Source organism: Jilunia laotingensis (assembly GCF_014385165.1).
Classification (GTDB): domain Bacteria; phylum Bacteroidota; class Bacteroidia; order Bacteroidales; family Bacteroidaceae; genus Bacteroides; species Bacteroides laotingensis.
In genome coordinates this window covers 115,343-230,685 of the sequence record NZ_JACRTF010000001.1, presented here as the reverse complement: position 1 = coordinate 230,685, position 115,343 = coordinate 115,343, and the positions used below count along the sequence as shown (strand labels likewise).

At 40.8% G+C, this 115,343-nt stretch carries 96 protein-coding genes, 1 tRNA gene, 1 other RNA gene and 1 pseudogene (2 of these 99 running past the window's edge); 76 read left to right on the top strand and 23 right to left on the bottom strand.

From position 1 onward, the window contains the following. The 3 genes in view from H8744_RS01050 to H8744_RS01040 are tightly spaced (at most 16 nt apart) and all read left to right on the top strand, a layout consistent with a single transcriptional unit that may run on beyond the window. On the top strand, nucleotides 1-1,291 hold the 3' portion of the coding sequence (locus H8744_RS01050) for an ABC transporter ATP-binding protein (protein ID WP_262433063.1). Its footprint begins 281 nt before the window's first position; the window shows 1,291 of its 1,572 coding nt (coding positions 282-1,572); its start codon lies beyond the left edge, outside the window; the stop codon is at nucleotides 1,289-1,291. Nucleotides 1,292-1,307: 16 nt separating this feature from the next. Beyond that, nucleotides 1,308-2,165 (top strand): hypothetical protein, encoded by an 858-nt coding sequence (locus H8744_RS01045; RefSeq protein WP_262433062.1) that lies wholly within the window; start codon nucleotides 1,308-1,310, stop codon nucleotides 2,163-2,165. Next, complete coding sequence (locus H8744_RS01040) at nucleotides 2,162-2,611, top strand: hypothetical protein (RefSeq protein ID WP_262433061.1); 450 nt, start codon at nucleotides 2,162-2,164, stop codon at nucleotides 2,609-2,611. Before H8744_RS01045 ends, H8744_RS01040 begins: the two co-directional genes overlap by 4 nt. Here the strand turns inward: H8744_RS01040 and H8744_RS01035 are convergent. Further along, entirely contained in the window at nucleotides 2,592-3,710 is a 1,119-nt protein-coding gene (locus H8744_RS01035; protein ID WP_262433060.1) for a nucleotidyltransferase domain-containing protein, read from the bottom strand. The two genes, H8744_RS01040 and H8744_RS01035, sit on opposite strands and share 20 nt — an antisense overlap. Nucleotides 3,711-3,742: 32 nt before the next feature. Between H8744_RS01035 and H8744_RS01030 the strand changes: the two genes are divergently transcribed. Next, nucleotides 3,743-5,080, top strand: a complete 1,338-nt coding sequence (locus H8744_RS01030; protein ID WP_262433059.1) for a tyrosine-type recombinase/integrase — start codon at nucleotides 3,743-3,745, stop codon at nucleotides 5,078-5,080. Between the two features lie 762 nt (nucleotides 5,081-5,842). Then, nucleotides 5,843-8,395, top strand: coding sequence for an autotransporter outer membrane beta-barrel domain-containing protein (locus tag H8744_RS01025; protein ID WP_262433058.1), 2,553 nt, complete (start codon nucleotides 5,843-5,845; stop codon nucleotides 8,393-8,395). Nucleotides 8,396-9,023: 628 nt separating this feature from the next. Here the strand turns inward: H8744_RS01025 and H8744_RS01020 are convergent. Further along, entirely contained in the window at nucleotides 9,024-10,130 is a 1,107-nt protein-coding gene (locus H8744_RS01020; protein WP_262433057.1) for an acyltransferase family protein, read from the bottom strand. A gap of 120 nt (nucleotides 10,131-10,250) precedes the next feature. Further along, complete coding sequence (locus H8744_RS01015; protein ID WP_262433056.1) at nucleotides 10,251-12,767, bottom strand: autotransporter outer membrane beta-barrel domain-containing protein; 2,517 nt, start codon at nucleotides 12,765-12,767, stop codon at nucleotides 10,251-10,253. Between the two features lie 547 nt (nucleotides 12,768-13,314). Between H8744_RS01015 and H8744_RS01010 the strand changes: the two genes are divergently transcribed. The 3 genes from H8744_RS01010 to H8744_RS01000 all read left to right on the top strand — a co-directional run bounded on the left by H8744_RS01010 (nucleotide 13,315) and on the right by H8744_RS01000 (nucleotide 19,635). Beyond that, on the top strand, nucleotides 13,315-14,205 hold the full coding sequence (locus H8744_RS01010; RefSeq protein ID WP_262433055.1) for an Rpn family recombination-promoting nuclease/putative transposase: 891 nt from the start codon (nucleotides 13,315-13,317) through the stop codon (nucleotides 14,203-14,205). A gap of 722 nt (nucleotides 14,206-14,927) precedes the next feature. Then, complete coding sequence (locus H8744_RS01005; RefSeq protein ID WP_262433054.1) at nucleotides 14,928-17,690, top strand: hypothetical protein; 2,763 nt, start codon at nucleotides 14,928-14,930, stop codon at nucleotides 17,688-17,690. Between the two features lie 1,081 nt (nucleotides 17,691-18,771). Beyond that, on the top strand, nucleotides 18,772-19,635 hold the full coding sequence (locus H8744_RS01000; RefSeq protein WP_262433053.1) for a CPBP family intramembrane glutamic endopeptidase: 864 nt from the start codon (nucleotides 18,772-18,774) through the stop codon (nucleotides 19,633-19,635). A gap of 723 nt (nucleotides 19,636-20,358) precedes the next feature. Here the strand turns inward: H8744_RS01000 and H8744_RS00995 are convergent. Next, nucleotides 20,359-22,761, bottom strand: a complete 2,403-nt coding sequence (locus H8744_RS00995) for an autotransporter outer membrane beta-barrel domain-containing protein (RefSeq protein WP_262433052.1) — start codon at nucleotides 22,759-22,761, stop codon at nucleotides 20,359-20,361. 599 nt (nucleotides 22,762-23,360) lie between these two features. On the opposite strand from H8744_RS00995, the gene H8744_RS00990 reads away from it, so the two are divergent. The 15 genes from H8744_RS00990 (at nucleotide 23,361) to H8744_RS00920 (ending at nucleotide 39,184) form a co-directional block, all read left to right on the top strand. After that, nucleotides 23,361-24,092: a type III pantothenate kinase gene (locus tag H8744_RS00990; RefSeq protein ID WP_262433051.1), complete on the top strand. Its 732-nt coding sequence runs from the start codon at nucleotides 23,361-23,363 to the stop codon at nucleotides 24,090-24,092. Further along, nucleotides 24,079-25,344, top strand: coding sequence for a BamG family beta-barrel-assembly machinery protein (bamG, locus tag H8744_RS00985; protein ID WP_262433050.1), 1,266 nt, complete (start codon nucleotides 24,079-24,081; stop codon nucleotides 25,342-25,344). Before H8744_RS00990 ends, bamG begins: the two co-directional genes overlap by 14 nt. Before the next feature lie 45 nt (nucleotides 25,345-25,389). After that, nucleotides 25,390-26,715: a tetratricopeptide repeat protein gene (locus H8744_RS00980; RefSeq protein ID WP_262433049.1), complete on the top strand. Its 1,326-nt coding sequence runs from the start codon at nucleotides 25,390-25,392 to the stop codon at nucleotides 26,713-26,715. 39 nt (nucleotides 26,716-26,754) lie between these two features. Next, nucleotides 26,755-27,333 carry an LPS export ABC transporter periplasmic protein LptC gene (gene lptC / locus H8744_RS00975; protein ID WP_305067412.1) on the top strand — a complete coding sequence of 193 codons (579 nt, stop codon included), beginning with the start codon at nucleotides 26,755-26,757 and terminating at the stop codon, nucleotides 27,331-27,333. A 2-nt stretch (nucleotides 27,334-27,335) separates the two neighbouring features. Next, nucleotides 27,336-28,592, top strand: coding sequence for a hemolysin family protein (locus tag H8744_RS00970; RefSeq protein ID WP_262433047.1), 1,257 nt, complete (start codon nucleotides 27,336-27,338; stop codon nucleotides 28,590-28,592). 120 nt (nucleotides 28,593-28,712) lie between these two features. Further along, nucleotides 28,713-30,851 (top strand): peptidylprolyl isomerase, encoded by a 2,139-nt coding sequence (locus tag H8744_RS00965; protein ID WP_262433046.1) that lies wholly within the window; start codon nucleotides 28,713-28,715, stop codon nucleotides 30,849-30,851. Nucleotides 30,852-31,024: 173 nt separating this feature from the next. Then, entirely contained in the window at nucleotides 31,025-32,059 is a 1,035-nt protein-coding gene (gene rlmN, locus H8744_RS00960) for a dual-specificity RNA methyltransferase RlmN (RefSeq protein WP_262433045.1), read from the top strand. Nucleotides 32,060-32,134: 75 nt separating this feature from the next. Next, nucleotides 32,135-33,181 carry a DUF4837 family protein gene (locus H8744_RS00955; RefSeq protein ID WP_262433044.1) on the top strand — a complete coding sequence of 349 codons (1,047 nt, stop codon included), beginning with the start codon at nucleotides 32,135-32,137 and terminating at the stop codon, nucleotides 33,179-33,181. 8 nt (nucleotides 33,182-33,189) lie between these two features. Next, entirely contained in the window at nucleotides 33,190-34,287 is a 1,098-nt protein-coding gene (gene pdxA / locus H8744_RS00950) for a 4-hydroxythreonine-4-phosphate dehydrogenase PdxA (RefSeq protein ID WP_262433043.1), read from the top strand. A gap of 31 nt (nucleotides 34,288-34,318) precedes the next feature. Further along, a complete protein-coding gene (locus tag H8744_RS00945) occupies nucleotides 34,319-35,518 on the top strand; it encodes a sigma-54 interaction domain-containing protein (protein WP_262433042.1) in 1,200 nt (399 codons plus the stop codon). Continuing rightward, entirely contained in the window at nucleotides 35,505-36,032 is a 528-nt protein-coding gene (lptE, locus tag H8744_RS00940; RefSeq protein ID WP_262433041.1) for an LPS assembly lipoprotein LptE, read from the top strand. The genes H8744_RS00945 and lptE overlap by 14 nt, the downstream gene beginning before the upstream one ends. 5 nt (nucleotides 36,033-36,037) lie before the next feature. Then, nucleotides 36,038-36,829 carry a DUF8458 domain-containing protein gene (locus H8744_RS00935; protein WP_262433040.1) on the top strand — a complete coding sequence of 264 codons (792 nt, stop codon included), beginning with the start codon at nucleotides 36,038-36,040 and terminating at the stop codon, nucleotides 36,827-36,829. Between the two features lie 9 nt (nucleotides 36,830-36,838). Continuing rightward, complete coding sequence (secG, locus tag H8744_RS00930) at nucleotides 36,839-37,234, top strand: preprotein translocase subunit SecG (protein ID WP_305067411.1); 396 nt, start codon at nucleotides 36,839-36,841, stop codon at nucleotides 37,232-37,234. Between the two features lie 168 nt (nucleotides 37,235-37,402). Then, entirely contained in the window at nucleotides 37,403-38,830 is a 1,428-nt protein-coding gene (locus tag H8744_RS00925; RefSeq protein WP_262433038.1) for an MFS transporter, read from the top strand. 3 nt (nucleotides 38,831-38,833) lie between these two features. Next, nucleotides 38,834-39,184, top strand: coding sequence for a PqqD family protein (locus H8744_RS00920; protein ID WP_262433037.1), 351 nt, complete (start codon nucleotides 38,834-38,836; stop codon nucleotides 39,182-39,184). On the opposite strand, the gene H8744_RS00915 is transcribed toward H8744_RS00920, so the two are convergent. From H8744_RS00915 to H8744_RS00905, 3 genes are all read right to left on the bottom strand, one after another. Further along, the gene (locus tag H8744_RS00915; protein WP_262433036.1) at nucleotides 39,174-39,455 is read right to left on the bottom strand and encodes a hypothetical protein; all 282 of its coding nucleotides are present in this window, start codon (nucleotides 39,453-39,455) and stop codon (nucleotides 39,174-39,176) included. The genes H8744_RS00920 and H8744_RS00915 overlap by 11 nt on opposite strands. Before the next feature lie 28 nt (nucleotides 39,456-39,483). Continuing rightward, nucleotides 39,484-40,545, bottom strand: a complete 1,062-nt coding sequence (locus H8744_RS00910; protein ID WP_262433035.1) for a DUF4831 family protein — start codon at nucleotides 40,543-40,545, stop codon at nucleotides 39,484-39,486. A 76-nt stretch (nucleotides 40,546-40,621) separates the two neighbouring features. Further along, nucleotides 40,622-42,133, bottom strand: a complete 1,512-nt coding sequence (locus tag H8744_RS00905) for an NAD(P)H-hydrate dehydratase (RefSeq protein ID WP_262433034.1) — start codon at nucleotides 42,131-42,133, stop codon at nucleotides 40,622-40,624. Between the two features lie 266 nt (nucleotides 42,134-42,399). Between H8744_RS00905 and dxs the strand changes: the two genes are divergently transcribed. The 23 genes from dxs (at nucleotide 42,400) to H8744_RS00790 (ending at nucleotide 67,815) form a co-directional block, all read left to right on the top strand. Continuing rightward, complete coding sequence (gene dxs, locus H8744_RS00900) at nucleotides 42,400-44,322, top strand: 1-deoxy-D-xylulose-5-phosphate synthase (protein ID WP_262433033.1); 1,923 nt, start codon at nucleotides 42,400-42,402, stop codon at nucleotides 44,320-44,322. Between the two features lie 18 nt (nucleotides 44,323-44,340). Next, nucleotides 44,341-45,681, top strand: coding sequence for a Trk system potassium transporter TrkA (gene trkA, locus H8744_RS00895; RefSeq protein ID WP_262433032.1), 1,341 nt, complete (start codon nucleotides 44,341-44,343; stop codon nucleotides 45,679-45,681). A gap of 30 nt (nucleotides 45,682-45,711) precedes the next feature. Next, nucleotides 45,712-47,163 carry a TrkH family potassium uptake protein gene (locus tag H8744_RS00890; protein WP_262433031.1) on the top strand — a complete coding sequence of 484 codons (1,452 nt, stop codon included), beginning with the start codon at nucleotides 45,712-45,714 and terminating at the stop codon, nucleotides 47,161-47,163. A gap of 132 nt (nucleotides 47,164-47,295) precedes the next feature. Beyond that, the gene (locus H8744_RS00885; RefSeq protein WP_262433030.1) at nucleotides 47,296-47,670 is read left to right on the top strand and encodes a hypothetical protein; all 375 of its coding nucleotides are present in this window, start codon (nucleotides 47,296-47,298) and stop codon (nucleotides 47,668-47,670) included. A 106-nt stretch (nucleotides 47,671-47,776) separates the two neighbouring features. Continuing rightward, the gene (locus H8744_RS00880) at nucleotides 47,777-48,127 is read left to right on the top strand and encodes an NADH-quinone oxidoreductase subunit A (protein WP_262433029.1); all 351 of its coding nucleotides are present in this window, start codon (nucleotides 47,777-47,779) and stop codon (nucleotides 48,125-48,127) included. After that, complete coding sequence (locus H8744_RS00875; RefSeq protein WP_262433028.1) at nucleotides 48,118-48,714, top strand: NADH-quinone oxidoreductase subunit B; 597 nt, start codon at nucleotides 48,118-48,120, stop codon at nucleotides 48,712-48,714. Before H8744_RS00880 ends, H8744_RS00875 begins: the two co-directional genes overlap by 10 nt. Nucleotides 48,715-48,747: 33 nt before the next feature. Beyond that, entirely contained in the window at nucleotides 48,748-50,340 is a 1,593-nt protein-coding gene (locus H8744_RS00870; protein ID WP_262433027.1) for an NADH-quinone oxidoreductase subunit D, read from the top strand. Nucleotides 50,341-50,374: 34 nt separating this feature from the next. Beyond that, entirely contained in the window at nucleotides 50,375-51,451 is a 1,077-nt protein-coding gene (nuoH, locus tag H8744_RS00865) for an NADH-quinone oxidoreductase subunit NuoH (protein WP_262433026.1), read from the top strand. 47 nt (nucleotides 51,452-51,498) lie between these two features. Further along, nucleotides 51,499-52,011, top strand: a complete 513-nt coding sequence (locus H8744_RS00860; protein ID WP_262433025.1) for an NADH-quinone oxidoreductase subunit I — start codon at nucleotides 51,499-51,501, stop codon at nucleotides 52,009-52,011. A gap of 21 nt (nucleotides 52,012-52,032) precedes the next feature. Continuing rightward, complete coding sequence (locus H8744_RS00855) at nucleotides 52,033-52,545, top strand: NADH-quinone oxidoreductase subunit J family protein (protein WP_262433024.1); 513 nt, start codon at nucleotides 52,033-52,035, stop codon at nucleotides 52,543-52,545. A gap of 15 nt (nucleotides 52,546-52,560) precedes the next feature. Further along, nucleotides 52,561-52,869 (top strand): NADH-quinone oxidoreductase subunit NuoK, encoded by a 309-nt coding sequence (gene nuoK, locus H8744_RS00850; protein WP_305067409.1) that lies wholly within the window; start codon nucleotides 52,561-52,563, stop codon nucleotides 52,867-52,869. A gap of 33 nt (nucleotides 52,870-52,902) precedes the next feature. After that, nucleotides 52,903-54,792, top strand: coding sequence for an NADH-quinone oxidoreductase subunit L (nuoL, locus tag H8744_RS00845; protein WP_262433022.1), 1,890 nt, complete (start codon nucleotides 52,903-52,905; stop codon nucleotides 54,790-54,792). Between the two features lie 28 nt (nucleotides 54,793-54,820). Then, the gene (locus H8744_RS00840; protein WP_262433021.1) at nucleotides 54,821-56,305 is read left to right on the top strand and encodes a complex I subunit 4 family protein; all 1,485 of its coding nucleotides are present in this window, start codon (nucleotides 54,821-54,823) and stop codon (nucleotides 56,303-56,305) included. A 37-nt stretch (nucleotides 56,306-56,342) separates the two neighbouring features. Then, entirely contained in the window at nucleotides 56,343-57,785 is a 1,443-nt protein-coding gene (locus H8744_RS00835; RefSeq protein WP_262433020.1) for an NADH-quinone oxidoreductase subunit N, read from the top strand. Between the two features lie 162 nt (nucleotides 57,786-57,947). Then, nucleotides 57,948-58,484 (top strand): hypoxanthine phosphoribosyltransferase, encoded by a 537-nt coding sequence (gene hpt, locus H8744_RS00830; RefSeq protein ID WP_262433019.1) that lies wholly within the window; start codon nucleotides 57,948-57,950, stop codon nucleotides 58,482-58,484. A 76-nt stretch (nucleotides 58,485-58,560) separates the two neighbouring features. Further along, nucleotides 58,561-59,130, top strand: coding sequence for an adenylate kinase (locus H8744_RS00825; protein ID WP_262433018.1), 570 nt, complete (start codon nucleotides 58,561-58,563; stop codon nucleotides 59,128-59,130). Nucleotides 59,131-59,150: 20 nt separating this feature from the next. Next, nucleotides 59,151-60,317 carry a GTPase ObgE gene (gene obgE, locus H8744_RS00820; RefSeq protein WP_262433017.1) on the top strand — a complete coding sequence of 389 codons (1,167 nt, stop codon included), beginning with the start codon at nucleotides 59,151-59,153 and terminating at the stop codon, nucleotides 60,315-60,317. Next, nucleotides 60,314-61,123 (top strand): peptidoglycan editing factor PgeF, encoded by an 810-nt coding sequence (pgeF, locus tag H8744_RS00815; protein ID WP_262433016.1) that lies wholly within the window; start codon nucleotides 60,314-60,316, stop codon nucleotides 61,121-61,123. Before obgE ends, pgeF begins: the two co-directional genes overlap by 4 nt. A gap of 5 nt (nucleotides 61,124-61,128) precedes the next feature. Beyond that, nucleotides 61,129-61,794 (top strand): B3/B4 domain-containing protein, encoded by a 666-nt coding sequence (locus H8744_RS00810; RefSeq protein WP_262433015.1) that lies wholly within the window; start codon nucleotides 61,129-61,131, stop codon nucleotides 61,792-61,794. Between the two features lie 84 nt (nucleotides 61,795-61,878). Continuing rightward, nucleotides 61,879-62,451 carry a M23 family metallopeptidase gene (locus H8744_RS00805; RefSeq protein WP_305067408.1) on the top strand — a complete coding sequence of 191 codons (573 nt, stop codon included), beginning with the start codon at nucleotides 61,879-61,881 and terminating at the stop codon, nucleotides 62,449-62,451. A gap of 555 nt (nucleotides 62,452-63,006) precedes the next feature. Next, nucleotides 63,007-65,232 (top strand): glycoside hydrolase family 32 protein, encoded by a 2,226-nt coding sequence (locus tag H8744_RS00800; RefSeq protein WP_262433013.1) that lies wholly within the window; start codon nucleotides 63,007-63,009, stop codon nucleotides 65,230-65,232. Between the two features lie 167 nt (nucleotides 65,233-65,399). Beyond that, nucleotides 65,400-67,004: a glycoside hydrolase family 172 protein gene (locus H8744_RS00795; RefSeq protein WP_262433012.1), complete on the top strand. Its 1,605-nt coding sequence runs from the start codon at nucleotides 65,400-65,402 to the stop codon at nucleotides 67,002-67,004. A gap of 439 nt (nucleotides 67,005-67,443) precedes the next feature. Then, a complete protein-coding gene (locus H8744_RS00790; protein WP_262433011.1) occupies nucleotides 67,444-67,815 on the top strand; it encodes a hypothetical protein in 372 nt (123 codons plus the stop codon). Nucleotides 67,816-67,950: 135 nt separating this feature from the next. Here H8744_RS00790 and H8744_RS00785 read toward each other — a convergent pair whose 3' ends face one another. Continuing rightward, a complete protein-coding gene (locus H8744_RS00785; protein WP_262433010.1) occupies nucleotides 67,951-69,078 on the bottom strand; it encodes a lactonase family protein in 1,128 nt (375 codons plus the stop codon). Between the two features lie 468 nt (nucleotides 69,079-69,546). Here H8744_RS00785 and ssrA point away from each other — a divergent pair. Then, nucleotides 69,547-69,943, top strand: a transfer-messenger RNA (tmRNA) gene (gene ssrA / locus H8744_RS00780). A 266-nt stretch (nucleotides 69,944-70,209) separates the two neighbouring features. Then, the gene (dinB, locus tag H8744_RS00775; RefSeq protein ID WP_262433009.1) at nucleotides 70,210-71,295 is read left to right on the top strand and encodes a DNA polymerase IV; all 1,086 of its coding nucleotides are present in this window, start codon (nucleotides 70,210-70,212) and stop codon (nucleotides 71,293-71,295) included. A 20-nt stretch (nucleotides 71,296-71,315) separates the two neighbouring features. Here the strand turns inward: dinB and H8744_RS00770 are convergent, their stop codons facing one another. From H8744_RS00770 to H8744_RS00755, 4 genes are all read right to left on the bottom strand, one after another. Then, a complete protein-coding gene (locus H8744_RS00770) occupies nucleotides 71,316-72,122 on the bottom strand; it encodes a pepsin/retropepsin-like aspartic protease family protein (protein WP_262433008.1) in 807 nt (268 codons plus the stop codon). Nucleotides 72,123-72,145: 23 nt separating this feature from the next. Then, nucleotides 72,146-72,472 carry a hypothetical protein gene (locus H8744_RS00765; protein ID WP_262433007.1) on the bottom strand — a complete coding sequence of 109 codons (327 nt, stop codon included), beginning with the start codon at nucleotides 72,470-72,472 and terminating at the stop codon, nucleotides 72,146-72,148. A 76-nt stretch (nucleotides 72,473-72,548) separates the two neighbouring features. Next, nucleotides 72,549-73,649, bottom strand: a complete 1,101-nt coding sequence (locus H8744_RS00760) for a glycosyl hydrolase family 18 protein (protein WP_262433006.1) — start codon at nucleotides 73,647-73,649, stop codon at nucleotides 72,549-72,551. A gap of 336 nt (nucleotides 73,650-73,985) precedes the next feature. Continuing rightward, entirely contained in the window at nucleotides 73,986-74,123 is a 138-nt protein-coding gene (locus tag H8744_RS00755) for a hypothetical protein (RefSeq protein WP_262433005.1), read from the bottom strand. Nucleotides 74,124-74,338: 215 nt separating this feature from the next. Between H8744_RS00755 and H8744_RS00750 the strand changes: the two genes are divergently transcribed. From H8744_RS00750 to H8744_RS18800, 5 genes and pseudogenes are all read left to right on the top strand, one after another. Continuing rightward, complete coding sequence (locus H8744_RS00750) at nucleotides 74,339-75,934, top strand: YfcC family protein (RefSeq protein WP_262433004.1); 1,596 nt, start codon at nucleotides 74,339-74,341, stop codon at nucleotides 75,932-75,934. Nucleotides 75,935-75,968: 34 nt separating this feature from the next. Further along, nucleotides 75,969-78,674, top strand: a complete 2,706-nt coding sequence (locus H8744_RS00745) for a transglutaminase domain-containing protein (RefSeq protein WP_262433003.1) — start codon at nucleotides 75,969-75,971, stop codon at nucleotides 78,672-78,674. A gap of 62 nt (nucleotides 78,675-78,736) precedes the next feature. Then, entirely contained in the window at nucleotides 78,737-79,204 is a 468-nt protein-coding gene (locus H8744_RS00740) for a DUF8440 family protein (RefSeq protein WP_262433002.1), read from the top strand. A gap of 129 nt (nucleotides 79,205-79,333) precedes the next feature. Next, nucleotides 79,334-79,768: a hypothetical protein gene (locus tag H8744_RS00735; RefSeq protein ID WP_262433001.1), complete on the top strand. Its 435-nt coding sequence runs from the start codon at nucleotides 79,334-79,336 to the stop codon at nucleotides 79,766-79,768. Between the two features lie 15 nt (nucleotides 79,769-79,783). Continuing rightward, nucleotides 79,784-80,999, top strand: a pseudogene (locus H8744_RS18800) (sodium ion-translocating decarboxylase subunit beta). Here the strand turns inward: H8744_RS18800 and H8744_RS00720 are convergent. The 6 genes from H8744_RS00720 to H8744_RS00695 form a co-directional block, all read right to left on the bottom strand. After that, nucleotides 80,994-81,809, bottom strand: a complete 816-nt coding sequence (locus tag H8744_RS00720) for a patatin-like phospholipase family protein (protein ID WP_262432999.1) — start codon at nucleotides 81,807-81,809, stop codon at nucleotides 80,994-80,996. The pseudogene H8744_RS18800 and the gene H8744_RS00720 overlap by 6 nt on opposite strands. A 21-nt stretch (nucleotides 81,810-81,830) precedes the next feature. Next, nucleotides 81,831-82,577 carry a copper homeostasis protein CutC gene (locus tag H8744_RS00715; RefSeq protein WP_262432998.1) on the bottom strand — a complete coding sequence of 249 codons (747 nt, stop codon included), beginning with the start codon at nucleotides 82,575-82,577 and terminating at the stop codon, nucleotides 81,831-81,833. Nucleotides 82,578-82,648: 71 nt separating this feature from the next. Further along, nucleotides 82,649-84,187, bottom strand: a complete 1,539-nt coding sequence (gene rny / locus H8744_RS00710) for a ribonuclease Y (protein ID WP_262432997.1) — start codon at nucleotides 84,185-84,187, stop codon at nucleotides 82,649-82,651. Nucleotides 84,188-84,298: 111 nt separating this feature from the next. Further along, nucleotides 84,299-84,589, bottom strand: coding sequence for a cell division protein ZapA (locus H8744_RS00705; protein WP_262432996.1), 291 nt, complete (start codon nucleotides 84,587-84,589; stop codon nucleotides 84,299-84,301). Between the two features lie 12 nt (nucleotides 84,590-84,601). Next, nucleotides 84,602-84,895, bottom strand: coding sequence for a coiled-coil domain-containing protein (locus H8744_RS00700; protein ID WP_305067406.1), 294 nt, complete (start codon nucleotides 84,893-84,895; stop codon nucleotides 84,602-84,604). Nucleotides 84,896-85,342: 447 nt separating this feature from the next. Continuing rightward, complete coding sequence (locus H8744_RS00695) at nucleotides 85,343-86,515, bottom strand: acyltransferase (RefSeq protein ID WP_262432994.1); 1,173 nt, start codon at nucleotides 86,513-86,515, stop codon at nucleotides 85,343-85,345. A gap of 155 nt (nucleotides 86,516-86,670) precedes the next feature. Between H8744_RS00695 and H8744_RS00690 the strand changes: the two genes are divergently transcribed. Continuing rightward, nucleotides 86,671-87,237 (top strand): 5'-methylthioadenosine/S-adenosylhomocysteine nucleosidase family protein, encoded by a 567-nt coding sequence (locus H8744_RS00690; protein ID WP_262432993.1) that lies wholly within the window; start codon nucleotides 86,671-86,673, stop codon nucleotides 87,235-87,237. Here H8744_RS00690 and H8744_RS00685 read toward each other — a convergent pair. Then, entirely contained in the window at nucleotides 87,204-87,566 is a 363-nt protein-coding gene (locus H8744_RS00685) for a YbaN family protein (RefSeq protein WP_262432992.1), read from the bottom strand. The genes H8744_RS00690 and H8744_RS00685 overlap by 34 nt on opposite strands. A gap of 194 nt (nucleotides 87,567-87,760) precedes the next feature. Between H8744_RS00685 and H8744_RS00680 the strand changes: the two genes are divergently transcribed. The 6 genes from H8744_RS00680 (at nucleotide 87,761) to H8744_RS00655 (ending at nucleotide 92,373) form a co-directional block, all read left to right on the top strand. Beyond that, a complete protein-coding gene (locus H8744_RS00680; RefSeq protein ID WP_262432991.1) occupies nucleotides 87,761-88,093 on the top strand; it encodes a 6-pyruvoyl trahydropterin synthase family protein in 333 nt (110 codons plus the stop codon). Next, nucleotides 88,080-88,625 carry a 7-carboxy-7-deazaguanine synthase QueE gene (locus H8744_RS00675; RefSeq protein WP_262432990.1) on the top strand — a complete coding sequence of 182 codons (546 nt, stop codon included), beginning with the start codon at nucleotides 88,080-88,082 and terminating at the stop codon, nucleotides 88,623-88,625. Before H8744_RS00680 ends, H8744_RS00675 begins: the two co-directional genes overlap by 14 nt. Before the next feature lie 87 nt (nucleotides 88,626-88,712). Further along, the gene (locus H8744_RS00670; protein ID WP_262432989.1) at nucleotides 88,713-89,453 is read left to right on the top strand and encodes a (Fe-S)-binding protein; all 741 of its coding nucleotides are present in this window, start codon (nucleotides 88,713-88,715) and stop codon (nucleotides 89,451-89,453) included. Next, a complete protein-coding gene (locus H8744_RS00665) occupies nucleotides 89,450-90,835 on the top strand; it encodes a lactate utilization protein B (RefSeq protein ID WP_262432988.1) in 1,386 nt (461 codons plus the stop codon). Before H8744_RS00670 ends, H8744_RS00665 begins: the two co-directional genes overlap by 4 nt. Continuing rightward, a complete protein-coding gene (locus tag H8744_RS00660) occupies nucleotides 90,832-91,410 on the top strand; it encodes a LutC/YkgG family protein (protein WP_262432987.1) in 579 nt (192 codons plus the stop codon). The genes H8744_RS00665 and H8744_RS00660 overlap by 4 nt, the downstream gene beginning before the upstream one ends. Nucleotides 91,411-91,500: 90 nt before the next feature. Next, a complete protein-coding gene (locus H8744_RS00655) occupies nucleotides 91,501-92,373 on the top strand; it encodes a pyridoxamine kinase (RefSeq protein ID WP_262432986.1) in 873 nt (290 codons plus the stop codon). A 147-nt stretch (nucleotides 92,374-92,520) separates the two neighbouring features. Here the strand turns inward: H8744_RS00655 and H8744_RS00650 are convergent, their stop codons facing one another. The 4 genes from H8744_RS00650 to H8744_RS00635 form a co-directional block, all read right to left on the bottom strand. Then, nucleotides 92,521-92,967 carry a hypothetical protein gene (locus H8744_RS00650; RefSeq protein WP_262432985.1) on the bottom strand — a complete coding sequence of 149 codons (447 nt, stop codon included), beginning with the start codon at nucleotides 92,965-92,967 and terminating at the stop codon, nucleotides 92,521-92,523. A gap of 661 nt (nucleotides 92,968-93,628) precedes the next feature. Continuing rightward, nucleotides 93,629-93,701: transfer RNA gene (locus tag H8744_RS00645), tRNA-Trp, on the bottom strand. A 64-nt stretch (nucleotides 93,702-93,765) separates the two neighbouring features. Beyond that, nucleotides 93,766-94,119: an arsenate reductase family protein gene (locus H8744_RS00640; protein WP_262432984.1), complete on the bottom strand. Its 354-nt coding sequence runs from the start codon at nucleotides 94,117-94,119 to the stop codon at nucleotides 93,766-93,768. Between the two features lie 17 nt (nucleotides 94,120-94,136). Next, the gene (locus H8744_RS00635; RefSeq protein ID WP_262432983.1) at nucleotides 94,137-94,718 is read right to left on the bottom strand and encodes a uracil-DNA glycosylase family protein; all 582 of its coding nucleotides are present in this window, start codon (nucleotides 94,716-94,718) and stop codon (nucleotides 94,137-94,139) included. Nucleotides 94,719-94,910: 192 nt separating this feature from the next. Here H8744_RS00635 and H8744_RS00630 point away from each other — a divergent pair, with 192 nt between their 5' ends. The 16 genes from H8744_RS00630 to wecB form a co-directional block, all read left to right on the top strand. Next, nucleotides 94,911-98,012, top strand: a complete 3,102-nt coding sequence (locus H8744_RS00630; protein ID WP_262432982.1) for a SusC/RagA family TonB-linked outer membrane protein — start codon at nucleotides 94,911-94,913, stop codon at nucleotides 98,010-98,012. A gap of 6 nt (nucleotides 98,013-98,018) precedes the next feature. After that, the gene (locus H8744_RS00625; RefSeq protein ID WP_262432981.1) at nucleotides 98,019-99,623 is read left to right on the top strand and encodes a SusD/RagB family nutrient-binding outer membrane lipoprotein; all 1,605 of its coding nucleotides are present in this window, start codon (nucleotides 98,019-98,021) and stop codon (nucleotides 99,621-99,623) included. Between the two features lie 898 nt (nucleotides 99,624-100,521). After that, nucleotides 100,522-101,061 carry a UpxY family transcription antiterminator gene (locus tag H8744_RS00620; protein WP_262436248.1) on the top strand — a complete coding sequence of 180 codons (540 nt, stop codon included), beginning with the start codon at nucleotides 100,522-100,524 and terminating at the stop codon, nucleotides 101,059-101,061. 50 nt (nucleotides 101,062-101,111) lie between these two features. Beyond that, on the top strand, nucleotides 101,112-101,591 hold the full coding sequence (locus H8744_RS00615) for a UpxZ family transcription anti-terminator antagonist (RefSeq protein WP_262432980.1): 480 nt from the start codon (nucleotides 101,112-101,114) through the stop codon (nucleotides 101,589-101,591). Nucleotides 101,592-101,655: 64 nt separating this feature from the next. After that, entirely contained in the window at nucleotides 101,656-103,137 is a 1,482-nt protein-coding gene (locus tag H8744_RS00610; RefSeq protein WP_262432979.1) for a lipopolysaccharide biosynthesis protein, read from the top strand. Continuing rightward, a complete protein-coding gene (locus H8744_RS00605; protein WP_262432978.1) occupies nucleotides 103,122-104,231 on the top strand; it encodes a DegT/DnrJ/EryC1/StrS family aminotransferase in 1,110 nt (369 codons plus the stop codon). The genes H8744_RS00610 and H8744_RS00605 overlap by 16 nt, the downstream gene beginning before the upstream one ends. Further along, nucleotides 104,231-105,442: an ATP-grasp domain-containing protein gene (locus H8744_RS00600; RefSeq protein WP_369410986.1), complete on the top strand. Its 1,212-nt coding sequence runs from the start codon at nucleotides 104,231-104,233 to the stop codon at nucleotides 105,440-105,442. Before H8744_RS00605 ends, H8744_RS00600 begins: the two co-directional genes overlap by 1 nt. Then, nucleotides 105,439-106,539 (top strand): ATP-grasp domain-containing protein, encoded by a 1,101-nt coding sequence (locus tag H8744_RS00595; protein ID WP_262432977.1) that lies wholly within the window; start codon nucleotides 105,439-105,441, stop codon nucleotides 106,537-106,539. The genes H8744_RS00600 and H8744_RS00595 overlap by 4 nt, the downstream gene beginning before the upstream one ends. After that, nucleotides 106,536-107,540 carry an NAD-dependent epimerase/dehydratase family protein gene (locus H8744_RS00590; protein WP_262432976.1) on the top strand — a complete coding sequence of 335 codons (1,005 nt, stop codon included), beginning with the start codon at nucleotides 106,536-106,538 and terminating at the stop codon, nucleotides 107,538-107,540. The genes H8744_RS00595 and H8744_RS00590 overlap by 4 nt, the downstream gene beginning before the upstream one ends. A 9-nt stretch (nucleotides 107,541-107,549) precedes the next feature. Further along, nucleotides 107,550-108,695, top strand: a complete 1,146-nt coding sequence (locus H8744_RS00585; protein WP_262432975.1) for a sugar-transfer associated ATP-grasp domain-containing protein — start codon at nucleotides 107,550-107,552, stop codon at nucleotides 108,693-108,695. 8 nt (nucleotides 108,696-108,703) lie between these two features. Continuing rightward, nucleotides 108,704-109,909, top strand: coding sequence for a hypothetical protein (locus H8744_RS00580; RefSeq protein ID WP_262432974.1), 1,206 nt, complete (start codon nucleotides 108,704-108,706; stop codon nucleotides 109,907-109,909). Nucleotides 109,910-109,977: 68 nt separating this feature from the next. After that, nucleotides 109,978-111,069 carry a polysaccharide pyruvyl transferase family protein gene (locus H8744_RS00575; RefSeq protein ID WP_262432973.1) on the top strand — a complete coding sequence of 364 codons (1,092 nt, stop codon included), beginning with the start codon at nucleotides 109,978-109,980 and terminating at the stop codon, nucleotides 111,067-111,069. Next, nucleotides 111,069-112,319 carry a Coenzyme F420 hydrogenase/dehydrogenase, beta subunit C-terminal domain gene (locus H8744_RS00570; RefSeq protein WP_262432972.1) on the top strand — a complete coding sequence of 417 codons (1,251 nt, stop codon included), beginning with the start codon at nucleotides 111,069-111,071 and terminating at the stop codon, nucleotides 112,317-112,319. Before H8744_RS00575 ends, H8744_RS00570 begins: the two co-directional genes overlap by 1 nt. Continuing rightward, nucleotides 112,300-113,547, top strand: a complete 1,248-nt coding sequence (locus tag H8744_RS00565; protein WP_262432971.1) for a hypothetical protein — start codon at nucleotides 112,300-112,302, stop codon at nucleotides 113,545-113,547. The genes H8744_RS00570 and H8744_RS00565 overlap by 20 nt, the downstream gene beginning before the upstream one ends. Nucleotides 113,548-113,558: 11 nt before the next feature. Then, nucleotides 113,559-114,758: a glycosyltransferase gene (locus H8744_RS00560; RefSeq protein ID WP_262432970.1), complete on the top strand. Its 1,200-nt coding sequence runs from the start codon at nucleotides 113,559-113,561 to the stop codon at nucleotides 114,756-114,758. A 12-nt stretch (nucleotides 114,759-114,770) separates the two neighbouring features. After that, nucleotides 114,771-115,343: the 5' portion of a non-hydrolyzing UDP-N-acetylglucosamine 2-epimerase gene (gene wecB / locus H8744_RS00555; protein ID WP_262432969.1), read on the top strand. It continues 579 nt past the right edge of the window; 573 of the gene's 1,152 nt are visible here — the first part of the coding sequence; its start codon is at nucleotides 114,771-114,773; its stop codon lies off the right edge, out of view.

Genomic DNA, 115,343 nt, shown 5'->3' with positions numbered 1-115,343 from the left:
CAAGAGTAGCGTACAATTGGCGCATGAGGTTAATTTTATATGTTATACATTCAGCCTTTGTGTACTTTCTCCTTTATTCAAAATAGTAGGAGAAGCTTTATTACTATTAATGATGATAGCCGCATTAATCATATGGGCACCATTGTCTGGTATATTGTTATGTGTTGGTTTTTTACCTATCGTTATTTTGTATGTGAGAATTGTTAAAAAGCGCTTGCGTTCTTATGGGACTGAAGAACTTGAAGCTCGACGTAATCAGTCTCGTACAGTTGTAGAAGCCTTTAGAGGCTATCCTGAATTGGAGATAAGCGAAGCTTTTCAATCTCTACTTACTTCTTTTGACTTAGGTTTGAATGTGATTGCCAAAAACCGCTTAAGGATGGAAATCACCCAATTATTCCCATCGTTCTTATCTGAAATATCGATTATCATAGGATTGGCATTACTTATCGGATTGAGTGGTGGAGATCTGGGAGTTATGAGTGGCGTATTTGCTATTGCTGCTTATCGAATGATCCCTTCCGTTAGGGGAATATTGAATAGTTGGTCAACCTTGCAAAATGCATCTCATAGTATTACTACAATAGCTGAGGGATTGGAAAAACAAGAAGAAAGAACGATGAATCAGGAATCTGATTTTCAATTTAAACATGCTATAAAAATAAAAAACCTGACATTTATCTTTCCAGATGGAGGTGTAATACTGAAGAATTTAAATTTCAACATTGCTCGTGGTGAAAAGATTGGAATAAGAGGGTCAAGCGGGTCTGGTAAATCGACTTTGTTTAATCTTCTGTTAGGCTTTTTGCAACCCACCTTTGGGGAAATATGGATTGATGAGAGGGCGTTGACTTCAGTTAATCGTCGGCAGTGGCACAAGTTGGTAGGTTATGTTCCTCAGGAAATATTTATTATTCAAGGTTCTTTAGCCGAAAATATAGCTTTAGGACAAAAAGAAATAGACAGGAATAAAATAATGCGCGTTTTAAGCCAAGTGAAGCTGAAAGAGTGGGCTGAAATGCTGCCACAAGGAATAAATACTTATTTGGGTGAGTATGGGAGCAGGCTTTCCGGTGGACAAAAACAAAGAATAGGTATTGCACGCGCGCTTTATAAAGACGCTGAAGTACTATTCTTTGATGAAGCTACTTCTGCTTTGGATAATGAGACCGAACATGAAATAAATTTAGCATTGGAAGAATTATCAGTTAGATATAAAGAGTTGACAATGATTGTTATAGCCCACCGTGAAAGTTCGTTGACTTTTTGTGACAGAATAATAGAATTATAAATATACAAATAAACAAATGGAAAAAGATTATAAGATAGCGGAACACCGCATAAGGATAGAAGGGGATGAGCTAATATCTGCAGTAAAAAGAATAGAAGGATTTGCACCTTTTGAAGTGCCGGTGGAAGATGCTCCGTTGGTTATTTTTAGTATTACTACGGAGGAAGCTCCAGTAATGACAAAGCCTCAATACAATAGCAAGATTGATGAAATATCAAATGTATTCGGGCGATATGAACGTGGATATATGTTCACTACTACCCCATTAGGGGAATCTGCATTGCAAATTTGGCAAGAAGACGGTAGCAATCGGATCTATTTTCAGGGTTCAGTTTTTTCCACACGCTTATTGAGATTTACCCTTTGGATTGCTTTTGGAATGGCTACTGTACCTCACGAAACTATAGCTATCCACACTAGCACCATTCAATATAGAAACAGTTGTGTGCTATTTCTCGGAGAAAGTGGGACAGGAAAAAGTACTCATACACGTTTGTGGAAAGAAAATATTGTAGATTCAATTCTTTTAAATGATGATAGTCCCATCTTGCGTATAATAGATAATGAACCACGTATATTCGGTAGCCCGTGGAGTGGAAAAACCCCCTGTTATAAAAACGAAGACTATCCATTAGTGGCATGTGTACGATTGTCTCAAGCTCCTTACAATAAAATAAAAAAATTAAGTATACTGGAATCTTATGGGGCATTACATCCTTCTTGTCCTCCAGACTTTGCATATGATGATAATTTATACGATCATATAAGTTTAACTCTAGATAAAGTATTAAGCTATGTGCCGGTTTATCACTTGGCTTGCTTGCCTAATGCCGAAGCGGCCAAATTATCTTGCAAAACAATTTTCGGAGAATGAGAAAAATAACTGTACCAAACAGTTTCTTTACAGAGGCTGCTGAAGTTTTAAAAAATGGACAATCTGTGAAGATACATGTTGATGGGCAAAGTATGTATCCTTTTATCAAAGGAGGGTTCGATCAGATAGAAATTGTTCCTTATAATCCAACAGAAGAATTACGTTTATGGTGTTGCCCTTTCTTCCGTTGGAGAGAGGATTATATGATCCATCGTTTTATTGGTAAGGAAGGCGATAGATATAAAATGATGGGAGATGGTAATATATATCGTATTGAAGAAGTGAGGCAAAATGAGATTATTGGCGTTTTGCGTTATATATATCATCCGGACGGTTCAGTACAAGATTGTATGAACCCAAGATGGCTGAAATGGGGAGAAAGATGGTATCGCATGCGGAGTTTACGTCGGTTCCTGCTTCCTGTATTTAGGATAGTCTCTTTTTAATCTGCATTTTAGTGAAATCCAAAAACATCATTAGTGGACGCCATCGTGCTTCCGCAGGAGCTAGATCGCCAAATTGGCGAGTTCGTGTCCAAGTACTAGAGAAGGTATTCCATTTGCCGCTCCAATATCCTTTGGGTCTCTTTTTCCTATTGGGATCATATTTGCCGAAATTACCACTTTGAAAAATATGTTCTAGCAGCAGACTTCCCCGTTTCATATCATGTTCATCTAATTGAAAAGGAAGTTCTTTCTCAGGAAAGCCCAACCATGTTACGGCAAGAATTCCAAAAGCTTTCGCGGCTTTGAGCATCCCTGTACCTTGTAAGAGGACATTGATAGTATGAGGATCCAATTTTTCTTGTTGTGCATGTAATAGACAGACCCAATCACATACTTGACGTAATCCGACTCCCTCGTTTAAATAATGTAGAACGGAATGGATCAGAATATAAACGACATTAAAGTCAACAGGAGGTACCAATACTTTATACCCATTGATATTTGTTTCACATGCTCCGTGTGGAAACCATTGTGTTATTGCTTCTTGAAAAAAGCGATTAGCTCTAGGTTCATTCAAACTAGAAATTATCCGGTGGTTTTCTACATGAATTCCATGCCAGATGATGTGAGTATGCCTATTACATTCTTCAAGTTGATCATTTCCTTCTACGCGCAAAAGAGTATTTGCTATATTATATTGATTGCCTCTGATATACACATCAATATCACCACATTGACGATGCTCAGGATTCCTATAATTTTGTGCAACTCCTTGTCCCTTAAGCAATATCGGAATGATTCCATTGTTTTTATAAAGAGAAAATATATTTTTCAGCTTCTCATTTAGAGTCAAATTTTCCTGTTCTATTTGTTCTATGATACTGCACCATTGTAGATACAGTTTACGGTCAGGACGTATATTCCTAGGAAGTGTCTGAATACCGTCAAATACTATTCCCAGCAACGCTTGTTTGTTAGCCAATGTGAAAATTGATCTCCAATCGGTATCAGTAGTAAAAAGGGAGGCATCAGCTGCTTCACCCCATAAACCAGCTCTTAAAAGAGAGAAAAATTGTTCTTGTTCAATGGTGAGACTCATTGTACTTCATTATTAATTGAAATATTATATATATGAAAGGTATTAATCGTAATCTGTTAAAAAAACAAGATGAAACAAAGCTTAGGCTAAATTTCAACCTTAAGCAAGTAAGAGATGAAAAGAGATTAACACAAATCATGCTTGTGACTACTATTAACCAAAAGCGAATCCGGATATACACCAAACTGCGGATCGAACCAGAATATTGGGATCACCGGAATCACCGTTGTTACCTGTTCGATCACTTAAATTTGCGTGAAAAACGGCGTTTAAAACATATCAATAAGCAAATAGAAGACATTGTTTTTTCTTTGATAGAGGCCGATGAAAGGCTTGCTATGCGAGGGGAATATTTATCTGCTCCCACTATTCGGGAAGTTGTGAAAGAAAATCAGTACCATGGACAACTAATAAAAGATCCAATCACCTGTTTGAAGGGATTGATTGATGATTATGAAAAAAGCGTCAATCGTAAAGGACATCGTGGTATTGAAAGTACCAAAACAACTTATCTGACAGCTCTAAATCGGTTAATAGAGTTCAACAAACAAAGAAATACTCCAATCACTTCATTTGATGATTTCAATAAAAAGTTTTTCATTGATTTTACAAATTATCTTTATGGCTATGCGTTTGGCAAAAGTACTAAAAAAGCTCACTATACTCAAAATACAGTTATCAATACACTCAAAGTACTAAAAAACTTATTGCATAGGGCATATGACAATGAAATGACTACTAATAATTATTTTTTGAAAGTACAGACCACTCTGCCTTCTGATTCAAGTGAACAAATATATTTGCGTGAAAAGGAAATCCACAAATTCGCTGCTGTATTCACTGAAAACGACTTAGAGCGTGAGGTACGGGATATGTTTGTAATAGCTTGTTATACCGCTTTAAGGATCAGTGATATACAGCAGCTGAATCATGCCATTATTAAAGAAGGTGTGCTTTCATTGTATCAGACAAAAACGAAAGAATTAGTTAATATTCCTATTTTCAAAGAGGTAGCACCAATTATTGCACATTATCAACAAATTGGTTTTCCTGTTATTAATAGTGTTAAAGCTAACAAAATAGTGAAAGTGCTTGCAGCACGATGTAATATTGACGAAATTATTTGTTACAAAGAATCCAGAGGTGGAGAAACTCATATTAGAAATACTCCAAAATACAATATGGTAAGTTTCCATACTGCTCGTAGAAGTTGTGTCACTAATTTATATAAAAGGGGGTATCCCATCAACTATGTTATGACACTTTCCGGACACCGCTCTATCCAAGCCTTTCAGAGATATCTGAAAGCATCAAGTAAAGAGCTAATGTCCGACTTTGTCCATTTGTTGAAAAAAGACAAAGCTATCTGAAAGCATCAAGAGTATCCGGTATTAGCTGACTATTGAGATGAAAGTGTAATAATTCAGTTTAATACTAGATTGTGAGAGGCTGTTTCCCATGGGAAACAGCCTTTTCTTTTTTATATTTTGAACCTAAATCCACATTACTTTCTCTTTTCTTTTTTTCTTATTTTTTGATTAAGAAAAGAACTTATTTTGTATCTGGTGTCAAAGATCGGTGTCATTCATTTTAATTTTTATTTCACGATTCCATTTTGATTCTTAAGAAAACAACCTATTTATCTTCTTTTTGATGTTTTGGAGGAGTGTCAAAGAATAGTGCCATTTCAATAAGCTTTTTTGAATCCTTGTTAATGATAGATTCTTATGGTGCTTGTTATCAATTATTTATTATATTATCACCGATTTCATGAATAGGGTCTTATATGCCAATCTTTTATTAAAGTAAAAATATAACTATCATATATTCAGCAATATATGGATGAAAAGAATTTAGAAAATTTATTTCTTACTTTGCCCCCCGTATGGAGGATGGAATCCCGCGTTCCCCTCCCCAAAAAGCGTCATTATTTAACCAATTTATATTATTAACTTTTTAAATTATTGTAAGTATGGAAATGGAAATGAATTACGTGGCTCCAGAGGTGGAAATCGTGGAGGTAGAGGTAGAAAGAGGATTTGTTAACAGTCCTGGTGATGATCCTTTTACACCTCCTGTAGGTTAAAAACAAATTTGTGAATAGTTCGCTAATGTATAATCAAAAGTATAGTATGAAAACAAAACATTTATTTACAGCGATGTGTCTGCCTGCTGTTTTTGCAGCTTGTACGGCTGAAGATTTGACAAGCCAGGCACCACAATTAATGAATCGGGAAACCATAGATCTGAAACTGGCTGCCGAAAATTTGGTATGGAATGATCTGGATACCCGTATGGATGCGGGGGCTTCCGGCAATAAGATTTCTTATACATGGACAAGCAGTGACGTGATTGGCGCTGCAATGGCCGATGGAAGCCAGATGGGAACTCTGAACGGTGATAATAAAGTATGGAACAACGTACCTTTCACAACAGAAGGCACAACGGAAGAGGGCGCTCAGTTTACCACACAATCCCAAGTGATGAAGGGTAAATACTATTTCTATTATCAGTTTAATAAAAGTACGGATCGGGAAACAATGACTCTGGAAATACCAGCGGAACAATCCTATGTGAAAGGAGACGGGAAGGTGAGTGCTTATTCACAAATGGCCAAGTACCTGACAGGTATTTCTCCTATTTTCGACCTGACGGCTAATGGGATCGTGTACGACAATTCCTTGGAGTTGCCTATCTCATTTGTTAAACTGGCATCCCCGCTGATCGTCAAATTCAAGACAACGAATGCACCTGAGGGCACAAAGATTGAAAAGATAACACTGAAGAAAAGCAGCGGGACGATTGTAAACGGAGGTGTCGTTAAGTTTGCAGCATTGTCGAATGTAGCGAAGGCAGATATTACCGATGCAGACGCAGTCGCAACAGCAAAGGCTACATTGCTCAATACTGTAAATGCAGACGATGGCGCAGTCGGCATTTATGTAGACCAAAATAAAACTGTCGAGACTCTGACCTTGACTTTGGATGATAGCAAGGAGAACAAAGGGTTGACAGTAACCAATGGCACTGAATATGCCGTTTGTTTGGCTGTGCCATGTAGTGGAAAGAAGGTGGCGTATGTATTGGAAATCGAAACAAGTGAAGGATATTACCAAAATACCTTCGAGGTAGCTTTTGCCAGTGGAAGTGCCGTGCCTATGAACCTACAGGAGATGCGATTCGGAGACCAAGGAAACATGAAGCAGCGTGAAGCGTTCGCTATTTCATCGGATACAGATTGGGCAAATGCAATCAGCTATATACAGAAACATGCAGGTGCTTATTTAGGAAAAACGATCGAGTTTGAATTGCAAAAAGACGGAATCGAAGTATCGTCTTTGCCAAACTTCCCTGTAACGATTTCGGCCAACAGTAACTTGAGCAACCCTGAATTGATCATGAACAAGGACTTCAGCATAAGTGAAATTAACAAGGCAGAAAGATTACTTACCTTTGACAGTTCAGTCGGTGCTTTAGGTGTGAAAGCCGGGAAAACGGTAACCGTTGATGCTGTCCCTGCAATTGAAATCCATAATTATGGGACGATGAATATCAGTGAAACTGTCATACTGACGGAAAAGGTTGTAAATCTTGGGACAATAAATGTGGATGAAGCCACTACGTTCAACGATCTTGATAATGGTGATGAGAATGACGTTGCCGCTGAAATCAATATTAACAAGACATTGGCTATTGCCGCTTCTGCAACCGTGGCTAATAAGCCCTCTGCAACAATTACAATAGCTGAGACAGACGGTGTATTGACAGGAGCCGGTATCACAGCGTTTACAAACGAGGGTACGATTGTCAATAATGGTACATTCTCTGTAGCTGGTACGATAACGAATGCAGCCGATGCCCTGATTCAAAACAATGGCCTTCAGACAGTTATTATGACCAATAATGGAACAATTGAAATCGGTGCCGACAGCAAATCTGACAATAGCTCAACAATAACCAACAATGCCCTTATCAAAGTTGCTGATGTAGCTAAATTCTCAGCCTTGTCTGCTAAAGCCTACAACATTACTAATGTAGGCTATGGACGCACTACCGTTGTTGTCACTACCAAAGCCGGGTATGATGTTGCAAATGCAGCAAGTTTGGGAATCAACCACATAACACTGCAAGGAGGTGCATGGAAAATGGCTCAAAGTGCAGCCACCGGTGTAATTGCCGAGCCTGTTTCAGATATCAGTGCCGGTATTACCTTGGACGGTGCGAAGTTGGATGTCTCAGAGGCATTAAACAGTGCGATAGCCTCAGTTATCGTTGTCAACGCTTCTGAGCTAAGTACAACTTCCGTAGTAGCCGTAACGGTAAAGATCGACAAGCTCACTCTTGAAAAAGGAAGCTCGTTTACAGTCTCTAATAATGTTCAGGTAAATGAAGCAGCCTCAGCCAATAACGCTACTGCTAAGATTTCCGGTACATTGACACTGACTGCAGGAGTTAGCATTCCTTCCGTCCTTGCTCCTACCAAGATGTATTTTAATACTGTCGAGATCGATGCCGATGGCAAATTGGTTGGAGCCGAAGATGCAGAATTCGGTGTTAAGGAGGGTGGAACTTTCACCAATGAAGGTTCTATCACAGTAAGCGGTGGTAAGGTTAGCTGGCCTACCGCAGGTGATGGCACAATGAAAGGCCAAGGTAATAATACTATCGGTGAAGGTTGGTCATAACAGCCGAAAAGCTTTCCCGGAGGAAAGCCTTTTATACCAAACCCGTTCATGGCAATTTAGATAATCCAATGAACAGTTAAACTAAAAGAACCGCAGTTCTCCTATTTGAAATGGAGGCTGCGGTTCTTCTTTTAATATGATACCACACGCACTGCCTTGCATCCCCGATATAATCCTTGGCATAATCCCCGGTATGGTCCCCCGCATTATCTATGCATCCTGTCCTCGATATCGGATAAAACAACCCATCTTCCCAACCGCGTCAGAGCAAAAAGAACTTCCTGAAAGATGGAATCAAAGAAAAGAAAGGGCAAGAAGCTCGAATGTCCAGCCAATAAAAGCTAAATTGTAGGCAAGAAAAGTCTGGTCTGCCGCCCAAGGCTACGTGTCAAATATTTCAACCATAGCACGGGGGTAATCCTGCGGCCTGCTATTCCCGAAAATTGTGCAGGCATACCGGAATGAGGTGATTTAAACGATTGATTATCAATGCGCTCTCAACTCGTTTTTTCCTCGGTGAGGAAGGGGTTGTTCATCGGTGAGGAAGAACCTCTTCATCGGTGTCCTCCAAGGCGTTCCTCGGTGTCGGGAAATACCGCCAGTTTCATTCATGCCCGAATGTAAAACATTATTCCCGCACTTTCCTTGCCCGTATTTCCCAATTTCCCAGGAAAACACCGTTCAGCCAACGATTACGTGCCATGAGGCGGACAGCGATTATGCAAATTGCAAAAACAGGGACGGAGACTGCCGGACAATAGAGTAATTCATAAATGCCTTTGTGGTAGGGAATTTCTATAAACCGGAACATTCCCGTATGGATGAGCATAAAGTGCAATGTGTAAATTTCCAAAGTGTACTTTCCCAAATATTCTATATGGGAAAGACGTGAACCGCGTTGGTAGAAAAAGCTGAAAACGGCCAGAGTGGTGAGAGTTCCTGCCGTCCCGATGGCCAAACGCAGCAAATGAGGCCCCAGATTCTCACCCTTCCATGCCAGATGTTTGTAGTCTATGAGCTTTAACGCTGAACGGTAAACCGTCAGTTCGCCATCCCAGAAAACCCAAAGGATACAAAAAACAGCAAAAGCGCTTATGCCAATTAGCCTTTTGTGGACATTTAGCCATTCGGGATGACGCTGCCAAATGTAGCCGAGCCAAAAGAACGGCAGCACAAACGGCCAATAGAAAGGCCCTGGCAGAAAAGAGCTCAATAAGATACTTCCGGCAATGGCGGCAGTCAAACTGTGCGCAATGCGCAGGCTGCTCCATGCGACCACATAGCAAATGAACAGAGCTTTCAGATACCAGAGGTTTCCTATAAAGTAAGAGACATAGGCCGACCGGGGTATGTATTTCAGCCACAGGTTAAGAAGTAGAACAACTACGACCGCAGAAACGCACGGCAACAAAAGCCGCATACTCTTCCTCTTGAGTAGTGTGAAGAATGGCAATTGAATGGAAGAGGCGGCGAAATATCCACTTATGGTCATGAAAAGGGGCATATGGAAGGAATATGAAAATTTGAATGCAGGATTGCTGAAATATTCGCCTATGCCGGAATATTGAAGCACATGGGTATAAACTACCAGAAGGATGGCAAAGCCCTTCAAGGCATCGAACATGGGTAACCGCCGGGACGGATGGTGAATGGGGGAAGATTCAAGCCCGGCAAAGTGCCTCGCGGGTTGCCCGCAACCTGTTATTGAAGTATGGATGGCCATTTTGACGATCATTAATTGTCATTGCGATAAAGACTGATGTTCATCACCGTGATGGGAATAGATATAAAAGCCCTGCAAGGCTTTGCACATTGCAGGGCTTATGAAAACGGATTTATCCTTTGGGGGAATTAATTACCATTCAGGATAGTTGGTCCAAGTACCGGTACCGGCAATGCCCGAACATGTGGCTCTACCGGAAGAGATTGCAAATGTACCATTATTGATGACTTTACCGGTCACAGCCAATACGCCTCCGGATACTGTCAGCTTGGCACTCTTATTGATCGTCACGTCATTGGTTACGTTTACATTTCCCGTGGTTGTCACGTTGTTTCCGGTAACTGTCAGATCGCCAAAGGTGATGGGGCCGGCAGATGCATCCAATGAAGAACCTGTACCCAACTCAATAGCCTTTTCTGTCGAAATTGCGGCAGTGGATGTTGTTGCACCTGTCAAACGAATCAAGCCACATTTTGTGTCTGAATTTGCCAAAGCGAATTCTGATGAGGTCATTACTTCTACCTCGATGGTATAAGTACCATTGAAGTTTGCTTTGCCACTGACAGAGCCGCTAGCAGTATTTACGAACTTATCGGTAGCTGCATTATTCAGCTGACCCAGTAAAACTACACTGCGTCCATTTTCGAAATCTCCGACATTATTGAATGTGGCTGTGGCGTCATTCACCATAACCGTTCCTTCGTTCGTGAAAGTACCATTATTGACAATCTCGCCTGTGCCGATCAGTTTCAGAGTTGAGTCGGTAGTCGAATTCGTAAATTTAGAACCAGTGCCGATGATCAATTTCCCCGGTACTTCAAGGTTTGTAGAAGTAACTTCACCCTTTACAACATCTAACGTACCATTCAGGACGACTGTATTGGCAGCAATGCCTTCTAATGTGGCAGTACTGGCGGCAGGAACTCTACCGGCATCAACAGTTAATGTTTTTCCTGCGGCGATAGTCAATTTCATGTTTGCAACATTCAGCAGCTTATTGTTGATTACATTGGCATTGATATTCAATGCACCGGTGGCGGTGCCAGACGTTGCGCCTGCCATTACGATGCCATCGGCATTCAGATTGGCAGCAGCTTTATTAGCAGCCAAAGTGATAGATTTTCCAATCGTAATTTCATCATTTACGTTCAGGGTATCTCCGATGGAGATATCACCGGCTGTCGCAGCAATCGAAGAGCCTTTGCCGTTGATATTCAACGTACCCGTAGTTACAGTGATGTTACCACCGATCACTTCAACTTTACCATTGAAAGTAATTGCGTGATTATCGGCAGTAGTCAGACCGGCTGCAATCTCAACCGGGCAATTGAAAGTCCAGTCTGCCGTAGGAGCAAGAGCTACTGTGTTAATTGTAAGCTTCTTGGTGCCGTTCACAACTAAGGAGTGGGCAACATCGGAAGGCATCTCGGTTATTGTTACATCATCCATCAATTTGATTACACCGCCCTTGGCAGCCTCTGCTTTGAATTCATCAGCAGTAAATACCATACGATCCATGTCTTTGTTAAAGTCTGCATCTACAATAGGCAGGGAGAATTGGCCGTATTTGCTCGCTACGAAATTAGTACCGTTCTTTTCGTAGATAGCAACTTTTGTTCCATCCGTAGGAACCACTTTGATGACAATTGTTTTGCCACTCAAGTTGACAGGTAACATTGTCATTGCGGTCAGATAAGGAGCAACTTCTGTTCCATCAGCGATAGATACTCCACTACCTGTTCCCAAAGTAAGCACCAAACTTTCTGTCGTATTTTCTGTCGATGCGACAAAACTATGGTTTAAGGCATTAACCGTACCTTCTGTCGGGAATTGCGTTCCATCTTTGACTTCTACAATGATGCGTTTGATTGATTTAGTAAGTTCTCCTTCACCTTTATACATTTTGAATCCCAACAAATAGTTCATAAAATATAATTTGAAAGAAGAAGTCTCTGTGCCGGGTGCCAATGTCGTCTTTTCAGAAACGGCAAAAACGGTGGATGGGATATGGGCATAATCACCATCTTTAGTTACTGTTGCAGCTGTTTGTACTGAGTTGTAATTAGCTATTGGCAACTGTTTGATTGAATTAAATTCTGCATCATGTGGATAGTAAATCACATAGTCACCGGCCATCAAAGTTGTTGAAGGGGTAGTACAGGTTACAAAGTTACCTTTGGTCATGCCTTCAGGATCTTTTAACCATTGATCTGATTGAGCATTTCTCCAAGCGGCCAAAGTGGTATTGCCTGCACCCACTGAGGCTGGCACATCAACACTTTCTATACCTCCTTCTGGATTCATCCATCCTTTGAGTTTGAAAGGATAATTGGTGAAAACCTTCCCGGAGGGATTGCTAATTTCATCGACACCGCCGATGAGGCAGACACCAATCAATTCATCGGCTGTCTTCGCACCATTGTCTTCATTTGCATACTGGGGTAGCCAGCTGAATGCTTTATTAATTCCATCTTCAAAACCAATACGGGTATCTGCATCTTGCCCAATAATATCGGCTGTAAAAGAAAAGTTCTCAGCCAATTTTGGACCATTTAGCTCTGGAGTGTTGTTAACGTCTAAATCGTCGTTAGAACATGCAGCAAACACTAGCGGCAGAGCTAGTGCTGTGAAATAATGTTTCGTTCTCATTCCTTGTTAAGTTTATAATTAATCTATTTACTGTTTTCATACTTCTTCCGGTCGTTATTTGTGCAAAATTTCCTAACAACACACAACATGCGACTGTGCAAAGTATGGTTATCCCAGGTCGTCTGGTTCTCCAAATCCACTAGAAGTAAATCCTCTTTCCACTTCTACCTCCACGATTTCCACCTCTGGAGCCACGTAATTCATTTCCATTTCCATACTTACAATAATTTAAAAAGTTAATAATATAAATTGGTTAAATAATGACGTTCCTAGCGGGAGGGGAACACGGGATTCCATCCTCCATACGGGGGGCAAAGTAAGAAATAAATTTTCTAAGTAGATTCGGAGGGCGGGGGGCTGGGAATTATATGCTTACAACCGATGTGACAGCACACGGGGGAGGGGGGGAGGAATTATGAAATTAAGAGGATGCCGATAATTGCAAGGTTCTGTTTTACCTGCAGGCCGAATAAAAATCCCCCATTTTTTGTTTATCCTACAATTAATTTGTTCCTTTGCAGGGATGTCCAAATAAAACAATATGCCTATGCCAACAAACAATTACAGCGGTGAGGAGCGCTTTGTGAACCCATACACCGATTTCGGTTTCAAGAAGCTGTTCGGCACGGACATGAACAAGGAATTGCTGATCAGCTTCCTCAATGCACTGTTCGGTGACGAGCAGCATGTCTGCGACCTGACTTATCTTAACAATGAGCATCTGGGTTCCTACGGTGGCGAGCGCAGGGCCATATTCGATGTCTACTGCGAGAACGACAAGGGTGAAAAGTTCATCGTCGAGATGCAGAACGTTTACCAGCAGTTCTTCAAAGACCGCAGCGTCTTCTATTCCACTTTCCCCATCCGCGAACAGGCCAAGCGCGGTGACTGGGACTTTGAACTGACGGCGGTCTATACTGTCGGCATTCTTAACTTCGTATTTGATGAGGACAGATATTCCCCGGATTGTTACCACCACAAGGTGATGCTGATGGATGTCGAGCGCAAGAGCATCTTTTATGACAAGCTGACTTTCATCTACCTTGAAATGCCCAAGTTCATGAAGGGCGAGCATGAACTGGAAAGCATGTTCGACAAATGGATGTTCGTAATCAAGAACCTCTCCCGCCTTCTTGAACGTCCGGCCGCCTTGCAGGAGCGTGTCTTCGAGCATATGTTTCAGGCCGCGGAGATTGCCAGGTTTTCTCCCCAGGAATTGAGCCTGTACGAGGACAGCGTGAAGGCGTACAGGGACATCAACAACGCAATCGTGACGGCTAGGAAGGAGGGGATGGAAAAAGGGATGGAAGAGGGAATGGAAAAAGGCAAACAAATGGAAAAGATAGAAATCGCCAAGAAACTGTTGGGCTCAGGACTTCCCGTGGACCAGGTCGTGCAGATAACCGGCCTTTCCGCCGAGGCGATAGAAAAATTATAAACATTGATCGTTTTTGTTCCCTGCGATTAGGATAAGAATCACATTTCAGGCAGAAACCGCCTGAAATGTTATCGATCTGTATTGCCATGTCCAATCGAGACATGGCAATATAGAAAATCATATCATGGATACGGCAAGTTCCGTTATCTACCCCGCCAACCTTTCTTCAAATAAAGCAGGGTTCTTCAATCAGTTACCTAGAGGTAACAGATAAAATTGTGTGTCCATACGAATCTTATTTAGACACTATGCGGTTAAGATAGGACATGTAATAACCAATGCTCTTTGCTCTCATAAATTCTACTTTACTCGGAAAGCTAAAGATTCCCATTGTAAGCATATAATTCCCAGCCCCCCGCCCTCCAAATCTACTTAGAAAATTTATTTCTTACTTTGCCCCCCGTATGGAGGATGGAATCCCGCGTTCCCCTCCCCAAAAAGCGTCATTATTTAACCAATTTATATTATTAACTTTTTAAATTATTGTAAGTATGGAAATGGAAATGAATTACGTGGCTCCAGAGGTGGAAATCGTGGAGGTAGAAGTAGAGAGAGGGTTCGCTGCAACAGCTACAGATCCCAATGTTCCTGATCAAGGAGGACCTTTCTAAAAGCAAAGGGCTAATTAATAAACATCTATCGGATAAATTTCTTGTAGCTGGCAGTAGCATTGGAATCTATCCGATATTTCTAATCGAATATTAAACTAAGGAAATAAAGAAATGAAAACAAAACACATTTTAGCAGCGCTTGCGCTGCCGATGGTATTCGTAGCTTGCTCTGATGAGCAATACGAAAGTTCAAGGGTTAATAACCCGCTAGGTGATCGTCCGGTTATCGGAAATGTCACATTTGTGGACGGAAATGCAAATACTCGTGCCATAGATGCCACAGACGGATCGAGTAAGTATACCGAAGGCGAACAGTTCGGTTTGGCATTGATGGACGAGGTATATGATATAGATGCTTCAGCGTTTACTGATAGATACACTTTAAAGAACGCAGTTTGGACAAATTATCCATTTACCAGAGATGCAAACGGTAATTGGACCAGCCCGGCATCGTTGGTTGAAGGTAATTATTTCACTTACATGCCATTCAAGAACGGTAAGGTAACTGCAGCCCGTGACGGAATGAAGTGGGTGATTGATGCGGAACAAAAAGCTTACGCTGAAGGTTCAAAGGAAGTTACTAAATACCAAGCAGTAAAAGATAATCAGATATTTTTTGGTTATGTACCAATGGAGGCGGATGCAACTGGTGCGACAGCCACGGAATTGGATATGAACCTAGTTGCTGCACATGCAACTCCCGCCTTTAAGATCACCAATATGGATGCTAGTAAGTCTGTTGAAATCAGAAAGATTTCATTGGAAAATACAACTACTGCATCGGGTGATGCCATATTGGCACTTGCTGGTGAGTTAGATGTTGAAAACGGTATAAGTTCGAAGGAATTTAAATTAAATGATGAAACAGCAACTGCTGGTTCAAATATTGCTGCCGTTTTCAACGTGTACAATAATGCTACAGCGACTGAAAAAGAAGACGCTTTCCACAATAATCCTCTTTATACCGGTAGCTTCTTGAGTTCTACAGCTGATGCTGCAAACAAGATTTCATTGCGCTTCCCTGATGTGACGCTTGCCAGCAATAAATCCACAGCAGCGTATATGGTAGTACCGGCAATCACTACTGCAAATGCATGTGAAAAGCTCCAAGTAGTGATCTATACCAACAAAGGTACAGTAACTGCACCTTTGAAAGCTGGAAAATACAAATGGAATTTTTCCAGAGATGCTTTTGAAACAGCCGGGACTACAGATACCCCTGTCTTGACCGTTGCTTTGGCACAAAAAGGCATTGATACCACTCCAGAAGCAGCAAATCAAGGCTACAAAGAGTTAGCTGCAGATGAATCATTCGCTTCCATGAAAGCTAACGACTTCAGTTCGATCGCCATCAGCTTCACCGAAGAGGCAATCGTTGTTCCTACGGAAATGAAAATTGCTACAACCGCTGATTTGGATGATTTTCTAGGATACCGTGAAGTTTCACAACAGGTTGGTACAGAAGCGAGTCCAGTTGGACTTACAGGTATTATTACCGGGGACGGTGTTGAATTGTCCAAAGATGCTTACGACATCTTGAAAAAGTATCCTTATGTGAAATTGACAGTTAAGGCAGCTAATGCTAAATCTTTGACTATTTCCAAAAACATTACAGGAACAGACGCTTTGGAAGTTCTTACATTTGGTGATAACACTTCTGCTATCATCTCAGAAGGTGCTACTCAAGTAGTAAGCAAAGACTTCAATAAAGGTATCCTGAATAAGGGTGTTTTGACCATAAAAGATAGCGAAGCTCCAATTGCAGCAATTACAACAGATGAAATTTACAATGTAGGTACTTTGAATATCGCTACTGCACTTACCGCCACTGTCCATAATGGCGTACCTGCCACTGCTGCATATGAGAACGCAGTATCTACTGCCCAGATGAACATTAATGCAACTGTTGGAACCGTTGATAACTACGCTTCTGTTAAGGTAAGCGGAGATGCTGCAATTACAATAACTGCATTGAATAATAAGGCTTTGGCAAAATCAGAGAACCCTGACAAAGTGGGTTCTGTTGAAGTAGATGCAAATGTGACTGTGACATCATTGGTAACGGAAGCTAAGTCAACATTGACAGTAAATGCCGGTAAGTCTTTTATTACAAAGGGTACTAACGCTGGTATAATTACGAACAATGGCCAGATTGAAATTGCAGGTGGCGAGTTCAAAAACACCGGAACGGTAACAAATAACTATGGTATCGTGTGTCAGTCTGGTGGTACATTTGTCAATGTAGCAGGCATGACAGTTGGCGAAAACGCGATATACACTTATATTTCGGATAATGAAGACGGAGAAATCGTAATTGAAAAGCGTGATGCAGAGCTTAGAATCGGTACAGAAGATAAAGCCGGTATCATCACATACGTGGCAGATGACGAACAAGGTGACTGGAGTAATAATAAATTCAAAGTACTGTCAGGTGACAAGTTCAATAAACTGATCATCCAAAAATCAGGTACTGTAGATTTGTCAGCCGTAGCTGCTGCCACAACCAGCATCGTATTGGATGTTGACGCAACCAGCACTTATTCATTCCCGACTGGCACAGGCAGGCAGTTCACTTCCATGACTGTCGGCAAAGAAGGTGCAACATCACCATATGTCATTCAAATCAAAGGAGGAACAAGCGCTGATGGTGTAGTCGTGACTGAAAGCCTGACAGTTAATGAAAAAGCCACAATGCATATTACAACCGGTAATCAATTTACATTCAAGGGAGTATCTATTACGAATAATGGTACAATCCTCGTTGGTGGTATATTTACTACTACAGTAATGGAGAAACCGGCTGATGCTGCTGAAGCTGCCAAATATAAAGAAGCAGGTGGTAGTTTTAAATGGTACACTCCAAGTATAAATTAAGCCAGTTGAGACTCAAAGAGGTGAAAATTCCAAAAGTTTCTGATTCCCTAATCCCCTTCTTCGGTAGATAATTGCCGAAGGAGGGAAAATACAGAGAAGGAGTTATTCCTTCCTCTCTACTTTGGAAAGAATCCTCTGTAATCGAATAACAAATCAAGGGTAATAGAGATGATTAAATAATCTTCTTCATTACCCTTGATTTTATTTTCGAATAGTCGATACAGAATACAACCAGTCATAATTACTGCTTAATAAGCAGTACATAGTAATTAGTTATCAATATGTTCCAAACACAATCGGCATTGTAGTGTTGAGAATATCTGTATTTGATAACTTTCGTAAGACATCGATATTATCAATTAATTCTGTTTCAGTACTTATGGAATTATTCATACATTTCCCCATGATTAAAAAACGGCGGGAATAAAATCGACAAACAGCCATTCGGGACTCTACTCCCATAAGACGGACACAGGAAAAGTAGCTCCGGAAAGGAGTGTCTTAAATGCAAGGCAACTAAAACAAATAACAATGCTTAAAGCCTGTTCAGCTTTTCCTCAAACAGTATTTCATTCAGTTTCTAATGAGATAATTTATTTAGCTCAACAGTTGATTGGGTGAGTCACTTACTCAACTGATGTTTCTTTTGATTCTCCTTTCGGTCTGTTTTCCCAATTCTATGCGTCACATAGTCCGCTACGCTCCTTATAAAATAAAAATAGAAAATATCCTCAAAAAGAAATCTCGGGAACAAAGCTGATCAAAATTTAAACAAGTTCTTAATCATAAAAAGTGTCGGAGTGACGATGGGCGAGGATGGGCACTTTCCTTCATGCATTCCATATAAATGACGGAGATACTTATTGCCATCAGTATCTGTATGACTGTTTTAACCATCTCTGATTCACATTCTCTACATGAAAAAAACTGTCGTACAAAATATTTCCGTAACTTTGTTCCCGTTAATCATAGGGTCAAATGTATTGTATCTATTCCGTATGCAACCGTAAAGAAAACATACTGCCCCTTTGGCCATGCCAAACTCAATTTATACAAGCTTTATTCTTTCGTCATGAGATACATGAGTAATTGCAAATACCTGTCCGCAGGTTTTAACTTGCTTGCTTTTTTCTTCCTTTCGGCCATCTTGACCGGATTGCTTCGTGGCCTATTAAGTGATTATCTCTCCTTGCAGCTTATGGGAGTGCGAATAAACTATTTGTGCGGCTTTGCCTCTACTGTTTTCACGATATGGTTTATGATGCGTTTCGTCAACAAACGCCCGTTTTCGGTGATCGGTCTATCGCTACGCAATCATTTTCATTCTTTCGTGTCCGGCATAATGTGGGCCGTAGCAATCTATTCGGGCGGCTTCGCTTTCCTGGCCGTTTCCAATCAAGTCAACATCAATGCCATCCGGTTTGACGGCCGGTCTTTGTTGCTAAGTTTTATCTTCTATCTCGTTGTGGCCGTCAAGGAAGAGATCACCTATAGAGGCTATTGCATTAACGTGCTGACAACATCCATGAACAAGTATGCGGCTGTGGTCATAAGCAGTGCCATATTCGTCTTCTTCCACCGGAACAATGCCGGCATAAGTTACCTGTCGTACTTCAATCTGTTCCTTGTAGGGATTCTTTTCAGTGTGAATTATGTCCATACGCGCAACCTTTCGTTCTCCATAGCTCTCCATTGGTTCTGGAACTGGATTCAAGGACCGGTTCTAGGCTTCGGAGTGAGCGGGAGCCATGACATGCGTTCGCTTTTCCGTCTGGCATATCCCAATGGGGATAACCTCTTGAACGGTGGGACCTTCGGCTTTGAAGCATCGGTCGTCTGCACCGTCTTATGCCTTGTGGGGAGTGCGGCGCTCATCACGCAAGCCTCCTGTCCATCCATATTGCGGAAAGCTTATCATAAGGTTCGTAAACGCCATTTTCGATAATTCGAGAAATTGTTATATTGTTTTCAAAAACGGATATTTGCTGCCAATATGCTTGCGTTTTGCTTATTTTGATTGCTATCACTTTTTGCAAAAATGCTAAAATAGCTTGCTGAGAAGCATTGTCCTTATCAGCAAGAGGCGATACAAGGCTTCTTGAAGGCATTGGATAACCGCAAGTAACGGATTGAATAGCCGTATCCGGCATGTGGAGTAGCTATAATCAACACGTTGGGTAGCTATAAGTAACAGATTGAGTAGCTATAGCCAACGTTTAGAGTTTCCTTTGCCAATGAAATTCGATTTTATTAATGGTTTGATCGCACTTTTATGCCTTTACATTCTCTAGCTACATTCTTCCCGAAGTGCTTTTGACTTTGACTAATCAGGACAATTATATCGTTTTATTTGCCATTAGGAAAGAATTAACAGACATATTGCGGCTTATGTAATTTAGTTCTTTCGTTTCTATGGAAAAGTGGAAATTCCTAATCGCTCTGCAGTGCGTTTTTTTGAATATGAAGAGTTCCGACCGGGAATATCGGTTTCCAGAGGCGATAGAAAAGACAAATAGTCATAATGACAGAAGCTATCGAAGCGTTGCCGGGCATAAGCCATATCCTTAACTTTATGCTGTAAATAGGAGGTTATTCATTTTACAAAAAAAGCGTACCAGAAATTCCGGTACGCTCTCTTTTATAGGATGAAATACTACTAAATTAGTAATTAATTATTGCCAACAGTACGGATCTGACCGTTTGCATACGTTACGGCATCTTCAGCAACTCCATAGCATCCAGATTCGTAAGTTGTTTTCTGGTCACCAGTGAGATAACCTGAATGCAAAATGTAATCGGCTACATAAATATTGGTAGCTTTTATTGCATTTGATCCCAACAATCTCATGGAACTGTCAACAAACAGATCTGTAAGTCCACTAGAGATGTTTGCTGTCACATTAACAGTCTTCCCTTGGAGTGACAAATATGTAGGCACACTAGTCAATTTGATGTTTACGACATCTTGTTGGGCATCTGTAACGCCTTCTGTATTAATGATCAACCAATTAAATTTGTCATTAGTAGGATTATAAGTGTAAGTTTGATCATTTTTGGTCTCATTGATAGTGAATTTGATATAACCAATGTTAGAATCGTCTTTTACAGAAACTTCGTTTTTCCGGTCTGAAAGAATGATTGTTCCCTTATAGCCTGTACCGCTATAATTTCCTGCATTATTGGTGATGTAAGTCACTGCCGCAGAACTAAGATGGTTGATAGTTCCTATATTGGTAATCGAGCCACTTCCTCCCTTCAAAACTGATATTTCGAAGTTATTGTTGATAGTACCCAAATTGGTAACCACGGCTGCAGCGGAAATAATACCGTTGTTGGTTGTCGTGCCAAACAAATTAGTTTCACCAGCGAGTTGTACCGTTTGTGATGATGCTACGATGACTTCTGATCCTGCATTTGAGGTGAATTTGCCAAGTATGACTTTTGGAGAACCGAATTTCACAGTTGCATTTTCTGCATTGATCAACTCCATTGCCAAGGCGTCTGCGGCACTTTCAGTATTTGTTATCTTCAAAGTACCTTCGTTGGCAATATCCGTCATTTTGGCAGAGCCGTCAAATGTTTGGTCGATAGTCCAATCAATGCCAGTCTTTAAGATGACGTTTGCTTTGACAGCAGTTCCTGAAGCATCAACAAATTCAACTTTCTCATTGTTTAGTTTTACTAAAGTAGCTGCTGCGTCAGCCAATACGATTGAATTGCTATTTTTGGCGATATTCAATTTGATCTTGCCACCCCCTGTATTTGTTGCGATAAGCAGATCAAGTGCTTCACCTGTCAATTCAAAACGACCATTTGTGCCATTCAATTCGATTTTCGTAACATCTGTTTTTCCTAATGCTTTGTATACTTTTAGTACATCGATCAATTCACTGGAATTTGTAACGATTGTTCCGTCCATTTCTAGTTTTGTCATGTCGATGGACAAGATACGCTGGAAGCTGGCTCCGGTATTTTCACCTTTGAAATTATCAGAAGTTGTATTCTCTTTCCAAGTACCATTAAGGATCTCAACTAAAGCGGTGTTCAAGTTAGCTTCCGAACCAGCCACATCCGGAGTGCCATCATCATTACGTCTCTTCAAGGGGTTAGTCGCGGCAACTTGACCTGCATCGTAGCTTACCTTTACGCTACCGTAGTTTGTCTGAACTGTAATTGCAGAAGTTGCTCCTGTCAAATCAACATCGGCAACGTGCGGCAACAAAGTCACGCTGGCTACATTATCCTGAACATCCGTAGATGTGATCGTTTGTACTTTAGTAGCACCATCTTCCAATTCGGCTACGTTAACCAAGTGGTCATATCTGTCGACATCAGAATTAGCTACACCACCCTCTTCTGCCAGTTTTGGCTTGGCAGCACCAGGCACAACCTTAACGCTTGTATTAAATTTGTTAGCACCTGCATCGATAGTGATTCCTTGGAACTTGATAGGTGCCACATCCTGGATATTATTGACTAATTCTTTATTTGCGGCATCAATATGTATACGCAGCAATGAACCCACCTTCTTCAACGGGACATCGTAATTACGACCGTAGCCAGCACTGTTGTCAGCAGCAGTACCATCATAAGTTGCGATATCCATAACGTCCGACATGTATGGTTGAACCAATTTGGTTTTTTCATTTTGGCTTACAGGCACCCTTATACTGATATTTCCATCAGTCACATAATTAAAAGCTGTATCGGCCGGATAGACAAGGATTGCCTTACCCGGGTTAACCATGCTTTGTGTCTTGAACACAAGGGCACCGTCTACACCTTCGCCTTTAAAAATTGCATTCTCGCCTACAGCAGTTATCGAGTAATCCGGAGAACCGTTACCCATCGTCATTCCATGGAACATTGAAATAACATCTGTCATGTCAAAGTTCACAACAGAGCCATCGATAGTTGCCCTTGTAAGAGGGTCAACGGCACCATCTCTCGAAACACTGAAAGTGATGGGAGAATAGTTGTTTTTTGGACTTGTCCCGGAAAAATCATCTTCCGTATTGCAGGAAGCCAATGCCAGTCCCGCCAGCACTGGTAATAAATACTTTGTTTTCATACTCATTTTTATTTCTACATTTCTAAATATTAACGTTCGTCATCTTTATCATCTGTGCTGATAGCGAACCCCTTTTCCACTTCTATCTCCACGATTTCCACCTCTGGAGCCACGTAATTCATTTCCATTTCCATACTTACAATAATTTAAAAAGTTAATAATATAAATTGGTTAAATAATGACGCTTTTTGGGGAGGGGAACGCGGGATTCCATCCTCCATACGGGGGGCAAAGTAAGAAATAAATTTTCTAAGTAGATTTGGAGGGGTAGTGGACTTATAATAAAATAGTTACATTTGGGATGAATGGATTTCTGCTACATTAAACAAAAGAAAATTGGTGTATTGAAAACAGAATTGATAAAGATGAATGGTTGTTGTAAAAGGAATCAGTTTTAGTCTTGAATGTTTGATGAAATGAAAAATGATAATAATAATTGATGGAAAAATATGTTATAACTTTATTAAATAGCAAAACATACAACTTGAAGGGAGAGAATTTATGCTTCAGAGATGAGAAGTGTTTATTAGTTTTTTGTGTATATGTGATATTCGCTCTGATTTTATCCGTATCTTTGCGCACTCAAAATAAAGAGAACAGTGAATTTAATAATTGATATAGGAAATACAATAGCTAAAGTAGCACTTTTTGATGGTGCAACAATGGTGAATGTTATTTATGATTCCAATCAATCTTTGGATTGTCTGATAGATATTTGTGACGAGTATCCAATTGATTATGGTATTGTGGCTACTGTTATTGATCTTAATGAATGCGTTTCCGAACGTTTAAGTAAACTCCCTATACCAGTGCTTTATTTGGGTAAAGACACCTTGCTACCTGTAGCCAATTTATACGAAACACCTGAAACATTGGGTTATGATCGGATGGCTGCGGTAGTGGCTGCAAATGAACAATATCCAGGAAGAGATATTTTAGTAATAGATGCCGGAACATGTATAACATACGAATTTATCGATTCTAAAGGGCAATATCATGGAGGAAATATTTCTCCAGGTTTACAGATGCGCTTTAAGGCACTTCACCAATTTACGGGGAGGCTACCATTGGTAACTCCCAAGGGGAGAAAATTGTCGTTGGGTAAAGATACTGATACTGCAATACGTGCAGGCGTATGGAAAGGAATTGAATATGAAATAGCTGGTTATATTACGGCTATGAAACATAAATATCCTGAACTTTTGGTTTTTTTAACTGGCGGAGATGATTTTTCTTTTGATACAAACGTAAAAAGTGTCATCTTTGCAGATAGATTTTTAGTGTTGAAAGGATTAAATAGAATTTTAAACTATAATAATGGTAGGATTTAAACAGACACTTTGTGCGCTTTTGCTAATGGCTTTTGCAGGAGTGGCAATCGCTCAAAACAATACAAACTCTCCCTATACACGATATGGCTACGGTGAATTGGCTAATCAAAATTTTGGAAATAGTAGAGCTATGGGAGGGATTGCCTTTGGATTGCGCGATGGTTTACAAATTAATCCGTTAAATCCTGCTTCATATACAGCTATTGATTCTTTGACGTTCTTATTTGAAGGAGGTGCCAGTCTGCAAAACACAAATATTGATGGTGGAACGCAGAAGTTGAATGTGAAAAATTCAAGTTTCGATTATTTGGCAATGCAATTTCGATTGCATAAGAGATTGGCTATGACAGTGGGATTATTACCATTTTCAAATGTTGGTTATAAAGTAGCTCAAGCATATACTGAAACTGCTACAAGTCCAGCATATACAAAACAAGTTGAGGGTGATGGAGGTTTACACCAAGTCTTCGGTGGTTTGGGCTTTAAAGTATTAAATAATTTATCTATAGGTGCTAACGTTTCCTTTTTGTGGGGGGATATAACACGTAATCTTCGAATGATATATCCAGGCTATAAACCGGGAATTTCTGATTATATTGAAACTCCGTCGTATGTGGAAACGTCATCTTTTTCAATAAGAGATTATAAATTGGACTTTGGAATACAATATACTCAACCGATCGGGAAAAAACATTCTGTAACATTGGGAGCTGTATTTTCTCCAAAACATAATTTGAATAATGATGCCTATGTACAGACAACAACTAGCGTTATTGTGACAAAAGATACAATTGCTACTTTTGGTCTTCCAAACACATTTGGAGCCGGTTTGACCTATAAATATGATGATCGTTTGACGGTAGGTGTGGATTACAGTTTGCAAAAGTGGGGAGATGTTACTTACTTGAACAAGAAAAATGCTTTTTGTGATCGTACAAAGATTTCGGTAGGAGCTGAATACTTACCGACAACCATGGGACGAAATTATTTTGGACATGTGAAATACCGCTTAGGTGGATATTATACGACTCCTTATTATAAAACAGAAGCTGGTGAGAGAGCTTCCCGAGAATACGGAGTGACAGCTGGGTTTGGCTTCCCTGTCCCTCGTTCGCGTTCAATTATTAGTGTAACTGCTCAGTATACCCATGTGGAAGGGTTACAAGCAGGTATGCTGAATGAAAATATATTAAAGTTAAGTATAGGAATTACGTTTAATGAGCGTTGGTTCTTCAAACGTAAAGTAGATTAATCGAAAAAGAATAGACAATAAATAAACAACTAAAATTTAGATACAATGAAAATTAAAACGCTTGTGGCTGTGTTGTTCCTTTCAGCAGGTGCAACCTCTGTGGCGGCGCAGAACGACAGTATCTGCAATCCTAACAGTAGTGTATCACATGAAGCTGTAAAAGTAGGTAATTTTAAAGATGCCTACGCGCCGTGGAAAATTGTGTTGGAAACTTGCCCTACTCTCCGTTATTATACATTTAAGGATGGATTCTTGATTTTGGAGGGATTGATGGATGGTATTAAGGATCGGAATAATCCAGAATATAAAAAGTATTTTGATGAATTGATGCATGTACATGATGTACGGATACAGTACATACCTGAATTCCAAAAGAAAATGAAAGGTGTGCCTTCTGTAGAAAAAGCACTGGGAGAGAAGGCGCTTGATTATCTTCAGTATGCTCCATCTGTAGATGTCAACTTAGCTTATAAATGGTTGAAGGAATCTGTTGATGCTGAAAAATCGAATTCATCGCCTAATATTATCCATTTTTTCTTGGATGTATCTTTGAAAAAATTGCAGGGTGATGAATCTCATAAAGAACAATTTATTAAGGATTATCTGGATGATATAAAATATACGGATGAGGCTATTGCCAATGAAAGTAATGAAAAAATGAAAGCTGCATTGCAAGGTGTTAGAGGTAATCTGGATGGAATGTTCATAAATAGCGGAGCGGCAACTTGTGAATCTTTGCAGAACATTTATGCTCCGAAGGTACAGCAAAATCAGACTAATCTTGAAGCTTTGAAAGAAATCATCAAAGTGATGGCGATGATGGGATGTAAAGAAAGCGATGCTTATTTGGATGCATCTTATTATGCTTACAAACTGGAACCAAGTGCTGATGCTGCAGTCGGTTGTGCTGCAATGGCATATAAAAAAGGAGATATGGATGGTGCTGTTAAATTCTTTGATGAAGCTTTAACGTTAGAAACCGATAATGCCAAGAAAGCAGATATTGCATACAAGGCTGCGGCTGTATTAGCATCTGCCAAAAAGATTTCTCAAGCAAGAAGCTATGCACAGAAAGCTATCAGCTTTAATGAAAATTTTGGCGCACCTTATATTTTGATTGCTCAGCTGTATGCAGGTAATCCGAAATGGACAGATGAAGCTGTTTTGAACAAATGTACATTTTTTGCTGCTATAGACAAGTTGCAAAGAGCTAAAGCTGTTGATCCGAGTGTAGCCGAAGAAGCTAATAAGCTTATCGGTCAATATTCTGCATATACTCCTGAGGCGAAAGATCTCTTTATGCTTGGTTATAAAGCGGGCGATCGTATCACTATTGGCGGGTGGATCGGAGAGACTACAACGATCAGATAATATATGTTACATTCACGTAACTACTTTTTTAATAAAGGCTTGAGCATAACAATTTTCCTTGGGATAATTGTTATGCTTCTTTTATTTTCTTCTTGTGGAGGAAAAAAGAAAGATATGGGCGAAGCAATCACTGAACGTGATTCTTTACCTATGATGGAGACGGATGGAGTGGTTACTTATATCTCAGACTCAGGAGTAACACGTTATAAGGTTGATACGGAAGAATGGCTTGTTTTTGACAGAAAGAAGCCATCCTACTGGGCTTTTGAAAAGGGAGTTTATCTTGAACAATTTGATTCGTTAATGAATGTAGATGCAAGTATCAAAGCTGATACTGCATACTATTTTGATAAACAGAAATTGTGGAAGTTGATCGGTCATGTTGATATAAAGAACAGGAAGGGAGAACGGTTTAACACGGAGCTTCTTTATTGGAATCAGGCCACAGAAAAGGTGTATTCAGATCGATTTATACGAATAGAACAACCTGACCGGATTATAACTGGACATGGCTTTGATTCCAATCAGCAAATGACGATTTATGAAATAAAAAATATTGAAGGGATTTTTTATGTGGATGAAGATGAACAAAAAGCATCGACGGATTCAGTAAGTTGACTATGAATATTATCATTTACCTTTTGATAACTATGGCTTTCTCGGCCTTCTTTTCGGGGATGGAAATCGCTTTTGTCTCGGTCGACAAGCTTCGTTTTGAGCTTGAGCGGAAAGAGGGACTTTCGTCTCGTATTCTTTCTATATTTTTCAGGAATCCGAATGATTTTATTTCTACAATGTTGGTTGGAAATAACATTGCATTGGTTATTTATGGTATATTAATGGCACAGATAATCGGTGATAATTTGTTGGCTGGATTTATAACAAATCATTTTTTGATGGTATTAGTGCAGACTATTATTTCGACACTGATTATTCTAGTAACAGGTGAATTTCTGCCCAAAACGCTATTCAAAATTAACCCTAATCTGATGTTAAATGTTTGTGCTATTCCATTATTTCTCTGTTATATTATTCTCTATCCTATTTCAAAATTGTCTTCGGGGTTATCGTACCTCTTTCTGCGCTTGTTTGGAATGAAGATAAACAAAGAAGCTTCGGCAAAGGCTTTCGGTAAAGTTGATTTGGATTATTTTGTTCAGTCGGGAATTGATAATGCGAATGATAGTGAGGAATTGGATACGGAGGTGAAAATTTTCCAGAATGCACTAGACTTTTCAACTATAAAAATACGAGATTGTATTGTTCCACGCACTGAAGTCGTGGCAGTTGATTTGCAAACATCTCTAGAAGATTTGAAAAGTCGTTTTGTTGAATCCGGTATTTCAAAAATAATCGTTTATGATGGAAATATAGATAATGTAGTAGGGTATATCCATTCATCGGAAATGTTTCGGAATCCTAAGGACTGGCGGAATAATGTCAAGGATGTACCGATTGTTCCGGAAACAATGGCGGCGCATAAGTTAATGAAATTGTTTATGCAGCAGAAGAAGACAATTGCCGTTGTTGTAGATGAGTTTGGAGGAACATCCGGTATTGTATCTTTGGAGGATCTTGTAGAAGAAATTTTTGGTGATATTGAAGATGAACACGACAATACATCCTATATATGTAAACAGTTAGGAGAAGGGGAGTATGTGCTTTCTGCACGTTTGGAAATAGAGAAAGTGAATGAGACGTTTGGACTTGAATTACCTGAATCGGATGATTATTTAACGGTAGGAGGTATGATTCTAAATCAATATCAAAGCTTTCCCAAGTTGCATGAAGTCATCTCTATTGGGCGTTATCAGTTTAAGATTATAAAGGTAACACCGACAAAAATTGAACTTGTGCGGCTGAAAGTGATGGAATAATGGTTTATATTCCTATTTTTTTTGATAATAAATAGATGGGTATTAGCATTTTTTGTATCTTCGTGCGCTAAAACAACTAAGAAGAAAATAATAATAAACAAATAAACTGTATTAATTAAAATGGCAACATTACAAAACATTAGATCGAAAGGACCTTTATTGGTGATCGTTATTGGCTTGGCGCTGTTTGCTTTTATTGCGGGTGACGCATGGAAAGTACTTCAGCCACACCAATCACACGACGTGGGTGAAGTGAACGGGGACGCACTTTCCGCTACTGAATATCAGGCAATGGTAGAAGAGTTTACAGACGTTATGAAGTTCTCGAGAAGAGTAAACTCTTTGACGGATGAGCAAACTAATCAGGTGAAAGACGAAGTATGGCGTACTTTTGTAAATAATAAACTGCTTGAAAAAGAAGCTAAAAAACTAGGATTAACCGTGTCGAAAACTGAAATTCAATCAATCATTGATGCCGGTGTTCATCCTTTGTTGCAGCAAACTCCTTTTGTGAATCAACAAACCGGAGCTTTTGATAAAGATATGTTGAAGAAGTTCCTTGTGGACTATTCTAAGTTGGATAGAAAACAGATTCCTGCTCAATATTTGGAAGAATATGATGCTACGTATAAGTTTTGGTCATATATGGAGAAAACTTTGATTCAAAGTCGTCTTGCTGAAAAATACCAGGCATTAATCTCTAAATCTCTTTTCTCTAATCCGGTTGAAGCACAAGATGCGTTTGATGCACGTGTAAATCAGATGGATTTGATGCTTGCAGCAGTTCCTTATTCTTCCATTGTTGATTCGACAATCGTTGTGAAGGAGTCTGAGTTGAAGGAACTGTATGATAAGAAAAAAGAACAGTTCAGACAATATGTAGAAACTCGTGATATCAAATATATTGATGTTCAGGTTACGGCTAGTCCTGAAGATAGAGCTGCAATAGAAAAAGAAGTTGGTGAATATGCTGAACAATTAGCAGGAGCAGAAAATGATTATACTTCTTTCATTCGTTCTAGTGGATCTGAACAACCTTATACTGATTTATATTATAATAAGACAGCCTTTCCTAGGGATGTTGTAGCACGTTTAGACTCTGCTGTTGTAGGCAAAGTATACGGTCCTTATTATAATAGTGCGGATAATACTATAAATTCGTTCAAAGTGATTGCAAAAACTGCGGCAGCAGACTCTATTCAGTATAGCCAGATTCAAGTTGTTACTGAAGATGCAGCCAAAACAAGAACTTTAGCAGATAGTATTTATAATGCGATTAAGGGTGGTGCTGATTTTACCGAGCTTGCAAAGAGATATAATCAAACTGGAGAATCCAACTGGATTTCTTCTGCAAATTATGAAAAAGCTCAACTTGACGGTGACAACTTGAAATATATTTCTGCTATTAATAATCTTGGAGTTAATGAGACTGCTAATGTCGCTTTAGGTCAAGCAAATATTATATTGAAAGTAACAGATAAAAAGGCTGTTAAAGATAAATATAAAGTAGCAGTTATTAAACGTACTGTAGATTTTAGTAAAGAAACTTATAATAAAGCTTATAATGAATTTAGCCAGTTTATTGCTGCTAATCCTACCATGGATAAAGTAGTAGCTAATGCTGAAGAAGCTGGTTATAGATTACTTGACAGAAATGACCTTTATAGTTCTGAGCATGGAATCGCTGGAATTAGAGGAACGAAAGATGCTTTAAAATGGGCTTTCTCTGCTAAACCAGGTGACGTTTCAGGATTGTATGAATGTGGAGAGAGTGACAGGATGTTAGTGGTGACATTAGTAGGTGTTACTCCTGAAGGTTATCGTTCTTTGAAACAAGTTCAAGATCAATTGAGAGCTGAAATTATAAAGGATAAGAAGGCTGAAAAGATCATGGAAAATATGAAAGCTGCCAATGCAACTTCTTTCGATCAGTACAAGGCTATTGCAAACGTTGTTACTGATTCTATCAAACATGTTACTTTTGCGGCTCCTGCATATGTACCGGCTTTGCGGAGTAGCGAACCTTTGATTGGTGCCTATGCTTCAGTAGCGGAATTGAACAAATTGAGCGCCCCTATTAAGGGAAATGCAGGCGTATTTGTTTTACAATTATATGCTAAAGATAAATTGAATGAGACATTCGACGTAAAATCGGAAGAAGCTACATTGGAAAATATGCATGCTCGTATGGCTGGTCGTGTCATGAATGATCTTTATTTGAAGGGAGAAGTGAAAGATACCCGTTATCTGTTCTTCTAAAAAAAACTGAAAAGAAGCTTACGGGCTATAAGTTACAAACTATAAGTTATGCGTTTTACGATGCGATTTCTTGTAGTTTGCAACTTATAGCCCGTAACTTTTTCTTTTTTACTGTTCTGAAATCAAGTTTAATTCCTTACATTTGCATGAATAAACGTTGAATTGTACAGAATATGTCTAAATATCCCCTTTTAGGAATGACTCTTGCTGAATTGCAATCAGTAGTAAAATCACTAGGAATGCCTCGGTTTGCTGCAAAGCAGATCGCAGCATGGTTATACGATAAGAAGGTAAGCTCTATTGATGAAATGACCAATCTTTCGCTTAACAACCGTGAGGCATTGAAGGCCGAATATGAAGTGGGAGGAGAAGCTCCGGTCGATGCCATGTGTTCAGTAGATGGAACAATTAAATATCTTTATAGGGTAGGAGAAAATATTTTTGTGGAAGCTGTATATATTCCCGATGATGATCGAGCAACACTTTGTGTATCTTCCCAAGTCGGATGCAAGATGAATTGTAAGTTTTGTATGACTGGAAAGCAAGGTTTTACTACTAATCTGACCGCAAATCAAATTCTGAATCAAATCAATTCTTTACCCGAAAGAGATAAGTTGACTAATGTCGTACTGATGGGCATGGGAGAACCGTTGGATAACTTGGATGAAGTCTTGAAAACGTTAGAAATCCTCACGTCTTCTTACGGATACGGATGGAGCCCTAAAAGGATTACACTGTCTTCTATTGGGTTACGGAAAGGATTGCAGCGTTTTATTGAGGAAAGTGATTGTCATTTAGCCATTAGTTTGCATTCGCCATTTCCTTCTCAGCGATCTGAATTGATGCCTGCTGAACGAGCTTTTTCTATAACTGAGATTGTTGATCTGTTAAAGAATTATGATTTTAGCAAACAACGCAGACTTTCATTTGAATATATTGTTTTTAGGGATGTTAATGATTCATTGATTTACGCTAAAGAGCTTGTGAAATTGCTACGGGGAGTTGATTGTCGAGTGAATTTGATACGTTTTCATGCTATTCCGGGAGTTGATTTGAAAGGAGCTGATATGGAAACAATGACCACTTTTCGAGATTATCTCACATCGCATGGTGTATTTACAACTATACGCGCTTCACGTGGTGAAGATATATTTGCAGCTTGTGGCATGTTATCTACTTCAAAACAGGGAGAGAATAACAAGAATTAATATAAATTATTAACTAATCGGATGATAATATACGAACATGTCGTAGTTTTGTAAAAACATTAAATAAGAATCAGTATGAAAAAGTATCTGTTTTACCTCAGTATGGCTCTTGTAGCATTGACTTTTTCTTCTTGTAATGGCAAGAAGGGTGTATTTACTCCGACCTCCAGTGGTCGTGCCTATGAGATTCTTGTCGTAGTAGATAATACCTTGTGGGAGAGTCCTGCGGGCAGAGCCTTGTATGACGTATTAGATACGGATGTGCCAGGATTACCTCAGTCTGAACGTTCTTTTAGGATTATGTATACTTCCCCAAAAGATTATGATTCAACATTGAAATTAATACGAAATATTATAATTGTAGATGTTCGTGATATTTATACAAAACCGGCATTTAAATATGCTAAGGATGTATATGCGGCTCCTCAGCTTATCCTAACTATCCAAGCCCCCAATAATGAAGAGTTCGAAAAGTTTGTAGAGGAAAATAAGCAGCAAATAATTGATTTCTTTACACGTGCTGAAATGAATCGTCAGATAAGTGTGCTTAAAAATAAGCATAGTGATTATATTTCTACGAAAGTGGGTAGCAAATTTGATTCGGATATTTGGCTTCCGGGTGAATTGACTTCTACTAAGGAAGGAGATGATTTTTTCTGGGCTTCTACAAATACGGCAACTGGTGATCAAAATTTTGTGATATACTCTTATCCATATACTGATAAAGATACTTTTACTAAAGAATACTTTATCCATAAGCGTGATTCGGTTATGAAAGCCAATATTCCGGGTGCGAAAGAGGGAATGTATATGACTACTGATTCATTGACAGTGGATGTACGTCCTATTGATGTACATGGTGATTATACGATGGAAGCTAGAGGTCTGTGGCGTATGAAAGGTGATTTTATGGGTGGCCCGTTTGTCTCTCATACTCGTTTGGACAAGGCTAACCAACGTATAATAACAGCTGAAGTATTTATATATTCTCCTGATAAATTAAAACGAAACCTAATGCGCATGTTGGAAGCGTCGTTATACACACTTAAACTTCCTAATGAAAAAACTCAAGGAGAAGTTCCGATGGGCGTTACTAGGGAAGAACAACCTAATAAAAAATAAAGACACACATGGAAGATAATAAAATAAGGATTGGCATTACACAGGGAGATATTAACGGTGTAGGGTACGAAGTGATTCTGAAGACTTTTGCCGATCCTGTAATGTTGGAGTTGTGTACTCCAATTATTTACGGCTCACCGAAGGTGGCTGCTTATCATCGTAAATCTTTGGATTTACCTACTAATTTTAGCATTGTTAATTCGGCATCTGAAGCGGTGAATAATCGCCTTAGTGTAGTAAACTGCACTGATGATGAAGTAAAGGTGGAGTTTTCTAAACCAGATCCGGAAGCTGGTAAAGCTGCTCTTGGTGCATTAGAGAAGGCTATTGAAGAATTTAGGGAAGGGCTGATAGATGTTATTGTAACGGCACCGATCAATAAGCATACCATTCAGTCTGAGGGATTTGCATTTCCCGGACATACCGAATATATTGAAGAAAGATTGGGAGATGGTCATAAGTCGCTGATGATCCTAATGAAAGAGGATTTCCGGGTGGCTCTTGTGACAGGACATATTCCCGTTCGAGAGATTGCTTCATCCATAACGAAAGAACTTATTCAGGAAAAAATAGCTATTTTCCATCGATCATTGAAACAAGATTTCGGTATAGGCGCTCCTCGTATCGCTGTTCTTGCATTGAATCCACATGGAGGAGATGAAGGGTTGTTAGGTACCGAGGAGCAAGAAATGATTATCCCGGCTATTCAGGAAATGGCTGCTAAAGGTATACTTTGTTATGGTCCTTATCCGGCTGACGGTTTTATGGGATCGGGGAATTTTAGACATTTTGATGGAGTATTAGCAATGTATCATGATCAGGGATTAGCACCTTTCAAAGCTTTAGCTATGGACGAAGGAGTGAATTATACGGCAGGGCTTCCGGTAGTACGTACTTCACCAGCCCATGGAACGGCTTACGATATAGCCGGTCAAGGAATTGCTTGTGAAGATTCATTCCGTCAAGCGATTTATGTGGCTATTGATGTATTTCGCAATCGACAGTTTGATAAGGCGGCACATGTTAATCCGTTAAGGAAACAATATTACGAAAAGCGAGATGATAGTGACAAGTTAAAGCTTGATACTGTAGATGATGATATGTAAATAAAAAAGTGAAGGGATTTATTATACAGTTATGACCAAAGCGGAAATTCAACAAGTTAAACTTAGGTTCGGTATTATTGGTAATACTGAAGCTTTGTCGCGCGCCATTGATATAGCTATTCAGGTTGCTCCTACCGACTTATCTGTTTTGATAACAGGAGAAAGTGGAGTAGGAAAGGAGAGCTTTCCGCAGATTATCCATCAGTATAGCCGTCGGAAGCACGGGCAATACATTGCTGTAAACTGTGGTGCTATTCCTGAGGGAACAATTGATTCAGAACTTTTCGGACATGAAAAAGGTGCTTTTACGGGAGCCATTGGTGAGCGTAAAGGATACTTTGGCGAAGCGGACGGTGGCACGATCTTCTTGGATGAAGTTGGTGAATTGCCTCTGCCTACCCAAGCGCGTCTGCTTCGTGTGCTTGAAAGTGGAGAATTTATTAAGGTAGGTTCATCTAAAGTTCAAAAGACAGATGTCCGGATTGTGGCTGCTACTAACGTGAACTTGACTCAAGCTATTGCAGACGGACGTTTTCGGGAAGACTTGTATTATCGTTTGAATACGGTTCCTATTCAAATACCACCATTGCGTGAACGAGGTGATGATGTATTATTACTTTTTCGTAAGTTTGCCGGAGATTTTGCTGAGAAATACCGTATGCCTGCCATTCAGTTGACGGAAGATGCCAAAAAGGAATTGCTCGCTTACTCATGGCCGGGAAATGTACGGCAGTTGAAGAATATCACCGAACAGATATCGATTATAGAGACAAACAGGGAGATAAATGCGGCCATTTTGCAATCTTATCTTCCGGTTCAGAATGTACAAAGGCTTCCTGCATTGTTTGGAGTTAAAGAGAACAAAGGTTTTGAAAGTGAACGTGAAATTCTATATTCTGTTTTATTTGATATGCGCCAAGAGGTATCTGAGCTGAAAAAGATGGTTCATAATTTGATGGCAGAAAAAGGGAATATGCCTATTGTTGCACAAGCTCCTCCAACGACAATGCCGACTATTATCCATTCGGTAAAAGCTCCTTGTCCTGAGGATGATGATATTCAAGACACTGAAGAATATGTTGAAGAATCTCTTTCACTTGATGAGGTGGAAAAAGAAATGATACGCAAGGCCTTGGAAAAGCATCATGGAAAGAGAAAAAGCGCTGCGCAGGATTTGAATATTTCCGAGCGCACCCTTTACAGAAAATTAAAAGAATATGGTTTGGACTAAAAAAATAGTGCAATGGAGTCTATTACTGATGTTACCGGTAATAGTCTTGTCATGCAGTGTCTCTTATAAATTTAATGGATCATCTATCAATTACGATAAGGTGAAAACGATTTCAATTGCCGATTTTCCAATTAAGTCAGCTTACGTATACCAACCTTTGGCTATTAAGTTCAATGATGACTTGAAGGATATTTTTACACGTCAGACACGTTTGCAATTAGTAAGGTCGGCTAATGCCGATTTACAGATAGAAGGGGAAATTACCGGTATCAACACCTATAACGAAGCTGTATCGGCTGATGGATTTTCTTCAAAGGTAAAAGTAGTGGTCACAGTTAATGTGCGTTTTGTGAATAATACCAATCATGAAGAAGATTTTGAACAACAATTTTCAGCTTTTCGTTCCGATCTTGATCCGAGTTCCTTATTGCCGAATATACCGGATGCAACAATTGCTGAAATAACGAAAGAGATAAGCGAACAAATATTTAATGCGACTGTAGCAAATTGGTAATCTGAATGACTTCTGCTAACCTTTTGAAATGGATTCAACACCCTGAAGTGCTGAATAAGGAAACGTTGTATGAGCTTCGGATGATGCTCACACGTTATCCCTATTTTCAGTCACTCCGTCTATTGTATCTAAAGAATTTATATTTGTTACATGATATTTCTTTTGGGGCTGAATTGCGAAAAGCTATTTTGTATGTTGCAGATCGTCGTACTCTATTCTATTTGATAGAGGGGGATAAATATGCGTTGCAGTCGCATAAGAAGAAAGCAGTGGCAGATGAAATACCTGAACCGGGATTAAATTTAGATCGAACATTGACATTGATCGATGCTTTTCTAGCTACTGTGCCCGAAGAAGTAACTTCTCAAACAAGCTTGGATTATACAACAGATTATACCGCATACTTGTTGCAAGAGCCTGATGTCTCGATTTCTGTAGAGGAACAAGCTGATACTCCAAAATTGCAAGGATTTGAATTGATTGATGATTTTATTGAGAAAAGCGAAGCAGATGCAGGATTGAAGTTGCCACCACTACCCGAGCAATCTTTTGTTGCAAGAGATATTTCAGAGATTGAATCAGGAACTTCTGATTCCGTTGAGATGCATTCTGAAGTAGATGAAGACGATAGCTGCTTTACTGAAACATTAGCTAAAATCTACGTTAAACAGCGAAGATATTCGAAAGCTCTTGAAATTATTAAAAAATTAAGTTTGAAATATCCAAAAAAAAATGCTTACTTTGCAGACCAAATCCGATTCTTGGAGAAATTGATTATTAACGCTAAATCAAAATAACAAAAAATGTTGTACTTAGTATTCGTTATCTTAATGGTTATTGCAGCCATATTGATGTGCTTTATTGTACTGATTCAGAACTCTAAGGGAGGAGGTCTTGCATCAGGTTTCTCATCATCAAATGCAATTATGGGTGTTCGCAAAACTACTGATTTTTTAGAGAAAGCTACTTGGGGATTAGCTGCATTTATGGTTGTAATGAGTATTTTTACAGCTTATGCTGTTCCGACCAAATCTTCCGGTACACAAGATGTGATTCTGGAGCAAGCTCAACAAGAAGAAAAAACAAATCCGTATAATATGCCTGCCGGAACAGCTGCCCCTGCTACGGAAGCACCTGCTCAGGCACCTGCAACAGAGGCTCCAGCTTCTGAAGCTCCGGCAGAAACTCCTGCTGCTAACTAACAGCTAATAAAGTTTCCAATCGTAAGCGAAGCCATGGATTTCGATCGAAATCCATGGCTTCGCTTATTTTTTCCAAAATCTATTCCCTTTTTATTAGGGCTACAATTTATTATTAGTTACTTTTGTGCTTTCTGTAATTTAGTTTATTATTAACTTATATTTTATACAATGACGAATACGAATAAGATTCAGCAGACATTGCGTGATTCAAAAGCTGCTCGTTGGGGCGCATTGGTACTATTGGCATCAGCCATGTTTTTCGGTTATATCTTCATGGATATCCTTTCTCCTTTGCAAGAGTTGTTGCAAATTCAGAGAGAATGGGATCCTGCTGCTTATGGTCGTTATGCAGGTTCGGAGACATTTTTAAATGTTTTTGTTTTCTTTCTTATCTTTGCTGGTATTATTTTGGATAAGATGGGGGTGCGGTTTACGGCTATCCTGTCCGGATCGGTGATGTTTTTGGGTGCTGCTGTGAATTATTATGCTGTATCTGATGCTTTTGTTGGTAGTTCTGCCGAAACTTTTATGAATAACTTCATGAATTTGCCGTTGTCCTGGTGGAACATAACTCCTTTCTTTGACGGTATGCCTGCTTCTGCCAAAATGTCGGCTATCGGTTTCATGTTTTTTGGGTGTGGTGTTGAAATGGCTGGAATCACGGTTTCACGTGGTATCGTCAAATGGTTTAAAGGAAAAGAGATGGCTTTGGCAATGGGCGTTGAAATGGCAATTGCCCGTATTGGCGTGGCGGTAGTTGTCTTGGGTTCACCGGTATTGGCATCTATCGATCCGGTTAGCGTATCCCGTCCCGTAGCCGTTGCAGTTCTTTTATTATTGATAGGATTGATTTCTTTCATTTGTTATGCCTTTATGGATAAAAAACTGGAAAAACAGTTGGGAGAGAATGATGAGGAAAAGGATGATCCGTTTAAGGTAAGCGATTTAGGTAAGATATTTTCTTCTAAAGTATTCTGGTTAGTGGCACTTTTGTGCGTACTTTATTATTCTGCTATTTTCCCTTTCCAGAAATATGCTATTAATATGTTGCAATGTAATCTGAGCTTTTCGGCAGAACAAGCTGGTTGGATTTTCTTTGTGTTCCCCTTGGGAGCAGCAGCCATCACTCCGTTCCTCGGTAATTTCCTTGACAAAAAAGGAAAAGGTGCTACGATGTTGATTTTAGGTGCTGTTTTGATGATTGTCTGTCATTTGTCGTTCGCTTTATTATTACCTGCTACGCAGTCCGTATTAGTTGCTTATTTGGGAATTGTTCTTTTGGGTATTTCGTTCTCCCTTGTACCTGCTGCCTTGTGGCCTTCTGTCCCTAAACTGGTGGATAGCCGTTTATTGGGATCGGCTTATGCGGTTATTTTCTGGATACAAAATATTGGTTTATACGCTTTCCCGATGATCATTGGTTCTGTAATTCAGTCTTCAAATCCGGGTGTAACCAATCCTTTGGAATATAACTATACCGTTCCGATGCTTGTCTTTGCTTCATTGGGCGTTTTTGCTCTGATCTTGGGATTTATGTTGAAGGCTGAAGATAAGAAGAAAGGTTACGGTCTTGAATTGCCTAATATTAAGGAATAAAGAATGGGTTCGAAAGAGAAAATAAATCTTTTGGATACAATCCCTTTCCATAATCCGGCTATTACAACTGGGAGAGAGAACGATGGCACTATAGTCATCGCTCTCCCTCGGTTCAAGAAAAAATGGATGCAACGATTTTTATTGCCTAAAGGAATGTCGCCTGATATACATGTCCGCTTGGAGGAACATGGGTCTGCTGTTTGGGAACAGATTGACGGGCGGTCTACGGTCAGGGAAATTATAGAAAGACTCGCAGATCACTTCAATCATGAAGAGAACTACGAGTCTCGTATCCTTACTTATTTTATCCGGTTGCAAAAGGACGGATTAATCAAATTGGCCGTCAGCGAATGAAAAGTGCCCATAAGATAACGGCACATACTATAAAAACACCAATGACGATCAGGGTACCATATACAAAATAGCGATTATCAGCTTCTTTCTTTTCTTCCGTTTGGCGGATGATACGCCCCATTTCCTCCGGTGTGGTATCGGGAAGTGGAAAAGGTTCTCCTGCTTGGGCATGTTTCATCTTCTCTTTGGTTCGTTCCCGTCTCAGCTTGGAGGCTGTTCGACCCTCCTCCAACCGTCGAATCATGTCAAGCATATGTCCTTCACCACCCATCTTTAATGTTTGTTTAAAAAACTAATTATTATTTGGTCTCTTCACGCTCTACTTTCACCAATCCGCCTGTAGTCGGATTGAACAGAACTTTGGTTACAGTGTTCTTATTGAACATTACCGGAGCCAAGTATTCTACCGTGCCGAATTGAGTGACAGGTACCTCCTCTTCAAACAAGGTGTTTTTACCTTCCCTCAAAACTATTAAAGCTTTTCCCGGCACATTATATGCGATGCCTTCTACCTTCTTTTTACCATCGTCCTGAGGAATATTGATTGTTTTGAGATCTTTCAAACTGATGTACACTGGTTCGCCTGCCAAGTCATTGTTAGCTACGATGCCTAGTTTTTTGGAAAAGCGGAATGCCACTTCGTTATTGATCTCTTTATTAGGAGTTAGGCGGATGGTATATGTTTTTTCTTCTTTGTTGCGAACGCCTGAAAACATTTCTGTCATGGCGCGTTCCTGTTCTTCAAGGTTGTCGAGCATCAGTTTGAGTTGCGCACCGTCTTTAGGCATAAAATCGGCCTGCCCTCGTACGAGTGCGTTTTTACTTTCACGAATGCTATAAATCTCTTTTGCGACCAGTTCTGCCATTTTTGCCGTAGAGTTAGCCATCAGAATTTCTTCTGTCAAATAGTCGCGTGGGTTGGAACTCTTTTTCAAAGCAGGTACGACCGGTGTGGCAGGAATCGATTTCTTGTTGTCCAATGGCATATTAATGGATTTGATGATGCCGTCTTCTGTCAATTCTACTAATGGAGCCACGGTTTTATCCTTCATCTTTACGAAATAGACGTTTTCACTATCGGGTATGCCGACAGGACGAGCCTTTACACTCACTAATTCCCAATATTCTTCGGGATCGGATGATACATTGCTTAGGCGTAAATAGCGATCGGCATATTTACTGAACTCACCCGGAGTAAAATTTACTTTATTGACTTTAACTTCAACCTCTATCTGTGTTTTAGGGAGTGCATAGGTCACTCCATAGTCTTTTCCGCGCATAACACCCGCTACGACTTCTGTCTGTGCGAAGCCTATGACTGTGGCGCTTAATAATCCTGCTGTTATAATAAGTCTTTTCATACTTGCTCTCTGTTTTTAACTGATTTCTGAAAACAAAGTTAATGAAGTTATTCGGAAATCCATAAGTTCTTAACCTTTATTCGCTTACAGCCCTCCAGGCAGTAGGAAGATTGTTGATAATATCTCCAGCCATCAAGCTGATAACTCCTGTTTTTTTTCGGGCGAAGTCACCTGCCAGTCCGTGGACAAACGTTCCTATCTTGGCTGCTTCATCTGCAGCATATCCTTGGGCAAGGAGTGCCAGAATGATACCGGTTAATACATCACCGCTTCCGGCTGTGGCCATACCCGGATTTCCTGTGGGATTAAAAAAACATTTCCCATTAGGCGTGATGATGGCAGAATTGGCACCTTTCAACACAATATGCACTTTGGCCGTATGGGCAAGTTCAATGGCCTTGGTAAGACGTTCGTAGGAGTCTTGGCATTTGCCCACGAGACGTTCCAATTCTTTTGGATGGGGGGTGAGAATGGAGCCTTTCGGAAGATTGTTCAGTGCGTGACGGTGGTTGGCAAGTATGTTCAAGGCATCCGCATCTACTACTAAAGGTGTCTGGCAGCTACTTAATTGTTCCAGAAGTGCAGCTTCTGTTTCTTCGCTTCGACCCAATCCCGGTCCGATACCTATTGCTTGGTAATCGTCTGCATCGGTAGGCACCGCAAAGCAGATCTCACTGACATCCTGTTCTACAATAGCCTCCGGTATAGCGGTTTGCAAGATATCATTGTTACAGATGGGGGCATGTACGGTCAGTAGTCCTACGCCCGACCGTAGACAGGCTCGTGCAGCTAATACGGAGGCTCCTGCCATGCCGCGTGAACCAGCGATTAGCAGTGCATGTCCGAAGCTGCCTTTGTGTGCAAACTTATTGCGTGGCTTGATGAGCGAACGGATATCTTCTGCTTCCAGCATTTCGTAGTTGGTATCTAGTTCTTCAATGCCTTCCTGGCTCAGGTTGATGTCGAGTAAATCCCATTCTCCTATAAATTCTGCGTTTTCGGCGAAAAGAAAAGATAGTTTAGGAAGTTGTAAGCTAAGGGTCACGTCCGCGCGTATGATATTCGTTTTGACATTAAATGTATTTTCTTCTCCCATTAAACCTGAAGGGATGTCGATCGCCACCACTGTGGCGGAAGATGCGTTGATATATTTCACAACTGCTGCATATCCTCCGCTGAGAGGTTTATTTAAACCGGAGCCGAACAGCCCATCGATGACAAGATGGTCTACGGTCAAGGTCGGTGGAGCAAACTGAGAGGTTATTTCGTGGAATTTGATTTCATCCATTATTTCGAGTAGCTCCTTGTTTTCCTGGCAGTCCGGTGAAAGTTCCCCTTTCGTATTAAACAGAAAAATTTCTATTTTGTATCCTTTTTCAGCTAACATGCGGGCTACGGCTAACGCATCGCCTCCGTTGTTTCCGGGACCGGCAAATACGACAACCGGTGTTTCCGTGTCCCATCTGCTGCAGATGGCTTCGGTCAGTGCAGTGGCTGCCCTTTCCATTAGTTGTATGGACTGAATCGGTTCGTGTTCAATGGTGTATGCATCCAGCTTTTTGATGCTGCTGCTCGGGAATATCTTCATGATTTTGCAGTTTTTGAATTTGACACGCAAATATAGGCAATATTTTGGGAGAAAAGAGAATTTGTATAAAGGCAGTTTGTTTCAATATTTAAGAAACGCTGACTTTCTTCGGGGGAAAACCGACTTTCCTCCGAAGATAATTTGTGTTCCTCGGAGGAAAAGGTTGTTTCTTATTGGTTAAGTCACTTCCTAATTCCTTTTTTCGTAGTAAAAGCGAATATCTTTCCTTTTCTTTTCGTATTTTTGCATACTAATTCAGTCGAATCATGAAGAAGGAAACTACAAATAGCTTGCTAAACGTCATTAACACGCCTGCTGATTTGCGGCAACTCGCTCCTGATCAGCTTCCACAAGTGTGTGATGAATTACGGCAGGATATCATAAAGGAGCTGTCTACCAATCCCGGTCATTTTGCTGCAAGCTTGGGAGTAGTAGAATTGACTGTTGCTTTGCACCACGTCTTCAATACACCTTATGACCGTATTGTATGGGATGTGGGCCATCAGGCTTATGGGCATAAGATATTGACAGGAAGACGTGATCGGTTTTCTACCAACCGTAAGTTGGGTGGAATACGTCCTTTCCCTTCACCCGAAGAGAGCGAGTATGATACATTCTCCTGCGGTCATGCTTCTAATTCTATTTCGGCAGCATTGGGAATGGCTGTAGCCGCCAGGCAGAAAGGAGAACCGGATCGCCATGTCGTGGCAGTAATTGGCGATGGTTCCATGGGAGGCGGTCTGGCTTTTGAGGGATTGAATAATGTATCCTCGACTCCTAATAATCTGCTCATTATATTAAATGATAACGATATGGCCATCGACCGTAGTGTGGGTGGCATGAAACAATATCTGTTTAACCTGACAACTTCCAACCGCTATAATCAATTACGGTTTAAGATCTCCCGCTTGCTTTTTAAAATGGGGATACTCAATGAAGAACGACGGAAAGCATTGATCCGGTTAGGCAATAGCCTGAAATCCCTCGTTGCGCAACAGCAGAATATTTTCGAGGGGATGAACATACGCTATTTCGGTCCCATAGACGGGCATGATGTGAAGAATATTGCCCGCATTCTGCGTGATATCAAGGATATGGAAGGACCGAAGGTACTCCACCTGCATACTACGAAAGGAAAAGGTTTCGAACCTGCGGAAAAATATCCCGGCATCTGGCATGCACCGGGGCGTTTTGATCCGAAATCGGGGAAACGCATTGTTGCCAGTTCGAAAGGATTGCCCCCATTGTTCCAAGATGTGTTCGGACATACATTAGTAGAGCTTGCAGAACTCAATCCGCGCATTGTCGGAGTGACCCCCGCCATGCCGTCCGGATGTTCCATGTGTTTTATGATGGAAAAGATGCCGGACAGAGCCTTTGATGTCGGTATTGCCGAAGGACATGCCGTAACTTTCTCCGGGGGTATGGCAAAGGATGGCATGCAACCTTTTTGCAATATCTACTCCTCATTTATGCAAAGGGCATATGATAACGTGATTCATGATGTAGCACTCCAGAAATTGCCGGTAGTGTTCTGCCTTGATCGTGCGGGCTTGGTAGGAGAGGACGGCCCGACTCATCACGGAATGTTCGACTTGGCGTACATGCGCCCTATACCCAACTTGACCATATCCTCACCAATGGATGAACAGGAGTTGCGTCGCTTGATGTATACGGCTCAATTACCCGATAAAGGTCCTTTTGTGATACGTTATCCCCGCGGTCGCGGTGTATTGGTCGACTGGATGTGCCCGTTGGAAGAAATTCCTGTCGGAAAAGGCCGGAAGCTGAAAGAGGGAAACAGTCTGGCAGTCATTACTATCGGCCCGATAGGCAATATTGCCGCCAAGGCTATTGCCCGTGCGGAAGCTGAGGATGACGAGCTGAGTATTGCCCATTATGATTTGCGCTTCATCAAGCCCTTGGATGAAGAACTCTTGCACGAGGTCGGTAGAAAGTTTAAGTATATCCTGACCGTAGAAGATGGTGTGATCACTGGCGGTATGGGCAGTGCTGTGATGGAATTTATGAACGACCATGACTATAAGCCTGAAATACGCCGTATCGGTATACCCGATAAGTTCATTGAACATGGCACGGTGGCTCAGTTGTATCATCTTTGTGGAATGGATGAAGAGGGAATACTGGAAAAACTGAAATCTCCGGTAATGGTCGGAGCTGGTGAATGAAATGAAGAATAAATTGCAATGAAGATAATCATCGCGGGTGCCGGAAATGTGGGCACACATTTAGCTAAATTATTGTCACGTGAGAAGCAGGACATCATATTGATGGATGATGATGAGGAAAAGCTCAGTGCGCTGAGTAATAACTTCGATTTAATGACGGTGACGGCTTCTCCTTCTTCTATATCCGGTCTGAAAGACGTAGGTGTGAAGGAAGCCGATTTGTTTATCGCTGTTACACCGGATGAAAGCCGTAATATGACGGCCTGCATGTTGGCGCACAACCTTGGCGCGTTGAAAACTGTAGCCCGCATTGATAACTACGAGTATCTCTTACCCAAAAACAAAGAATTTTTCCGTAACTTGGGTGTAGATTCGTTGATTTATCCGGAAATGCTGGCTGCGAAAGAAATCGTATCATCCATGAAGATGAGCTGGGTACGCCAGTGGTGGGAATTCTGTGGAGGCGCATTGATATTGATTGGTGCCAAGATGCGTGATACAGCGGAGATATTGGATATTCCTCTTCATCAGTTAGGCGGTCCGAGCATCCCGTATCACGTAGTAGCCATTAAGCGTGGAACCGAAACGATCATTCCCCGAGGGGATGATGTGATAAAACTGAACGATATCGTTTACTTTACCACTACCCGTAAATACATCCCTTATATACGTAAGATCGCTGGAAAAGAAGATTATCCCGACGTACGAAATGTGATGATTATGGGCGGTAGCCGTATAGCCGTTCGAACCGCCCAGTATGTGCCCGATTATATGCAGGTCAAGATTATTGATATCGATATAAACCGTTGCAACCGGTTGACGGAATTGTTGGACGACCGAACGATGATCATAAACGGTGATGGCCGGGATATGGATCTTCTGATTGAAGAGGGATTGAAAAACACGGAAGCTTTTGTCGCTCTGACAGGGAATTCTGAGACAAATATCCTTGCATGTCTCGCTGCCAAACGTATGGGAGTGGAGAAGACTGTTGCCGAAGTGGAAAATATCGATTACATCGGCATGGCGGAAAGCCTCGATATCGGTACGGTGATCAATAAAAAGATGATTGCCGCCAGTCATATCTACCAGATGATGCTGGATGCGGATGTAAGTAATGTGAAATGTCTGACATTCGCCAATGCCGATGTAGCGGAATTCACAGTAAAAGAAGGCTCGAAAATCACGAAACATCTGATAAAAGATTTGGGCCTACCGAAAGGGACGACTATCGGTGGTATGATACGTGCTGGAGAAGGTATATTGGTTACAGGTGATACACAGATTCAAGCAGGAGATCACGTAGTAGTATTCTGTCTGAGCATGATGATAAAAAAGATAGAAAAATTCTTTAATTAGTCAACAACTGGCTGTTGATTGCCAATTATTATGATAAACTCAAGAATAATATACCGCATCATGGGGTTTCTGCTACTGATAGAAACCCTCATGTTGCTAAGTTGCGCAGGAGTTTCGTTGTTTTACCGGGAGGATGATTTGATGAGTTTCCTCCAATCCGGGGGAATTACGGCATTTGTCGGATTTCTTTTTTTACTCATCGGACGTGGAGCTGAGAAGCAATTGGGACGGCGTGACGGATATGTCATCGTAACCGTAGCTTGGATTGCATTTTCGCTTTTTGGAATGCTCCCTTTCTGGTTGAGCGGATATATTCCCTCTGTAACGAATGCTTTTTTTGAGACCATGTCCGGCTTTAGCAGTACCGGGGCTACCATACTTGATGATATAGAACGGTTGCCCCACGGTTTACTCTTTTGGAGAAGTATGACACAATGGATCGGTGGATTGGGAATCGTGTTTTTTACAATTGCCGTGTTGCCTATTTTTGGTGTGGGAGGGATTCAGGTATTTGCAGCCGAAGCCAGTGGCCCTACGCATGACAAAGTTCATCCGCGCATTGGCATTACAGCTAAATGGATTTGGGGCATTTATGCTGGACTGACAGGGGCACTTATTATCCTTTTGATGATTGGGGGCATGAGTCCGTTCGACAGTGTATGTCACGCATTTACTACTACGGGTACTGGTGGCTTTTCAACCAAACAAGCAAGTATTGAGTATTATCATTCTCCTTATATAGAATATGTAATTGGTGTTTTTATGTTTCTGTCCGGGATCAACTTTACATTGTTGTTGTTATTCGTGGATGGAAAGTTCAAAAAAGTGGCACATGATGCTGAACTGCGGTGGTATTTCTGGTCGGTTACGCTGATTACCTTATTTATTGCCATAGTACTTTATTATACAAGTTCCATGGACGCGGAAGAGGCTTTCCGTAAGTCTTTTTTCCAGGTTGCGTCTTTGCATACTTCCACGGGGTTTGCTACTGCTGATTATATGACTTGGGCACCCGTGCTATGGGGAGTTTTGACTGTCGTGATGATTATGGGAGCATGCGCGGGCAGTACGACGGGGGGGATGAAATGTATTCGCTTGTTGATACTCGGCAAGATATCGAAAAATGAATTCAAACATATCACTCATCCTAATGCGGTACTTCCGGTACGTGTGAACAAACAGGTGATTTCTCCCTCCATCCGATCTACAGTGTTGGCTTTCTCGTTCTTGTATGCTTTGTTGATTATAGTCGGAACATTGGCACTCATGTGGATGGGAGTGGGGCTGTTGGAAGCTTTAGGATGTACAATTTCGAGTCTTGGCAATATGGGACCCGGACTAGGATTGTGCGGTCCTGCATATTCATGGAACATGCTTCCCGATTTGGCTAAATGGCTCTTGTCATTTCTTATGTTATTGGGTCGGTTAGAGCTTTTCACTGTATTATTATTATTTAGTTCGGATTTCTGGAAGAAGAATTAAGGTGAAAAATCTTTCTTTAAGACGGTCAAGGAGGTTTCTTGGTTTGGAGTGCTAAAAAAACTTTTTTGTCATGCAGAGATTGCAAAAAGAATAAATATAAATTTTATATTTGCAGCCGTTTATAAGTAGAACATGAAACAAAGCTTAAAATATGGTGTCTTATTTGTATTAGTTTTGTTGCTTCATTCGGTAATGTCGGAAGCAACAGATAAGCTTTGTATACCTGAAGTTTCGCAGTCTGATATTTGTTATGTTTCGCAAGCTCGGCCTATGCGTAATGCCATTGATAAATTCTATCATCTTTATTCGGTACTGTCCTGTGATATGGAACATGCAGATCTTTCGCACGTGCCAACCGATAAAAGTTTCCTGCGTCTATCCACGCGAATGCGTGAATTCAGGGGAATTATTCCTCCATCCAATGATTATTCATCACATTTATATACACACGATCCGATAGATCCTGTTGTAGAGTATATCTACGGGCAGCGGAAGATTGTGATTTAATGATAGAACCCCTTTTAAGATAAATTTGACATATGCGACGGTGTGTGTCCGTTTTTCTCTCTCCTCTTATTATATAGTAAACTATAAACCTAACACATATAAGAGTATGAATTTTACATTGTTAGTTGTTGTGTTGTTGACGGCTATAGCCTTCGTTGGCGTTGTTATCGCTTTGTCAAGGGCGATTTCTCCCCGTTCATACAATGAGCAAAAGTTTGAAGCCTATGAATGTGGTATTCCTACGCGCGGTAAGTCATGGATGCAGTTTCGCGTGGGTTATTATCTGTTTGCCATTCTGTTTCTTATGTTCGACGTGGAGACGGTATTCCTCTTCCCGTGGGCAGTAGTTGTGCGCCAAATGGGTGTACAAGCGCTGATGAGCGTTATTTTCTTTATAGTAATATTAGTTTTGGGTCTGGCTTATGCCTGGCGGAAAGGAGCTTTGGAATGGAAGTAATGAAAAAGCCGAAAATCAAAGATATCCCTTATGAGGAATTTGTCGATAATGAATCGTTGGAGAAGTTGGTTCGGGAACTCAACAAGGGCGGGGCAAACGTCTTTGTCGGAGTATTGGACGACCTCGTCAACTGGGGGCGCAGCAATTCGTTGTGGCCGCTTACTTTTGCAACAAGTTGTTGCGGAATCGAATTTATGGCATTGGGTGCCGCTCGTTATGACATGGCCCGCTTCGGGTTTGAAGTAGCACGTGCCAGTCCCCGTCAGGCGGATATGATCATGGTGTGCGGTACGATTACGAATAAGATGGCTCCGGTATTGAAGCGATTGTACGATCAGATGGCCGATCCGAAATATGTGATTGCCGTAGGTGGTTGTGCCGTGAGCGGAGGTCCGTTTAAGAAGTCGTATCATGTACTCAATGGTGTCGACAAGATTTTGCCGGTCGATGTATACATTCCCGGCTGTCCGCCGAGACCGGAAGCTTTCTATTACGGCATGATGCAGTTGCAGCGTAAAGTGAAGATAGAAAAATTCTTTGGAGGAACGAACCGGAAAGAGAAAATGCCTCATTTGGATGAAGAATGAAGAATACGGTTTTTTCATTAATTGGAAAAGTATATGCAAGACATAAAATATATTGAACCTACTGCGCTGCACGAGGAAATGGTGCGGTTGAGGAACGAAAAGAAAATGGACTTTCTTGAAAGTCTCACCGGAATGGATTGGGGAGAACCGGATGAGAAGGATTCACCGGAGACAGTTCGTGGATTGGGTGTGGTCTATCACCTTGAATCTACAACCACGGGAGAACGTATGGTGGTAAAAACCTCCACAATCAACCGCGAAAGTCCGGAATTGCCTTCAGTCTGTGATATTTGGCGAGCTGCCGAAATGAATGAGCGCGAAGTATACGATTACTTTGGTATCATCTTTGCCGGGCATCCTGATATGCGTCGTCTTTTCCTGCGTAATGACTGGGTGGGATACCCGCTGCGTAAGGATAATGATCCTGAAAAGGAAAATCCCCTTCGGATGACAAATGAAGAAACGATCGATACGACCACGGAAATAGAACTGAATCCTGACGGAACCGTGAAGAACAAGGAGGCACTGCTTTTCGGGGATGAAGAGTATGTAGTCAATATAGGTCCGCAGCATCCTGCTACGCACGGTGTACTTCGTTTCCGGGTGTCACTTGAGGGTGAAATCATCCGTAAGATCGATGCGAACTGTGGTTATATTCACCGGGGCATTGAAAAGATGAATGAGAGTCTTACTTATCCGCAGACTTTGGCACTCACGGATCGTTTGGATTATCTGGGTGCCCAGCAGAACCGTCATGCTTTGTGCATGTGCATTGAGCAAGCGATGGGAGTAGAGGTGAGCGAGCGTGTGAAGTATATTCGTACCATTATGGACGAGTTGCAGCGTATCGATTCGCACTTGCTTTTCTATTCATGCCTTGCCATGGACTTGGGAGCCTTAACCGCTTTCTTTTACGGATTCCGCGACAGGGAGAAAATACTGGATATTTTTGAAGAGACTTGTGGCGGACGGTTGATAATGAACTACAACACCATTGGCGGTGTGCAGGCTGATTTGCACCCTAACTTCGTGAAACGGGTGAAAGAGTTCATCCCTTACATGCGGGGGATCATTCATGAATACCATGATTTGTTTACGGGCAATGTCATAGCACAGAGTCGTCTGAAAGGGGTAGGTGTACTCTCGAGAGAGGATGCTATCTCATTCGGTGCTACCGGAGGTACGGGACGTGCCAGCGGCTGGGCTTGTGATGTTCGCAAACGGATGCCTTACGGTGTATATGATAAGGTTGATTTTAAAGAAATTGTCCGCACCGAAGGTGACTCGTTTGCCCGTTACATGGTACGTATGGATGAGATCATGGAGAGTCTTTCTATCATCGAACAATTGATAGACAACATTCCGGAAGGAGCTTATCAGGAGAAGATGAAACCGATTATCCGTGTGCCGGAAGGATCTTATTATGCTGCCGTTGAAGGGAGCCGTGGCGAATTCGGTGTTTACCTTGAGAGTCGTGGAGATAAATATCCTTACCGTCTGCACTACCGTTCCACAGGTTTGCCATTGGTCAGTGTGGTAGACACCATTTGCCGTGGAGCGAAAATTGCCGACCTGATAGCCATCGGAGGAACGTTGGACTATGTAGTGCCGGATATCGACAGGTAATCGTTTTTCACTAAACAATTAATATCTAAATAACGTGTTTGACTTTAGTATTGTAACAAATTGGATACACCAGACTTTGACTTCCCTCATGCCGGAAGGATTGGCTGTATTCATTGAATGCGTGGTAATAGGAGTGTGCATCGTATTGATGTATGCCGTTCTTGCCATTATATTGATATATATGGAACGTAAGGTGTGCGGATTTTTCCAATGCCGCCTTGGTCCCAACCGTGTAGGAAAGTGGGGTAGCATTCAGGTCGTTTGCGATGTGTTGAAGATGCTGACAAAGGAGATTTTCAATCCGAAAGGAGCCGATCAATTTCTTTATAACCTCGCACCGTTTATGGTGATCATCGCTTCGTTCCTGACGTTTGCCTGCCTGCCTGTAAATAAGGGTATGGAAGTTCTCGATTTTAATGTCGGTGTCTTTTTCTTGCTTGCAGCTTCCAGTATCGGTGTGGTCGGCATCTTGCTGGCCGGATGGGGATCGAACAATAAATTCTCACTTATTGGAGCTATGCGTAGTGGGGCGCAGATCATCAGTTACGAACTCTCTGTGGGATTGAGTATCCTCACGATGGTAGTATTGATGGGAACCATGCAGTTTTCTGAAATTGTTGAGTCACAAGCCAATGGCTGGTTCATATTCAAGGGACATATTCCGGCAGTTATCGCTTTCATTATCTATCTGATTGCAGGAAATGCAGAATGTAACCGGGGGCCGTTCGACCTTCCTGAGGCAGAATCGGAATTGACAGCCGGTTATCATACCGAATATTCGGGAATGCACTTCGGATTCTTCTACCTGGCAGAATATCTGAATTTATTTATCGTGTCGGCCGTAGCCGCTACCATTTTCCTCGGAGGATGGATGCCGTTGTATATTTCCGGACTGGACGGTTTCAATGCAGTGATGGATTATATCCCAGGCTTTATCTGGTTTTTTGCAAAAGCCTTCTTCGTTGTATTCCTGTTGATGTGGGTGAAGTGGACATTTCCCCGTCTGCGAATTGATCAGATTTTGGCACTTGAGTGGAAATATCTGGTGCCGATCTCTCTGTTGAACCTGCTGCTGATGGTGATCATCGTAGTATTTAATCTGCATTTCTAACAACAAGGTGACAGAACCGGTTAGGTAAATGATAAAGATAATTGATTATGAAAAATGAAGAATATACATATTTAGGAGGGTTAACCCATGCTGTCGGTAGTTTGCTGATCGGTATGAAAACCTCCATCAAGGTGTACTTCCGCAAGAAAGTGACGGAGCAATATCCCGAAAACCGGAAAGAACTGAAAATGTTCGATCGCTTCCGTGGTACGTTGACGATGCCCCACAATGCTGCTAATGAGCATCATTGTATTGCTTGTGGTTTGTGCCAGAACGCTTGCCCGAACGACACGATCCGTGTGATCAGTGAAACCATTGAGACCGAAGACGGAAAGAAGAAGAAAATACTAGCCCGGTATGAATATGATTTGGGCTCGTGCATCTTTTGCCAGCTCTGTGTCAACGCTTGTCCGCATGACGCCATTACGTTCGACCAGAATTTTGAACATGCCGTTTTCGACCGTTCAAAACTTGTGCTGAAGCTGAACCATGAAGGTAGTCATGTCGAAGAGAAAAAGAAAACCGTTGCTCCCTCAGCGGGCAATCCAAGTAATTTGTAATTCGTAATATGTAAATATAACATGGAACTAACTCTTGAAACAGTTGTATTTTATTTCCTGGCAGCATTCATTTCAGTGATGTGCATCCTGACGGTGACGACGCAGCGCATCGTGCGTTCCGCCACTTACCTGCTTTTTGTGCTTTTCGGCACGGCAGGTATCTATTTCCTGTTGGGGTACACATTTCTGGCTTCGGTACAGATGATGGTATATGCCGGTGGTATCGTAGTACTCTATGTATTCTCCATCCTGCTGACCAGTGGAGAAGGCGATCGTGACGAACGGTTGAAACGCGGTAAATGGCTGGCGGGACTGGGTACGACGGTAGCCGGTGCAATCATTGTACTGTTCATTACCTTGACTCACCGCTTTGTCCCGACAGGAGATCCCGAACCGGTGGAGATAACTATAAAAACCATTGGACACGCATTGCTGTCCGGCGATAAGTATGGATATATATTACCTTTCGAGGCAGTCAGCATTCTGCTATTGGCTTGTATCGTGGGCGGATTGTTAATTGCACGTAAAAGATAGGAGGAAAGAGATATGATGATACACATGGAATACTATCTGGTGGTTTCTACCATTATGATGTTTGCCGGAATCTACGGCTTCTTTACACGTCGTAACACGTTGGCAATTTTGATTTCCGTCGAATTGATGCTTAATGCCACCGATATCAACTTTGCCGTGTTCAACCGTTTCCTCTTCCCGGACGGTCTGGAAGGATATTTCTTCGCGTTGTTCTCCATCGCCATTTCAGCCGCGGAGACGGCCATTGCCATTGCGATTATGATCAATATTTACCGGAATATCCGAAGCATCCAGGTGAAGAAACTCGATGATATGAAATGGTAAACTAAGTAATGAATAATGAATAATTAAAAAGATATGGAATATACTATTTTTATACTCCTTCTTCCTTTCTTCTCCTTCCTTCTGCTAGGTATCGGAGGAAAGTGGATGACACATCGTACGGCCGGTATCATCGGCACTTCGGTGCTGGGAGTGGTGGCAGTATTGTCGTATGCGGTTGCCGTACAATATTTTTCAGCTCCACGACTGGAAGACGGCACATTTGCTACGCTTATACCTTATAATATTGAATGGCTGCCGTTCTCTGAAACATTGACATTCAATCTGGGTATTTTGATTGATCCTATTTCGGTGATGATGCTGATAGTCATTTCCACCGTTTCACTGATGGTACACATTTATTCTTTCGGCTACATGAAGGGGGAGAAGGGATTTCAGCGTTATTATGCTTTCCTGAGCCTCTTCACTATGTCTATGTTGGGATTGGTGGTAGCTACCAATATTTTCCAGATGTATCTGTTCTGGGAGTTGGTGGGAGTATCCTCTTACCTGCTTATCGGTTTTTATTATACCAAACCGGCTGCCATTGCTGCAAGCAAGAAAGCTTTCATCGTGACCCGTTTTGCCGATTTAGGCTTCCTTATCGGTATTTTGATTTACGGATATTATGGAGGCACGTTCGGGTTTACACCGGATACGGTTTCGTTGATTAGCGGTGGTGCTTCGATGTTGCCGTTAGCGTTGGGACTGATGTTTGTGGGAGGTGCCGGAAAGAGTGCCATGTTCCCGTTGCACATTTGGTTGCCCGATGCTATGGAAGGCCCTACACCGGTCAGCGCGCTGATTCATGCAGCAACGATGGTTGTTGCGGGTGTTTATCTGGTGGCTCGCATGTTCCCCTTGTTTATTGCTTATGCGCCCGATGTATTGCATTGGATAGCTTATGTAGGTGCGTTTACCGCTTTTTATGCGGCATCGGTGGCATGTGTGCAGAGCGACATCAAACGTGTGCTTGCCTTCTCTACCATTTCACAGATCGGGTTTATGATTGTGGCATTAGGAGTTTGTACTTCCATGAATCCGCATCACGGTGGGTTGGGTTACATGGCTTCCATGTTCCACCTTTTCACACACGCCATGTTTAAAGCACTTCTGTTCCTGGGTGCAGGTAGTATCATTCATGCCGTCCACTCTAATGAGATGTCGGCTATGGGAGGCTTGCGGAAATACATGCCTGTCACGCATATTACTTTTTTAATTGCCTGTCTGGCTATTTCAGGTATTCCTCCTTTCTCCGGTTTCTTCTCGAAAGATGAGATACTGACGGCTTGTTTCCAGTTCAGTCCGGTGATGGGCTGGATTATGACGGTAATTGCTGCGATGACCGCTTTCTATATGTTCCGTCTCTATTATGGAATTTTCTGGGGAAAAGAAAATAAAGAGCTTCATGCTGCTCATAAACCTCATGAAAGCCCATTGGCGATGACTATTCCATTAATTTTTCTGGCGATAGTGACTTGTGTGGGTGGATTTATTCCTTTCGGGCACTTCATCTCTTCAAACGGAGAAAGCTATACGATTCATCTCGATGCAGCGATAGCGACTACCAGTGTGGTGATAGCCCTTGCTTCCATTGCGGTTGCTACTTGCATGTATCTCAGTCCACGCCAGCAACTGGCCGATAGTTTGCAACGTCGTTTCTCAGGTTTGTGGACGGCCGCTTATCACCGTTTTTACATAGATGAGGTTTACCAGTTTATCACTCATCGGATTATCTTCCGTTGTATTTCCCGTCCCATTGCCTGGTTCGACCGTCATGTTGTTGACGGAACGTTTGACTTTATGGCATGGGCAGCCAATGCAGCCAGTGATTCCATCCGTGGTTTGCAAAGCGGGCAGGTACAACAATATGCTTATGTGTTCCTTTGCGGGGCATTGGCATTGATACTCCTGTTGATTCTCTAAACAGTAACTTGTAATTAGTAAATAAGCTATGAATATTTTATCAATTTTCGTACTCATTCCCCTGTTGATGCTGCTTGGACTTTGGTTGAGCCGCAATATAGCACAAATACGTACGGTGATGGTCATTGGTGCTTCCGCACTACTTGTTTCCGCCATTGCACTTACGGTGGGGTATTTACAGGCACGTGCCGGGGGTGACACGGCCGAAATGCTTTTCCGGGCTGATACCGTGTGGTATGCGCCACTTCATATTTCCTATTCCGTAGGAGTCGATGGCATCTCTGTTGCCATGTTGCTGCTCTCAGCGGTCATCGTTTTTACGGGTACTTTTGCTTCTTGGCGGTTGCAGCCGCTGACGAAAGAATACTTCTTGTGGTTCACGCTGCTTTCCATGGGGGTATTCGGTTTCTTTATCTCTATCGACCTGTTCACGATGTTCATGTTTTATGAGATTGCACTTATTCCGATGTATCTCCTGATCGGTGTGTGGGGTTCGGGACGTAAGGAATATGCCGCTATGAAACTGACCTTGATGTTGATGGGAGGTTCCGCCTTTTTGTTGATTGGCATTCTAGGCATCTATTTCGGTTCAGGTGCAACTACCATGAATATCCTTGAAATAGCCCGATTGCATAGCATTCCTTTTGCACAGCAATGTATCTGGTTTCCGCTCACTTTTTTGGGATTCGGTGTTTTGGGAGCTTTGTTTCCTTTTCATACGTGGAGCCCTGACGGTCATGCTTCTGCACCGACTGCCGTTTCCATGCTTCACGCCGGAGTATTGATGAAACTGGGGGGATACGGATGTTTCCGCATCGCCATGTATCTGATGCCCGAGGCTGCCAATGAGCTGAGCTGGATATTCCTGATTCTGACAGGCATTTCTGTTGTCTACGGTGCTTTCTCCGCTTGTGTGCAAACCGACTTGAAGTACATCAACGCCTACTCTTCCGTATCCCATTGCGGACTCGTCCTCTTTGCCATTCTGATGATGAATCAGACGGCATGTACCGGGGCGGTACTCCAAATGCTGAGTCATGGCTTGATGACGGCATTATTCTTTGCCCTTATCGGTATGATCTATGGACGTACTCATACCCGTGATGTCCGGGAGTTGAGCGGACTGATGAAGATCATGCCATTCCTTTCAGTCTGCTATGTGATTGCCGGACTTGCCAACTTGGGTTTACCGGGGTTAAGCGGTTTTGTTGCCGAAATGACCATCTTCGTAGGGTCTTTCCAAAACTTTGATGTATTCCATCGTACACTGACCATCATAGCATGTACTTCGATCGTAATAACAGCGGTTTACATACTTCGTCTGGTAGGTAAGATTCTTTATGGGACTTGTACCAACAAGCATCACCTGGAACTGACGGATGCAACCTGGGATGAACGTTTTGCAGTTATCTGCCTGATTGTTTGTGTGGCTGGCATTGGTTTGGCACCTTTCTGGATCAGTGATATGATCAGCGAGAGTGTGCTTCCCGTAGTGTCTAACCTGATACCTTGACCGGTCATTTATCATTAACTCGTTAATCATTAAAGAAATGGATTATTCGCAATTCTTATATATGAAAGAGGAACTGTCGTTAGTGGCAGTTATCTTAATAGTTTTTCTGGCAGACTTGTTTATGAATCCGGAGAAACGCTATTCTCCCGGACAGGCACGTTTCGCCACCATACTGCCGGTTGTACTGATGATTATACATACGGTGATCAACCTTGTGCCGGTTGCCGGCAATTTGGAAGCTTTTGGCGGAATGTACCAGTATACCCCCATGCAGACCATTATCAAGGCTGTACTGAATATCGGTACGGTGGTTGTTTTCTTCATGGCTGCCGAATGGCTCAAACTGGAAGATACCGCTATCAAACGTGGGGAGTTTTATATCATGACTCTCTGTACGCTGTTGGGAATGTATCTGATGATTTCCGCTGGACATTTTCTGATGTTCTTCATCGGATTGGAAACGGCAAGTGTTCCGATGGCAGCGTTGGTAGCCTTCGATAAGTATCGTCACCATTCGGCCGAGGCAGGAGCAAAGTATATCCTGACCGCACTTTTTAGTAGTGCCTTGCTATTGTTCGGGCTTTCGATGATTTACGGAACCTGCGGTACGCTTTATTTTGATGACCTGCCTGCGCATATCGATGGGAACATGCTTCAGGTGATGGCTTTCGTCTTTTTCTTTACCGGTATGGGCTTCAAGCTTTCCTTGGTGCCTTTCCATCTGTGGACGGCCGATGTATATGAAGGTGCGCCCAGTGTGGTAACTGCTTATCTGAGTGTGATCTCCAAAGGTTCTGCTGCATTTGTGTTGTTAACTGTTTTGATTAAAGTGTTTGCTCCGATGATGGCCGATTGGCAGGAAGTACTCTATTGGATTACGATCGTGTCCATCACGATTGCCAATCTATTTGCTCTGCGGCAGCAAAACCTGAAACGGTTAATGGCATTCTCCAGTATCTCACAAGCCGGATATATTATGTTGGGAGTCATTGGCGGTACTGCCTCGGGCATGTCTGCATTGGTATATTATGTGTTGGTTTATGCAGCAGCTAATTTAGGAGTCTTTGCCGTGATTACCATTGTTGCACTGCGTAGCCATAAATTTACGATTGAGGAATATGCCGGGCTTTACAAGACCAATCCGAAACTGGCATTTGTTATGACCCTGTTCCTGTTCTCGTTGGCAGGTATCCCACCATTTGCCGGATTCTTCTCCAAATTCTTTATTTTCATGTCTGCTTTTCAGGCCGGATTCCATTTGCTGGTTTTCATTGCGTTGATCAATACGGTGATCTCACTCTATTACTATTTGCTCATTGTAAAGACCATGTATATCACACCGTCCGAAAATCCTATTCCAACTTTCCGGAGCGATGCATGTACCCGCATCAGTTTGGCTATTTGCGTGTTAGGAATTGTAGGTTTGGGAATAGCGAGCATCGTTTATCAGACGATTGATAAATTTGCATTTGGAATGTAGTCCGCAAGTGATTTATGCGATATTAGTTTATAAGGGTGGCTCTGGGAAGTCACCCTTTTTTTTGACTGATTTTATAGGACGGGGCGATTTTTCTAACCTGTTAGCCCATCAGACTGGAATAAAAATTGTATTTTTGCATCCAACTTTTTTAAACTACCGGTTATGGATAGCATTCAGATAAAAGACAAATTATTTACTGTTTCTATTAAAGGACAGGATATTCAGAGAGAAGTGACTCGTGTGGCTAATGAAATCAATCGGGATTTGGCAGGTAAGAATCCTTTGTTTCTCAGTGTGCTGAATGGTTCGTTTATGTTTACGGCCGATCTGATGAAGAACATCACAATCCCTTGTGAGATATCTTTTGTAAAGTTGGCTTCTTACCAAGGAGTAGCATCCACCGGAAAGATAAAAGAGGTGATCGGCATCAATGAAGATCTTTCGGGACGTACGGTTGTCATTGTGGAGGACATTGTAGATACGGGACTGACGATGCAACGGTTGCTGGAAACCTTGGGGACACGCGGACCTAAAGAAATTCATATTGCTTCCTTATTGGTAAAACCGGATAAGTTGAAAATAGATTTAAACATAGAATACGTAGCTATGCGTATTCCGAACGATTTTATTGTGGGGTACGGGCTGGATTATGACGGCTTTGGACGTAACTACCCCGATATTTATACCGTTGTGGATTGATCCAAATACAAATTAAATAAATAGGTGTTGCCAGTAGAATGGTAAATTGTAAATCGTTAAAATTATAACTAACAAGATGTTGAACATTGTAATTTTCGGTGCCCCCGGATCAGGAAAGGGTACACAGAGCGAACGTATTGTTGAGAAGTATGGCATCAATCACATCTCTACAGGAGATGTATTGCGTGCAGAAATCAAGAACGGCACAGAACTGGGTAAAACTGCTAAAAGTTATATCGATCAGGGACAATTGATTCCCGATGCCCTGATGATCGATATCCTGGCTAACGTATTCGATAGTTTTAAAGATAGCAAAGGGGTGATTTTCGATGGTTTCCCCAGAACTATTCCGCAAGCTGAAGCGTTGAAAGTGATGTTGAAAGAACGTGGACAGGATATTTCCGTGATGCTTGACCTGGATGTTCCGGAAGAGGAACTGATGACCCGGTTGATCAAACGTGGTAAGGATTCCGGCCGCGCTGACGATAACGAGGAGACAATCAAAAAACGTCTTGTTGTATACAATACTCAGACCGCGCCTTTAAAAGAATTCTATAAGGGCGAAGGTAAATACCAGCACATTCACGGTCTTGGTACGATGGAAGGTATTTTTGAGGACATCAGCAAGGTTATCGAAAGTATTTAAATAATTAAATTGCGAAGGAAATGGCTGAATCGAATTTTGTTGATTATGTAAAGATATACTGTCGCTCGGGTAAAGGCGGGAGAGGATCTACGCACATGAGGCGTGAGAAATATGTTCCTAACGGCGGTCCTGACGGGGGCGATGGCGGAAGAGGAGGCCATATAATATTACGCGGTAACCGTAATTACTGGACACTGCTCCATTTGAAGTACGACCGTCATGCTTTGGCGGGACACGGAGAATCGGGGAGCAAGAACAGGAGTTTCGGTAAGGACGGTGCCGATAAAGTGATTGAAGTTCCTTGTGGAACAGTCGTTTATAATGCAGAGACAGGAGAATATATCTGTGATGTGACCGAACACGGTCAGGAGGTGATTCTCCTGAAAGGCGGTCGCGGTGGACAAGGTAACTGGCACTTTAAGACAGCAACCCGGCAAGCTCCGCGTTTTGCCCAACCGGGTGAACCGATGCAGGAGATGACGGTGATCATGGAGTTGAAGTTATTGGCGGATGTCGGACTGGTCGGTCTGCCTAATGCCGGTAAGTCGACTTTACTTTCAGCCATCTCTGCTGCTAAGCCTAAGATTGCCGATTATCCGTTTACCACCTTGGAACCTAATTTGGGAATTGTTTCCTATCGTGAGGGGAAATCATTCGTGATGGCGGATATCCCCGGCATTATTGAAGGTGCCAGCCAGGGCAAAGGACTGGGCTTGCGTTTCCTTCGTCATATCGAACGTAACTCTCTGTTGCTTTTCATGGTCCCGGCAGATAGTGACGATATTCGTAAGGAATACGAGATATTGTTGAACGAGCTGAGGACTTTCAACCCTGAGATGCTGGACAAGCAACGGGTACTTGCCATCACCAAAAGCGATATGCTCGATCAGGAGTTGATGGACGAGATCGAACCGACCCTTCCTGAAGGTATTCCCCATGTTTTTATTTCTTCCGTTTCGGGTCTTGGAATTTCGGAATTGAAAGATATCCTCTGGGAAGAACTTAATAAGGAAAGTAATAAGATCGAAGCCATCGTCCATCGTCCGAAAGATGTCAATAAGTTGCAACAGGAACTGATCGATATGGGAGAGGACGAAGATATCGAATATGAATACGAAGATGAAGAGGGGGATGACGGTGACGACTTGGATTACGAATACGAAGAAGAAGACTGGGAAGAGAAATGATTTCGCTTACTGAAGATAAAAGAATGTTGGGATACAGGTCTCTTGGCGTGTATCCCGACATTTTTCATTTTGTGACCACACGGTTTGGGGGATGCAGCGAAGGCACTTATGCCACTTTCAATTGCTCTCCTTTTGCCGGTGATGAGGCCGATCATGTTTGCCGGAATCAGGAACGTCTGTTTGAGGCAATGCCTCAACGTCCTCGTGAATTGATTATTCCTCATCAGACTCATGGAGTAAAGTCGCTGGTGGTAAATGAAGCATTTCTATCTCTTTCCGGAGAAGAAAAGATGGAGAGTTTGGAAGGAATCGATACCGTAATGACCTGTGAACCGGGTTGTTGCATTTGCATTTCTACAGCCGACTGTGTGCCTGTTTTATTGTTTGACACGCAACACCGGGCGGTAGCTGCCGTACATGCCGGGTGGAGAGGAACGGTGGACTATATTGTCGGCCATGCTTTAGAACGGATGTATGCCGTTTATGGGACGGAGGGCAAAGATGTAATAGCATGTATCGGTCCAAGTATCTCTTTGGAAGCCTTCGAAGTGGGAGATGAAGTGGTTGAGGCTTTCAGGCGGAATGGCTTTGATCTGTCGCGAATCTCCAGACGCAATACGGAAACAAGGAAACAACATATCGATTTATGGGAGGCAAATCGTCTGCAATTACTCGATTTCGGAGTCCCTTCTTCCCAAATAGAGATTGCCGGCATCTGTACATATCGGCAACAGGAAGAATTTTTCTCTGCCAGGCGGTTGGGGATTGCATCCGGTCGTATCCTGTCGGGAATAATGATACAATAACTACTATGTTTACAATTACAGTATCTAAAGAAATAAAGGAAGCATGTCCCGGTTTCAGAGGGGCTGCCGTGTATGCTGCGGTAAAGAACACCGCATACAGCGAAGGATTGTGGGAAGAGATCGCTGCTTTTACGAAAGAACTGACCACTTCCACCCAGATGGAGGACATCAAGTTACAACCGGCCATTGCAGCCACACGTGAGGCTTATAAGCGATGTGGAAAAGATCCAGGACGTTACCGACCTTCGGCTGAGGCGCTCCGCCGTCGTTTGATGCGCGGTATCGACTTGTATCAGATTGACACTTTAGTTGACTTGATCAATCTTGTTTCGCTGCGTACGGGATATTCCATCGGAGGTTTTGATGCCGATAAGATTCAAGGAACCTGTTTGGAACTAGGTATCGGTAAACCCGGTGAACCATTCGAAGGAATCGGACGTGGGGTGTTGAACATTGAAGGGCTCCCGGTATATCGCGATGCTTCAGGTGGGATCGGGACTCCGACCAGTGATAATGAACGTACCAAAATGGGACTGGAGACCACTCATATATTGGCGATTGTCAATGGCTATAGTGGGGAAGAAGGGCTTCAAGATGCTGCGGACATGATTCAGAACTTATTGAGGAAATATGCATCGTCCGAAGAAGCACAAATTTTGTTTTTTGACTGATACAAATATCTTATTATTTCAAACATACAATCATCTTATTACATGGAAAACACATTGATTTGGATCATATGCACCCTTGCTGCTATGGTAGGGAAGGTGGATTTACCCGAGAAACCTTGTTTCTCGGATATGGAAATTAATCATATCCGGGTAGCGACTCCCGGATTATTCGCTGATGGCAATAGTTTGATATTGCATCTTGATTCTTTAGCCGAAAATGAATATTCTTTTCCTTTGCCCGGTGCGAAAGTGATTTCAGGCTATGGCTCTCGGAGAGGGCACAGTGGGGTCGATCTGAAGACTTGTGCCGGAGATACCATCCGTGCTGCGTTCAGTGGTATTGTGCGGATGTCGAAACCTTATGCCGCCTATGGCAATGTGATAGTAGTTCGTCACTCTACAGGGCTTGAAACTATTTACAGTCATAATGTTAAGAATCTGGTCGAGAGTGGCGATTATGTGTTGGCTGGGCAGCCTATTGCTTTGACAGGACGTACCGGCCGTGCTACCACAGAACATTTACACTTTGAAACCCGCATCAACGGGCAGCACTTTAATCCGGGACTTATTTTCAATCTTAAGGAAAGAACCTTGCGCAAAGAATGTGTTTGTTGCAGCAAAAATGGCAAAGGAGTTACGGTGAAACTGCAAAGTTGAAAGAATTCGAATTTCTGTGGATCGTATACCGACCTGTCAGCAGGGATTATGTCAATAAATTTCGTTAGCTGATCTCTGTGTGGCAATATCAATTATGCAAAGCCAAATGATTGATAATCAAAGTATATTATAGCCTATTTTTACCTCGGTGATCAACGACCTCTTCCTCGGTGATGAAGGGGGGCTTCCTCGGTGATCAACAGGGTGTTCATCGGTGAGGTCGAATGCCTTCAGTCGGGGGATAAGTTTATGTATGAAAATTTCTTTAATTCAGTTGCAGAATGAATTAAACGTAACCGCTTGAAGTATAGGTGATCAGACAGGGATGTTTTTACGAATGATATTACACTTTCACTCGAATGAAAGATCCTTTAATAACAGATGGTCATTCCTTCTATTTACATATAATCCCCCTTTACAACATATATATGTAAATAATAAAATTATCATATGTAAATCATATATGTATTTATTTTATTTGCATATAGGGAATAAAATATTATATTTGCGATGTCGTTTAACCTGTAAAAATAAACATATTTAGCAATGTATAATATGAAATACACCGCAATCAGAAGAAAACAATTCAGCAGATATGTGATAACGTCATATATCTGCCTGTTTCCATTTAGTCATGCAATCTATGGAAATTCCTGTTTAGGAACTGCTCCGGATCATCCTTTCAAGAAAGGTGCAATAGCCGTATGGACGTTCAAAGATTTAAATGATGCTACACAAAAGAACAGCAGGCTCACGAAGAATGGAAATGTTTCCGTCATTACCTTACAGGGAGAAGAAGCTGATGCTTCTAAAGCCCGGGGAGGGGATGCCTTAGTAGCTAAATTCGATGGCGGCTTCCTAAGTGCGGGACAGGGGGCAGACAATGAACTGAACTTAAATGGTAAACACCTTTCTATTCTGGCCAGAGTGAAAGCAAATTATATCACCGGCTACACCCCTATCTTAACAAAAGCGGGTAATGATCAAAGCCTTGCTTACAATGTTGCTTTCAATCCCCAGGGAAAAAACATTTATCTAGAGGTATTATTGGGAAGTGATGATATTGCAGGGGCACACCTTTTAAAATATAGAATACCTAGAGAAGAACTTACACTATGGCACGACATCATTTTTCGTTTTAACGGAAAAACTTCCGAATTGTATGTGGATGGACAACTCCGGGATGATGAAGTTACAGTAGGCGATATTCGAGACTGGAACAGGCGTCCGTTATTGATTGGTGGTCAGTACAAGGATGGAGAAGGATATTCCGACACTTCCAACGCTTCAGCGGAATTTGTTTTCGATGGTTTGATTGATCACATCGGCTTGTGGAATCGTTACTTGTCTGACAAGGAGGTCATGCTACTTTCCGGAGTACAGAACCTGAAGGACGGTCGGCCTGAATATTACACAGAAGCTTATCGTCCGCAGTTTCATTTCTCTGCCAAGAAGAACTGGCTGAATGATCCGAATGGTTTGATTTATTATGATGGAATATATCACATGTTTTTCCAATATATGCCACCGCATCGCCCCGGTGCTTACAAAGACTGGGGACATGCCATCAGCGAGGATTTGATTCATTGGGAACAGATTCCGAACCACATTACTCCTCATAAGGTATGGGCGGGTTGCTGGTCTGGCTCTGCCGTAGTAGATGAACACAACGTAACCGGCTTCCAAAACGGAGATGAGAAACCGATCATCGCATTCATAACCAACGGTGGGCATCCTGACGATGGCTTAGGTCCGCTGTGTACACAATGTATCGCTTATAGTACGGATGCTGGCAAGACCTTTACTTACTATGACAAGAATCCCATCATACGAAACATCCATAAAGCCAACCGTGATCCCAAAATGGTATGGGATGCGAACTCCAGACAATGGATAATGTCTCTTTATATGGATAAGGGATGCGAATTCGGTCTATTTGCTTCCAACAATCTAAAGGATTGGAGACAACTATCGTCTCTGACGCTTGATGGGGTCACGGAATGTCCGGGTTTTTTCCCTCTTCCGGTTGACGGAGACAGTAACAATATTAAATGGCTGTTTTATGGTGCTAACGGCAAATATAAGATCGGTTCGTTCGATGGTACTCACTTCCAACCGGAAACGGGAATACTGGAAGGAGACTTTGGCAGGAACTTCTATGCAGCGATGACATGGAGTAATGTCCCCGATGGCAGATGCCTGCATCTCGCATGGATGCCTACACAGCGCTATCCGGATATGCCGTTTGAACAACAGATGAACTTTCCGACGGAACTCACTCTGCACAGTACCCCAAATGGATTAAGAGCATACAGAATCCCTGTCAGAGAAATCAGTAATCTTTATGATCAATATGATAGATGGAAGAATAAGACAATTACGGCAGGTAATAACATATTAAATAAATTGAAAGGCGACTTATATGATATGCAATTTGAATTCGATATGACCCGGTCTTCTTCTTTTACAATTGGTATTCGTGGCGCTAATATATACTATGACGCTGATAAACAACAGATTTTCTGTGACGGACCAACGGTAGACAATAAATGGGCCGACTTAGGTAGAGCCACATTAAAAAGTATCGATGGCAAGATGAAACTGCGTATCTTAGTAGATCGGACAAGCATCGAGATTTTCGGTAATGATGGTGAAGTAGTCATTACCTCTAATTTCATGCCCGATTTACTCAATCGGTTTTATTCTCTCTCCACAGATAAACAAATCAAGATAGTATCAGCCGACATATATTCTTTAAAATCAATCTGGAATATCAATTAACGCTCATAAAATCAATACAAAACTTATTATAACATTATCATAGAACACAAATTGGATAAAATAATGACATCTATGTTCGAAGGATGTTTCGGTCGTCCGGTGCGATTAGCCACCATTTATGAAGAAACTGCTTTCGAAGCTTACATTAACTTCAAAATCACATACGAATGAGAACTACTTCTTTATTATATTTATACAGCCTTGCGACTATTTTGTCACTCCATTCCTGTAAAGATCCGATTTGCTCTTCGGGCAGAGATTTTATCACCTTAGAATCATTGATGGAAGAAATGGTTTCTGTAGAATCCGAACCTTGTTTTCCTGCCCCGGTTTTTACGACCAAACACGTGTCCAGTTATGATCGCAGGTCAGTAATACCGGGCACCCCTTCTTGGCATGCCAATCGTGATAATACAGGATTTGTTCGTTACGAAGCCAATAACGGACGGGTAGAGAAAGTATTGTTCGATGAAGAAGGTCCCGGTGTAATTACCCGAATACTTACTACCGGTGGCTCCGACGGTGCTAATCTACGTATCTACTTTGACGGAGAAAAGGAAGCCCGCATTTTTATTCCGGCTTATGATATTTCTCTATTTCCGCTAGACATCCCCGAAGGGTTATTGTACAAGCATGAACACTATTCTACCACACAAGGAAGCAGTTTCTACTATCCCCTCCCTTATGCGCAAAGCTGTAAAATAACGGCAGACAATGTAGATCGTGATTACTTCTTTCATGCTTCTTGTCGCAAGTTCCTTAAAGAAACCAAAGTTCAGACTTTTACCCTTAAAGACGGAGAGGCTTTGCAAGGTAAAGCACAGAAAATCAGCGAGCAACTCATGCATCCCAAAAACTATGCTGAAAATCCCGAAATAAAAGAGAGCAGATTGACAGCCCACTCGTCTCTAAGGATGGAACTTCCGGACGGAGAGAAAGCGGTTCGAAGCCTTTCGATTCGCGTATCGGAAGTTGGCTCCGCTAATTATATTTCATTAATGCGCAGTCTGATAGTCAAAATCTCATTTGATGGTGTTCAAACAGTATGTGCGCCATTAAGTGATTTGACGGGAGCGGGTATGGGGGCTCCAGCTGTCCGCAGCTATTATCTGGAAGCGGATGGAAAAGGGTATTCGGAACTACGTTTTGTCATGCCTTACCGACGGAAAGCTCATATTGAGGTTGAGAACATTTCAGAAAACTCGGCCAATGTTAAGATAGAAGCATGCATTTCTGCATGGAAATGGAATGCCAATACGCTATATTTCCATGCCGGATGGAAACAGGAAAACGGGTTGGAAACAAATCGTGGTTTGGATTATAATATGGGGACTTTACAGGGAAGGGGCGTTTTTAAAGGTGATATGCTCTCTTTGTATAACCACTGCCCACGCTGGTATGGCGAGGGTGACGAACATATTTGGATAGATAATGAAGAGTTTCCTTCTCATTTCGGATGTGGCACTGAGGATTACTATAATACAACTTTTGCACCTATTCATCCTTATTTCAATCCTTTCGGAGGTGCGCCACGGGAAGATGATGAGGCTTCGAGAGGATACAACACCTTTGTTCGTACACGAAATCTGGATATTGTACCGTTCAACGAACGTTTACAATTCGATTTTGAACTGATCAGCTGGGATGGCGGACAAGTGGATTATGCATCTACGCTGTTCTGGTATGGTGATCCAGAGACTAAGATGACGAACATTTCTGATAGCAAAGAAGCTTTATACGTCCTTCCTCCAGCTATCTATACAGAAAAATAAACTTGTTGGCGAAATAATCATATATTGTGAATTGCATATGATTTTATTAGAAGTAACCACTTATTGAGTAAGGAGATAGTGATAGAAGTATGAAATGTATATCATTCAATCAATACATTTATTGAACGATAATGCTTGCTTAATAAATATTTATCGCTACATTTGTGGCAGCGTACTTTCATGCGTTGAAAGGAGCTTTTCTTTTTTTATATTGAGAACGGTTATTTATTGCATTCTACCATACAAATTCGGCTTAATTTTACAGTGAATGACAATAAGTGGCAGGTCTCGCGCATCTTTTGTATATATACTTGTTTATATACCCAATTGAGCGTGGGACTATCACTTATGTCACTGGAGGGTCTTAGCCGATTCCTGTATGGTGGGCATACAGTTGATAGTTTCCACGCTCTCTTATTATTTTTTAAACTTCGCATCATTGGGAACTGCTGCGGCAAAAATAATGGAAGTTATGAACAGAGATTTTAAGGAAGCAATTATCCAGTTGATGCAACATCCTTTAATTCTTAAAACCCCCATCAATAAATTATCTTTAGAAGAGGGTGAAATAGCCTATGACATTTTGAACGAGCTAATAGATTTCTCTATGGATGAATCGTACACTCTCGTGGATTGTCTTCAAATGGCGCGACTAGAACTCGCTCTCGGAGAGTTGTCTGATGAATTATTTATCGATAGAGATGTTGTGATTGCCCATTTCCGAAAGGCCTTTTATTATTTGGATAAAGGGGGTATCGATTTAAGTATGAAGAAGTGGGCCGAACTGATAAGTCTACGTACAGTTGAATAAATAGTCAGGTTTGTCAAAATGACATATTGTATTTTCTGTTTGTCATGTGGAACATATTGTCGGTAAAAGCTATTATTCTGTTTTTAATGTAATAACAGCTTTTTATTGCACCTGTTTTTTATCTAAATACAAATGTTATTGTCGATTCGTAAATTGTATGCATACCGGTTTGTCTATGATTATATCTTTGCCTGTATCCTTCAGTAATCCACTTGTGATGTCTCTTGCGAACACTTGAATAAGATTGCTGTCTCTGCAAGCTACCAACAGATATTTCCCGTTTGGTGTGATATTGAAGTTGCGCGGGTGTGCGCCGGTCAACTGATATCCGGCTTTTGCCAGTGTTCCCTTTTCCGGATTGACCTCGAATATGGCTATGCCGTCATTTTTTAATCGATTGCTTGCGTATAGATATCTTCCATCCGGGCTTAAATGGATATCAGCACTACCGCGTGCATGTAAGGTATCGGCTGTGATGGTTTGGATCTGGTTTAATCGGCCGTCCGTATAGGCGAAAGCTATCACCTTGCCGGATAATTCATTGATCAGATAGGCGAATTTTCCGTTTTTGCTAAATATCAGATGCCTTGGCCCTGAGCCGGGTTCGACGTCGACTGTTTCGGAAAGAGGCCGTGGTAATTCTTCTTTGACATTGATGGCATATCGTAAAATACGATCTGCGCTGAAGTCCGAAGCAAAGATATAGTTACTGTCCGGTGAGAAAACCGTGCAATGAATGTGTGGGGTAGCTTGGCGGTCTTTGTCGGGCCCGGATGCGGAGCCTTCAAACAATGTGTCCGCAGGGTCGAGTGAACCATCATAGCGAATAGGAAAAATAGACATAGTGCCGCCACTGTAATTGGCTGTAAGTACTTTCTTGCCATCTGTGGCTACATAACAGGGATCTTCACCCATCGTCTTATGGCTGTTTAGCAATTTGAGACTTCCTTGATCTTCATCAAAGGCGAATGCATGGACAGAAGCCGAACTGTCGTTTTCCTCACTGACCGCATAGACAAAACGGTTGTCTGATGAAAGGGTCAGGTAGGAGGGATTGGATACTTCCGTTACTTCGAGAGGGGTAGTTTCTCCCGTTTCCTGATTGAAACGGAAGGTATAAATACCTTTACTATTGCCTGTGGTATAGGTTCCCACGAGCATGGTCAACTCGTTTTCAGCCCTTAGTTGTGAAGCGTTCCGAGTGGTGCAAGCTGATGATAGCATACTGATAGCACATAATCCCATGACTAATTTGCTGAACATAATTTATTTTTTTCAGTTGTTACTGTTTTCTTTTAGGGATATCGGACTTCTTTCAATAACTGAATTGTCACGACTTTAAATGATTCGTAGTCCTATTGCATTTTATATCCCACTTTTTGGCAAAGATATTATAATATCTTTATAATCACCTTTTAAATGACAATAAAATTATCAATAGTAGAGATTTGCGTAAGGTATTGTAGGTTTATGAATGAGGGATTTTACATCTTCTCGGTATGGATACTTGTTGTTCCCTTCCCATGATAGCTGGCTTTTAAGAAAAGTCACTTTATATGTGAAGCTATAATATTTGCTAATAAAAGAATGTGGAAATAAAAGATTTTCTATCTTTGCATCAAAGAAAGCATAAATGTGGATATTATTTAAGTACTTTTTGTTACTTATTTGTTCTTACTAATGATTAAATCATATTGCTTCCTTTTGGTTTTTAATATGTTATAAGTATTTGGGCTTGACTGGATTTGACAGCGGGCAGAAATGGTGAGTAAGCATGCAGTGCATCGTAGATTGGCACTTAAATCTCAGTCTTCAAAATTTTATCTGGCGAAACTAATTACGCTCTTGCTGCTTAATCGAATCATAGTAGATTAGCTTAATCCAGGCACTAGGTGCCAGGACGAGACATCACTCGGAAGCTGTTGCTCCGAAGCATTCCGGTTCAGTGGTGCAGTTACATCGGGGATAGTCAGAAGCGGCCTCGCACTTTTGATGAAACTTTAGAGGATAAGGCAGGGTTTGATGGCTTTGGTTCTGATCTTGCACGAAAACTTAGGCAAAGATAAGCATGTAGAAAGCTTATGATTTCCTCGTTTGGACGAGGGTTCGACTCCCTCCAGGTCCACAATGAATGTATAGAAGTCTCTGAATTTCAGGGGCTTCTTCCTTTTTGTATAACCATCAAAGAAGGATTATGTAAAAGTAGGTTGTTTCTATCAAGGACTTCTTTTAATGCTTTCTTCATATTAGTTTGTTCTTTAGTTACGCCAAAGTTACAAAAACATTTCTGAAGTATCCCTATTTGTCAGATATACTAATCTTACTTAATACGTCCCAATTTTTCATTTCCCAGTTCTTTTCTTTCCTTATATTTGATGTCGGAATTTATAGGTTGTGGAACGAAAGATTATACATATTGACATGGATGCTTTTTATGCTTCCGTTGAACAGCGTGATTGTCCGGAATTACGAGGAAAGCCTTTGGCGGTAGGTCATGCAGAAGAACGGGGAGTTGTGGCTGCTGCCAGTTATGAGGCCCGTCGTTTTGGGGTGCGGTCTGCAATGTCATCACAAAAGGCAAAACGTTTGTGTCCGCAATTGGTTTTTGTCCCCGGCAGGATGGATGTGTATAAATCAGTTTCCCGGCAGATTCATGAGATTTTTCATGAATATACTGATCTCATCGAACCACTCTCCTTGGATGAAGCTTTCTTGGATGTTACTGATAATAAACAAGGAATTCTACTTGCCGTCGATATTGCGAAGGAAATAAAGAAACGTATCCGTGAAGAACTGAGTCTGGTTGCTTCTGCCGGAGTATCGTACAATAAATTTCTCGCAAAGATAGCTTCGGACTATCGTAAACCAGACGGACTCTGTACCATACATCCCGATCAAGCGTTAGATTTTATTGCGAATTTGCCTATTGAATCCTTCTGGGGCGTTGGACCGGTAACAGCCAAAAAGATGCATCAGCTGGGCATTCACAATGGATTACAATTACGGATGTGTTCATTGGAAATGCTAATTCGTCAATTTGGTAAGGCGGGGACTGTATATTATGATTTTGCCAGGGGAATTGATCTCAGACCAGTGGAAGCTGTCCGTATTCGAAAATCCATAGGATGCGAACGTACCTTGGAAAAAGATATTTCTTTGCAATCATCTGTCATTATCGAATTGTATCATGTCGCAGTGGAGTTGATTGAACGGTTGCAGCGGAAAGGTTTCAAAGGGAACACGTTGACTTTGAAGATTAAATTTCATGATTTTACCCAGATTACACGCAGTATAACGCAGGGAAATGAACTGACTGCTCTTGATAAAATACTTCCACTGGCTAAACAGTTGTTGAAGGAAGTAGATTATGAACGCCATCCGATTCGTTTGATAGGTCTTTCTGTGTCTAATCCAAAGGAAGAATCGGATGAACATGGTGTTTGGGAGCAATTGAGCTTTGAATTCAGCAACTGGGGCTAAAGGTAGCCAATTCTCCTTCTTTATAATAATTCAAGCGTTTGTTTCTTATAATTGAGAATGAATGATCGACCGTGTAAAAATTCAATGTTTAAGAGTCCAATGTTGCGATCACCTATTACAAAATCTAACGTATATTCGTCCTTCCCTATTTTGAATGTAACATTTCTGCATAATTCAGCGGCCTTAATCGATAATTTATTTCCTATATTAGCCGTTTCCTTTTGAATTAGCTCAGGTTCTCCAACATATAAACCACGTTGAAGTTTATTGTTTTTACTTCCAGTATCAAAAGCAAATCGTACTTTTTTTCCATTGATTTTACTGTCCAAAATGATATAATCAATTGCCACATCAGGATAGTCTTTGTGATTTTTCCATCTATAGATAATCCCTTTCGCTTTATTATTGTAATTATATGGTTCAATACTATTTCTTTCCATATCAAATTTCCAGGCTGTTGATTTTAAGATATTGGCTCCAATAATAAATCTTGGTGCATATTTTTTATAAATCCCTGTAAGATCTGCAACTAAGCAATACACTTTATGATATGTCTTTCCACAAAAGTATATAGAGTCTATAAACGCACTTGAAACTTTATCCTGAGTTTGATTAACAGAAATCTTTTGCAACTCATTTTCTTTTATACCACATGAATCAATAGCAAAAATAGAATCAATTATACATACTGAACATCCTGTATCAATAAGAGAGAGTATTGAGTGTTTTTTCGTTTCATTGAATACCTCTACGTCCGTATACATAAACTTATCTTTAAAAATAAGTTTTGATTGTGCTTTAGCCCCATAACTGAATGCAAGCATCATACATAAAAAATATAACTTCATAATTATTTGAAAAATATATCCCTTAAAACGTCACCCAACCATGGTTCTTTCATTTTTTCTCGAAAAGCGTTATTTTTCAGTTTAAAAGTATTCTTGTAAATGTTTTGCATTTTTGAATTATAACGTACTGTATCAAAGCAGACTATTGATTGTTGAGATGTGGTGTCTGTGGTAACACTAATCTTATTTTTTATTCCCAATGTGTCTTGAACCTTAATTATTCCTATTGAGTCATTAGTCACATTTAAATGTTTTTCATTTCTTGTCTGTGAGAATGAAAGACAAGTACCGAGAATTATGGCTAATAATATCGCTAATACTTTATTCATGTGCTACAGTTTTTTACAAAGATAAAACAATTTAATAATAGATCCTGCTTTTATACCTATTAGTTTAGTTATAAGGTTAGTCTAAATACTTACTGACCACATCTATCAAGTGATGTCTTATTTTTCCGGTTTGTGTTGTAGGATAAATTATATCGTAATTAAATTCCCACCAGAAAGCTCCTCTATATTTCTCTTTAGTTATCCATTGTATTTTGGTCAAAATTGTTTTGGGATTTTCCATTGTTATAAACTCTGATTTGTCGGGAGAAAAGTAATAAGATACTTTAGCCTTTTTGTCATATTGTTCCACCCAACCTTTTTGTAGAAGTGGGAGCATATTGTTGTAACTAAAATATTTTCCATTTTTGTCCAGTTTACCTTCTATTTTTATTCCGGGACTTAGGTCTTTGTAGATGAATCCGTAATTTGCAAGACCAATACAAAGTTTATTGCGATTGAATACTTTCCAATTTTTAAGTTCTTTCTCCATTTTATTAAGTGGAGTATTATGTTCCGGAACATTACCCCAGATTCCACCACCCATATCATAAGTCATAATATTAATCCAGTCCACATTTGATGCCAGCTTATTGGCAAGCTCTTTGTGATAAACTTGCCAGGAATGAAGAGCTGTAGTCAGATAAAGATGTTTGCTATCATTGCGTTTTTTCTCCAAGTCATCCAGTTTTAACCTTATATTCGATATAAATTCGGCATGTAGAGGTAGGGACAGGTCTTGCTCCCAGTCTATTTCGATTCCATCATAGTTATATTTGTCTATAAATCGTATCATCATATCTATGAATTTCTTTTGTTTTTCAATGGAAGATACTATTTCATTGAATCCTGCTCCTGCAAACGATAATAAAACTTTAGTTTTGTTTTTATGGGCTTCTTCTATCAGCAGAGGTACGATTTCAATGCCTTGGTCTTTTGCATATTGATGATCGCTTACCAAGTGTTTTATTATATTTTCTTGAGGTTGACCAAAGTCTTCCTGGTTCCACTGAGGAGCTGCCATTAAATAAATGTATTGGAATTGTGAATAATCGATCTGTTTTACCTTTTCCACATCTTTTAAAGAATTTCCTACCAAATACGTTGCGTGAATAAAATCTTGTGCATATGCGATACAAGAAATAAATAACATCCATGTGAATAATAGCTCTTTTTTCATGACTAGGGTAATTTGTTGATTGTATTTTATTGGTATTTAATATAGTCTATATTTTTATATGATTCAATATGACCCATAGATTTAATGTTTCTGTTATTATGTGGATAACGATAAGAATAATGGATTTATAAAACCGATTGATGGTATTATTTACTATTATGGCTATACTCACTGCCAGCAAAGTTACTGAATTTATTTGATGCAAAATGATTATTCCAGAAAAATTACAAGGTTCAATATCGCTTATGTGATGATTTGTCTAAATGAAAGAAAATAAAAAAAGCGGGGAATTTATACAAATTCTCCGCTTAATAACATATAATAGTAGTGTGTAATTTACATGGTAGTCTGCTTTGAAAGCAGTTTTTGAAGTTGGCCATTTAAGGTTTGGCACATTGTTCCGTTTCCCATTGCATGATAACGTTTGATACGATATTGCAACATCATAATTTTTTCATTTTCATTCATTTTCATAATCTTCATCTTTTTTTGCCCTTCACGTTTTGAAGAGCGGATTTTACATCTTGTTTTCTCTATTAACACTGCAAAGATACGAAAAGTTCACGAAAGTATGTTCTAAAACATAAAAAATCTATGTTTTTTGTTGATTTTTCTTCGAAAGAGCTTGAATTGATAGGTGAATATTACAAATATATTACATAACTTTGTGCCATATCAATAGTAAAGTTATGCTGAAACGAATTCCACATACATACACGATTATATCTTCTGTAATTTTGCTTTGTGCTGTCCTTTCTTGGATTATTCCTGCTGGGGAATACGTACGGCAAACAGTTGATGTGAATGGAGTGTTGCGTACGGTTATTATTGACCACTCATTTCATCCGGTGGAGCAGGCTCCGCAAACATGGCAAGTATTCAGTGCATTACTCGATGGATTCGTTCACCAAGCAGGTATTATAGCTTTTTTACTGATTATGGGCGGTGCATTTCAGATAATGAATAGTAGTCGTTCTATCGATGCTGGAATATTGTCTTTTCTCGATTTTACGAAAGGCCTAGAAAAGTATAAATTCATTAGAATATTGGGAGTGAACAACGTGGTAATCTCCTTGATTATTATTTTATTCAGTTTGTTCGGTGCAGTTTTCGGTATGAGTGAGGAGACTTTGGCATTTGTAATAATCATAGTTCCGTTGGCTATTTCGATGGGTTATGATTCCATTACCGGAATCTGTATGGTTTATGTTGCTGCGCATGTCGGCTTTTCAGGGGCAGTACTTAATCCTTTTACAATAGGGATTGCACAGGGACTTTCTGATTTGCCGTTGTTTTCGGGTTTTGAATATCGCATATTCTGTTGGGTGATACTTACAACCATTCTCATATTATTTGTTTTACGTTATGCTTCTGTCATCCGAAAAAATCCGAAGAAGTCTCCCATGTATGCTGCCGATGAATATTGGAGGAAAAGAGGGAAAGGAGTTGCCGCTCAGATCACTTGTGTGACCACACGTTCGGCATACATTATATATATGTTGGTGTTGGCGGCTTTGATACTTTTTTCTGTCTATTATCCTTTGAGTACGTTCACATTGGGTGAATCATCTGTCAGTTGGTATGTGGTTCCTTTCTTGACGGCATTGTTTGCCATAACAGGATGGATCGGATTACGGAAGTCCAATCAATTTTTCATTCTGACTTTACTTGCTTTTACTATTTTATACCTAATTGTCGGAGTGATGGGGCACGGATGGTATTTACCGGAAATTTCAGCAATCTTTTTAGCGATGGGCATACTCTCGGGCTTTGCTAATAGTGAACATCCGGATACTATCATTAAGCAATTTCTGGATGGAGCGAAAGATATGTTGTCGGCAGCTATTGTAGTCGGATTGGCCGGTGGTATCATTCAGGTATTGCAGGATGGACATATCATCGATCCTATTTTACATTCGCTTGCTTCGTTGATGGGAGATGCTGGGAAGATGGTTTCACTGGGCGTGATGTATTTCATACAAACTTTGATAAATCTTATTATACCTTCCGGTTCGGCAAAGGCAGCATTGACCATGCCTATTATGGCACCGTTTTCAGATGTTATCGGTTTGTCACGGCAGGCTACTGTGATGGCTTATCAGTTTGGAGATGGTTTTACGAATATGATAACACCTACTTCTGCCGTTCTGATGGGGGCATTGGGAATTGCCCGTATTCCTTATGAAATATGGGTGAAATGGTTTTGGAAGCTATTGCTTCTGTTTGTAATAGTGGGATTAGTTTTATTGATTCCTACAGTTGTGTTACCTTTAAATGGTTTTTGATTTTTCTATAACTTATTAATTTTGTATTTAGATTATGAAGACACTGATTCGTTTGTTTCTGTACTCGACCTTATCTGTTTTATTGTTTTCTTGTAGTAAAACTCATTTTTTGAAAGATGAGGCATATCGTCGGCAAGTGGAGGCCGATTTTGCGCTTAAAAAGCAACAATTACCGAATGGTGATTTATTTGCTGTATTTGCTGATTCTACTTTAACCACTGGTGAACGTGAAGCATTGATGTTTCTTTATGCGTATATGCCTATTGGCGATATAACTGATTATTCAGGGAAGTATTATCTGGATCAAGTTCGTTTGTCCGAACAGGTACGGCATGAGATGCCGTGGGGAGAAATCATTCCAGATGATTTATATCGGCACTTTGTATTGCCTGTCCGTATTAATAATGAAAACCTAGATGAATCTCGCCAAGTCTTTTATGATGAATTGAAGGATCGCATCAAGGGACTTTCTATGCAAGATGCTATTCTTGAAGTGAATCACTGGTGTCATGAAAAGGTGGTTTATCGTCCCAGTGATGCTCGTACCAGTTCACCATTAGCCTCTGTTAAAACTGCATATGGCCGTTGTGGAGAAGAATCTACATTTACGGTAGCTGCTCTTCGTTCAGTGGGTATTCCTGCCCGTCAGGTTTATACGCCCCGTTGGGCACATACGGATGACAATCATGCTTGGGTGGAAGCTTGGGCAGATGGGAAATGGTATTTCTTCGGAGCTTGCGAACCCGAACCTGTATTAAACTTGGGATGGTTTAATGCTCCTGCCAGTCGGGGAATGTTGATGCATACAAAAGTATTTGGCCATTATGCCGGACCTGAAGAGATCATGTTTGAAACTCCTAATTATACGGAAATTAATGTGATAGATAATTATGCTCCTACTGCCAAAACAGTTGTGACTGTATTGGATGTAAATGGTAATCCCGTGGAGGGAGCTAAAGTAGAATTTAAAGTTTATAATTACGCTGAGTTTTATTCCGTTGCTACGAAATATACGGATAAGGAGGGAACTGCTTCGTTGACTGCCGGTAAAGGTGATATCTTGGTATGGGCTTCCAAAGACGATGTTTTCGGTTATGCTAAACTTTCTTTCGGCAAGGACGATAAGCTTACCCTTAAACTTGACCGGAAGCCGGGAGAGGTATATTCATTAGCTTTGGATATGGTTCCTCCCGTAGAAGGTGCAAATATTCCTGAAGTCACAGAGGAACAACGTGCGCAAAATGATCATCGTGTAGCACGGGAAGATTCGATACGAAACGCATATGTTGCCACTATGATGACGGAAGAACTTGCCGGTAAGTTTGCTAGGGAATATGGTATGGATTCTGTCCAGGTCACTCCACTGTTGGTTGCGTCAAGAGGTAATCATCAAGTGCTGAAGGATTTTCTAATTGCCGCTTCCAAAGCGGAATCTACGGGATTGTCATTAGGATTGTTTGCCGATAAGGCTGGAAAAAAGGAGACTGCGTTACCATTGCTTGGGGTGATCTCACAAAAAGACTTGCGTGATGTCAGTTTAGAAGTGCTGGAAGATCATTTTTATAATTCTAAAGCGGGATATGTCGGAGAGTATTATTATGCCGATATTCTCAGCCCTCGTGTGGCAAATGAAATGCTTACTCCTTATAAGAAATTTTTTCAGGAAGCTGTGTTGACGGCAGATGCCGATGCTTTCCGTAAAGATCCTCAATTGTTGGTAGATTGGTGTAAGAAAAACATTCAAATTAATAATGACATAAATTCTCAACGCATTCCGATTTCTCCGGTAGGTGTTTGGAAAGCACGTGTAGCCGATGAAAAATCACGTGATATATTCTTCGTTGCTATAGCTCGTTCAATGGGGATTCCTGCCTGGATTGACCCGGTTACGGGTAAAATTCAGTATCAGGATTTTACTGAAGAGAATCTGAAAAATGGCAAAACATGGGATGTGGATTTTGAAGCTGAAAAACAAACACAGGCACCTTCCGGTGTATTGAAAGCAACTTATCAGCCTATCCGTTCATTGGGCAATCCTAAATATTATTCTCATTTCACCCTTTCACGCTTCGAGGATGGAACGTTCCACTTGTTGAACTATGATGAAGAGAAGACTACTTGGGAGGAATTACTGAAAAACGGTACACGGCTGGATGCTGGATATTACATGCTTACTACCGGAACCCGCTTGGCTAATGGTTCGGTATTGACCAATGTCTCTTTCTTTAATGTAGAGAAAGATCAGGATACAACTATCGAATTAGTCATGCGTGAAAGCAAAGATCAAGTACAAGTGATCGGTAGCTTTAATTCGGAATCTCTTTATCTTCCCGTCGGATTTGAAGAACCACAGAGTATCTTGCAGACATGTGGACGCGGATATTTTGTGGTTGGCGTACTTGGTGTTGGGCAGGAACCTACTAACCACGCTTTAAAAGATATTGCCGCATTAAAGGATGATTTTGACAAATGGGGACGTCATATCGTATTGCTTTTCCCGAATGAGGCTCAATATAAGAGGTTTAATCCGGGTGAATTTCCCGGTTTGCCTTCAAATCTGACCTATGGTATCGATACGGAAGGAGCTATTCAGAAACAGATTACCGAATCCATGAAGTTGTCCGGTAAGACACTGCCCATATTCATTATTGCCGATACTTTCAACCGGGTGGTTTTTGTGTCGCAAGGTTATACTATCGGGCTTGGTGAACAGTTGATGAAAGTTGTTCACGGGCTATAATTTTTCTTTGCAGGAGAAGAATACAATAATCGTTAATTAACAGGGTATCCATACGTCTTTGTATGAATATAATTGTTACGTTTGTAGCTATTATTATGAAGTATACTTATTGCATCTTGATCAGTCTGTTCTTGATATTGGGATTCACACAGATATCCTACAAGAACATAGCGGAATTCCAATCTGAGGTAGGAACTCCGTCATTGAATTCAATGCAATTTGTTGACGACTGTTGTATTTCTTCTGCTGTTGATGGACAGTGTTGTAGTAGTACCCGTTCTTTGTTCAATGACGAAACCACAGAACATAAGATTGGGGACGTCATCTTCAGTGGTATTGCAAATGTACGGAATGTCACTCCTACCAAATTATTGAAATTAAAGATTAATACGGCTATATATCAGCTATTGAGCTTGCTGGACTCTTCCCGTTGGACGGAGAATGATTACCGGCAGCTCTCTTTTAATACTAATTCTATCAGGTACTCGTATGGATATTACATCTATTCGTTGGCCCATATCTTGATTTAGCCTTTCCCATATTACTTATTGTTATTATCATTGAGAGGGTAAACTATACTGTTTACCTTCAGTAATGTTGTTTGTCCTCTCGGTACTTATCATATTATAATCTTTAATTTTTAATTAGTAAATATTACTATGCCTGGTTTATTACTATCTACCCTTGCTATGATGGGGCTTACGTTTGTCATAGGATTTTTTGTGGCCGGTGTGATCAAGATGATTGCTGTTGCGGCTGATTCATTAGATTTTTATAGTTCGCATCACGAGGAACTTTTGCGCTTGCGGCGATTGAAAAAATTACGCCAGAAAGTTGAACTTCTGATTCGTCAGGTTCCTCCCGTAGAAGAAGAGTTTATAGCCGATGGCCGCGAGGATTTCAGCCGGGGTATTAATAAGGAATTTTGCAATCGTGTAGGTTACTATCACGGAGTGAGTCACGGAGCATCTAAAATGAACCTGATGGATTATTATTATCCGGAAGATACGCATATGGTATTTCTTGAAAAAGAAGACGAAATATTGAATCAAAATAAAAAACAGAATAAAAAATCATCAGTAAAGACGAAATAAAAAAAATATCATATTATGGAAAGTCTTGATTTTGCGAGTTTGTTCCAAGGTTTCGGAACAATGATGGAAAGTGGTTGGCTGTTGGCAAGTGCCCGGATGTTCTTGGTTGCTTTAGGGTTCTTATTGATTTATTTAGGATGGAAAGGAGTACTCGAACCTATGGTAATGATACCGATGGGACTGGGAATGGTAGCTATCAATTGTGGGACATTATTGATGCCTGACGGAACCTTGGGCAACCTTTTCCTTGATCCGATGCTTTCGGATACGGATGCGCTGATGAATACGATGCAGATTGATTTTCTACAACCGGTTTACACCTTGACATTCAGTAACGGGCTCATAGCCTGCTTCGTATTTATGGGGATCGGTACATTGCTTGATGTCGGTTTTCTACTCCAGAAACCGTTTGCAAGTATATTTCTTGCTTTGTGTGCCGAACTGGGTACATTCCTTACCGTACCTATTGCTTCTGCATTTGGTTTGTCTTTGAAAGAGAGTGCTTCGGTGGCTATGGTAGGTGGGGCCGATGGTCCTATGGTATTGTTTACGTCATTGGCGTTGGCAAAACATTTGTTTGTTCCTATCACAAGTAGTAGCTTATTTATATTTAGGACTGACTTACGGTGGCTATCCCTATTTAGTGAAACTATTAGTCCCAAAACGCTTGAGAGCTATCAAGATGACCTCGAAGAAAGCTCCTAAGAATTATGATGCAAAAGTGAAACTTGCATTTTCCGCTATTCTATGTGCGGTATTGTGCTTTCTGTTCCCTGTAGCTTCTCCGTTATTCTTCTCTTTATTCTTAGGCGTTGCTGTTCGTGAATCCGGAATGAAGCATATTTATGATTTTGTGAGTGGACCGTTGCTTTATGGTTCTACTTTCATGTTAGGGCTATTGCTTGGAGTATTATGTGATGCCCACCTGTTACTTGATCCGAAAATATTAAAATTATTGGTATTGGGTATGGCTGCTTTACTATTCTCCGGTATTGGAGGTATTATCGGTGGCTATATCATGTACTTCATTAAAAAAGGCAATTATAATCCGGTGATTGGTATTGCTGCTGTTAGTTGCGTACCGACCACTGCGAAAGTTGCACAGAAATTGGTAAGTAAAGACAATCCTAACTCTTTCATTCTAGGAGATGCTTTGGGAGCCAATATATCGGGAGTGATTACTTCGGCTATAATTACGGGTATTTATATTACAATTATTCCGTATTTATAATATTGGAGGTTGGAACATGGAAGGGAGGCAATTGCTGTTATTCAGAGCTGTTCTCATTGCCTCTCTTCCTAATTCTATGATTTCGGGTGCTTTATGAAAATCGAGCATGTCAAATGATTGTCCGGGAATCTCCACTACAATATCCGGGCGATATTTCTCAATACTGAAACGGATGATTTGTTGCTGCATAATTCTTGATGATTCCGTGAGAAGCTTATAATAATTGTTTTTTCTCTTGTCGGGTTTTTCTGATACAGAATTCGGAGCATTTACATTTACAGCGATCACTAAGTCCGTTTCTTTCCGCTCTACTTGGTTTAGTGGAAGCGGATTTCCAATTCCTCCATCTATCAGTGATCTTCCCTCGACCTTTAAAGGATGGAACAGCATTGGAATGGAAATGGAGGCACGAATGGCGCTGTGCAGACTTCCTTTTCTAAATGCCACTTCTTTTTCCGTTTCAATGTCCGTTGCGACTGCCGTATAATTGATGGGTAAATGCTCGATGTCGCAGTCCGGAATGAGCTTTCGCAACATTTCTAGAATGCGATCACCTTTTATGAGCCCTTCTTTGCTGAAGGTAAAGTCTGCCAGTCTGAAGAGCTTTCGTTTGTTGAGCGTACAGAACCATTCTTTGCATTCCTTCATCGTTCCCGTAGCGAGCATGGCCCCTACCAAAGCGCCCATAGAACTTCCTATGATGGAAGTAAATTCAAATCCCCGCTTTTCCAGTTCTTCTATGGCCCCAATATGAGCCAGCCCACGGGCTCCTCCAGTAGAAAGCACTAATATCACTTTTCTGTTACGCATCTCTTTTCTTGTAAATGAGTATTACGGGCGGATTGCAGCGATAGTATTTTTCACTCTGTCAGCCGTGGTCACCTGCCGGACATATTCTTCGATCCGTACCGTTCCTCCCATTGAGACGGATGGATTACGATATTGCATATCGCTGTCAACGGCTTCTCTTGCTGAAAAATGGAATTCATTGATACCCGTTTCGGAAGCGATGTGAGCAATGTTCCTTTCGTTTACTCCACATCCAGCCAGCAGGATAATTCGACCGTCCGCTTGCTTATGTAGCTCTTTCAGCAAGGGGATTCCTGCTTCTGCAGTTGCTTGTTGCCCAGAAGTAAGAATACGTTTGCATCCCAACAAGATAATCTCTTCCAATGCTTTCTGCGGGTTACGGCAGACATCGAAAGCCCTGTGGAATGTGACGGATAAGCCGGTAGCGGCATTCATCAGTTCCTGCATGACTGGTACGTCCACATCTCCCTCTTTCGTTAGACAACCGAATACTACTCCATCGGCACCTATTCTACGAGCCATCTCTATATCTTTGAGCATGCATTTTGTTTCCGTAGGAGAATACAGAAAATCTCCTCCGCGGGGACGGATGATTACATGGAGTTTAATACCAGGTATTTCTCTTGCCATACTGATCTCACCATATGAAGGCGTGGTACCTCCTTCCGGTATTCCTGCACAAAGTTCTACTCGGTTGGCACCTCCCATTTGTGCTGCCACACAACTTTCTACAGAGTTGGCACATACTTCGAATTGATACTTTTCCATATTTTATATTCGTATTAAAAAAGGGCGAATTGCTTCGCCCTTATCTTTATAATTTATTTGTTCATAGTTTCTTATTTAGCAAAGCTGACTGCACGTGTTTCGCGGATAACAGTGATCTTTACTTGTCCCGGATACGTCATTTCGTCCTGAATCTTCTTGGCTATTTCACCGGACAAGCTTTCCGTTTGCTTATCATCGATCTTGTCCGCGCCTACGATGACACGAAGTTCGCGACCGGCCTGAATGGCATATGTTTTCGTTACTCCTTGATAAGACATTGCCAATTGTTCCAGATCGTTGAGGCGTTTGATATAAGCCTCGACAATTTCGCGACGCGCTCCCGGACGTGCGCCAGATATGGCATCGCAAACCTGTACGATAGGGGCGAGTAGACTCGTCATTTCTATTTCATCATGATGCGCTCCGATGGCATTACAGATATCCGGTTTCTCCTTGAACCTTTCCGCTAGCTTCATACCCAGCAGTGCATGTGGCAATTCTGGTTCTTCATCGGGCACTTTACCGATATCATGGAGGAGTCCCGCACGTTTGGCTTTCTTCGGATTCAGTCCCAGTTCCGATGCCATTACAGCACATAAATTGGCTGTCTCACGGGCATGTTGTAACAGGTTCTGACCATAAGATGAACGGTATTTCATTTTACCAATGATTCGAATCAGTTCGGGGTGTAAGCCGTGGATGCCGAGGTCTATTGTTGTACGTTTACCTGTTTCGATAATTTCCTCTTCCACCTGTTTACGCACTTTGGCTACTACTTCTTCGATACGTGCCGGGTGGATACGTCCGTCTGTTACCAATTGATGCAGAGCCAGACGGGCAACTTCGCGGCGAACCGGATCGAATGCTGAAAGAACGATTGCTTCGGGTGTGTCGTCAACTACGATTTCAACTCCCGTAGCTGCTTCCAATGCGCGGATATTACGCCCTTCACGTCCGATGATACGACCTTTGACATCATCGTTGTCGATATGGAACACAGTTACTGAATTCTTTATAGCAGTTTCTGTAGCTACCCGTTGAATGGATTGTATGACGATTCGTTTAGCCTCTTTGCTTGCCGTTAGTTTGGCATCATCCATGATATCGTTGATATAGGATTGTGCCTCGGTTTTGGCTTCTTCCTTCAGTGACTCCACCAAACGTTCTTTGGCTTCTTCTGCCGATAGCCCTGAAATGTTTTCCAGTTTTTCTATTTCTTGGTGTTGCAGTTTTTCAAGTTCATCTTTCTTTTTATCAATGATTCCCAGTTGGGCTTCCAAGTTTTCTCTTACTGCGTCAGCTTCCGCTTTTTTACGTTGCAACTCTTCCTGACGTTGTCCCAAAGCCATTTCCCTTTGTTTCAATTTGTTTTCAGCCTGCTGTATTTTTTGATTGCGCATGGCCACCTCTTTTTCCAAATCTGCTTTCTTATTGAGAAATTTCTCTTTAACCTCCAGCAACTTGTTTTTCTTGATAACTTCCGCTTCTGTTTCCGCCTCCTTAAGGATGTTGTCGTATTTAGCTTTCAGTCCGTATTTGAAGAATACGTATGACAGTATTCCTCCTACGATGAAGCATGCAATGGATACTACTACTATTGTTACTAACATTGTAATTTAATTTTAAGTATAAATAAAAACGCACCGCTGAATATCCGGAATTTATCTTTCGGATATTTTGCAGTGCGTGGATTCTCTCTATAAATGATTGGCGGAGTGAATTTATTCACCCCTGAAATACTCTTCCAGCATTTCCGTCAATTCTTTTATTTTGACCGTATACGGCTCGGTGTCGTTACGTTGCCTGAGTTTCAGGTTCTCCTGTGCAAACTGATAGGCTACCATAGCTATTAGTTTTTCAGGTTGCAGGGTTTTGTAATGCTCCCGATACGCATTGAGTCTGACATTCACCTGTTTAGCTGCTTCCCTCATTAATTCCTCCTCCTCACGGTCAATGGTGATAGGATAGTATGAGTCTGCAATTTGCAGGTTTATCTTTATTTTATCGTTCATACATCTCTTCTTTTATTCATTCAACAGAGCGATGCATTTGTCGATTTCACGCACTAATTTTGACAATCGCAGCTTTGTCTCTTTCACATCGCTGCCGTTAAGGCTGATTGTCGTAGCTGTTTTTAGGTTCGTGTAGCTTACTTCCAGCTCTTTATAATCGGCTTGTGCCTTCTCGTTTTTCTCTTTCTCTACTTCGAGAAGTTGCTTAAGCTCAGCATTTTCACGCTTTAATTCATCGTGAAGATAGATCAAATGCCGTAGTCTCGCTTCAAAGGTACTTAATAGCTTTTTTTCTTCTTCTGTCATCGCTACACCAAAATTGTACACAAAAATACGATTAAGTCTGATATTACAAAAACTTTTCGGCAGAAATTAGTCATTTTGAAAGAAAATAGTTGTTCGGGACTCATTTTACAGGTCTCTTTATGGGAAGTATAGTTTATTCTTTTACCATATTTGTTTCATTTGTTATGCTTGTCTCAGGTAATGAATCATAGTATAAAAACATCCGGGTGTTCTAGGATGAAACATGGGGATGTTGTTGGTTAAAACATGGGGATGTTTTTATACTAAATATAGGGATGTTTTTTATATATACTTTAATTTTCAATATATAAAATGTTGATTACTTATATTTGGTGAAGGGTGTTTTTAATGATTCAGTATGAATGTTTAAGCCTGTTTTAAGTCAAAAGATATCCTATCAGGCGCATCTGAATTTTAAAGATGAACAATCCCAAAATTTAAATATTTCTATCCCATTATCCAGTGTGCTTTGTTAGGCATCAGCTTGTACATCATGGCTGTGAACCCCCAGCTACATATAAAAATACATATCGCCATCAGGGGAACTTGTAATGGAATTGGCAATGATGACGGACCTATCAACAGGAAGAAAGGGCCTACGATGAAATAGTGTACCATGTAAATACCGAATCCGCATTTGGTCATGTTGGCAAGTAGTTTAATGATAGTTTCATTGGTAACTACTACCTTTTGCAATAGTAAGAATACTGCCAAAGTCATTAATAACACGTTTGGACTACAGAATGTGAAATACAGTTCCATTTCCATTTCTGTTGCATTTGCATTAGCGGCAGTCGTGCTAAAACCGGTGTATGTCACATAATAACCTATGGCAAACATCACTGCGCAGATAAAAAATGTCTTAAGCAAGCTCCAATTATTTCCTTGTTTCACATAATGTCCCAATAGCAGATAACCGTTGAACCCTGCAAAATAATAAAACATGCCGAACTCGTTCCATGTATCCGTACCGAAGAGATAGCCATTTCTATCAAACAGGCAGCCGGCAACATATTCTCTCAGATAGGGGATAAATAAGGAAATCACCCAGATGAGAAGAAAAGTTCGTTTGGTCTTCTGACTTGCTTTGTCGATCCATCCTGAGAAAAATGGCATATAAAGATATAACCCGATTATCAGATAGATATACCACATGTGATTTTCTTTGTGGCTGAAATTAAAGGGGATCATGGCAACATCTTTCAGAGAATCTGTTAGGCTTTGTGATTCGTGTCCTTGGGTATAACAGAAGAAATCGCCTATAATTTCTTTGGGCAGTCCGATGATTCCTGTGAACCAAGGGAACATGCTATAAAGTGCAGACCATATAAGGAACGGGAAGAGTACGCGGTATATACGCTTTTTGTAAAAACGCCCCAATGGTTGGTCTTGTTTGACAGGCAGGAGCAATAAACCGGTCATCATGACAAACAGAGGTACCGAAGGTCGCAAAAGAGAACCGTAAATTGCTGCCCAATGTGTATATTCAGGTATAACCCGCATTGTGGGAGAGATATAAAAAGGATCGATGCAATGAACACCGATTACCATCAACATGGCTACACAACGGATCACGTCGAGCCATACAAGCCGATTGTCTGTAATAGAGTTTTTAATCATGATATTTTGTTAGTTTGGTTTGTCGGCAAAGTTAGAGGTTAAGGAGGATGGGAATGAATAGAATCTAACCATTTTTGAACAATCTCTGATTAAACTCGGAGATAAATGCTTATTTTTGTGCCTTGAAGTAGACTCTTTAATTGAAAAGATATAAAATGTTGAAAATATTAGTGACCTACGCTGTTCAAGGCGAATTTGCAGAGATTAAATGGCCGGATGCTGAAGTTTATTACGTGCGTACCGGAATCGGAAAAGTAAAAGCGGCTTTCTATTTGACAGAAGCCATATCACAGGTAAAACCCGATATTGTGATTAATATGGGAACGGCAGGAACTATAAATCATCAAGTGGGCGATGTATTTGTATGCCGTCATTTTATAGACCGGGATATGCAGAAACTTGCTAATTTAGGAATGAGTTATAAACTCGATACATCGACTTTGTTGGAGCAGAAAGGGTTCTGTAGTCATTGGACGGAAGCTGCCACATGCAATACCGGAGATAGCTTCCTTACGGAACTGACGGATATTGAAGGAGATGTAGTCGATATGGAAGCTTATGCGCAAGCATTTGTCTGCAATGCCAAAGAGATTCCCTTCATATCCGTGAAGTATGTATCCGATGTGATCGGTCAGAACTCAGTGAAACATTGGGAAGATAAGTTGGCTGATGCGCGCGTCGGTCTTTCTCATTTCTTTAATGTTTTGAAAGAAAGTATATGATAGGTGACTCCTGCCGCGATCAGGAACATTAAAATCTTTACCCATACCAGTGGGATAAGAAAAAAGATACAATAAAGCATGGTTCCCCACATGAGTAAAAGTGAAATCACTTTGGCTCGGAGAGGGATTGCTTTATTTTCTCTATAGTTACGGATGTAGGGACCGAGGTGTCTATGATCGAGTAGACGCTGATACAAACGGGGAGAGCCTCTGAAATAAAGTGCGGCTGTAAGTAACAGGAACGGGGTTGTAGGCAATAAAGGTAAGAAGATGCCCAATATGCCCAATCCCAGAGAAATAGTTCCTATGACAATGCAGAGAGTTTTCATTTTGCAAATGTAGGAAAAATAATAGGAATATAGTTGGTGACTTAATAGTGTATAACCAAAAGGCATGGAAGACAACTTTATTTTTGTCCTTTTTTATAATTCTTAATTTGGATGAATCACTGGGTAACCTTATCTTTGTAATCTTTGCATCGAGGTGACATTAGATGCAGGAGTTTTTTAATATATATGACGATATGTATACAGTAATCAAACGCCTGGAGGTATCGGCTGCACATAGCTTGAGCCTCTCTTATCAAAGTAAATGTGAATATCTTCACGGTCACAATTGGATAATCACAGTATATTGCCGTTCGGCAGAACTGAACGCTGATGGAATGGTCGTAGACTTCAGCCACATCAAGCGTGCTGTGAAAGATAAACTTGATCACAGAAATCTGAACGATGTGCTTCCTTTCAACCCCACAGCTGAGAATATTGCACGTTGGGTATGCGAGCAAGTACCGCATTGTTTCAAGGTCGAGGTACGGGAATCGGAATCAAACACGGCTATTTATGAGAAAGATTAACGAAATTTTCTATAGCTTGCAGGGAGAGGGGTATCATACAGGTACCCCTGCCGTTTTTATCCGTTTTTCAGGCTGTAACCTGAAATGTGGTTTCTGCGATACTCGTCATGAAGACGGAAGGATGATGGGCGATGAAGAGATTCTCGATGAAGTGGGTAAATATCCTGCCCGGATGGTAATCTTGACCGGTGGGGAACCATCTTTATGGATCGATGAACCTTTTATCGATCTGTTGCATAAGGCCGGGAAGTATGTATGTATTGAAACCAATGGTACACACTTCCTGCCCACCGGTATTGATTGGGTGACCTGTTCCCCAAAACAAGGAACGAAGCTGGTGTTGACACGGATGAATGAAGTCAAAGTTGTCTATGAAGGACAAAATATTGACGTTTATGAATCGCTTCCTGCCGAACATTTTTTCCTTCAACCTTGTTCTTGTAGTAACACCCGTGAGGTGGTGGACTGCGTGATGCGACATCCGAAATGGAGACTAAGCCTGCAAACGCACAAACTCATAAATATTGAATGAGTTGCAAATTAACGGACTACAAATGGCTTGAAAAAACCGGTAGCTTGTGATTTGTAATTCCTAATTTGTAAATTGAAACTGATTATTATGAAGGTAGGTTTGTTTATTCCCTGCTATATCAATGCCATCTATCCTGAGGTGGGAGTGGCATCGTATAAGCTTTTGAAAAGTTTGGGAGTGGATGTCGATTATCCGTTGGACCAGACATGTTGTGGACAGCCGATGGCAAATGCAGGCTTTGAAGACGAGGCTTCCAAGCTGGCTCTTCGTTTCGATGATTTGTTTAAACAATATGACTACATAGTAGGTCCTTCCGGAAGTTGTGTGGCATTTGTGAAATTCAATCATCCGGGTATTCTTGCCAAAGAAGGGCATGTATGTGAGAGTGCAGGTAAAATCTACGATCTGTGTGCATTTATCCATGACGTCATAAAACCGGATAAACTAAATGCCCGTTTCCCTCATAAAGTAAGTATTCAAAACAGTTGTCACGGAGTGCGCGAGCTTTTCCTTTCAGCCCCTAGCGAACTGAATATTCCTTATTTTAATAAGTTGCTCGATTTACTTCGATTGGTTCAGGACATCGAAATCTTTGAGCCCAGCCATGATGATGAATGTTGCGGATTCGGTGGCATGTTTGCCATTGAGGAACCTGCGGTTTCCGTTTGTATGGGACGTGACAAGATACGGCATCATATGGAGACAGGAGCAGAATATATCACAGGTGCCGACAGTTCCTGCTTGATGCATATGCAAGGTGTCATCGAACGGGATAAGCTACCTATAAAGATCATTCATATTGTTGAAATTTTAGCATCGCAGTTATGAGTACCAAGCATGCAAAAGCCGCAGAGAAGTTCTTAGAGAACCCGGTTATGGAAGAGTGGCACAATGAAACCCTTTGGTTGGTTCGTGCCAAGAGAGACAAGATGAGCAAGGAAGTTCCGGAATGGGAGGAGTTGCGTGAAAAAGCCTGTGAGCTTAAGTTGTACTCCAACAGTCATTTGGATGAGTTGTTGACGGAGTTTGAAAAAAATGCGACCGCTAATGGTGCAATTGTTCATTGGGCGAAAGATGCTGAAGAATATCGTACGATCGTTTATGATATTTTGAATAGTCACGGTGTGAAGCGTTTTGTGAAAAGCAAATCCATGCTTGCCGAAGAGTGCGAACTCAATCCGTTTCTCATTGAAAGAGGCATCGATGTTGTTGAGTCCGATCTTGGAGAACGCATCCTTCAATTGATGAATCTTCCACCGAGCCACATCGTGCTACCTGCCATTCACATTAAACGTGAAGAGGTCGGTAAGTTATTCGAGAAGGAGATGGGGACGGAAAAAGGAAACTTCGATCCGACGTATCTGACGCATGCAGCCCGTAAAAATCTACGGAATATATTCTTGAATGCGCAGGCTGCCATGACGGGAGCTAACTTTGCCGTAGCTTCTACAGGAGATATCGTTGTTTGTACCAATGAAGGAAATGCCGATATGGGAACTTCTTGCCCGACATTGAATATAGCCGCTTTTGGTCTGGAGAAAATTGTTCCCGACATGGTTTCACTGGGCGTATTTACCCGCTTGTTAGCACGCTCGGCAACCGGGCAGCCTATAACCACTTATACATCTCATTATCGCAAACCTCGTGAGGGAGGCGAGTATCATATCATTATTGTTGACAACGGACGGAGTGCCATTCTTTCCAAACCGGATCATATCAAAACATTGAATTGTATCCGTTGCGGTGCTTGCATGAATACTTGTCCGGTATACCGTCGTAGCGGAGGATATTCATATACGTATTTCATTCCCGGGCCGATTGGCATTAATCTTGGAATGGCGCATGATCCGGAGATGTATTATGACAATCTTTCTGCATGTTCATTGTGTATGTCTTGTTCCGATGTCTGTCCTGTAAAGGTGGACTTGGCCGAACAGATTTATAAATGGCGTCAGATATTAAATGGTATAGGTAAGGCCGATTCCATGAAGAAATTCATTTCCGGTGGAATGAAGGTACTTATGGATAACCCGACTTTGTTTAATGCAGCTTTATGGGCGGCTCCGGTGGTCAACCATTTACCGCGGTTCATCAAGTACAATGATCTGGATGCATGGGGGAAGGGACGCGAATTGCCAAAGTTTGCCAGTGAATCATTCAATGAGATGTGGAAAAAGAATAAAGTAAAAGAAAAGGAGGAAACGAAATGAGTAGCAGAGAAGAGATCCTAGCTAGCATCCGTAAAAATACGCAGAAGCGTTTTGAATATCCCGAATGGGAAATAAATACGACTACTTATCCTGATGTAGTAGCCAAGTTTTGTGAAATGACCCGTACTGTAGGAGGTGAGGCGTTTATTTTGGCCAAAAACGGAGATGTAAATGACGTTATCCGTCGCAATTACCCTGAAGCTACCCGTATTGCTTCGGATATGGATGGGATAGATTGTGCCACTTTTGATCCTGATGTATTGGATAATGCCCAAGAACTGGACGGAACGGAAGTGGCTGTTGTGGCAGGTTCGTTTGGAGTGGCTGAGAATGCTGCTGTTTGGATTCCGCAAAACGTCAAATACAAAGCCCTTTATTTCATTGCCGAAAAATTAGTGATTATCCTCGACCGGAATCGGTTGGTAAGCAATATGCATCAGGCTTATGAGCAAATAAAGAATGAAAAATATGAATTCGGTACATTTATTTCCGGCCCTTCCAAGACTGCCGATATTGAACAGGCTCTGGTCATGGGAGCGCATGGAGCGAAAGATGTATTGGTGATATTGACCTGAATGTCCTTTTAGGTAAATATCATATTCATATGAACTTTTTGTTTCATGCTTATCAATCATTTGTCACTAATTGCTTATCACTAACCTGCTATGTACGCAAATAAAGTCAAAAAAGTAGTTGCTGTTCACGATCTTTCCGGAGTAGGAAGAGTGTCGCTTACTGTTGTGATTCCAATTCTATCTTCAATGGGTTTTCAAGTTTGTCCGTTGCCGACTGCTGTGCTTTCAAGTCATACTCAATATCCGCATTTTTCTTTCCTTGACTTGACGGAGGAGATGCCGAAGATCATTTCCGAATGGAAACAGTTGGGAGTTCAGTTTGATGCTTTTTATACCGGTTATTTGGGCTCTCCGGAGCAGATACAGATTGTTTCAGATTTTATTGATGATTTCCGTCAGTCAGAGAATTTGGTGGTGGTCGATCCGGTTTTGGGGGATAATGGGAAACTTTATTCCAATTTCCATGATTCGATGGTAAAGGAGATGCGTCAATTGATAACGAAAGCTGATGTGATAACTCCCAATCTCACCGAACTATTTTATCTGCTTGACTTGCCTTATAAAGTACAGAATACGGATGAAGAACTGAAAACTTATCTTCGTGATCTTTCTGACAAAGGTCCCGAAGTTGTCATCATAACGAGTGTACCGGTGCTGAATGATATCCATAAGACTTCCGTTTATGCCTATAATCGTACCGGAAACCGATATTGGAAAATAACTTGCCCTTATTTGCCTGCGCACTATCCCGGAACAGGCGATACTTTTACAAGCGTTATTACCGGTGCTTTATTGCAAGGAGATAGTTTACCGATTGCGCTTGATCGTGCCACTCAATTCATTTTGCAGGGTATTCGTGCTACTTTTGGTTATGAATATGATAACCGAGAGGGTATCTTGCTGGAAAAGGTATTGCATAATCTCGATATGCCGATTCAGAGTAGTAGTTATGAACTAATCTGATTGCTTAATGTCATTCACGAGTAGTGAATGTTTTTCCAATAGATGTGAATCTACGTTGCAAGATGCATGAGATGTGCCAAAAAGTTGCTGTTGATTCTTTTAACTACAAGCTCTTCCTTTTGGCACAGCTGCAGGACGAAAAGTCATTTATTTTTTTAATAAATATTCCACATTACCTCTGTGGTAATTTATGATTCCTTGTATTTGCTTAATCAGATGGATATTGCCTGCCAATTGAGTCATGAATTGGAGATGCATTCCTATGGCTTCATTATTTTTAAGTCGTTTCTTAAGCTCCACATTGTTTTGTAGCATATAAACTCCGCTGGCGTTTTGTATCTCAGCTATTCCTGCATTCCATTCATGGTCTCCTATAAACTGCAGACAATTGATATACTGCCTTAATTTGCGGAATAAGTTCTTTAATTTTATAGACTCATCCAATTCTACATATTGTAGTTGAGGATTTACGATTTTGGACATCTGCAAATAGAAAGCTTTCATTTCTTCTTCCGAGGTAAAGCTGATGTGTACAAAATACTGCAATTCTTTGACGAACCGAGAATCAACGGTTGATTGGGTGTTGTTTTCCATAAATCTGAAAGTTTTTAAAGATGAATAAATTGACTTATGGGAGAAGTGAGATGATGAAAAAGCGATCCCGCCTGTCCCATTGTCGAACACCACTACATGGTATTAGGGGTACATTAACACTCCCTATGGGGGTACGGAACCGCCATATAGGAATGCCATGAACGGACATATGAATGACCGCCATGAAGCTTTGGCAGGTTTCCCTACCATGTAGTTTAAGATGTTCGACAATGCAAATATGCGATAAAAATGAATTTAAAGAAGAAAAAGGAAAGCTTTTTATGTGGTATTGGCTTTATTTTGAGAGAATATCATTAAGTCGCTTTACAACAATTTATTTTCGGTATTGGTGATAAATGTATTCTGTTATTTTGATTATGCTATCAAGCATGTACTTTTTCCGCTTCATTTTTTGCTCCAGAGGATCGTATGATTTAAAATCTATATACCAGTTTTTGCCAGTATGAAGTTTGGGCAACGTGTATGTGATTATATCACTGATTGATTCGCTTTTTCGTTTTGTTATGCACATTTTTTTCTACGTTTTTCACATTTTTAAAACGTAGCATGGTTTGATACTCAGAAAATTTATGTCCGATATTTGTCCGACCTAAAAACAGAAAATAGCCATAAGTTGTTAACTTATAGCTATCTATCCTTGCACGGGAGGAGAGGCTCGAACTCCCGACACCTGGTTTTGGAGACCAGTGCTCTACCAACTGAGCTACTCCCGTGTTTGCGGCTGCAAAGGTAGAATAATCTTCCGAATTTGCAAACGCTTCCATTAATAAGTTTCAATTATTTTAGTTTTTCCCACTCTTCCGGTTTGAATCCTACCAGCACAAAAGAATCGGTTACTACTAACGGACGTTTCACCAGTTTGCCGTTGGTCGCTAATAACTCGATCTGTTCATCTTCACTCATTCCGGGAAGTTTATCTTTGAGATTCAATTCTTTATATACCATGCCGCTTGTATTGAAAAACTTTTTCACAGGCAAGCCGCTACGGGGAATCCATGCTTTTAACTCTTCAACCGTTGGATTATCCTCCACGATCAAGCGGTTGGTAAACTCTATTTTATTTTCTGTCAGCCATTTCTTTGCCTTTTGGCAAGTACTACAGGCGGGATACTGTAAAAATACTGGTTTCATATATTATTTTAATTTAATTATAGCATTTGTAAATCCTGATACATGATACGGTATGCTGCTGCTTTCTTGTCAAGTGCTAACGGGTAGGCACGAGAAGAAGAAGGCATACGATACAATCTCATCGGGCGGTTCTCAAAAACAAATTCGGAGAAATCGCCTACTTTGGGTTCCTCTACATTGAATTGCAGACGAAGAGTGTCGGTTGCTTTCTGTCCCGTAGTAACAATTGCTTTACATTCCGGGAGAGTCTGTAGTAAAGCATGTACATCCGTTGGTTGAACCACTTCCAGATATTTGTCGGAAGCATTGTCTTGCAAACGTCGTATGGCGGAAGCTGTGTCAAACAGTGCAATTCCTTTTTCATTCAAGAAATCTATAATTCTTTCCCGACAGAAGGCTTTTTTAGATTCGTTCAGAAAATAGTCTTTGTTTTCAAAGAACAATAATCCAACGATTCGCCACATATCATTGTTCAAGTTCGGGTAGTAGAAATCCATTGACCATCTCTTCTTTTGTGGTGGGAAACTACCCAACATCAGTAAGCGTGCGTTCGAAGGAAGAAAGGGCTCTAAAGGGTGATTCTCTATTTCTATGTCCATAATTTCTCAATAACTTTAGGTCAAAGATAATCATTTTATTTAAAAGATAAAAATTAAGTGATTGCTACGACTTTGTTAAAAAAAGCGGGAATATAATTTTTTAAGTATCCTTTTTTTTAAAACGCGATTTAAACGTCGGGTATATCTTTTTTTTCATTACATTTGTCCACACATAACCAAATAAAACAGACCATGTTACACGCTACTAAAATACTTATATATGTTTTTTTAATTGTTTTTACCCCATTAGGTATAGATGATTGTTTGGCTTTGGATGTGGTATACGGTAAATGCTTATCTTCTTCAAAAAGGCTAGTGAAAGGGCGTGTTCTCGATTCTAAAAGAGAAGCACTTGTCGGAGCTACTGTCAAGGTGTCCGGAACCACTGACGGAGTGATTACTGATGTCGATGGAAAATTTTCATTATCCGTTTCTTTAGGAGCTATTCTTCAAGTGTCTTTTGTGGGATATAAAACAATGAATGTAACCGTAAATGATCAGGATGATTTTGAAATCATTTTAAATGAAGATGAAATAATGCTTGATAATGTGATTGTCACTGCATTAGGAATTGAAAAAAAAGAATCGTCCCTTTCTTACTCTGCGGTTAGCGTGAAAGGGGAGGAGTTAAGTCGGATTAAAGATCCGAATATGATTACAGCACTGACAGGGAAGGCTGCCGGTGTGCAAATTAATAAAAATTCTTCGGGACCCGGGGCTTCTGCCAAAGTCAGCATCCGGGGCATTCGTTCCGTGGCAAGTGACAATCAGCCTTTGTACGTTATCGATGGCGTACCGATGTTGAATTCTACTTCCGAGCAGGCTTATTCCGCTATCGGAGGAACGGCTAATGCCGGTAATCACGACGGGGGAGATGGAATTTCTAATTTGAATCCTGAAGATGTGGAGAGCATCAGTATCCTGAAAGGCGCCCCGGCAGCCGCTTTATATGGTAGTCAGGCTGCTAACGGTGTCATTTTGATTACTACCAAAAAGGGAGATTCTGCCGGTCAACATAAAATATCATTTTCTACCAGTCTGACATTTGATAATGCGTTTTCCTTGAATAAGATGCAGAATCGTTATGGAGTCAGCGATGTTGTTGATAGTTGGGGCGAACGTAAAAGTATGCCGGTAGAGGATAACCTGAAAGATTTTTTCCGTACAGGGGTTACTTCAATTACTTCTCTTTCAGTGAGTCATGGGAGTGAGAAACAACAGAATTATTTTTCTTATGCCAACACTACCGGGAAAGGGATTATAGAGAAAAACCGTCTGTCCAAACATAATTTGAATTTTCGTGAAACTTCCCAGATATTCGATAAACGGTTAAGACTCGATGGAAGTGTCAATGTGATGCGTCAGGTTATAAAAAATAAACCTGTTTCGGGAGGATTCTATATGAATCCATTGGTAGGGCTTTATCGTTTTCCACGCGGTCAAAATCTTTCTTATTATAAAGAACATTTTGAAACATATAATGAAGACCGAAAGCTAAATGTGCAAAACTGGCATTCTTCAATCGAGGATTTCGAGCAGAATCCCTATTGGATTGTAAATCGCATTCAAAGTAAGGAAACCCGTACAAGGGTGATTGCCTCCTTATCCGCAAATTTCAAAGTGAATCATTGGCTGAGTATTCAAGTGCGAGGGACAATGGATAACTTGAATGATAAGATGCGCCAACAGTTTTATGCATCTACAGCTCCTGCTCTGGCTGGATTGAACGGACGTTATATAGAAATGGATTTTGGTGAGATCTTATATTATGGAGATGTGATGGCAATGGTGGAAAAAAAGTGGAAGGACTTTTCTTTAAATGCTGCCATAGGTGCCAGTATTAATGATAAAACTACAAATTCTACTCGGTATGATTCTAAAACTGCTTCATTGAAATATCCGAATGTTTTTACATTGGCAAATATCATTATGGACGGTTCGGCAAGTATTGATCAGAAGATAGATGCTCATAGACAAATGCAGTCGTTTTTTGCCACAGCCCAATTGGGTTATAAGGAGAGTGTTTATATCGATCTGACTGCCCGCAATGACTGGGCATCGACTTTGGCATATACCCGGCATGAAAAGAGAGGGTTCTTTTATCCTTCAGTTGGCACTTCCATTGTCTTGAGCAGGCTGCTCTCTTTGCCCGAATGGGTGTCTTTTCTAAAGGTACGTGGTACTTTAAGTAAAGTAGGTAATGATATTCCCTTATTTATCACGAACCCCGTATCTCATGTCACGGCCGGTGGTGAAATACAAGCTAATGATGCTGCACCTTTTGAGGAGATGAAGCCTGAAATGACTTATTCTTGTGAAGCCGGTGCCGAAGGGCGCTTTTTTCAGAATCGTATTGGTGTGAATCTGACGTATTACCGGACGAATACGCGCAATCAGTTTTTCAAACTTCCAGCTTTGTCGGGTGACAAATATGCTTATCGATATGTCAATGCCGGTGATATACAGAATGAAGGCTGGGAAGTTGCATTGGATGCGGCTCCGGTGGTGAAAGCTGACTTTATATGGAAAACTACGGTGAATTTCTCTACCAATAAAAATAAGATTATTAAGCTGCATGAAGAATTGAAGGAATTTGTCTATGGGCCTACCAGCTTTTCTTCCAGTTATGCCATGAAATTAGTTAAAGGCGGTTCCATTGGCGATATTTATGGAAAGGCTTTTGTACGTGATGAGGTTGGAAATATTATTTATGAGTCAGAAGGGGATAATGCCGGAATGCCTCGGATCAAGGGAGATGGCAATACGGTAAAAGTAGGGAATGCGAATCCGGTGTTTATGTTGGGATGGAATCATACATTGACTTACAAAGGTTTCAGTCTTTATTTCTTGTTGGATTGCCGCTATGGTGGCGAAGTCCTTTCACAGACGCAAGCTGATATCGATATGTATGGGGTTTCCAAAATTACGGCTGATGCACGCGACCGGGGATTTGTCGTCTTGGAAGGTCGCCAGATAAAGGACGTGAAGAAGTTCTATAAAAGCATAGTCGGTGGTCGTGCGGGAGTTACGGAATACTATATGTATGACGCTACAAATGTACGTGTGCGTGAGTTATCGTTGACTTATCGTCTGCCAGCTCGTTGGGTCTATCAAAGTGGAGTGTTTAAAGATATACAATTATCATTCATTGGTCGTAACCTGTTTTTTATTTTTAAACAAGCGCCCTTTGATCCTGATCTGGTGCTTTCAACCGGAAACGATAACCAGGGAATCGATGTATATGGTATGCCTACTGCCCGTAGCTGGGGCTTCAGTGTTAAATGCGAATTCTGACGGATTATGAAAAAGGAATATATATTAATGATATTGTTTGCTTTTGGAGGGTTTCTGATCGCTTGTACATCTCAATTTCGAGATATGAATACGGATTTGTCGGGTATAACAGAGGAAGATTTGAAAGCGGATAATAACGATCATGGCATTCGGTTGGGTATTATCCAGCAGGGCATCTATTTTAATTATGATTACGGGAAAGGAAAGAATTGGCCTTTTCAGTTGACACAAAACTTGAATGCTGATATGTTTAGTGGCTATATGCATGATGCCAAGCCTTTGAACGGGGGAAGCCATAATTCGGATTATAATTTGCAGGATGGTTGGAATAGTGCTATGTGGGGGCATACATATGCGTATATTTTTCCGCAGATAAAGCTGTCGGAAGATTCTACCCGTAATAGTCAGCCGGCCTTTTTCGGTATTACAAAAATACTTAAAGTGGAAGTGATGCACCGTGTGACTGATTATTACGGACCGATCATTTATACACATTTTGCCGATCCTTCCGGACGTTATTTACCCGACACCCAGAAGGAAGTATACAATGAATTTTTCCATGAGTTGGATACGGCAGTGACGCTACTGACCGATTATATCCGCCAGAAACCCGAAGCAATGGAATTTGCACCGTTTGATATTTTGCTTGATGGTAAGTATACTACTTGGATACGATTTGCCAATTCTCTTCGTATGCGGCTTGCCATGCGTGTAGCGGTTGCTAATCCGGAGATTGCACGTACAGAGTTTTTAAAGGCAAAAGAAAATGAGTATGGTGTTTTTGAAAAGGGAGACGAATGTGCGGCAGTATCATCATCGGGAAGCTATTCTAATCCTTTGGGTGAATTGAATCTTGTATGGAACGAAACTTATATGAGTGCGTCTATGGAATCCATACTCAATGGATACCAAGATCCGCGAAGGGAAAGTTATTTTAAGCCCTGTGCTGCTTTGGAATTTTCGGGAGAGTATCACGGTATCCGGCAAGGCACTTGTTTTTCACATACTCGTTATGGTGCTTTGTCCAAATTGACAATCGATCAAAAGACAGATGCCGTTTTGATGACTGCAGCCGAGGTGTGGTTTCTTCGTGCGGAAGCGGCATTACGCGGGTGGACGGGAGAAGATGCCGGCTCGTGCTATGAGAGTGGAGTGAGCGCTTCTTTCTATCAGCATGGTCTTTTTAATGTTGCCGAATATTTGAATAATGACAGGTTGCCCATCGACTTTGTGGATACTTACGAACCGCAAAATAATATAGAGGCACGTTGTCATGTCTCTCCTTGTTGGGATGAAGGAGCCGACAGGGAAACGAAACTGGAAAAAATTATCACGCAGAAGTGGTTGGCGATGTTTCCCGAAGGCTGTGAAGCTTGGGCTGAACAACGTCGTACGGGATATCCGCGTCTGTTCCCTGTACGGTTCAATAATAGTCGGAATGGTTGCATCGATACTGAAACGATGATTCGTCGTCTCAATTTTCCAGGAGCATTGATGACGGAGAATGAAGAACAATATCAAGCGCTGGTAGAAGCATTGGGGGGAGAAGATAATGCGGGTACCCGTCTTTGGTGGGATAAAGGTTGGAATTTTCATGTCGATGGAAATTAATAGGTTAATGATAAATGATTAACTATGGCAAAGGTAAACTAATAATCGAAAGCAGATAGATATACTTTTTCTTAGATTATCTTATGTTACAACTAGTTTGATTCAAAATGAGTTATTTGTAAGGATAGTGCCAATATATGTAATGCCCCGTAAGATATATTCTTATGAGGCATTACATATATTGGTATCGGGTGTCTCATCTATAATTGTTGATCTAAATTTTATTTTTCAAGCTTTATTTTTATTCACAGCTATTAATAACCAATCCTTTATTTGACTTGGTTGAATTACTGTCAAATTAGAAACAGTTTTCTCTATATTTGGATATATACTTTCTTAAGATAGGTTGTGTGTGTCTAATAAGGAGGAGGGGGTACCACCTATAGATACACAAACACAAATGTATATAGAAAGTTGATAAAGGATTTTTGGAAAAAGATTGGGGAAAGTGTTTCAAAAAACGTTCGTTTAATGGCACAAAATTAAAACGTATATTCCGAACAGCAAAATATTTTGATAAATTATTTTGTTATTTAGAAAATAATAAAAGATATACATCTGTTTATCAAATATATAAATTCAAAATAATATTTTTGATATAGCACAATTATTTGTAAAAAACAGTCCAAAGAAATCTTCAAAATAAAGTGTACTATTAAACGAACGTTTTTTGAAACACTTTTTATATTCAAATACTTCGTTTACAATGAGTTGTGTGCTAAAAGTATTTTTACCCAAATTAATCCGGTACACACTTTATAATTTCCTTCATTTGCTTATCTCCTGTGATAGGGATACAAATTGAAGGCATGTGTATGAAAACACTGGAAATTCGTTTTATACACAATTGACCGGAAAACAACGCTTTGATTCCGGTGTCCCCAAAATATATTTAATAGTGAACAAATCTACTGACATACATTGGTATCCACTGCGTGTTACATATAGTCGTGAACTTCTTTTAAAAGAGTTTCTTGATTCAGATGGTGTAGAGAATTTCATTCCTATGCGTTATGAATATGTGAAAAAAGGTGACCGGAAAATTCGAAAGTTAGTACCTGTGGTTCACAATCTTGTTTTCGTTCATACGTCTTTAGAGCGCATCGAGTGCATAAAGCAGTCTCCAGGATTTTCTTTGGTCGTGCGCTATATTATTGATCGTGAAACCCATCAGCCACTCATTATCCCTGAAGTTCAGATGCGTAGCTTTATTGCTGTTTCTGGTAGTTACGAGGAACAGATCGTCTATCTTGACCCAGAAATTACGGCTCTTCAGAAAGGTGACCGTGTCCATATCACTGGTGGCATTTTTGAAGGTGTAGAAGGAATTATTCTACGTGTTAAAGGCGATCGTCGTATTGCAGTATGTATTCAAGGAGTCATGGCTGTCGCTACAGCATATGTACACCCTTCATTAATAGAAAAAATCGAGGATTGATTTTTGTCATTTCGTTTTTCATTATTCATTATTAATTTTTCATTATTCTAATGACTATACAATCACAAATTGATGTTTTGTGTGGTGTTACCCACGAGCTTCTTAATTTAGGTTTTGATGGAAATCCCATCTATTCCAATCGTTTCTGTGAACTCAATACGGAAGTTTATCGTCAGTGTGAATCACTTTATCCCTTACGTGGTTGTAACTCGGAAGAAGAAGCTCTTCTTTGTTATAATCTTTTAGCCGGTTATCATGCTACCATTTACGATAATGGTGATAAAAATCAAAAAATTCAATCTATCCTTGGTCGTTGTTGGGTGGTTCTCGGTGAACTATCTGCCTCCTTGCTTAAGTGTCAGCTTTTAGTTGCTTGCTATGGAGAAGTTTTTGATGAAAATTTAGCTGAAGAGGCCCATGCGATAATAAAAAGTTGGAATGGGAGAGTCTTGACCGAACCGGAGAGAGAGGTTTCGGAGTATTTAAATTCTTTAGAGGCTAATTCTTGCTTAGGTTGGGAAATAGAATGAATGCAATAAGGTGGAATGATGCATGCAGCTTGTATATGTTCTTCGAGTAATATTTACATGAAGTATGTCGGAATCCCTAAAAAATAAAACCGTCCGTGGAGTCGGATGGAGTTTCGTTGACAATATTGCAAGTTCGGGCGTCACCTTTCTGGTGGGCCTCGTGCTGGCCCGCCTGTTGACACCCGCGGAATACGGCATCATGGCAATGATAGCCATATTTATTGCGGTCTCGAACTCGATTGTCGACAGCGGCTTCTCCAATGCGCTGATCCGGAAGGTGCGTGTAGAGCGCGTTGATTACAATACTGTCTTTTACTTTAATCTTGCCGTCAGCGTCCTCCTTTACGTCCTGCTCTTCCTCGCTTCCCCTTCCATCAGCGTTTTCTTTAAGGAGCCGGAACTGGTGAAGGTGACAAGGGTGATAGGCTCTGTTCTTGTTATCAACGCATTGGCCATCATTCCGCGCACCGTCTTTGTCAGGGACGTCAATTTCAAGACGCAGACGAAGGTGTCCTTGATTTCCTCTGTCAGCAGTGGGGCGGTGGGCATAGTGATGGCCCTTTCGGGCATGGGGGTATGGAGTCTGGTGGGGCAGCAGCTGTCCCGGCAGTCGTTGAACTCGCTGTTCTTGTGGGTCTATTGCAAGTGGAAGCCCTCCTTGGAGTTTTCAATCGAGAGTTTCAGGGAGCTTTTCGGGTTCGGCTCCAAACTGTTGCTGTCAGGGCTATTAAGTACTGTTTATCAGAACGTCTATTATATCATAATAGGTCGTTTTTATAGCTCCTCCTTGCTGGGGCAATATACCCGTGCCGAACAATTCAATATGATCTTCTCCAGCAATTTGACATCCGTTGTCCAGCGCGTCAGCTATCCCGTCCTAAGTTCCATTCAGGAGGACCCGAAGCGCCTGCGTGAGGCTTATCGGAAAGTCATAAAAACTACAATGTTGATCACGTTTGCTTGTATGCTGGGGTTGGCCGCCGTGGCCAAGCCGCTGATTGTCATTCTGATCGGAGAAAAGTGGCTCCCTTCTGTGTATTTTCTGCAAATAATCTGTTTTTCCGGGATGCTGTACCCTCTCCATGCCATCAACTTGAATATTTTGCAGGTGAAGGGACGCTCGGATTTATTCTTGAAACTGGAGGTGATAAAGAGGATTATTGCAATAGCCCCTATATTAATAGGTGTGTTCTACGGCATTGAATATATGCTTTGGGGGAGTGTCTTCACTGCTTTTATATCTTATTTCTTGAACAGCCACTATTCGGCAAGGCTGATCGATTATCCAACAATGGATCAAATGAAAGACATACTGCCAACGTTTTTTATCTCTTCTATTGTGGCTTTTTTTATGTGGTGTGTCTCCCTGTTTGACATATCGGCATATATTCTTTTACCCATGCAGTTGTCGCTAGGAATTCTGTTGGCATTTATTATTTATGAGAAGCTTCGTCTTCCTGAATATCTCGAAGTGCGGCAACTGGTGTGTTCATTACTTCATCGGAAAAACAAATTGGATAATAAACAAATATGGACGAAAAACTAATAACAGTTACTTCTCCCCTTCTCCCTTCCTTGGACGACTTCTTACCTTACTTGCAAGACATCTGGGATCGTAAGTGGCTGACCAATAACGGTCACTACCATCAGGAGCTGGAGAAAGCCCTGTGCGAGTATTTGAAGGTGCCTTACATCAGCTTGTTTACGAACGGCACCCTTCCCCTGATGTGCGCCTTGCAGGCGCTAAGGATCACGGGTGAGGTGATCACCACCCCTTTCAGCTTTGTTGCAACCACCCATTCCTTGTGGTGGAATGGCATCAAGCCGGTGTTCGTGGATATCGACCCCGACACCTGTAACATTGATCCCGCTAAGATAGAGGCCGCTATCACTCCTAGGACGACGGCCATCATGCCGGTCCATGTCTACGGCAAGCCTTGCGATACGGAACGTATCCAGGAGATAGCCGACAAGTATGGCTTGAAGGTGATCTATGACGCCGCCCACGCCTTTGGCGTGGAGGTCGATGGCAAGTCCATATTGGAAGCCGGTGACATGTCCACCTTAAGCTTCCATGCCACAAAAGTTTATAACACGATAGAGGGGGGTGCCCTGGTTTGCCATGATGAGAAAGTCAAGCGGCGAATCGATTATCTGAAGAATTTCGGCTTTGCCGGGGAGACGACCATCGTCGCTCCCGGCATCAATGGCAAGATGGACGAAGTTCGTTCCGCCTACGGACTGTTGAATCTGAAACAGGTGGACACCGCCATCGAGGGACGCCGGCAGGTCGCGATAAAATATCGTGAAGCGTTACGCAACGTGGAAGGCGTTGGTTTTATGGAGGACATGTTGGGGGTTCGCCATAACTATTCCTATTTCCCAATATTCATTGATGCTGAAAAGTATGGGATGACACGTGACGAACTTTACTCCAGGATGAAAGGGCGCCAGGTATTGGGCCGGCGGTACTTTTATCCCCTGATAAGTGAGTTCCCTACTTATAGGGGATTGGAATCCGCCAGTCCCGACAACCTCCCCGTGGCGCATAAGGTGGCAGACAGTGTGATTTGCCTTCCCATGCATCATGATTTGGACACCGGGGCGATCAATCGTGTAATCAACCTAATTGTAAGATAGTGGAAAAGCAACAAAAGAAACTTTTGCTCCTTGGAGGATTGAGGTATCTGCTGCCCGTCATAGAATCCGCCCACCGGTTGGGCTATTACGTGATCACTTGCGACTACATTCCGGACAATATAGCTCATAAGTATTCCGATGAATATCACAATGTGAGCATCATCGATAAAGAGGCAGTGTTGGCGCTGGCCCGCGAATTGCAGATTGACGGGATCATGTCATTTGCGGTTGATCCCGGAGTCGTCACGGCTGCTTATGTGCAGGAACAGATGGGGCTGCCCGGTAATCCCTATGAATCGGTTTGCATTTTGCAGAACAAGGACCGCTTCCGTAATTTCCTCACCCAGCATGGTTTCACGGTGCCCAAGGCCAAGGGCTTTTCCTCCGTGGAGGAAGCTCTGGCTGAAAGATATTGGTATTCCTGGCCTGTAATAGTGAAACCTACCGATGCCGCAGGGAGCAAGGGGGTGACGAGGGTGGACAGGCCTGAAGATTTGGGGCCTGCCTTGGAGTCCGCCTTTGAACATTCCATTTCAAAACGCGTGATCGTCGAAGAATTTATCGAGAAGTCGGGCTGTTCCTCCGATACGGATAGTTTTTCCGTTGACGGAGAGTTAAAATTCGTTTCCTTCTCGGCCCAGCGGTTTGACGAAGGCGCCGCCAATCCGTATACCCCTTCGGCCTATAGCTGGCCCTCCACCATGACCAAGGGGCAGGAAGCCGAGTTGGCCTCCGAAATACAACGTCTGTTGTCGCTTTTGGGGATGCGAACCTCCATTTATAATATTGAAACTCGTATAGGCCGTGACGGCAGGGCCTACATCATGGAAGTGTCCCCTCGTGGCGGTGGTAACCGTTTGGCCGAGATGCTTCGTTTTGCCACGGGTGTCGATTTGATAACCAATGCAGTTCGTGCCGCAGTGGGTGACGAGGTGAGAGGTGTGGAACAGAAACCTTATAATGGATATTGGGCGGAAGTGATCCTTCATGCGGACAGGGAAGGACATTTCATACGTCTGGACATTGATGAAGAATTTTCTATATCTCATGTCGTTCAAACAGACCTTTGGGTAAAAGAGGGTGACAAGGTTTCTTCGTTTAAGGGGGCGAATGACGCCATCGGCACGCTGGTGTTGAGGTTTGACTCGGAAAAAGAGCTTATTGCCGGCATGAAAAATTTGGATGCCTTGATAACAGTTGTTGTGCAATGAAAAAAAGAATAGCCATCATAGGAGCATCCACCGGGCAATTGCCGCTTTGCAAAAAAGCTAAGGAAATGGGGTTGGAAACCTATTGTTTTGCTTGGCCTGAAGGGGCGGTATGTAAGGAATATGTTGATCATTTTATCCCAATTTCAATATTTGAGATGGATAAGATCTTCCAATATTGCCGGGATTGCAATGTGGACGGGGTTGCATCCAATGCATCTGAAGAGACCGCGCTTGTGGTATCATACGTTGCCGAGAGGCTGGGGAAGGTCTGTACGCCCTATCGAGTACTCATGAATATTCAGAATAAAGTGTTCGTCCGGCAAAAGACCAACGCTATTCCTGTTCTTGCCCAAGTAAGGTTTGAGGTCGGTCCCTTAGAAAATCTTATGTCCTCCTTTCCCCGTCCCTATGTTCTCAAACCTGTAAAAGGCGCGGCCAAGAAAGGGGTGAACTTTGTGGATCGTTCAGTGGAAAATTTATCGGTTCCTTATGACTTGAAGGATGCCACTTTCATGGCCGAAGAGTATATCGTGGGAAAAGAATATTCCGTGGAGTCCATCTCTTACAATAACCGGCATGAAGTCATCCAGATAACAGAAAAGGTAGGAACCGGGGCTCCGCATTTTGTAGAACTGGAACACCACCAACCCGCTTGTTTGCCGGTGTTTGTTGAGGAACGGATTAGGAATGTGATTCCGCTTGTCCTGTCCTCAATCGGTTTTATAAATGGAGCTTCACATACTGAAATAAAAGTGGATGATAAAAATAGTATCTATCTGATAGAAGTCAATCCGAGAGGAGGTGGGGATTATATCTCGAATGCCTTGATAAATCTGTCAACTGACTATGACTATTTGGAAAAATTGCTCCTCGTGGCTTTGGACATGTATGAACCGGTGGCGGTTCATAATATCGCGTATTCAGGCATTTATTTTCTATCAGCATATACGTCTCGCTTGTTGCCCTGTTTTGACATGCCCGAGGAGGACTGGATCGTTTTGAGGGAAAGGAGGGGCAAGGAGCTTACAGCTTCATGTTCCAACTATGATCGTAACGGTTTCATACTTTATTGCTCGAATAAAAAAATTATTTTATGATGAAAACAATTTTGGTTTTTGGTGCTACGGGCACATTGGGTGCATATGTCTCCGTTCATTTCCATAAATTGGGATATAGGGTTTTGGCGGTCGGACACAGGAAGAGTGACAACGGCTTTTTTGCAGACTATAACATACCTTATTATTCGGTGGACATTTCAAAAGCTGAGGATTTTAAGAAATTGCCAGCCGAGGGCATAAACCTGGTCGCTCATTTTGCCGGGGCCTTGCCGGCTTCTATGCGGGGCTATGATGGTTCGTTATACATTGACACTGTCATTAAGGGTACATACAACATATTGGAATTCATGAGGATGAACCACATTCCTAAAATAATTTTCCCGCAGTCTCTTTTTGATGTAAGTTACTTGTTTGGATCGAAGATACCGATACCTGCTGATTCGGAAATGAAAGCTCCCATGGATGGTGACCATGCCATGTATGTGATAGCTAAGATTGCCGCGGTCCAAATGATTGAGCATTATTATAAAGTACATGGCATAAAACGTTTTATCCTTCGTTTATCCCGTGTCTATGTCTATCATCCAAACCCTTACACGTTTACCAATGGTGAGAAAGTGATGGTGTCGGATCGTTTTTTCATGCAAAGGGCGGAAAGTGGTGAGCCCATTGTCATATGGGGTGATCCCGAGCGTCTTCTTGAGACCTGCTGTGTCGAAGATTTTTTGCAAATAGTGGAGAAATGTGCAGAGTCCCGACTTGACGGTGGATTGTATAACATAGGTAGCGGGGGCTCTACGCTTGATGAACGTATCCATGCCATTGTTGATGTGTTCTCCGATCCGGACAATAAGCCGGTTGTGACGTATGATCCGGACAAGCGTTCAGCCATGCAATTCGTCCTTGATATCAGTAAGACGAAATCCGAGCTTGGCTATGAACCACGGTACTCGTGGAAAGATTATTGTAAATGGTTTATGAATGAACGCAGGCTCCAGCGTTTTGCCAAACTGTGGGGCACGGAAGAGGATTATAAATAGAGATGAGTGATGAAAGATAGATATTTTGGTATATCTCCCCGCATTGCACGTTGGAAGATTGATACTCCACTTGAGAACTGGCTAAGTCATAAAGCTGATAATTCGGAGTTCTGGAAGAAAATATATGTAGGGTATTATAGTATCTTTGATAGGGAATACTATGAGGGTGGTGTGCGACTGGCGAAAGAGGCTATTGAATTGCATAAAGAAGAATTGAAACGGTATACCGTGGATGACGTTGTGCGTGATATGGTCTATTGCTTACATCGGTTTGGCATAAGTTTTCAAGATTATTGCATATATGGATTCATAGACAAAAAATATCGTTGTAGGGCATCTTTTGTATCCGATAAGTTGAGATATCATTACTGTGATATTCTGAATAAAGAAAATATTTTGTCATTAATGACTGATAAATACGCATGTTATAAGAAATATCATAAATTCTTTAAACGTGATGTGTTGGGATGTTATAATGAAACAGATAAAGGCCATTTCTTATCTTTTGCTGATAAGCATAAGCACTTTATTTTTAAGCCTTTGGAAGAACATTCCGGACATGGAATTAAAATTGTCTCTTCAAAGGAAACAGATATTAATATGTTTTTTACTGAAATGATTGCTAAAGGGGCTTTTGTAGTAGAAGAACTTATTAATCAGGGTAGAGAGACGGCCATTATGCATCCGCAGTCAGTGAACTCGTTGCGTGTAGTTACATTCGTTTTGGAGGGTAAAGTTAATATTATAGGCGTGACCTGGAGAATTGGCGTAGGAAATGCCGTAATGGACAATGCCGGTTCCGGAGGCATATATGCAAGCATTGACCCTGAATACGGATTCGTTCAAACGGATGCGATTAATTATAGGGGAGAGCATTTTAATATTCACCCGGATACGAATATTCAAATTGTAGGTTATAAGTTACCAAAATGGGATGAAGCTTTATCTTTAATACATGATATGGCAGTCAACGTTGAGGGTGCTACATTGATATCTTGGGATATCGCATACAGTGACAAGGGTTGGCTTATGATTGAAGCGAATGATAATGGGGATTGGAGTATTATACAATCCAACAAGAAGATCGGGAAGAAATCAGAATTGTATTCGTATATGGATGAATATTTTAAGTTAACATCCAAAAATAACGGTTAGCATTATAAATGAAGAAATACGTATTTTTGACTACCTCTATTCGCAATGTTGGTGGGGCTCAATTATACATATCCAGAAAGTTAGACTATTTGAAAGAAAATGGTTGGGATGTGGATGTGTTTTTTTATAATGATGGTAAAGTTGTTATTCCTAATTTAGAGTGCTTTAAAGACAATTGTGTTAATGAACTATCTTGTAACTTTAATTGGATTAGTAAATCAAAGAAAAAGAAGATATGTACTAAGGTTATAGATTTAAGGTTTGATCAAATCATTCTCGAATCCCATACAGTTGAATTGTCTTTGTGGGGTGAGTTTTTTGCTCAATATGCTCAATGTAGGCATATCAGTTATCTTCTTTCTGAGCAGTTTCCCAAAATAGATTCCTATCGTGAGCGTCTCTTCCATTTTAAACTGCAGAACAATCTGCTATTTGGTATAACTAAACGCTCCATTTATTTCTTTTTAGGTGAACAGGAGAAAACAAAAGGTTGCTTTTTGCCTGCGATAGGCTGTGCTAGTAACAATGTGGAAGATATAAACGACCATAGATTAAATGGCTTAATCCGTGCTGATTACAACATTTTGAGTTTAGGAAGATTGGAAAAGCCATATATAAATAATATGATTGAAAATGTAAAGGAGTTTGCAAAACTTCATTTAGACAAAACGATAAATCTATTATTAATTGGCGATAGTGCTAGTGAAGAGATTACATCTAAAGTATTAGAAAATATTCGGAGTTCTCAAAATATAAATTGTATTTTTTGGGGATATACTTTCCCTATTCCAAGAAAGGTCTTTGATTATGTTGATGTGTCAATAGGAACTGCGGGATGTACTACATTAACAAAAAATGAAGGTATTCCTACAATTGCTATAGACGGAAACGACTATGATGCTATCGGTGTTCTTGGTTATACAACAAATAATTGCCTATTTAGAAATGAGCATGAGCCTAGAATAAAAATTATTGATTTATTGAAAGATATCTTAGAATCTAAAAATTATTCCAGAAAAAAAATAGACAATTATAAGATAGAGAAATTAGACTACTCTTCTCACCAGGCTATTATTGACTCAAAGTTCAAGTTTGTCCCATACGATATGAAGATGCGTAAGTCTATGAAAGATTGGTTACTCTTTGTTGTTATATATGTTTTTGGACTCAATTTTATTAATAGACTGCGAAATGTAATCAAAGTGTTACGCTAATGGATTAATTGCGAACTTAAAGTATGATTATAAAAATGCTTTGATTTTGTAATAATGATTATCAATTAATGAAAATGAAAATTGCATTCATAACTATTCATGTAGGCTCTAATTTTGGCTCAACGCTTCAAACCATAGCAACATCAGAAGTTTTGAAACAATTAGGTGGAGAACCTATTTGTGTGAACTATATTCCTCCTCGGGTAACTTATAAAAGATATTGGAACGTAGCAAAGGGATCAGTATTAAGATTTTTAAGACGAATCATCTTCTTTCCTTTTTTATATGAAGAAACGAATCGTTTTTCAAGCTATTTATCTAAATATTGTAAGGTGTCGAATAAGATTTATGCAGACTCAGATTTTGTTAAGAAATGCCCAAAAGCGGATGTTTATATTACCGGAAGTGATCAGGTTTGGAACACAACACATAATGAAGGATTAGATACCCATTATTTTTTCGATGGAATCAAAGGAAAGAAGATAGCTTATGCTTCGAGTATAGGAAAAAGTAGCGTGGATGAACAAGAATTAAAATGGTTGTCTCAATACACTAAAGATTATCATTCTATCTATGTAAGAGAGGAATCAGCAGTTGATATCTTTAAACAAATAGGGAGAGATGTACGTCAGGTAGTTGATCCGACGCTTATGCTCAACAGAGATCAATGGTCAAAATATGCTTCCGAACGATGGGTTAAAGAGCCCTATCTTTTTGTATATCTTCCATATAATATCAAAAATAAACAAATTTGTTATGACACTGCTCGAAAGATTGCTAGGAAAAAGAAATTGAAAGTAATAACATATTCTCATAGTTTTTACAAAGAGCCTCTTGCCGATCATACTTATTTATTTATTGGTCCTGGTGATGTGCTATCTTTAATATATCATGCAGATTATGTAGTCACAAATTCCTTTCATGGACTGGCATTTTCTATAAATCTTAATCGCCAATTTTGCCTTTATATGCCCTCCAACTTTTCTACGCGAATATCAAGTCTTGCCAATTTGTGTGGATTGAATGAACGAATTATCGATGGGGTAATATCAGATGATTTGTTAGACAAAGAAATTGATTTCTCTTCGGTAAACGATATCATACAACTAGAGCGAGTAAAAGCGATAACCTATTTAAGTCATTCTTTAAGTAACAAATAATGTTTTTTAAATCATTAGATAAGAAAGAATGTTGTGCATGTACGGTCTGCCAACATATTTGCCCTACAAAATCAATTTCTTTTTCAGATGATGAAGAAGGCTTTAAATATCCTCAAATAGACCACTCCACATGTATCAATTGTGGGCTATGCGAACGGAGCTGTCCTGTTGAACATCCCTTATATGACAATAACTCGAATCCTATAGTATATGCAGCAAAATTGTATAATACAAAAGAGTTAGTCAAAAGTTCGAGTGGTGGCTTGTTTTATTCTATAGCTAAAGCAGTTTTATCTAAAAGAGGAACAGTTTATGGGGCAGCTTTTGACGAAAATCTTAAATTGAAACATTGTGGAATTGAGAATTTAGACGATTTACAGCCTTTACGTGGCTCAAAATACATACAAAGTAATCTAGGAGATATTTTTTTAGATGTAAAGGATCAGTTGACTTCCGACCGATGGGTATATTTTGTAGGCACCCCTTGTCAGGTTGCCGGTCTGAAATCTTTCTTGAAAAAAGACTACCCTAAACTGATTACTTCTGATTTGGTATGCCATGGTGTGCCAAGTCAGAAATTATTTGATGCACATATTGATTATTTAGAGAATAAATACAAAAGGAAAGTTTTAAAATATCAATTTAGAAATAATAAAAATTGGGGGGGTTGCGAAATCGTAGATTTCGCAACCCCGAAAGGAAAAAGTAAACGCTTGACATTACCCTCTTACGAATTAAGTCCTTATTTGTATTCCTTTATGTATGCAATGACTTATAGACATTCTTGCTATGATTGTAAATTTGCACGTATACCTCGGCAAGGTGACATAACGTTAGCTGACTTTTGGGGTGCGAATGTGTATTTCCCAAAAATGAATACAAATAAAGGAGTTTCCTTGGTGTTAGTTAATAATAGAAAAGGTGAAATTATTTGGAATGAAATTGCAGATCAACTCGAGAACCATGTAAGTCGTATTGAAGATGCTGCAAAATTCAATGGGAATCTGATTCAGCGAACAGAGAAAAGTATTTATAGAGATGATATATACAAACAGATAGAAAACGAAGGTTATTCTACCATAGCTAATACTGTTTTTCGTAGCCCTCGATATATTAAGGTTAAAATATCGAATGTAATAATATATACCCCGGGACTAAATATCATTCATAAATTTTATAGGATACTCAAAAAGATATTTATCAGTTTCAAGTCATACTTTTCTTTACATCATGGTAATTACCCAAAATAACCCTTCCCTTTTTGATAAAGTCTCGATGACTGCCTTGATCATTTCTCCTATACTCGAAACATACGGATGGGGCACATTCAACTTTTCATTCATTATCATATCTTTGTTGAGTGTTGCTAATGTCTTTAAAAGAGGACTGCCATTTTATCGTGTTCCCAAAGCTCTACTTGTATTTTTGGGATTTTACTATATCTCACATTTAATTGCTTGTACGTCCATTGGGGGGATATTACATTTGGGAATTTTAAGAATATTACTATCAATCCTTTTGTTATACAGTTGCTTTGACATTATGTGGTTCACAGATAGTTACCGAACTATCGCCAAAATATGTATAGCTTTTTTCTTTATTCAAGAGTTATCCTTGCTGATTACCGGGATAAGAATCCCTGGAGTCGTGTCGTTTTTGCCCAATTCTCTTGGTGTCGACGTTTCTTTGTTTATCGCTAAGATGAAAGAGGCAGAGCGCTCAAGTTCATTTTTTAGTGAACCGGCAATGTTTGTCCAATTCTTATTACCACTCTTAATCGTTGAATTGTTTGCTTTTAAAAATATAAAATGGAGATGGTGCATATTTGTTGTATTAACGTTGCTTCTTACTCGATCTGGTAATGCCCTAATTGGGCTTATGCTCATTGCAATGGTCTTTATATACTGGCTGTTTACCTCCCAAGTATTGTCGAAGAAAAAAAAAATGTGGATTACCACTTCGGTATTCCTAATATCAATTATAGCATTTCCGATATACCTTAATTCTGAAATAGGCGAGTCCATGCTTGAGCGAACCGATACCATGAAGTTACCCGACACAACTAATGCTTATACATCAGGCTTTCTCAGAATATGGAGAGGCTATTTTGTCTATGATCAATATGATACAATTTATAAAATAATAGGCAATGATAATCCCATTTATATAGATAATGCCATTTATAATAGCCCTGTTTCTGATTTTTTCGGTGAAAAGGAAAGATATTTTAATAATGTTCAGACTTGTTTGTTGCATACAGGAATAATAGGAGTATTCATATTCTCATTCTTTATAAAAAAAGAGTTCAAACATTCAAATTTATGCGGTAAAACATTGTTACTACTTTTCATTGTTCTGTCTTTTATCGCATACTTCTATTTTAAAGCCATGATGCTCATTATTCTTGTATATACATCGTATATGTCAGATTCTACAGTTTTACTTGATAAAAGGACAAAAGTTTGTTTACATTTATAATAAAACATACTATGCTGAAGAAAAAAATATTATTAATAGCACCTTCTTCCATACCTACATTTGGAGCAGAAGCTATTGTTAACAAGAAACTGATTTTCACTTTAGTAAAAAGCGAAAAATTTGAAATTGATTTAATTTCTCAAAGGATCAAATGGAAGCATTATCCCGTGGAAGAACAAGATATTCCCCTTAAATCTATCCATATTATCGACAATGATTTGCGAGTCACACCTATTATGATTTGGCAGCATATACTGGCATTCTTTAAATTTGGTATTACATTTAAAGCCATTCATTGGGCAGTAAAAGCTCTTCCAATAGCAGAAAAATTAGTTAAGCAAAACAAATATGATTATATCTTGACAAAGGATGCTCCAAGTTTTGTAATAGGAAACTACTTAAAGCATAAATATGGGATTAAGTGGATTGCAACATGGAATGATCCTTATCCGGGAGTAAAATATCCCTGTCCTTACGGCAAGGGATGGAGTGCATCTGGTAATGTTTTCGACAAAATGTGTACATCTGCTATGGAAGGGGCTGACAAATATATATTCCCTTCAGAACGTTTGAGGAACCACATGCTCAAGTACTTAAACATTAGACTTGAAGACACTGTGATAATTCCTCACGTTGTTTTAGATACAGACAATAACAACGTACAACAGGGAAAAGTCTTAAAACTTTTACATTCAGGTACACTCCAATCACCCAGAGATCCTGAAACGTTCCTTCGTGCATTGAAGTTGTTCCTATTGAATAATCCTGATTCTAACATCGAAGTATCAATACTTGGAATTATAGAGGAAAAAGGAGCAAAATTAATAAAACAGCTAAAACTTGAGGATGTTGTGAAGTTAATACCTCCTGTCTCATACACACAAAGTTTGGAGATACTAAAAGACTATCAAATTGCGCTTATTGTTGAAGCCCAATGCAATGAAGGTATTTTCCTTCCCACTAAAGTCACAGACTTTATGCAATGTCATAAACCAATCTTTGCGGTAAGTCCATCTGTTGGTGTGCTTAACGACATGTATAATAATGGTTTTGTGCAATATTTTGCTGATGTAACTGATATAGATTCTATTGCAAATACATTAGAAAATATCTATTCCGACTTTTCAAATGATAAGCTTACTAATGTTGTGCTTAGACCAAATTCAGAGTTCTCCGAAAAACAAATAATTGAACAATATTATAATTTATAAATAGGCATAGTTATGAAAAAAATAATGTTAGTCTTCGGAACTCGTCCCGAAGCCATAAAGATGGCTCCCCTGGTAAAGGAGTTCCAAAAATACCCATCCGAGTTTAAAACCATTGTCTGTGTGACAGGACAGCACCGCGAAATGCTTGACCAGGTACTTCAAATTTTTGAAATAACCCCCGACTATGACCTCAATATTATGAAACAGGGGCAAGACCTTTATGATGTTACAGCCCGTGTACTTACAGGTATGCGCGATGTGCTGAAGGAAGCACAGCCGGATGTTGTACTGGTACATGGTGATACAACCACTTCTGCAGCTTCGGCTCTGGCGGCATTTTATCAACAAATTCCGGTAGGTCATGTCGAGGCGGGACTTCGTACAGGCAATATATACAGTCCTTGGCCGGAAGAAATGAATCGATTGATAACCAGTAGAATCGCGACTTATAATTTCTCTCCAACCCAATTGAGTAAAGAGAATCTCCTAAAAGAAAACACCAAGAACGAAACAATCACAGTTACTGGAAATACTGTAATTGATGCTCTTTATATGGTTGTAGGAAAATTTAAAACTGATTCTGCT

Bases quoted from the DNA above. Each gene is read 5' to 3' on its own strand.
- H8744_RS01045 (WP_262433062.1), top strand. From the start codon at position 1,308: ATGGAAAAAGATTATAAGATAGCGGAACACCGCATAAGGATAGAAGGG.
- H8744_RS01040 (WP_262433061.1), top strand. From the start codon at position 2,162: ATGAGAAAAATAACTGTACCAAACAGTTTCTTTACAGAGGCTGCTGAA.
- H8744_RS01035 (WP_262433060.1), bottom strand. From the start codon at position 3,710: ATGAGTCTCACCATTGAACAAGAACAATTTTTCTCTCTTTTAAGAGCT.
- H8744_RS01030 (WP_262433059.1), top strand. From the start codon at position 3,743: ATGAAAGGTATTAATCGTAATCTGTTAAAAAAACAAGATGAAACAAAG.
- H8744_RS01025 (WP_262433058.1), top strand. From the start codon at position 5,843: ATGAAAACAAAACATTTATTTACAGCGATGTGTCTGCCTGCTGTTTTT.
- H8744_RS01020 (WP_262433057.1), bottom strand. From the start codon at position 10,130: ATGATCGTCAAAATGGCCATCCATACTTCAATAACAGGTTGCGGGCAA.
- H8744_RS01015 (WP_262433056.1), bottom strand. From the start codon at position 12,767: ATGAGAACGAAACATTATTTCACAGCACTAGCTCTGCCGCTAGTGTTT.
- H8744_RS01010 (WP_262433055.1), top strand. From the start codon at position 13,315: ATGCCAACAAACAATTACAGCGGTGAGGAGCGCTTTGTGAACCCATAC.
- H8744_RS01005 (WP_262433054.1), top strand. From the start codon at position 14,928: ATGAAAACAAAACACATTTTAGCAGCGCTTGCGCTGCCGATGGTATTC.
- H8744_RS01000 (WP_262433053.1), top strand. From the start codon at position 18,772: ATGAGTAATTGCAAATACCTGTCCGCAGGTTTTAACTTGCTTGCTTTT.
- H8744_RS00995 (WP_262433052.1), bottom strand. From the start codon at position 22,761: ATGAAAACAAAGTATTTATTACCAGTGCTGGCGGGACTGGCATTGGCT.
- bamG (WP_262433050.1), top strand. From the start codon at position 24,079: ATGGTAGGATTTAAACAGACACTTTGTGCGCTTTTGCTAATGGCTTTT.
- H8744_RS00980 (WP_262433049.1), top strand. From the start codon at position 25,390: ATGAAAATTAAAACGCTTGTGGCTGTGTTGTTCCTTTCAGCAGGTGCA.
- H8744_RS00970 (WP_262433047.1), top strand. From the start codon at position 27,336: ATGAATATTATCATTTACCTTTTGATAACTATGGCTTTCTCGGCCTTC.
- H8744_RS00965 (WP_262433046.1), top strand. From the start codon at position 28,713: ATGGCAACATTACAAAACATTAGATCGAAAGGACCTTTATTGGTGATC.
- rlmN (WP_262433045.1), top strand. From the start codon at position 31,025: ATGTCTAAATATCCCCTTTTAGGAATGACTCTTGCTGAATTGCAATCA.
- H8744_RS00955 (WP_262433044.1), top strand. From the start codon at position 32,135: ATGAAAAAGTATCTGTTTTACCTCAGTATGGCTCTTGTAGCATTGACT.
- pdxA (WP_262433043.1), top strand. From the start codon at position 33,190: ATGGAAGATAATAAAATAAGGATTGGCATTACACAGGGAGATATTAAC.
- H8744_RS00945 (WP_262433042.1), top strand. From the start codon at position 34,319: ATGACCAAAGCGGAAATTCAACAAGTTAAACTTAGGTTCGGTATTATT.
- lptE (WP_262433041.1), top strand. From the start codon at position 35,505: ATGGTTTGGACTAAAAAAATAGTGCAATGGAGTCTATTACTGATGTTA.
- H8744_RS00935 (WP_262433040.1), top strand. From the start codon at position 36,038: ATGACTTCTGCTAACCTTTTGAAATGGATTCAACACCCTGAAGTGCTG.
- H8744_RS00925 (WP_262433038.1), top strand. From the start codon at position 37,403: ATGACGAATACGAATAAGATTCAGCAGACATTGCGTGATTCAAAAGCT.
- H8744_RS00920 (WP_262433037.1), top strand. From the start codon at position 38,834: ATGGGTTCGAAAGAGAAAATAAATCTTTTGGATACAATCCCTTTCCAT.
- H8744_RS00915 (WP_262433036.1), bottom strand. From the start codon at position 39,455: ATGGGTGGTGAAGGACATATGCTTGACATGATTCGACGGTTGGAGGAG.
- H8744_RS00910 (WP_262433035.1), bottom strand. From the start codon at position 40,545: ATGAAAAGACTTATTATAACAGCAGGATTATTAAGCGCCACAGTCATA.
- H8744_RS00905 (WP_262433034.1), bottom strand. From the start codon at position 42,133: ATGAAGATATTCCCGAGCAGCAGCATCAAAAAGCTGGATGCATACACC.
- dxs (WP_262433033.1), top strand. From the start codon at position 42,400: ATGAAGAAGGAAACTACAAATAGCTTGCTAAACGTCATTAACACGCCT.
- trkA (WP_262433032.1), top strand. From the start codon at position 44,341: ATGAAGATAATCATCGCGGGTGCCGGAAATGTGGGCACACATTTAGCT.
- H8744_RS00890 (WP_262433031.1), top strand. From the start codon at position 45,712: ATGATAAACTCAAGAATAATATACCGCATCATGGGGTTTCTGCTACTG.
- H8744_RS00885 (WP_262433030.1), top strand. From the start codon at position 47,296: ATGAAACAAAGCTTAAAATATGGTGTCTTATTTGTATTAGTTTTGTTG.
- H8744_RS00880 (WP_262433029.1), top strand. From the start codon at position 47,777: ATGAATTTTACATTGTTAGTTGTTGTGTTGTTGACGGCTATAGCCTTC.
- H8744_RS00875 (WP_262433028.1), top strand. From the start codon at position 48,118: ATGGAAGTAATGAAAAAGCCGAAAATCAAAGATATCCCTTATGAGGAA.
- H8744_RS00870 (WP_262433027.1), top strand. From the start codon at position 48,748: ATGCAAGACATAAAATATATTGAACCTACTGCGCTGCACGAGGAAATG.
- H8744_RS00860 (WP_262433025.1), top strand. From the start codon at position 51,499: ATGAAAAATGAAGAATATACATATTTAGGAGGGTTAACCCATGCTGTC.
- H8744_RS00855 (WP_262433024.1), top strand. From the start codon at position 52,033: ATGGAACTAACTCTTGAAACAGTTGTATTTTATTTCCTGGCAGCATTC.
- nuoK (WP_305067409.1), top strand. From the start codon at position 52,561: ATGATACACATGGAATACTATCTGGTGGTTTCTACCATTATGATGTTT.
- nuoL (WP_262433022.1), top strand. From the start codon at position 52,903: ATGGAATATACTATTTTTATACTCCTTCTTCCTTTCTTCTCCTTCCTT.
- H8744_RS00840 (WP_262433021.1), top strand. From the start codon at position 54,821: ATGAATATTTTATCAATTTTCGTACTCATTCCCCTGTTGATGCTGCTT.
- H8744_RS00835 (WP_262433020.1), top strand. From the start codon at position 56,343: ATGGATTATTCGCAATTCTTATATATGAAAGAGGAACTGTCGTTAGTG.
- hpt (WP_262433019.1), top strand. From the start codon at position 57,948: ATGGATAGCATTCAGATAAAAGACAAATTATTTACTGTTTCTATTAAA.
- H8744_RS00825 (WP_262433018.1), top strand. From the start codon at position 58,561: ATGTTGAACATTGTAATTTTCGGTGCCCCCGGATCAGGAAAGGGTACA.
- obgE (WP_262433017.1), top strand. From the start codon at position 59,151: ATGGCTGAATCGAATTTTGTTGATTATGTAAAGATATACTGTCGCTCG.
- pgeF (WP_262433016.1), top strand. From the start codon at position 60,314: ATGATTTCGCTTACTGAAGATAAAAGAATGTTGGGATACAGGTCTCTT.
- H8744_RS00810 (WP_262433015.1), top strand. From the start codon at position 61,129: ATGTTTACAATTACAGTATCTAAAGAAATAAAGGAAGCATGTCCCGGT.
- H8744_RS00805 (WP_305067408.1), top strand. From the start codon at position 61,879: ATGGTAGGGAAGGTGGATTTACCCGAGAAACCTTGTTTCTCGGATATG.
- H8744_RS00800 (WP_262433013.1), top strand. From the start codon at position 63,007: ATGAAATACACCGCAATCAGAAGAAAACAATTCAGCAGATATGTGATA.
- H8744_RS00795 (WP_262433012.1), top strand. From the start codon at position 65,400: ATGAGAACTACTTCTTTATTATATTTATACAGCCTTGCGACTATTTTG.
- H8744_RS00785 (WP_262433010.1), bottom strand. From the start codon at position 69,078: ATGTTCAGCAAATTAGTCATGGGATTATGTGCTATCAGTATGCTATCA.
- H8744_RS00770 (WP_262433008.1), bottom strand. From the start codon at position 72,122: ATGATGCTTGCATTCAGTTATGGGGCTAAAGCACAATCAAAACTTATT.
- H8744_RS00765 (WP_262433007.1), bottom strand. From the start codon at position 72,472: ATGAATAAAGTATTAGCGATATTATTAGCCATAATTCTCGGTACTTGT.
- H8744_RS00760 (WP_262433006.1), bottom strand. From the start codon at position 73,649: ATGAAAAAAGAGCTATTATTCACATGGATGTTATTTATTTCTTGTATC.
- H8744_RS00755 (WP_262433005.1), bottom strand. From the start codon at position 74,123: ATGAAAATGAATGAAAATGAAAAAATTATGATGTTGCAATATCGTATC.
- H8744_RS00750 (WP_262433004.1), top strand. From the start codon at position 74,339: ATGCTGAAACGAATTCCACATACATACACGATTATATCTTCTGTAATT.
- H8744_RS00745 (WP_262433003.1), top strand. From the start codon at position 75,969: ATGAAGACACTGATTCGTTTGTTTCTGTACTCGACCTTATCTGTTTTA.
- H8744_RS00740 (WP_262433002.1), top strand. From the start codon at position 78,737: ATGAATATAATTGTTACGTTTGTAGCTATTATTATGAAGTATACTTAT.
- H8744_RS00735 (WP_262433001.1), top strand. From the start codon at position 79,334: ATGCCTGGTTTATTACTATCTACCCTTGCTATGATGGGGCTTACGTTT.
- H8744_RS00720 (WP_262432999.1), bottom strand. From the start codon at position 81,809: ATGCGTAACAGAAAAGTGATATTAGTGCTTTCTACTGGAGGAGCCCGT.
- H8744_RS00715 (WP_262432998.1), bottom strand. From the start codon at position 82,577: ATGGAAAAGTATCAATTCGAAGTATGTGCCAACTCTGTAGAAAGTTGT.
- rny (WP_262432997.1), bottom strand. From the start codon at position 84,187: ATGTTAGTAACAATAGTAGTAGTATCCATTGCATGCTTCATCGTAGGA.
- H8744_RS00705 (WP_262432996.1), bottom strand. From the start codon at position 84,589: ATGAACGATAAAATAAAGATAAACCTGCAAATTGCAGACTCATACTAT.
- H8744_RS00700 (WP_305067406.1), bottom strand. From the start codon at position 84,895: ATGACAGAAGAAGAAAAAAAGCTATTAAGTACCTTTGAAGCGAGACTA.
- H8744_RS00695 (WP_262432994.1), bottom strand. From the start codon at position 86,515: ATGATTAAAAACTCTATTACAGACAATCGGCTTGTATGGCTCGACGTG.
- H8744_RS00690 (WP_262432993.1), top strand. From the start codon at position 86,671: ATGTTGAAAATATTAGTGACCTACGCTGTTCAAGGCGAATTTGCAGAG.
- H8744_RS00685 (WP_262432992.1), bottom strand. From the start codon at position 87,566: ATGAAAACTCTCTGCATTGTCATAGGAACTATTTCTCTGGGATTGGGC.
- H8744_RS00680 (WP_262432991.1), top strand. From the start codon at position 87,761: ATGTATACAGTAATCAAACGCCTGGAGGTATCGGCTGCACATAGCTTG.
- H8744_RS00675 (WP_262432990.1), top strand. From the start codon at position 88,080: ATGAGAAAGATTAACGAAATTTTCTATAGCTTGCAGGGAGAGGGGTAT.
- H8744_RS00670 (WP_262432989.1), top strand. From the start codon at position 88,713: ATGAAGGTAGGTTTGTTTATTCCCTGCTATATCAATGCCATCTATCCT.
- H8744_RS00665 (WP_262432988.1), top strand. From the start codon at position 89,450: ATGAGTACCAAGCATGCAAAAGCCGCAGAGAAGTTCTTAGAGAACCCG.
- H8744_RS00660 (WP_262432987.1), top strand. From the start codon at position 90,832: ATGAGTAGCAGAGAAGAGATCCTAGCTAGCATCCGTAAAAATACGCAG.
- H8744_RS00655 (WP_262432986.1), top strand. From the start codon at position 91,501: ATGTACGCAAATAAAGTCAAAAAAGTAGTTGCTGTTCACGATCTTTCC.
- H8744_RS00650 (WP_262432985.1), bottom strand. From the start codon at position 92,967: ATGGAAAACAACACCCAATCAACCGTTGATTCTCGGTTCGTCAAAGAA.
- H8744_RS00640 (WP_262432984.1), bottom strand. From the start codon at position 94,119: ATGAAACCAGTATTTTTACAGTATCCCGCCTGTAGTACTTGCCAAAAG.
- H8744_RS00635 (WP_262432983.1), bottom strand. From the start codon at position 94,718: ATGGACATAGAAATAGAGAATCACCCTTTAGAGCCCTTTCTTCCTTCG.
- H8744_RS00630 (WP_262432982.1), top strand. From the start codon at position 94,911: ATGTTACACGCTACTAAAATACTTATATATGTTTTTTTAATTGTTTTT.
- H8744_RS00625 (WP_262432981.1), top strand. From the start codon at position 98,019: ATGAAAAAGGAATATATATTAATGATATTGTTTGCTTTTGGAGGGTTT.
- H8744_RS00615 (WP_262432980.1), top strand. From the start codon at position 101,112: ATGACTATACAATCACAAATTGATGTTTTGTGTGGTGTTACCCACGAG.
- H8744_RS00610 (WP_262432979.1), top strand. From the start codon at position 101,656: ATGTCGGAATCCCTAAAAAATAAAACCGTCCGTGGAGTCGGATGGAGT.
- H8744_RS00605 (WP_262432978.1), top strand. From the start codon at position 103,122: ATGGACGAAAAACTAATAACAGTTACTTCTCCCCTTCTCCCTTCCTTG.
- H8744_RS00595 (WP_262432977.1), top strand. From the start codon at position 105,439: ATGAAAAAAAGAATAGCCATCATAGGAGCATCCACCGGGCAATTGCCG.
- H8744_RS00590 (WP_262432976.1), top strand. From the start codon at position 106,536: ATGATGAAAACAATTTTGGTTTTTGGTGCTACGGGCACATTGGGTGCA.
- H8744_RS00585 (WP_262432975.1), top strand. From the start codon at position 107,550: ATGAAAGATAGATATTTTGGTATATCTCCCCGCATTGCACGTTGGAAG.
- H8744_RS00580 (WP_262432974.1), top strand. From the start codon at position 108,704: ATGAAGAAATACGTATTTTTGACTACCTCTATTCGCAATGTTGGTGGG.
- H8744_RS00575 (WP_262432973.1), top strand. From the start codon at position 109,978: ATGAAAATGAAAATTGCATTCATAACTATTCATGTAGGCTCTAATTTT.
- H8744_RS00570 (WP_262432972.1), top strand. From the start codon at position 111,069: ATGTTTTTTAAATCATTAGATAAGAAAGAATGTTGTGCATGTACGGTC.
- H8744_RS00565 (WP_262432971.1), top strand. From the start codon at position 112,300: ATGGTAATTACCCAAAATAACCCTTCCCTTTTTGATAAAGTCTCGATG.
- H8744_RS00560 (WP_262432970.1), top strand. From the start codon at position 113,559: ATGCTGAAGAAAAAAATATTATTAATAGCACCTTCTTCCATACCTACA.